This window comes from Peribacillus sp. GL_122 (genome assembly GCF_057835005.1).
In genome coordinates this window covers 2,137,232-2,252,574 of record NZ_CM174415.1, presented here as the reverse complement: position 1 = coordinate 2,252,574, position 115,343 = coordinate 2,137,232, and the positions used below count along the sequence as shown (strand labels likewise).

Annotated in this window: 107 protein-coding genes and 2 pseudogenes (2 of these 109 running past the window's edge); 17 read left to right on the top strand and 92 right to left on the bottom strand. The window is 38.7% G+C overall.

Annotated features, from left to right (window positions below):
* The 9 genes from AC3ISB_RS10935 to AC3ISB_RS10895 all read right to left on the bottom strand — a co-directional run.
* A protein-coding gene (locus AC3ISB_RS10935; RefSeq protein WP_098373089.1) for an ABC transporter permease crosses the window boundary here: on the bottom strand, positions 1 to 15 show its 5' portion. Its footprint begins 969 nt before the window's first position; 15 of the gene's 984 nt are visible here — the first part of the coding sequence; the start codon lies at positions 13 to 15; the stop codon falls past the left edge of the window.
* The gene (locus AC3ISB_RS10930; protein ID WP_489276378.1) at positions 12 to 1,559 is read right to left on the bottom strand and encodes a sugar ABC transporter ATP-binding protein; all 1,548 of its coding nucleotides are present in this window, start codon (positions 1,557 to 1,559) and stop codon (positions 12 to 14) included. Before AC3ISB_RS10930 ends, AC3ISB_RS10935 begins: the two co-directional genes overlap by 4 nt.
* 23 nt (positions 1,560 to 1,582) lie before the next feature.
* Positions 1,583 to 2,551 (bottom strand): ribokinase, encoded by a 969-nt coding sequence (rbsK, locus tag AC3ISB_RS10925; RefSeq protein WP_480338879.1) that lies wholly within the window; start codon positions 2,549 to 2,551, stop codon positions 1,583 to 1,585.
* The gene (gene rpe / locus AC3ISB_RS10920) at positions 2,548 to 3,237 is read right to left on the bottom strand and encodes a ribulose-phosphate 3-epimerase (protein WP_048677821.1); all 690 of its coding nucleotides are present in this window, start codon (positions 3,235 to 3,237) and stop codon (positions 2,548 to 2,550) included. Before rpe ends, rbsK begins: the two co-directional genes overlap by 4 nt.
* Before the next feature lie 191 nt (positions 3,238 to 3,428).
* Entirely contained in the window at positions 3,429 to 5,042 is a 1,614-nt protein-coding gene (locus AC3ISB_RS10915; RefSeq protein ID WP_489276376.1) for a response regulator transcription factor, read from the bottom strand.
* 7 nt (positions 5,043 to 5,049) lie between these two features.
* Positions 5,050 to 6,879 (bottom strand): cache domain-containing sensor histidine kinase, encoded by a 1,830-nt coding sequence (locus AC3ISB_RS10910; RefSeq protein WP_347942168.1) that lies wholly within the window; start codon positions 6,877 to 6,879, stop codon positions 5,050 to 5,052.
* Positions 6,869 to 7,906 carry an autoinducer 2 ABC transporter substrate-binding protein gene (locus tag AC3ISB_RS10905; RefSeq protein ID WP_144528353.1) on the bottom strand — a complete coding sequence of 346 codons (1,038 nt, stop codon included), beginning with the start codon at positions 7,904 to 7,906 and terminating at the stop codon, positions 6,869 to 6,871. Before AC3ISB_RS10905 ends, AC3ISB_RS10910 begins: the two co-directional genes overlap by 11 nt.
* Before the next feature lie 917 nt (positions 7,907 to 8,823).
* A complete protein-coding gene (gene rhaA, locus AC3ISB_RS10900; protein WP_489276375.1) occupies positions 8,824 to 10,077 on the bottom strand; it encodes an L-rhamnose isomerase in 1,254 nt (417 codons plus the stop codon).
* Between the two features lie 190 nt (positions 10,078 to 10,267).
* Positions 10,268 to 12,337: a bifunctional aldolase/short-chain dehydrogenase gene (locus AC3ISB_RS10895; RefSeq protein ID WP_480338876.1), complete on the bottom strand. Its 2,070-nt coding sequence runs from the start codon at positions 12,335 to 12,337 to the stop codon at positions 10,268 to 10,270.
* Positions 12,338 to 12,970: 633 nt separating this feature from the next.
* On the opposite strand from AC3ISB_RS10895, the gene AC3ISB_RS10890 reads away from it, so the two are divergent.
* Entirely contained in the window at positions 12,971 to 13,729 is a 759-nt protein-coding gene (locus AC3ISB_RS10890; RefSeq protein WP_480338875.1) for a GTP cyclohydrolase II, read from the top strand.
* An 828-nt stretch (positions 13,730 to 14,557) separates the two neighbouring features.
* On the opposite strand, the gene AC3ISB_RS10885 is transcribed toward AC3ISB_RS10890, so the two are convergent.
* The 6 genes from AC3ISB_RS10885 to AC3ISB_RS10860 all read right to left on the bottom strand — a co-directional run bounded on the left by AC3ISB_RS10885 (position 14,558) and on the right by AC3ISB_RS10860 (position 17,449).
* Positions 14,558 to 14,863, bottom strand: coding sequence for a hypothetical protein (locus AC3ISB_RS10885; protein WP_480338874.1), 306 nt, complete (start codon positions 14,861 to 14,863; stop codon positions 14,558 to 14,560).
* Between the two features lie 1,107 nt (positions 14,864 to 15,970).
* Positions 15,971 to 16,339, bottom strand: coding sequence for a hypothetical protein (locus AC3ISB_RS10880; RefSeq protein ID WP_489276373.1), 369 nt, complete (start codon positions 16,337 to 16,339; stop codon positions 15,971 to 15,973).
* Positions 16,340 to 16,381: 42 nt separating this feature from the next.
* Complete coding sequence (locus tag AC3ISB_RS10875) at positions 16,382 to 16,531, bottom strand: hypothetical protein (RefSeq protein ID WP_489276371.1); 150 nt, start codon at positions 16,529 to 16,531, stop codon at positions 16,382 to 16,384.
* Between the two features lie 84 nt (positions 16,532 to 16,615).
* Positions 16,616 to 16,984 carry a hypothetical protein gene (locus AC3ISB_RS10870; protein ID WP_489276370.1) on the bottom strand — a complete coding sequence of 123 codons (369 nt, stop codon included), beginning with the start codon at positions 16,982 to 16,984 and terminating at the stop codon, positions 16,616 to 16,618.
* 48 nt (positions 16,985 to 17,032) lie between these two features.
* Positions 17,033 to 17,260, bottom strand: coding sequence for a twin-arginine translocase TatA/TatE family subunit (gene tatA, locus AC3ISB_RS10865; protein ID WP_489276369.1), 228 nt, complete (start codon positions 17,258 to 17,260; stop codon positions 17,033 to 17,035).
* A 57-nt stretch (positions 17,261 to 17,317) separates the two neighbouring features.
* The gene (locus AC3ISB_RS10860) at positions 17,318 to 17,449 is read right to left on the bottom strand and encodes a hypothetical protein (protein WP_480338870.1); all 132 of its coding nucleotides are present in this window, start codon (positions 17,447 to 17,449) and stop codon (positions 17,318 to 17,320) included.
* 333 nt (positions 17,450 to 17,782) lie between these two features.
* Between AC3ISB_RS10860 and yyaC the strand changes: the two genes are divergently transcribed.
* Positions 17,783 to 18,355, top strand: a complete 573-nt coding sequence (gene yyaC / locus AC3ISB_RS10855) for a spore protease YyaC (protein ID WP_141993318.1) — start codon at positions 17,783 to 17,785, stop codon at positions 18,353 to 18,355.
* A gap of 94 nt (positions 18,356 to 18,449) precedes the next feature.
* Here yyaC and AC3ISB_RS10850 read toward each other — a convergent pair whose 3' ends face one another.
* Positions 18,450 to 19,760: a CitMHS family transporter gene (locus tag AC3ISB_RS10850; protein ID WP_141993319.1), complete on the bottom strand. Its 1,311-nt coding sequence runs from the start codon at positions 19,758 to 19,760 to the stop codon at positions 18,450 to 18,452.
* Between the two features lie 252 nt (positions 19,761 to 20,012).
* A complete protein-coding gene (locus AC3ISB_RS10845) occupies positions 20,013 to 20,876 on the bottom strand; it encodes a LysR family transcriptional regulator (protein ID WP_214773876.1) in 864 nt (287 codons plus the stop codon).
* A 148-nt stretch (positions 20,877 to 21,024) separates the two neighbouring features.
* On the opposite strand from AC3ISB_RS10845, the gene AC3ISB_RS10840 reads away from it, so the two are divergent.
* Together AC3ISB_RS10840 and AC3ISB_RS10835 are read left to right on the top strand one after the other, a co-directional pair.
* Positions 21,025 to 22,152, top strand: coding sequence for a 2-methylaconitate cis-trans isomerase PrpF family protein (locus AC3ISB_RS10840; RefSeq protein ID WP_098373099.1), 1,128 nt, complete (start codon positions 21,025 to 21,027; stop codon positions 22,150 to 22,152).
* Positions 22,153 to 22,209: 57 nt separating this feature from the next.
* Positions 22,210 to 22,356, top strand: coding sequence for a hypothetical protein (locus tag AC3ISB_RS10835; RefSeq protein WP_169803979.1), 147 nt, complete (start codon positions 22,210 to 22,212; stop codon positions 22,354 to 22,356).
* 644 nt (positions 22,357 to 23,000) lie between these two features.
* On the opposite strand, the gene tcuA is transcribed toward AC3ISB_RS10835, so the two are convergent.
* Positions 23,001 to 24,548 (bottom strand): FAD-dependent tricarballylate dehydrogenase TcuA, encoded by a 1,548-nt coding sequence (gene tcuA / locus AC3ISB_RS10830; protein WP_353617862.1) that lies wholly within the window; start codon positions 24,546 to 24,548, stop codon positions 23,001 to 23,003.
* Positions 24,549 to 24,780: 232 nt separating this feature from the next.
* Between tcuA and AC3ISB_RS10825 the strand changes: the two genes are divergently transcribed.
* From AC3ISB_RS10825 to AC3ISB_RS10815, 3 genes are all read left to right on the top strand, one after another.
* Complete coding sequence (locus AC3ISB_RS10825) at positions 24,781 to 25,641, top strand: LysR family transcriptional regulator (protein WP_489276367.1); 861 nt, start codon at positions 24,781 to 24,783, stop codon at positions 25,639 to 25,641.
* Between the two features lie 47 nt (positions 25,642 to 25,688).
* Positions 25,689 to 26,816: an AbrB family transcriptional regulator gene (locus tag AC3ISB_RS10820; protein ID WP_489276365.1), complete on the top strand. Its 1,128-nt coding sequence runs from the start codon at positions 25,689 to 25,691 to the stop codon at positions 26,814 to 26,816.
* 304 nt (positions 26,817 to 27,120) lie between these two features.
* On the top strand, positions 27,121 to 28,443 hold the full coding sequence (locus AC3ISB_RS10815; protein WP_480338867.1) for a CitMHS family transporter: 1,323 nt from the start codon (positions 27,121 to 27,123) through the stop codon (positions 28,441 to 28,443).
* 442 nt (positions 28,444 to 28,885) lie between these two features.
* Here AC3ISB_RS10815 and AC3ISB_RS10810 read toward each other — a convergent pair whose 3' ends face one another.
* Positions 28,886 to 30,088 carry an IS110 family RNA-guided transposase gene (locus AC3ISB_RS10810; protein ID WP_489276363.1) on the bottom strand — a complete coding sequence of 401 codons (1,203 nt, stop codon included), beginning with the start codon at positions 30,086 to 30,088 and terminating at the stop codon, positions 28,886 to 28,888.
* Between the two features lie 456 nt (positions 30,089 to 30,544).
* Between AC3ISB_RS10810 and AC3ISB_RS10805 the strand changes: the two genes are divergently transcribed.
* Positions 30,545 to 31,027 carry a DUF456 domain-containing protein gene (locus AC3ISB_RS10805; RefSeq protein ID WP_098373102.1) on the top strand — a complete coding sequence of 161 codons (483 nt, stop codon included), beginning with the start codon at positions 30,545 to 30,547 and terminating at the stop codon, positions 31,025 to 31,027.
* 222 nt (positions 31,028 to 31,249) lie between these two features.
* Here AC3ISB_RS10805 and AC3ISB_RS10800 read toward each other — a convergent pair whose 3' ends face one another.
* The 14 genes from AC3ISB_RS10800 to AC3ISB_RS10735 all read right to left on the bottom strand — a co-directional run bounded on the left by AC3ISB_RS10800 (position 31,250) and on the right by AC3ISB_RS10735 (position 41,310).
* Entirely contained in the window at positions 31,250 to 32,029 is a 780-nt protein-coding gene (locus AC3ISB_RS10800) for a sulfite exporter TauE/SafE family protein (RefSeq protein ID WP_480338866.1), read from the bottom strand.
* 51 nt (positions 32,030 to 32,080) lie between these two features.
* Positions 32,081 to 32,308, bottom strand: coding sequence for a sulfurtransferase TusA family protein (locus AC3ISB_RS10795; RefSeq protein WP_098373104.1), 228 nt, complete (start codon positions 32,306 to 32,308; stop codon positions 32,081 to 32,083).
* Between the two features lie 42 nt (positions 32,309 to 32,350).
* Positions 32,351 to 33,478, bottom strand: a complete 1,128-nt coding sequence (locus AC3ISB_RS10790; protein WP_098373105.1) for an MBL fold metallo-hydrolase — start codon at positions 33,476 to 33,478, stop codon at positions 32,351 to 32,353.
* A gap of 48 nt (positions 33,479 to 33,526) precedes the next feature.
* Positions 33,527 to 33,922, bottom strand: coding sequence for a DsrE/DsrF/DrsH-like family protein (locus tag AC3ISB_RS10785; RefSeq protein ID WP_141993324.1), 396 nt, complete (start codon positions 33,920 to 33,922; stop codon positions 33,527 to 33,529).
* 28 nt (positions 33,923 to 33,950) lie between these two features.
* The gene (locus AC3ISB_RS10780; RefSeq protein WP_489276361.1) at positions 33,951 to 34,523 is read right to left on the bottom strand and encodes a sulfurtransferase TusA family protein; all 573 of its coding nucleotides are present in this window, start codon (positions 34,521 to 34,523) and stop codon (positions 33,951 to 33,953) included.
* Positions 34,524 to 34,576: 53 nt separating this feature from the next.
* Positions 34,577 to 34,873, bottom strand: coding sequence for a rhodanese-like domain-containing protein (locus AC3ISB_RS10775; RefSeq protein ID WP_489276360.1), 297 nt, complete (start codon positions 34,871 to 34,873; stop codon positions 34,577 to 34,579).
* Positions 34,874 to 34,891: 18 nt separating this feature from the next.
* The gene (locus AC3ISB_RS10770) at positions 34,892 to 35,260 is read right to left on the bottom strand and encodes a rhodanese-like domain-containing protein (RefSeq protein ID WP_489276358.1); all 369 of its coding nucleotides are present in this window, start codon (positions 35,258 to 35,260) and stop codon (positions 34,892 to 34,894) included.
* Between the two features lie 27 nt (positions 35,261 to 35,287).
* The gene (locus tag AC3ISB_RS10765; protein ID WP_489276356.1) at positions 35,288 to 35,767 is read right to left on the bottom strand and encodes a DsrE/DsrF/DrsH-like family protein; all 480 of its coding nucleotides are present in this window, start codon (positions 35,765 to 35,767) and stop codon (positions 35,288 to 35,290) included.
* Between the two features lie 124 nt (positions 35,768 to 35,891).
* Positions 35,892 to 36,197: a monooxygenase gene (locus tag AC3ISB_RS10760; protein WP_141993329.1), complete on the bottom strand. Its 306-nt coding sequence runs from the start codon at positions 36,195 to 36,197 to the stop codon at positions 35,892 to 35,894.
* 39 nt (positions 36,198 to 36,236) lie between these two features.
* On the bottom strand, positions 36,237 to 36,497 hold the full coding sequence (locus AC3ISB_RS10755) for a metal-sensitive transcriptional regulator (protein ID WP_098373111.1): 261 nt from the start codon (positions 36,495 to 36,497) through the stop codon (positions 36,237 to 36,239).
* Positions 36,498 to 36,867: 370 nt separating this feature from the next.
* A complete protein-coding gene (locus tag AC3ISB_RS10750; protein WP_489276353.1) occupies positions 36,868 to 38,094 on the bottom strand; it encodes an amidohydrolase in 1,227 nt (408 codons plus the stop codon).
* A 7-nt stretch (positions 38,095 to 38,101) separates the two neighbouring features.
* The gene (locus AC3ISB_RS10745; RefSeq protein WP_489276351.1) at positions 38,102 to 39,496 is read right to left on the bottom strand and encodes an APC family permease; all 1,395 of its coding nucleotides are present in this window, start codon (positions 39,494 to 39,496) and stop codon (positions 38,102 to 38,104) included.
* 23 nt (positions 39,497 to 39,519) lie between these two features.
* Positions 39,520 to 40,224 carry a FadR/GntR family transcriptional regulator gene (locus AC3ISB_RS10740; protein ID WP_098373114.1) on the bottom strand — a complete coding sequence of 235 codons (705 nt, stop codon included), beginning with the start codon at positions 40,222 to 40,224 and terminating at the stop codon, positions 39,520 to 39,522.
* Between the two features lie 600 nt (positions 40,225 to 40,824).
* Positions 40,825 to 41,310: a peptidoglycan-binding domain-containing protein gene (locus AC3ISB_RS10735; RefSeq protein ID WP_260288855.1), complete on the bottom strand. Its 486-nt coding sequence runs from the start codon at positions 41,308 to 41,310 to the stop codon at positions 40,825 to 40,827.
* Positions 41,311 to 42,074: 764 nt separating this feature from the next.
* Between AC3ISB_RS10735 and AC3ISB_RS10730 the strand changes: the two genes are divergently transcribed.
* The gene (locus AC3ISB_RS10730) at positions 42,075 to 42,167 is read left to right on the top strand and encodes an IS3 family transposase (RefSeq protein WP_141993363.1); all 93 of its coding nucleotides are present in this window, start codon (positions 42,075 to 42,077) and stop codon (positions 42,165 to 42,167) included.
* 71 nt (positions 42,168 to 42,238) lie between these two features.
* Here AC3ISB_RS10730 and AC3ISB_RS10725 read toward each other — a convergent pair whose 3' ends face one another.
* Positions 42,239 to 43,222 carry a tRNA dihydrouridine synthase gene (locus tag AC3ISB_RS10725; protein WP_214795545.1) on the bottom strand — a complete coding sequence of 328 codons (984 nt, stop codon included), beginning with the start codon at positions 43,220 to 43,222 and terminating at the stop codon, positions 42,239 to 42,241.
* Positions 43,223 to 43,817: 595 nt separating this feature from the next.
* Between AC3ISB_RS10725 and AC3ISB_RS10720 the strand changes: the two genes are divergently transcribed.
* Positions 43,818 to 45,452: an acetolactate synthase large subunit gene (locus tag AC3ISB_RS10720; RefSeq protein WP_144528372.1), complete on the top strand. Its 1,635-nt coding sequence runs from the start codon at positions 43,818 to 43,820 to the stop codon at positions 45,450 to 45,452.
* Between the two features lie 27 nt (positions 45,453 to 45,479).
* Positions 45,480 to 46,913 carry an aldehyde dehydrogenase family protein gene (locus tag AC3ISB_RS10715; RefSeq protein ID WP_489276348.1) on the top strand — a complete coding sequence of 478 codons (1,434 nt, stop codon included), beginning with the start codon at positions 45,480 to 45,482 and terminating at the stop codon, positions 46,911 to 46,913.
* Positions 46,914 to 47,059: 146 nt separating this feature from the next.
* On the opposite strand, the gene AC3ISB_RS10710 is transcribed toward AC3ISB_RS10715, so the two are convergent.
* The 17 genes from AC3ISB_RS10710 to AC3ISB_RS10630 all read right to left on the bottom strand — a co-directional run bounded on the left by AC3ISB_RS10710 (position 47,060) and on the right by AC3ISB_RS10630 (position 62,795).
* Complete coding sequence (locus tag AC3ISB_RS10710) at positions 47,060 to 47,461, bottom strand: YybH family protein (protein ID WP_489276347.1); 402 nt, start codon at positions 47,459 to 47,461, stop codon at positions 47,060 to 47,062.
* A 167-nt stretch (positions 47,462 to 47,628) separates the two neighbouring features.
* On the bottom strand, positions 47,629 to 48,435 hold the full coding sequence (locus AC3ISB_RS10705) for a sugar phosphate isomerase/epimerase family protein (protein ID WP_489276345.1): 807 nt from the start codon (positions 48,433 to 48,435) through the stop codon (positions 47,629 to 47,631).
* A gap of 30 nt (positions 48,436 to 48,465) precedes the next feature.
* The gene (locus AC3ISB_RS10700) at positions 48,466 to 49,806 is read right to left on the bottom strand and encodes an MFS transporter (protein WP_220126987.1); all 1,341 of its coding nucleotides are present in this window, start codon (positions 49,804 to 49,806) and stop codon (positions 48,466 to 48,468) included.
* A gap of 209 nt (positions 49,807 to 50,015) precedes the next feature.
* The gene (locus AC3ISB_RS10695) at positions 50,016 to 51,383 is read right to left on the bottom strand and encodes an MFS transporter (RefSeq protein ID WP_489276343.1); all 1,368 of its coding nucleotides are present in this window, start codon (positions 51,381 to 51,383) and stop codon (positions 50,016 to 50,018) included.
* A gap of 141 nt (positions 51,384 to 51,524) precedes the next feature.
* The gene (locus AC3ISB_RS10690; RefSeq protein WP_098373125.1) at positions 51,525 to 52,337 is read right to left on the bottom strand and encodes a dioxygenase family protein; all 813 of its coding nucleotides are present in this window, start codon (positions 52,335 to 52,337) and stop codon (positions 51,525 to 51,527) included.
* Between the two features lie 27 nt (positions 52,338 to 52,364).
* Positions 52,365 to 53,558, bottom strand: a complete 1,194-nt coding sequence (locus tag AC3ISB_RS10685; protein ID WP_098373126.1) for a thiolase family protein — start codon at positions 53,556 to 53,558, stop codon at positions 52,365 to 52,367.
* A gap of 4 nt (positions 53,559 to 53,562) precedes the next feature.
* Positions 53,563 to 53,901 carry a DUF3870 domain-containing protein gene (locus AC3ISB_RS10680; protein ID WP_048687694.1) on the bottom strand — a complete coding sequence of 113 codons (339 nt, stop codon included), beginning with the start codon at positions 53,899 to 53,901 and terminating at the stop codon, positions 53,563 to 53,565.
* A 75-nt stretch (positions 53,902 to 53,976) separates the two neighbouring features.
* Positions 53,977 to 55,092 (bottom strand): muconate cycloisomerase family protein, encoded by a 1,116-nt coding sequence (locus AC3ISB_RS10675; protein ID WP_098373127.1) that lies wholly within the window; start codon positions 55,090 to 55,092, stop codon positions 53,977 to 53,979.
* A gap of 20 nt (positions 55,093 to 55,112) precedes the next feature.
* Positions 55,113 to 55,745, bottom strand: coding sequence for a 3-oxoacid CoA-transferase subunit B (locus AC3ISB_RS10670; protein WP_098373128.1), 633 nt, complete (start codon positions 55,743 to 55,745; stop codon positions 55,113 to 55,115).
* Positions 55,738 to 56,427: a CoA transferase subunit A gene (locus AC3ISB_RS10665; RefSeq protein WP_098373129.1), complete on the bottom strand. Its 690-nt coding sequence runs from the start codon at positions 56,425 to 56,427 to the stop codon at positions 55,738 to 55,740. The genes AC3ISB_RS10670 and AC3ISB_RS10665 overlap by 8 nt, the downstream gene beginning before the upstream one ends.
* A gap of 21 nt (positions 56,428 to 56,448) precedes the next feature.
* The gene (locus tag AC3ISB_RS10660) at positions 56,449 to 57,168 is read right to left on the bottom strand and encodes a carboxymuconolactone decarboxylase family protein (protein WP_098373130.1); all 720 of its coding nucleotides are present in this window, start codon (positions 57,166 to 57,168) and stop codon (positions 56,449 to 56,451) included.
* A gap of 79 nt (positions 57,169 to 57,247) precedes the next feature.
* Positions 57,248 to 57,868 (bottom strand): cyclase family protein, encoded by a 621-nt coding sequence (locus tag AC3ISB_RS10655; RefSeq protein ID WP_489276339.1) that lies wholly within the window; start codon positions 57,866 to 57,868, stop codon positions 57,248 to 57,250.
* Between the two features lie 241 nt (positions 57,869 to 58,109).
* Complete coding sequence (locus AC3ISB_RS10650; RefSeq protein ID WP_098373132.1) at positions 58,110 to 58,943, bottom strand: alpha/beta fold hydrolase; 834 nt, start codon at positions 58,941 to 58,943, stop codon at positions 58,110 to 58,112.
* 278 nt (positions 58,944 to 59,221) lie between these two features.
* Complete coding sequence (locus tag AC3ISB_RS10645; RefSeq protein WP_480338852.1) at positions 59,222 to 59,683, bottom strand: pyridoxamine 5'-phosphate oxidase family protein; 462 nt, start codon at positions 59,681 to 59,683, stop codon at positions 59,222 to 59,224.
* 35 nt (positions 59,684 to 59,718) lie between these two features.
* Positions 59,719 to 60,294: a non-oxidative hydroxyarylic acid decarboxylases subunit B gene (locus AC3ISB_RS10640; protein WP_141993344.1), complete on the bottom strand. Its 576-nt coding sequence runs from the start codon at positions 60,292 to 60,294 to the stop codon at positions 59,719 to 59,721.
* Positions 60,295 to 60,349: 55 nt separating this feature from the next.
* On the bottom strand, positions 60,350 to 61,837 hold the full coding sequence (locus AC3ISB_RS10635; RefSeq protein ID WP_480338851.1) for a UbiD family decarboxylase domain-containing protein: 1,488 nt from the start codon (positions 61,835 to 61,837) through the stop codon (positions 60,350 to 60,352).
* A 130-nt stretch (positions 61,838 to 61,967) separates the two neighbouring features.
* Positions 61,968 to 62,795 carry a MerR family transcriptional regulator gene (locus AC3ISB_RS10630; protein ID WP_480338850.1) on the bottom strand — a complete coding sequence of 276 codons (828 nt, stop codon included), beginning with the start codon at positions 62,793 to 62,795 and terminating at the stop codon, positions 61,968 to 61,970.
* Between the two features lie 307 nt (positions 62,796 to 63,102).
* On the opposite strand from AC3ISB_RS10630, the pseudogene AC3ISB_RS10625 reads away from it, so the two are divergent.
* Positions 63,103 to 63,447: pseudogene (locus AC3ISB_RS10625) on the top strand (serine hydrolase); the annotation flags it as partial.
* Positions 63,448 to 63,623: 176 nt separating this feature from the next.
* On the opposite strand, the gene AC3ISB_RS10620 reads toward AC3ISB_RS10625, so the two are convergent.
* The 14 genes from AC3ISB_RS10620 to AC3ISB_RS10555 all read right to left on the bottom strand — a co-directional run bounded on the left by AC3ISB_RS10620 (position 63,624) and on the right by AC3ISB_RS10555 (position 79,290).
* Positions 63,624 to 64,391 carry a DeoR/GlpR family DNA-binding transcription regulator gene (locus tag AC3ISB_RS10620; RefSeq protein WP_144528391.1) on the bottom strand — a complete coding sequence of 256 codons (768 nt, stop codon included), beginning with the start codon at positions 64,389 to 64,391 and terminating at the stop codon, positions 63,624 to 63,626.
* A 273-nt stretch (positions 64,392 to 64,664) separates the two neighbouring features.
* A complete protein-coding gene (gene tatC, locus AC3ISB_RS10615; RefSeq protein ID WP_452452233.1) occupies positions 64,665 to 65,375 on the bottom strand; it encodes a twin-arginine translocase subunit TatC in 711 nt (236 codons plus the stop codon).
* Between the two features lie 86 nt (positions 65,376 to 65,461).
* Complete coding sequence (locus AC3ISB_RS10610; RefSeq protein ID WP_063236065.1) at positions 65,462 to 65,650, bottom strand: twin-arginine translocase TatA/TatE family subunit; 189 nt, start codon at positions 65,648 to 65,650, stop codon at positions 65,462 to 65,464.
* A gap of 118 nt (positions 65,651 to 65,768) precedes the next feature.
* Positions 65,769 to 67,007 (bottom strand): amidohydrolase, encoded by a 1,239-nt coding sequence (locus AC3ISB_RS10605; protein WP_286177208.1) that lies wholly within the window; start codon positions 67,005 to 67,007, stop codon positions 65,769 to 65,771.
* A gap of 725 nt (positions 67,008 to 67,732) precedes the next feature.
* Complete coding sequence (locus AC3ISB_RS10600) at positions 67,733 to 68,908, bottom strand: M20 family metallopeptidase (protein WP_480338849.1); 1,176 nt, start codon at positions 68,906 to 68,908, stop codon at positions 67,733 to 67,735.
* 2 nt (positions 68,909 to 68,910) lie between these two features.
* Positions 68,911 to 70,137, bottom strand: coding sequence for a Zn-dependent hydrolase (locus AC3ISB_RS10595; protein ID WP_480338848.1), 1,227 nt, complete (start codon positions 70,135 to 70,137; stop codon positions 68,911 to 68,913).
* A 17-nt stretch (positions 70,138 to 70,154) separates the two neighbouring features.
* Positions 70,155 to 71,342, bottom strand: a complete 1,188-nt coding sequence (locus AC3ISB_RS10590) for a hypothetical protein (RefSeq protein WP_489276336.1) — start codon at positions 71,340 to 71,342, stop codon at positions 70,155 to 70,157.
* 410 nt (positions 71,343 to 71,752) lie between these two features.
* Positions 71,753 to 72,367, bottom strand: coding sequence for a HutD/Ves family protein (locus AC3ISB_RS10585; protein WP_480338846.1), 615 nt, complete (start codon positions 72,365 to 72,367; stop codon positions 71,753 to 71,755).
* Between the two features lie 144 nt (positions 72,368 to 72,511).
* Positions 72,512 to 72,982 (bottom strand): acyl-CoA dehydrogenase family protein, encoded by a 471-nt coding sequence (locus AC3ISB_RS10580; protein ID WP_141993353.1) that lies wholly within the window; start codon positions 72,980 to 72,982, stop codon positions 72,512 to 72,514.
* 34 nt (positions 72,983 to 73,016) lie between these two features.
* Positions 73,017 to 74,636, bottom strand: a complete 1,620-nt coding sequence (locus AC3ISB_RS10575) for an amidohydrolase (protein ID WP_489276334.1) — start codon at positions 74,634 to 74,636, stop codon at positions 73,017 to 73,019.
* A gap of 90 nt (positions 74,637 to 74,726) precedes the next feature.
* Positions 74,727 to 75,008: a cupin domain-containing protein gene (locus AC3ISB_RS10570; protein ID WP_141993355.1), complete on the bottom strand. Its 282-nt coding sequence runs from the start codon at positions 75,006 to 75,008 to the stop codon at positions 74,727 to 74,729.
* Between the two features lie 45 nt (positions 75,009 to 75,053).
* Positions 75,054 to 76,472, bottom strand: coding sequence for an MATE family efflux transporter (locus tag AC3ISB_RS10565; protein ID WP_141993356.1), 1,419 nt, complete (start codon positions 76,470 to 76,472; stop codon positions 75,054 to 75,056).
* 45 nt (positions 76,473 to 76,517) lie between these two features.
* Positions 76,518 to 77,990, bottom strand: a complete 1,473-nt coding sequence (locus AC3ISB_RS10560) for an aldehyde dehydrogenase family protein (RefSeq protein WP_489276331.1) — start codon at positions 77,988 to 77,990, stop codon at positions 76,518 to 76,520.
* A gap of 13 nt (positions 77,991 to 78,003) precedes the next feature.
* The gene (locus AC3ISB_RS10555) at positions 78,004 to 79,290 is read right to left on the bottom strand and encodes an NAD(P)/FAD-dependent oxidoreductase (protein WP_141993366.1); all 1,287 of its coding nucleotides are present in this window, start codon (positions 79,288 to 79,290) and stop codon (positions 78,004 to 78,006) included.
* Positions 79,291 to 79,476: 186 nt separating this feature from the next.
* Here AC3ISB_RS10555 and AC3ISB_RS10550 point away from each other — a divergent pair, with 186 nt between their 5' ends.
* Positions 79,477 to 80,709: a MerR family transcriptional regulator gene (locus tag AC3ISB_RS10550; protein WP_141993358.1), complete on the top strand. Its 1,233-nt coding sequence runs from the start codon at positions 79,477 to 79,479 to the stop codon at positions 80,707 to 80,709.
* Positions 80,710 to 81,301: 592 nt separating this feature from the next.
* On the opposite strand, the pseudogene AC3ISB_RS10545 reads toward AC3ISB_RS10550, so the two are convergent.
* The 6 genes and pseudogenes from AC3ISB_RS10545 to AC3ISB_RS10520 all read right to left on the bottom strand — a co-directional run bounded on the left by AC3ISB_RS10545 (position 81,302) and on the right by AC3ISB_RS10520 (position 88,372).
* A pseudogene (locus AC3ISB_RS10545) lies at positions 81,302 to 82,165 on the bottom strand (IS110 family transposase).
* Positions 82,166 to 82,606: 441 nt separating this feature from the next.
* The gene (menC, locus tag AC3ISB_RS10540) at positions 82,607 to 83,722 is read right to left on the bottom strand and encodes an o-succinylbenzoate synthase (protein WP_430098757.1); all 1,116 of its coding nucleotides are present in this window, start codon (positions 83,720 to 83,722) and stop codon (positions 82,607 to 82,609) included.
* 112 nt (positions 83,723 to 83,834) lie between these two features.
* Complete coding sequence (locus tag AC3ISB_RS10535; RefSeq protein ID WP_480338844.1) at positions 83,835 to 84,665, bottom strand: GNAT family N-acetyltransferase; 831 nt, start codon at positions 84,663 to 84,665, stop codon at positions 83,835 to 83,837.
* A gap of 153 nt (positions 84,666 to 84,818) precedes the next feature.
* Positions 84,819 to 86,303: an amino acid permease gene (locus tag AC3ISB_RS10530; RefSeq protein ID WP_141994782.1), complete on the bottom strand. Its 1,485-nt coding sequence runs from the start codon at positions 86,301 to 86,303 to the stop codon at positions 84,819 to 84,821.
* 22 nt (positions 86,304 to 86,325) lie between these two features.
* Positions 86,326 to 87,471 (bottom strand): amidohydrolase, encoded by a 1,146-nt coding sequence (locus AC3ISB_RS10525; RefSeq protein WP_430098753.1) that lies wholly within the window; start codon positions 87,469 to 87,471, stop codon positions 86,326 to 86,328.
* A gap of 46 nt (positions 87,472 to 87,517) precedes the next feature.
* Positions 87,518 to 88,372 (bottom strand): MurR/RpiR family transcriptional regulator, encoded by an 855-nt coding sequence (locus tag AC3ISB_RS10520; protein WP_141994781.1) that lies wholly within the window; start codon positions 88,370 to 88,372, stop codon positions 87,518 to 87,520.
* A gap of 547 nt (positions 88,373 to 88,919) precedes the next feature.
* Between AC3ISB_RS10520 and AC3ISB_RS10515 the strand changes: the two genes are divergently transcribed.
* Positions 88,920 to 89,336, top strand: coding sequence for a PaaI family thioesterase (locus tag AC3ISB_RS10515; RefSeq protein ID WP_141994780.1), 417 nt, complete (start codon positions 88,920 to 88,922; stop codon positions 89,334 to 89,336).
* 157 nt (positions 89,337 to 89,493) lie between these two features.
* Here the strand turns inward: AC3ISB_RS10515 and AC3ISB_RS10510 are convergent, their stop codons facing one another.
* Positions 89,494 to 90,066 carry a hypothetical protein gene (locus AC3ISB_RS10510; protein ID WP_480338843.1) on the bottom strand — a complete coding sequence of 191 codons (573 nt, stop codon included), beginning with the start codon at positions 90,064 to 90,066 and terminating at the stop codon, positions 89,494 to 89,496.
* A gap of 51 nt (positions 90,067 to 90,117) precedes the next feature.
* On the opposite strand from AC3ISB_RS10510, the gene AC3ISB_RS10505 reads away from it, so the two are divergent.
* Positions 90,118 to 90,291, top strand: coding sequence for a hypothetical protein (locus AC3ISB_RS10505; RefSeq protein WP_430098749.1), 174 nt, complete (start codon positions 90,118 to 90,120; stop codon positions 90,289 to 90,291).
* Between the two features lie 112 nt (positions 90,292 to 90,403).
* Here AC3ISB_RS10505 and AC3ISB_RS10500 read toward each other — a convergent pair whose 3' ends face one another.
* The 4 genes from AC3ISB_RS10500 to AC3ISB_RS10485 all read right to left on the bottom strand — a co-directional run bounded on the left by AC3ISB_RS10500 (position 90,404) and on the right by AC3ISB_RS10485 (position 96,170).
* Complete coding sequence (locus AC3ISB_RS10500) at positions 90,404 to 91,624, bottom strand: MFS transporter (protein WP_141994778.1); 1,221 nt, start codon at positions 91,622 to 91,624, stop codon at positions 90,404 to 90,406.
* A gap of 65 nt (positions 91,625 to 91,689) precedes the next feature.
* Entirely contained in the window at positions 91,690 to 93,309 is a 1,620-nt protein-coding gene (locus tag AC3ISB_RS10495) for an N-acyl-D-amino-acid deacylase family protein (protein WP_430098748.1), read from the bottom strand.
* Between the two features lie 24 nt (positions 93,310 to 93,333).
* Positions 93,334 to 94,812, bottom strand: a complete 1,479-nt coding sequence (locus AC3ISB_RS10490) for a M81 family metallopeptidase (protein WP_480338842.1) — start codon at positions 94,810 to 94,812, stop codon at positions 93,334 to 93,336.
* A 38-nt stretch (positions 94,813 to 94,850) separates the two neighbouring features.
* Positions 94,851 to 96,170, bottom strand: a complete 1,320-nt coding sequence (locus AC3ISB_RS10485) for a helix-turn-helix domain-containing protein (RefSeq protein WP_430098745.1) — start codon at positions 96,168 to 96,170, stop codon at positions 94,851 to 94,853.
* Between the two features lie 576 nt (positions 96,171 to 96,746).
* On the opposite strand from AC3ISB_RS10485, the gene AC3ISB_RS10480 reads away from it, so the two are divergent.
* The gene (locus AC3ISB_RS10480; RefSeq protein ID WP_480339073.1) at positions 96,747 to 96,893 is read left to right on the top strand and encodes a hypothetical protein; all 147 of its coding nucleotides are present in this window, start codon (positions 96,747 to 96,749) and stop codon (positions 96,891 to 96,893) included.
* Positions 96,894 to 97,183: 290 nt separating this feature from the next.
* On the opposite strand, the gene AC3ISB_RS10475 is transcribed toward AC3ISB_RS10480, so the two are convergent.
* From AC3ISB_RS10475 to AC3ISB_RS10430, 10 genes are all read right to left on the bottom strand, one after another.
* Positions 97,184 to 98,311 (bottom strand): PepSY-associated TM helix domain-containing protein, encoded by a 1,128-nt coding sequence (locus tag AC3ISB_RS10475; protein ID WP_430098744.1) that lies wholly within the window; start codon positions 98,309 to 98,311, stop codon positions 97,184 to 97,186.
* A gap of 1,116 nt (positions 98,312 to 99,427) precedes the next feature.
* The gene (locus AC3ISB_RS10470; RefSeq protein WP_098373168.1) at positions 99,428 to 99,748 is read right to left on the bottom strand and encodes a DMT family transporter; all 321 of its coding nucleotides are present in this window, start codon (positions 99,746 to 99,748) and stop codon (positions 99,428 to 99,430) included.
* Positions 99,749 to 99,788: 40 nt separating this feature from the next.
* Positions 99,789 to 100,118 (bottom strand): DMT family transporter, encoded by a 330-nt coding sequence (locus AC3ISB_RS10465; RefSeq protein WP_098373169.1) that lies wholly within the window; start codon positions 100,116 to 100,118, stop codon positions 99,789 to 99,791.
* 29 nt (positions 100,119 to 100,147) lie between these two features.
* A complete protein-coding gene (locus tag AC3ISB_RS10460; RefSeq protein WP_480338840.1) occupies positions 100,148 to 101,020 on the bottom strand; it encodes a Cof-type HAD-IIB family hydrolase in 873 nt (290 codons plus the stop codon).
* A 132-nt stretch (positions 101,021 to 101,152) separates the two neighbouring features.
* Positions 101,153 to 101,935 (bottom strand): DeoR/GlpR family DNA-binding transcription regulator, encoded by a 783-nt coding sequence (locus AC3ISB_RS10455; protein WP_098373171.1) that lies wholly within the window; start codon positions 101,933 to 101,935, stop codon positions 101,153 to 101,155.
* A gap of 27 nt (positions 101,936 to 101,962) precedes the next feature.
* Complete coding sequence (locus AC3ISB_RS10450; RefSeq protein ID WP_098373172.1) at positions 101,963 to 102,976, bottom strand: ABC transporter ATP-binding protein; 1,014 nt, start codon at positions 102,974 to 102,976, stop codon at positions 101,963 to 101,965.
* Complete coding sequence (locus AC3ISB_RS10445) at positions 102,976 to 103,848, bottom strand: ABC transporter permease (protein ID WP_057216377.1); 873 nt, start codon at positions 103,846 to 103,848, stop codon at positions 102,976 to 102,978. The genes AC3ISB_RS10450 and AC3ISB_RS10445 overlap by 1 nt, the downstream gene beginning before the upstream one ends.
* Positions 103,845 to 104,699, bottom strand: coding sequence for an ABC transporter permease (locus AC3ISB_RS10440; RefSeq protein WP_098373173.1), 855 nt, complete (start codon positions 104,697 to 104,699; stop codon positions 103,845 to 103,847). The genes AC3ISB_RS10445 and AC3ISB_RS10440 overlap by 4 nt, the downstream gene beginning before the upstream one ends.
* Before the next feature lie 126 nt (positions 104,700 to 104,825).
* On the bottom strand, positions 104,826 to 105,659 hold the full coding sequence (locus tag AC3ISB_RS10435; RefSeq protein ID WP_144551009.1) for an alkaline phosphatase family protein: 834 nt from the start codon (positions 105,657 to 105,659) through the stop codon (positions 104,826 to 104,828).
* The gene (locus tag AC3ISB_RS10430; protein ID WP_098373175.1) at positions 105,649 to 106,761 is read right to left on the bottom strand and encodes an ABC transporter substrate-binding protein; all 1,113 of its coding nucleotides are present in this window, start codon (positions 106,759 to 106,761) and stop codon (positions 105,649 to 105,651) included. The genes AC3ISB_RS10435 and AC3ISB_RS10430 overlap by 11 nt, the downstream gene beginning before the upstream one ends.
* A 577-nt stretch (positions 106,762 to 107,338) precedes the next feature.
* On the opposite strand from AC3ISB_RS10430, the gene AC3ISB_RS10425 reads away from it, so the two are divergent.
* Positions 107,339 to 108,091 carry a hypothetical protein gene (locus tag AC3ISB_RS10425; RefSeq protein ID WP_480338839.1) on the top strand — a complete coding sequence of 251 codons (753 nt, stop codon included), beginning with the start codon at positions 107,339 to 107,341 and terminating at the stop codon, positions 108,089 to 108,091.
* 108 nt (positions 108,092 to 108,199) lie between these two features.
* On the opposite strand, the gene AC3ISB_RS10420 is transcribed toward AC3ISB_RS10425, so the two are convergent.
* The 6 genes from AC3ISB_RS10420 to AC3ISB_RS10395 form a co-directional block, all read right to left on the bottom strand.
* Positions 108,200 to 109,798: a long-chain-fatty-acid--CoA ligase gene (locus AC3ISB_RS10420; protein WP_480338838.1), complete on the bottom strand. Its 1,599-nt coding sequence runs from the start codon at positions 109,796 to 109,798 to the stop codon at positions 108,200 to 108,202.
* Between the two features lie 73 nt (positions 109,799 to 109,871).
* Positions 109,872 to 110,276, bottom strand: coding sequence for a PaaI family thioesterase (locus tag AC3ISB_RS10415; RefSeq protein WP_098373178.1), 405 nt, complete (start codon positions 110,274 to 110,276; stop codon positions 109,872 to 109,874).
* Between the two features lie 86 nt (positions 110,277 to 110,362).
* Positions 110,363 to 111,547: a thiolase family protein gene (locus tag AC3ISB_RS10410; RefSeq protein ID WP_480338837.1), complete on the bottom strand. Its 1,185-nt coding sequence runs from the start codon at positions 111,545 to 111,547 to the stop codon at positions 110,363 to 110,365.
* Positions 111,548 to 111,617: 70 nt separating this feature from the next.
* On the bottom strand, positions 111,618 to 112,766 hold the full coding sequence (locus tag AC3ISB_RS10405) for an acyl-CoA dehydrogenase family protein (RefSeq protein WP_144551017.1): 1,149 nt from the start codon (positions 112,764 to 112,766) through the stop codon (positions 111,618 to 111,620).
* Between the two features lie 137 nt (positions 112,767 to 112,903).
* Entirely contained in the window at positions 112,904 to 114,076 is a 1,173-nt protein-coding gene (locus AC3ISB_RS10400; protein WP_480338836.1) for a thiolase family protein, read from the bottom strand.
* Positions 114,077 to 114,168: 92 nt separating this feature from the next.
* Positions 114,169 to 115,343, bottom strand: partial view of an MFS transporter gene (locus tag AC3ISB_RS10395; RefSeq protein WP_480338835.1) — the 3' portion only. It continues 103 nt past the right edge of the window; 1,175 of the gene's 1,278 nt are visible here — the last part of the coding sequence; its start codon lies beyond the right edge, outside the window; it ends in the stop codon at positions 114,169 to 114,171.

The window sequence follows — 115,343 nt, the reverse complement described above, 5'->3', positions numbered from 1 at the left end:
CAAAATGGCGTTCATGCACGTACCTCCTCTTTTAGCGGAAGCCCTTTTTTGGAAGGCGATTGGGAACCAAGCAGAGCATAATTCATGATATTTTCCTGTGTCGCTTCTTCTATTCCAAGTTCACCTGCTATTCTTCCATGTCTCATGACCAAAATTCGATCACTGACAGCAAGTACTTCTGGAAGCTCTGAAGAAATCACAATAATGCCCATTCCTTCAGCCGCCAGTTCCCTCATTAACTTATGAATTTCAGACTTCGCCCCAATATCAATCCCATTCGTCGGTTCGTCAATAATTAGGATTTGTGGTTTGGTAGAAAGCCACTTGCCGATCACGACTTTCTGCTGATTTCCTCCTGACAGGTCACCCGCTGCTCTTTTAGGCAAAGCCGGTCTAACATCTAGCGTTTTCATATAGTGATCAGCCAGCTTAACTTCTTTCTTTCTCTTAATTAATTTGAATTTATTTCTCAATTGTTTCAAAACAGGTAATGAAATATTATTAATTATGGACTGTCGAAGGATGAGTCCTTGCGTTTTTCTGCTTTCTGGAATATACGCAATCCCTTGTTTTACAGCATGTTCAGAAGACTTGATTTTAGTAGAAACCCCATTTATTTTCATACTTCCATCGTAGGGCCTGTTGACCCCGAATATTGACTGTGCAAGCTCTGTTCTTCCAGATCCGACAAGTCCAGTAATCCCAAGGACTTCTCCAGCTTTCAATTCAAAAGAAACATCTTTAAAGTTACCTTCTTTTGATAATCCATTCAGTTCCAAAAGAGTTTTTCCCGTTTTTCCTTTTACCATATTCTTTTTATATAAAATCTGACGTCCCACCATTAGTGTGATTAATTTATCTTCATCAAGTTCTTCGGTTTCGTAAGTACCTACATATTTTCCATCGCGCAATATTGTAAATCGATCGGAAACAGTAAATAACTCTTTTAACTTGTGGCTGACAAAGATTATGGAAATTCCGCGATCCTTTAATTTTTGTATAACTTTATAAAGCTTTTCAACTTCCCCGGTCGATAGGGATGAAGTCGGTTCGTCCATTACAATCAATTTTGAATCAAAAGCGAGGGCTCTGGCGATTTCAATCAGCTGCTGTTGAGCAATGCTTAATTTTTCAACGGGTGTATTAACATCAATCTCAAATTCTAGTTCTTTAAGTGCCCGTTTTGCCGTATCTTCCATCTCCTTCCACCTAATCTTTTTCCATGGTTTTTTGTCACTATCCCGGCCAATATAGATATTTTCAGCTACAGATAGGTTTGAAAATAAACTTAAATCCTGATAAATGATTGAAATACCTTTTAACGTAGCATCAATCGGTTTTTGAATTTCTGCTTCTTTTCCTTCAAAGTAAAACCTGGCGCCAGGGTCCGGTCGATAAATACCAGCTAATATTTTAATGAGCGTTGATTTCCCGGCACCATTCTCACCTATTAGTGCATGAACTTCTCCTTTTTTCACTTCAAGCTGAACACTATCCAATGCTTTTACACCAGGGAAGGTTTTACTGACATTCGTCATTTGCAATAAGAAATCAGACATATTTCTCTCCTTTCCAACCTTAATCAGTCATAAATTTGATTCAACTTTTGTTTTTTTCCATAGTAATTAATGTTATTGGTTTCACAAAAATGTTCCACTTCTGCTAGCGTTGGCACACCATCTTGGGCCCCCATTTTCGTTACCTTCATCGCCGCTACAATTGAAGCAAACACTGCTGCAGATTCGATCGTCTCCCCATCTGCTATGGCACAGGCAAGGGCGCCTGCGAATGAGTCTCCTGCCCCCACTGTATCTACAGCCTTTACAGCAATGGGCTCGATAAAGGTTGTTTCACCGTTTTGATACACCAATGCTCCTTTGTGGCCCAGCTTAATAATGCTGTCCACGCCAAAATGATTCTTAAAGAAAACACCCGCTTTGCATGCACTTTCCTTCGAGTTGACGTCGATCCCAGTCAACACTTTTGTTTCCTGCCAATTCGGCGTAATTAAATTGGCATACGTCAGTGCTTCGGTCGTTACCCCTTCTGCAGGGGCAGGGTCTAGGATAATAAACATATTTTTTTCTTTAGCCCTTTTCATGGCATGCAGAACAGCATCACTAGGAATTTCCATCTGTACAAGTAAAACAGCATAGTCATCACTGATGGTAGAAAAACAATGGTCAATATCACTTCTTTTCAAATCGTCATTGGCCCCTTTAATGACAAGCATCGTGTTTTCTGCTGTAGCATCTACTGTTATGACTGCGCAACCAGTTGGATGTTCTGCAACATGTTTCAGGGAGGATATGTTCACGTTATTTTGAAGAAGAGAACGTTCTATTTCATGCCCGAATGCGTCCTCGCCAACCGCACCGATTAGCTTTACTGGCTTTCCAAGTTTAGCGCACGTCGTTGCTTGATTTGCGCCTTTTCCACCACTTAATAGTTTCATATTTTCTCCGAAGATCGTTTCCCCATGGGCTGGATACTGATTAGTGACTGCGACAATATCCATATTAATACTCCCTACCACTACAATCCCATTCATGCACAACCCTCGTTTTTCATTTTCATTTGCTCTAAGAATGCCCGGAGTTGGCCCACGGCATCTTCCAGTAATACATCGTTTTTAAATAAACAGGACGTACCGCAAACCAACATGTCGGCTCCATTTTTCAATACACCCGGAATGGTTTCGAACCCAATGTTTCCATCTACCTGAATATCAATTTGGTAGCCTTCCGATTGAATTAATTCTTTTATCTTTTTTATTTTCTTATACATAAGCGGTACAAAAGACTGTCCGGCAAAACCAGGATTCACCGTCATCACCGTTACATAATCGACTACATCCAATACATGTTCAAGCTCTGTAATGGGGGTTGATGGATTTAAGGCTACCCCTGCCTTAATCCCATCATTCTTCAGCTTTTGTAGTGATCTCTGTAAATGGGCAGTTGCCTCTGCATGAATGGAAATCATATCTGCCCCCGACTGAATGAAAAGATCTAAATGGTCTTCCGGTCTTTCAACCATTAAGTGAACATCAAATGGTTTATCCGAGAATTGCCTAATGCGTTTAATTAGATCCGGGCCCATTGTAAAATTAGGAACAAACGATCCATCCATTATATCTAGATGAAAGAAATCAACACCTGCACGGTCTAATCTCATTACTGATTCTTGTAAATTCCCCATATCTGCACACATAAGTGAGGGTCCAATTAAGGTCATATAAACACTCCCGTTCCATTTCGTCTTTTATCAAGAAAGCGTTTTCTTTATGAAGGAAGCGCTTTCTTTGTTGATACTTTCACTATAAAGGGAATTGGCATAAGCTGGTAGGTGATAAAATTCGGGTAGGGGGGATTTTCTTCGGGACATTTTAAATGTAGACATAAAAAAAAGCTCCGGAATGGAAGCTTCTACTTTTTCACAAAAAACTCATGAGTATCTCGATATTGAGACGGCAGTTGTCCTGTCCATTGCTTAAACAGCCGACTAAAATATTTGGTATCTTGATAGCCTACTTTTGAAGCAATATCGTAAATTTTTAAATCTGTATGACTTAATAATTCCTTCGCCACTTTTAACCGTTCATTTGTTACATAGTCAAGCACGGTTTCACCTGTCTGATTTTTAAAATACTCACAAAAATAGGTTGAATTTAAATGGACATGATTAGCAATTTTTTTTATTGTGACGTTGTCGCCTAAATGTTTTAGAATCCATTCTTTTGCCTGGCGTATGGGATCTGTTTGGTCATTTTGAAATTCTGCTTGCTTTTTTAACATATTCATTACCCAGCGCTCCGTCTCCTTTTTTAAATGATTAAAATGAGAAGAATCCTCGGCAATGCTAAATGCTTCCTCAAGTAAAAGCGGAAGCTCTTTAAACCCATCACTTTTGATCCATCTATTAATAATTCTAATAGACAAATAACGAACCGATTCTTGTATTACGAAAGGGGAAGTGACATCTTTCAATTCGTTAAAAAATTGCCTGAGAGAACGAATGGCGGCTTCTTCCCCATGCTCCATCGCCTCTACTGTCTCTTCTGCCCATTTATAGATGGATGGCGGCACTTCGATCACTTTATCATAGGATACATGTTTAAGCATTTCAGTTTTGAAAATTTTATTGCCTCCTTGTATCATTCGATATTGCAAGGTAGATCGTAATTCATCTTTCATATTAACTAACAGAGTAAGGTCATTTAACTCACTCCCAAGGGCAATAGAAACCGTAAAAGGGGTTTGCCGTTGGACAGTTGTCTTTAATGTTATACACAATTGCTCCAAAGCTGTAGGGGGAGTATCCTTAATCAATAACCAACTGGCATGTAGACTATCTTTCCACATCCAATGCGTTGAATGATCATCTAGTAAGTCTTTTATCAGTTTTTTTATAACATCATTCCATCTCCCCCAATCTTCTGGTGAAAAACTTTGGGTTTTGGCAGATGTATGATCGATTCCAATATGGATCAGGGAATAGGTTCCTTCTGGGAATTGCCGCGTCCATTCAAGTAATGATAAGTCCATTGCATCTTTCCACGTTATTTCCATCAGCAGTTGAAGCTGCTTTTCATGGGTTAATATCGAGGCTCTTTCTTCTATTTCTCCTATCTTTTCCCTTTCCTTTCGCGCCTCAATTACTTTTTCCAGCACAGTCTTCAACTGCAGTTTAAACTTTTCTCGATCAATCGGTTTCAATATATAATCGACAGCGCCTTCCCTTAGGGCAGTCTGTACATAGAGAAAATCATCATACCCGCTTATAATGAATGGAAATAGCGTTGGTTTAGTTTTTTTCAACTGTTGAATTAACGTTAACCCGTCCATGACTGGCATTTGTACATCTGTTATTAATACATCAACTTCTTCTACTTGATTGATAATTGCATCGTAGGCCTCTTGGCCATCGGAGTAAACACCTACAACCTGCCACTCTTCCCCACAAGATTGTACTAGTCTTTCTATGCCTCTTCTTATCCTTGGTTCATCATCTACAATGACCGTCCTGACCCTTTGTATCATCTCTGTTCTACTCCTCTCCTTGAACGTACATGCTTACTTGTTGAGCATTTATTTTGGGAAGTCGTATAACCACACTCGTTCCCTTACCGTATTCGCTATTAATTTGAAGGTTATATTGTTCCCCGAACATCATACCAATTCTTGCATTTACATTGATAATCCCAAAGCCAGAGTCTCGTTTCATCATTGGATCCAAACGTAACTTTTCATTTAATTCAATTAATTTGCTTTCTGTTATCCCTGGTCCGTTATCACTGACTATCAGCAAAAGATCTTCCTCACATGTCTGAGTTTCCTCTTCAGAAATATATATTTGAATGTCTATTTCCTTTCTTTTTTCCAGTCCATATTTAATGGAATTTTCAACGATTGGCTGTAAAACAAACTTGGGTAAATAATAATTAACCACATCTGCCCCTTTTTCTATCATAAAATGCAAACGATCTTCAAAACGGAATTGTTGGATGCTTAAATAATCTTCAATGTGCTGAACCTCACTGTTTATAGGAACCAAGCTTTCTTTATTACTGATTGAAAAGCGCATCATTCTGCCAAGCAGTGTCACCATCTTCACGACTTCATCGCTCTCTCCTTCTTCCACAGCCATGCCTATGGTTTCCAGCGTATTATACATAAAGTGAGGATTTATTTGAGATTGAAGGGCGTATAATTCAGCTGTTTTTTTTCGCAGTTCAATGTGGTAGTTTTTTTGAATCAGCTCTCTTATCTCTGCAAGCATTGATCGAAAACTGTTCGCGAGCATCCCGACTTCATCCTTGGAATGTATGGGTATATCTACTAATAAATCACCTTTTTCCACTCGCTTCATGATATCTCCTAATTCGTTTAGTGGACGTGTAACGGTCCAGGCAAAAAAGATAGAGATCAATGTAGTAATGAGTGTGAACAGGATAAAAACGAAAATTGTCACATTTCGGATAACATCCGTTTTTTCTGTCATATTTTTGATTGGCATGCTGTGAACGAGTACCCATGGAAGCTCATTTGATTCACTTATACTGATTAAATTCCGTTTTCCATCTATTTCTGTACGAAAACTACCATTCAGTAATGGGTAATCATGTATCCCTTTTTCCACAGAACCAATTTTTGAATGATCCTTATGATAAATTATCTTCCCCTGCTTATTCATGATCCACATCGTTACATTCTCTTCCTTCTGCAAATCCTGAAGTGATTGCTCAAAAAAGGCTACATCGATGGCTATATAGAGCGTTCCTAGATTTTTTCTATTATCGAAATCAGTAATTGGTTTGACCAACATAAAATAGGAGGGATCCCCTTCAAACGTTAAATTAGTCTGATTAGGAAGGAGCAACTGCATCTCGCCTAACAATCCTAGGTCCTCTGCATATGGCAAGGAACCATCTTCAAAACCAAAACTGTCATAATGCAGACTTGTACTTGCAAATGTACGATTCTTGGAAACAAGAAACGCACCCAAAATATGAGATGAATTGTTATTTAAATAGGTCCTTGTCAAATAACTCTTCATGATATATTCATCGTGTAGCAAAACCGATTTTTTTTTTGATTGGCTGTCTCTTAAAATAGCCATAACATCACCGGAATTATAAATTAAATCAGGTAATGCCTCTAGTTTTTGAATGTCATTTTCAATGTTGCCATTAACCTGTTTGACCAGACGGGGAATATATTCGCCGACTTCTTCTTCTATTGATTTAGTGTATTGCCAGTATGCAATGAACCCGAGGAAGGCCATAGGTAGAACCGTTAATAATGTATAGGTTGTAACTAGTTTTGTCGTTAAACGCAGGTTTTTTATCTGGATCGGCTTTTTCCCTTTAAAAATCATACTGGTTCACATTTCCCTTTGTAAAATCGATGGGCTCTCCCATAATGACCATATCACCGTTGAATTTAATCTTACCTATGTTCTTAATGTTCTGTCCCTCATAAGGAAATTCATCATTCAATAAGTTTTTTGCTAGGCTAACAGTCAAGTAACCCAACTTTTGTGGACTCCATAACGTAATGGTCTGGGAAGCCCCTTCCTGTAAATACTCATTCATTAAATTAGGAGTCGATGTACCAACTACGGCAACCTTGCCGATTTTCCCTGCATCTTTCACAGCCTGAGCCGCAGCAGGAGGGTTAACCGTCGAAATACCAATAATTCCTTTTAGGTCCGGATATTTTTTAAATAAATTTTGTGTTACCTTATACGCTTTATGAATATCTTCGTTTGTATATTCCACTTCAACTAGTTTCATAGTTGGATAATATTCTTTTTGTTGGATTTGAATCCAATCAATCCATGTATTAAGATTGGCAGCGGTAGGAGATCCCGTCATAATCGCAAACTCCCCTTTTTCTTCCATTTCAATAGCGAGAGTATCCATTACATGCCTCCCGATTATCTCAGGATCTATCATGTTCACAAAAAAGCTTCTGGATGATGCATTAGTATCAGAATCCCAGGTGATCACCTTGATTCCTTTATGCTTTGCTTTTTGCAGCACCCTACCTAATTTATATGGATCATTTGCAGATACCGCAATTACGTCCACTTTTTTTTCAATTAATTTTGTTATAATCTCTTCCTGCTTTTCAGAGCTGGGGGTAGGTGGGCCTGTATATATGACCTTAACACCTAAGTCTTTTCCCGCCTCCAACGCCCCCTCCTCTACCGCTTTAAAATAAGGAATTCCGTCAATTTTAGGTATAACAGCTATCGTATACGAATCTTTTTTATTCTCTACAGGTTTTGTAGTGACGTCGATACTTTCTTCATCATTGTAAATAATCTCGTATTCTGAAGAATGATCACAGCCGTTTAGTATAAATAAAAACAAAATAAAAAAGATGGGCACCCTTAACATGATTAGCTACCTACTTTCTTAAATTCTAAACATTAGCACGTATCATGGATATTGTAATAAGGAATGACTTAAGAAATGCTTTTCTCATCCGGTTACATTCACCGCTGCTTCTTCCTAAGAAAACGGTTTCATAAATAATAGATCTTACCGGGAATATAACCTTACTTTCTTTACTAAAATAGGAAACCTTTATATACTTTCAGGTTTCCCTACAATTTATTGTCCAGCCATGACCTTCTCTGTTATGTTCAGCTACTAACTTACACGAAAAGCGGAATAGAAACTGGAAAAATCGTATTTTAGCATCAAGAGTGAAGGTCTTTCTCATATTCTTCTATATGTATTAAAAATACCTCTATTGTACATTTGAACCCCATCATTTTTTTCTTTTTATTATTGATTTTTACTGTTTTTGAAAGGTTTGTCAATTCAAATTTTACAAACATTTTTAAAATTCAAATAATATTTTTATATAGTTTCACTTACTCATAGTGTTTCATTTTTAGTTGTATTGGAAAATTAGAAAGGGAGTCTATAGAAAAGGTTACCAAAATGATTCTTCCTCAATCCTCAGTTTAATTTTCAACTGATTAAATCAATATGGTGTACGATACTCTCATTCCGGATTTTACATTTCGAATACAAATTAACTTGCTTTCATGTCTATTCATTAACGTGCAATCAAAAAAAATAAAATATACCCATAGAAAGACCTGTGTCATAGATCGTTATAGGTATATTTTATAAAGGAATTACCTTTCTAATTTAAAACAAAAATCTTTTTTCTTTTTCTCCATCTCTTCCTTATAATCCGGAAATTCCAGACCATTCACTCGGGACGAATCGATAGACCCGATATTAATTCAGCAGGATTAGTCACACCACATCGGGTTGCCGATTCGGGATAAACCGTTAATTTAACGTTTTGCTAACACATCACGTTCATAATCTTTCACTTGCATCAGCCATCTTTCCTTCACCGGCACATTCATTTGCTCACAGTAATAATCCCAAATTGCACCAAATGGATAGGTTTTAAATTCCTCCATTAATGCCAGGCGCTCTGTAAAATCCCCTTTTTCTTGCATCTCTTTCAAATGATCGTTCGGTACAAGTAAGGCATATAAGAGGGCTTTAATCATATTACGCGTCCCAATCGTCCAGGCAGCAACACGGTTGATGCTGGCATCAAAGAAATCAAGACCAATGATCACCTGGTTTAATGCATCATTGCGAACAATTTCAAGCGCAATTTCACGAAGCTCATCGTCTAAAATTACGACGTGGTCACTGTCCCATCGAACCGGGCGCGAAACATGAAGTGCCAGTTTATCACTGTATAATAGCATCGAAGAAATTTTGTTCGATACAGTTTCAGTCGGATGATAATGACCTGTATCCACTAAGCAAATCTTGTTATTTTTCAGTGCGTAGCCAAGGTAGAATTCATGCGATCCTACGACATATGACTCGGAACCGATACCGAATACTTTACTTTCCACTGCATCCCAATTACATGTTTCATCCACTTCTGCCGTAAAAATTCGATCAAGGGATTCTTTTAATCTCTTTCTTGGTGTCAAACGGTCGCTTGGAATATCTTTGTAGCCGTCTGGAATCCATATATTTGTTAAGCAGGGCATGCCAAGTTCACGGCCAAAGTACTCTCCGATTTTTCGGCTGGCGATGCAATGATCAATCCAGAATTCACGTATTTCTTCATCTGGATGAGAAAGTGTCAATCCGTCTGCTGCTTTTTCATGGGAAAATAGTGTCGGGTTAAAATCCAAACCAAGACCGTTTTCTTTAGCCCAATTCAACCAGTTTTCGAAGTGCTTTGGCTCAAGCTGATCGCGTTCGACTGCTTCTCCATTTGTTTCCGCATAAATGGCATGCAAATTGACCCGATGTTTCCCCGGAATAAGCGATAACGCTTTTTCAAGATCCATGCGTAGCTCTTCGGGCGTAGTGGCTTTTCCTGGATAATTACCCGTCACATCAATTCCGCCCGATAATTCACTTTTGTTCACTTCAAATCCACCAATATCATCACCCTGCCAGCAATGAATCGAAATAGGCACTTTTTTCAGAGTTTCGAGTGCAGCATCCACATCAATTCCCCAATTCGCATACGCTTGTTTCGCCGCTTCGTACTGTTCTTTAATTGTCATATCGTCCCATCCTTTTTAACGGATTGAATAGTTCACTCCATGATTCCTACTACCTTTTCCTAATCATATAATCTTCACTTATCACAATGGGCAGTACATACTTAATCTATTATTTTTGGATAGATTGATTTCGCCTATGACAAACCCTACACTTAAAGCAACAAAATCCAAGAAAACAGGCAAAAACTATTCAGCGATTAAAAGCTCCAGGTACACCGCCGTCTACAGTGACCATGCAACCCGTTGTTTTGTCTGCTTTTGATGAAGCGAAAAACGCTATGGACTCAGCAATGTCTTCCGGGAATATATTTACCAGCAATGTCGTACGTTTTTTGTAGTGATCTTCAAGCTGGTCTGGCTCTATTCCGTATGCAGCGGCACGCTCTTGACGCCAACCCGATCCCCAAATGGAAGATCCCTGTAATACGGCGTCTGGCAAAACAGAATTAACACGGATTCCGAAATCCCCGCCTTCCACTGCAATACAACGTGCTAGATGTGTTTCAAGTGCTTTGACAGAACTGTAAGCAGAAGCATTTTTTCCGGCGTAAACAGAGTTTTTCGATCCTACAAATACCATATTTCCTCCTGTTCCCTGTTGTTTCATTTGCTTAAAAGCTTCACGTGCTACAAGGAAATAGCCTGTCCCCAGTACATTCATGTTTAGGTTCCATTCTATTAAGGTTGTTTCATCAAACGGGCTGGATGTGGCAAGGCCGGCATTGTTGACGATAATATCAATTCCGCCAAATGTAAGAGCTGATTTCTCAAAGGCATCCTGTACCTGCTCTTCACTGGTAACATCCATTTTAAAAGCTGCAGCACGTATTTCCCCGGATTCTTTATTGATTTCATCCGCAACTTTTTCAGCACCTTCAATATTTAAATCAGCTAGAACTACATGGGCACCTTCAGAAACTAAACGCCGTGCTGTTGCGCTGCCAATACCGCCCGCACCGCCTGTAATGAAGGCTACTTTGCGTGAGAACTCGGCTTCTGCCGGAGAAAGAGACAATTTATAAAGTTCGAGTGGCCAGTATTCAACGTTATATGACTCATTTTCACTGAGAGATACGAACTCCCCAAGTGCTGTTGCCCCTTTCATAACCGCAATCGCTCGATGGTAAAGTGCTCCGCTCACGTTTGCCATGGCTACGTTTCTGCCTGTGTTGACCATTCCGACACCTGGAATCAAAATAACTCGTGGTGCCGCCTCAAACATCACATCCCCTTCGTTTTTATTGCGCTCGAAGTATAGCTTATATTCTTCCTTATATTGTTGAATACCCGCTTTAACTTTTTCAACCAAGGATTCAGTCCGTTCATTTTGAGGATCCCAGTTAATGTAAAGCGGCTTCATTTTTGTATGTACAAGGTGATCCGGGCAAGCAGCACCGACTTGTGATAAGGCTGCCGCATTTTTGCTGTTCAAAAATTGCAGGACATCATCTGCATAGTCATAGGTTAAAAGCATTTTTTTCTCCTCGCCCACAGCACCTCGGATAACCGGCATAATGGAAGCAAGTACCCTTTTGCGCTCTGCTTCAGGTAAAGAGTCAAATGCCTGTCCACCAAATGCATCTTCTTCATGCTGGCGGCTGTTAATAAACTCTTCTGCTTCCGTTATGATCGAAATGGTTTTTTCATAGGCTTCTTTCGATGTTTCACCCCAAGTAACCAACCCGTGTTTTTCCATCAAAACAAGTTCGGCTTGCGGGTTATTTTTCACACCTTCTGCGATCATTTTAGACAAAGTGAAGCCAGGGCGCTCATATGGCACCCAGACAAAACGATCACCGAAAATTTCATTGGCGACTTCTTTTCCATTGTCTGCACAGCAAAGACTAATAATTGCATCTGGATGTGTATGGTCAACATGTTTAAAGGGAAGGAAGGCATGAAGTAAAGTTTCAATCGACATACGTGGATGCTTACTGTCGATCATGCAGTGTGACAAATATTCAACCATTTCTGCATCAGGCATTTCATCACGCTCGATTAAAGGGTGAATGTCCGCTAGATTCAAACCTGTGAAATTGCCCGCTTTCATTGTCGCAAGGTCGGAACCGCTTCCTTTAACCCACATGACTTCAATTTCCCGGCCACGAAAATCTTTTTCCATTGTTTTCATGGATGTATTGCCGCCTCCCCAGTTGCAGACGGCTCGATCTGTACCGATTAAATTAGACCGATAAACCAGTTCTTCTACTCCAGATGTTACTTTTGACGCTTCTTTATCATTCCATAAATTAATAGCCATTTTGTTTTACCCCCGTTTATCTTTATTTGTGTTTGTTTTATTGTATAACACTTTTGTTTTCATTTGAAGAAGTTTTTTTAATTGTTACCAATTTTACGAAAACAAGGAAAATGGTTGAGAGTGAAAGACCAAAGATGTATCCCATTTTCGATAGTCCAACTCATTCTGCAAGTTAAAATCAGCTTAAAAATCACGATTTTCCTTAGATGAAGTTTGTAAAATTAATATAATCACAACAAATGAGCATGATTGAAAACACCATGTCCCTTCCATCTTAGAAAAAGACAGATACAAAACTTCCCAAAGACTTCGCAGGACATTTCCTACGGAAACACATCATTTTCCCGGGTAAACAGGCAGCTGCAGACAAACTTCTTTCTAATCAAACTCCATTTGAAAAATCGGTGCTGTGGCTTTATTGAGGTTATATGAGTTACTGTTCAAATAAGAAATGGACATGGGTTTTCACACCAAAGATGGAGTTAACCTTTTGCTGTTTGTCTTTCGCTTTAGTACATTTGGAGCTTTTGTTTCTATTTTAAAATCAAGATTCACAAAAGAGTGGATTGGGTACAATATGAAATGAACTAGTAAACGTTAGCGTAGTATTAGAAGTTTCGGGAGGAAGTTTATATGATTAATGAAAAAGTGGCGATGATATTAGAAGATAAAATTAACGTTATTAAAAATGGTGAAAAATCCATTTATTTAGTAGGCCCCATCAAATTACCCGTTAACTTAGATGGCGAAACAACTGTATTCCAATGGTATTGCTGGTTACCATGTGAGAATATGGCAGGTCATTTTTGTAATGATGGTACTTATAATATGGAAAAGATCATTGAAACTTTAGCCTCTTCCAATTTAGCGGAAATGCAGCAATCCAGTGTGTTACTGTATGGAGATTTTCAACATTCAGCTGATGCACTTATCCGGATGCATAGTATTTGTCATACTGGTGATATATTTGGCAGCAAACGCTGTGATTGTGGCTTTCAATTAAAGCATGCTATGAAAATGATTGCGAATCAAGGAACTGGTGCTTTATTTTATTTAGCCAATCACGAAGGAAGAGGCATCGGATTATTTAGTAAAGCCATGGCTTATGTACTGCAAGAAAAAGGATTGGATACGGTGGAAGCTAATTTGGAGCTTGGATTTGTTGATGATGCACGTAACTATGATGACGCCATTCAAGTATTAAAAAACCTGCGCTCAAATCCAGTGACTCTTATCACCAACAATCCTAGAAAATTAGAAGCCCTTCAAAAGTCAGGTGCCAATGTTGCAGGCAGAGTTCCGTTATGGGGAGATATCTCCGAGTTTAATGAAAAATATTTAAAAACTAAAGTGGTACGTTCCGGTCATTTAAAAGATAATAAAAATGAATGACTGGTTTGTTTTATATGAAATTGTTTATACCCTGAATAGGTTTGAATTGTTGGAATAATCGGGAGAACCACAAGAATCGTAGAAAGTATTATCCAGTAAATATGCTTTGTAAAATCATTTGTCATGGAAATCAAATGTGTTATTAAAAGATTATTTGATAAAAAAGTAAGAAAAGATTTTCGATTCGACAAATTTATTTGTTGAAAAAGGAATTATTCCAAAAAACATATTCAATACTGAGTCCTCACAATGTCATTCAATTAAATCGCAGATTTTTGGATGAATAAAAAAAGAGGGAATATCTCCCCTCTTTCTATATGTTGTTAATATACCCTATGTCCACATAGCTACAAGTTTGATGACCTTCCCTTCCTTATTTGTATATGCTACTCGAATCGTTTTGCAAAACACACTCATTCTTCCCGATGATATGGTCAATAAGCATAACAAATAAGGGGGTAACCGCAGCGACATAGAAATTATCTATTTTTAACGGATTACCGATACGATACCAGACAGTTGTCGTAACTACTGCAAAGAGCATTCCCAATACTGCACCTCGGCCACTGCTAAAACGCGGTAAATAAATCATCAAAACAACAATGACGGCTAGAGTGGTTCTTAATGCCCTAGCAAAGCAGACCGTGCTTAGTATATCTGGAGCGAAGATCGCAAATGGAATGGGAATCGGCCCTATAACAATTGTGGCAGTCCTAGCAAATCGCAGTGATTTCTATTCATTATTTCTTTATTAAAAATTGGATATAGAAGAGAGCTAAAGTTAAATTACCAAAAAGAACCCTTAATGTTTTTCCTAACCCTTCTCAGTTAATCTTGGATTTTTCCATTAATGACAACACACTTCCCATTTATAGGTTGCTTTATCAGCCTTCCATCCTTGATGTATACAGTGTAAGTATTATTGACTTTAGCATCTAATCTTGCTAGGTCTCCCATTCCTGCTATGATATTTTTGACAGCTTCCCTCTTCAGATTATTCATAACTTGCTTTTTCCATTGTTCCCGTTTGTTTTTTTGTATATTTTCATCAACCATCAGGATCCCATCCTTCTTGTTTGATTTATGTCTTCTCCGATAATAGTGTATTATTTTTTTATCATCTTTGTTACCCATCTGCTTTTCCTTATTGGGTGATTTTATTTTTAACAGCACAGGTTACGGTAAAATTAAAAAATATACAAGTAAAGGGGATAAAATAAAATTGCTTACGTAGTGATAACAAGAAAATACATAAAAACAGGATGCAACGGAAAGTTGCACCCTGCCTGAAAAAGGGGTTTGCTTCATTTCGAATCAGCATAAATTCTCTGCGATAAACACCTCATCTACTTTAGAGTAAATACTGGTATCTGACTAGAGTTTACCATCCAAAGCTACCATCCCCTATATCTTAAAAGTTTCATCAACTTTCAAAGCATAAATGACAATTATTGAATGAGTTTTCTGCTTTTACGTGCAAGAGAACCATCTCCTTGCTCGAATCGATTTTTTAATGAAGCTACCAGTAGTTAAGTTAAATGTCTTTAACCGACACCTCATTTACTATATGATGTGAATCATACGTAATCAGTAGCCCCTTCTTCTTTATTTATAATGACCATCAGCGGTTAAAAAATAACTGGTTGTTTATGGATATCGAGAATGTTTAAAAGCAAGTTATAGCTATATAATGAAATTTGGTGAATGAACTCATTAGTACTCTTTCAAATGATTTTCAGTAAATAAAAAAGGCTGCACCGTCTACACTAATCTAAAAGGAATAAATTATTTTTTACCCTTTTTATTCAGGAACTTATATAGTTGAATAAAAACCCTATTGATTCATTAGTTAAAGAATATTTTTATTGGTTCCATTGATTTCGGAATGGGATGAGTCTTCTTTGTTATTGTCTTTTTATCAGTTTCTGAAGGTTATTTTCATGGTAATTTAAGTGAAATTCTTCGTTATCTCAAAGCATGACAAATGCTTTGCTCCCTAACGATCCTTTTTAGCACATTATTAGTGGTTTTAAGCTAAACTAAACAGATAAACTCTACACTAAGTTCAACTCACGTCAGTGGAAATGGCGGGAAATGACCAAAAATAAAAAGGCCGCCAGTCAGTTAGTTTTCACCGACTTTCTGGACAGCCCCTTGCAGTCTTTACTTTATCATTAATATAGAAAGGACAAAGCGAAGAACCTCGCTTTGTCCATACCTCATAGCATTATGAAGACTCGATTATTGCGCTTTCAAATCTGCACGATAATCGTCTATAATCGCTTGTATCTCTGGATCTGCCGGAACATTTGTAACGTCGTAGAGGAATCCATCGGATTCAACCAAAGTCATTTTGGCGTCAACGACTTCAAAAGTCAAATTCAGGCGGCCTAAATAATGTTCTTGTTCTCCGCCAGCTTGAGTAATTGGCACCATCAACTCTCCTTTGAATTCGTATTCGGGAGTTTCGATGACCTTGTGTGTATCTGCCCCGATTATCGCTGAAACTTCGGGAACCTGAGCCAGCTTATGATCTTCAGGATTTCCGGCGTGCGAAAGGACAATGTTAACGTCTGACTTTTCACTCACTTCAGGAAGCAACTCATTCAACGCTTCAACCGGTTCGATGAAATCGAGGTCTGCAACATCATTCTAACCGCGAATTTCCGGCTTCATCGATGTAAGGCCAATCATGCCGACTTTAACGCCAGTGAAAGTAAAACTCTTCCAAGGTTTGACATTATGTATATACTTTCCTGTTTCCCTGTCAATGACATTACCAGTAAGGATGGGAAAATTCACTTTGCGGTGGTAATCCTTTAACTGTTCATAACGGCTGTCCGGTGTGCCCTCCCCGGCAGGGTAAACGCGGAAGTCCGTTGTTTCCTAGAGCCATGCATCATAGTCCAAAGCTTTCAAAAGAGACGTTTCCAACTCTCCTCGACCCGCCTGAAACGCGCCGCGCAGGAAGAGATCCCCGCCATCGACGAGAAGCACATTCTCCTCTTCATTTCGCACATTTTCAATGATGGTGGCATACTTCGCAATTGAATTGTGATGAAGGGTTCCATCATCCAGCGTGACGATGTCATCCAGATGACCATGAAAGTCATTCGTCTGGAGAATGGTGAGTTTAAACTTCTCTCCCTCCTTGAGCTTTTCCTCCGCATCTGCCGCAACTGGCTTTGCGACAAAAGCGGCAGCCATCGCCAGTGAAAAGCAGCCCGTCAAAAATATCTTCCCCATTTTTTTCATACTATTTCCTCCAAGCAAATTACTCTATTAAATTGTAAAACAAGTTATTTAGTTTCCAGTCTTTTCGGATTTCTCAAGAGCTACTAGTTTATTTTTTTCTTCAGAGTTAGTTTTTTCTTCTTTGTCATTGCTGATCAAATCATTTGTTACTTTTTTAAATTCTTTTAAAGTGTTTCCAAAAGCACTTCCAATTTCCGGTAATTTAGAAGGCCCAAAAATGATTAACGCAATGACTAGAATGAGAATTAGGCCAGGGATGCCGATACTAGATAACAAACGTCTCACCTCCTATACCATGATGGTTTGATAGTACTCAAAAAATGCGTTCATTACTTATAAAATGGGCATACCATGACGCTCTAAAGCTGCTGCTTCCAATATGGACATGCCTTGTTCTTCTGCGAATGCAGTAAGTTTGTCCAAAACAACAGGAGCAAGACTTGCTGGCGGTAGAGCCTGGTTCATAGCTCGTCTACGGGTAGAATTTCTGCGTGCAAAAGGTCACCATTAGGCATGATATCACCAGTTCGTGAAAGCATAATTCTACCCGAATCTAATGAATTTTTGGAAAGTGGAATCGGTTAAAGCCATGCTATATAATTGATCTAGAAATATTCTAGTTGTAAACCTACTCCCACTTCCTCGCCAAATAAATTAAAGGGCATGTTTTGAAGTACTTCCATTTTTCAGAGTGTTGAATACTAATAATTTAAAAATATCCATCAGTCTCAAGCATATGCTCATATTTATATGCATGATATCTTTTTAATTCGTATAATAGAATAAAGGGGAATCAAAATGAGTCTAATTTACAAAAAGAGGGAGCAGATTTGTTCTGTGGAACCAAAAGGCGAAGAAATAAACTGCTTAGCATTAAAAGTCAAAGAGATTATTCAATCTTCAGGATGTCAAAATGAAGATGTAATCTTTCTGTGCATTGGTTCAGACCGATCAGTTGGGGATTCATTAGGCCCTTTAGTCGGGACAATGCTAAAAGAACATACGGTGCCTTATCGTGTATACGGTACTTTGGAATATCCCGTTCATGCATTTAATTTAAAAGACACGTTGAAAGAAATTAAAAAACAATTCAAAAAGCCTCTTATTTTTAGTGTGGATGCTTGTTTAGGGGATCAAAACCAGGTCGGTTATGTTTTCTTGAAGAATGGACCACTTGTCCCAGGGAAAGCTTTAAAAAAAGTATTACCTGAAGTGGGAGACTATCATATTATAGGAATGGTAAATTATATAGATCCGCTGCCAACGATGCAATTTTTAAATGATACTCGTCTATACACGGTTATGAACCTGGCGAATAAAATCGTAAAAATCATTACTCAAGCGACCGGCGAGACTTCTAGACCTTATTAAAAGAATGGGCTGTCCCAAAAACCACTAATAATAATTGGTTTTGGCACAGCCCTAATTTGTTTAAGTTCGGAGAATTTATTAGATAACGTTATACTTAAATAATAGCCCCTGTCAAGATAGCAACAATGATAAGGACTAATGAACAAATTAGAGCCCATTTAAATGCATACCGCTGTAGTTCCCCGATATCTGTCTTTACCATCCCTACCAGTAAAAGAGTCGAGGCCACGAGTGGACTTAAGAAATGTACAGGCTGGCCCAGTACGGAAGCTCTGGCAATTTCTAAAGGACTCACCCCATAAACTTCTCCTGCTTCGGCAAGAATCGGCAAAACACCAAAGTAGTAAGCATCATTAGATAAAACGAACGTAAATGGCATACTTGTGAACGCAACGACCATCGGTAAAAAAGAGCCTAAAGAATCCGGAATGATGGCCACTAATGAATTTGCAATGGCGTCTACCATTTTCGTTCCGGAAAAGATCCCTGTGAAAATACCAGCCGCAAATACTAATGTGACAACGGTTATAGCGTTTCCTGCATGTGACACGATTCGCTCTTTTTGCTGTTCTAAATTAGGGTAATTAATGATCGAAGCAAGCACAAACCCGATTAGAAACAACACCGGTACCGGTACTAAGCCCATTATAAGAACGACCATGACTGTGAGCGTCAACAAAAGATTGACCCATATTAATTTAGGGCGCTTTAAATCGACTTGTATGGCGGAAGCTACCGCTGCTTCAGCAAAAGCCCCTTTCATTTCAGGTGCAGATTTGATATAAACAACGCCAAGCCTTTTGCGCTCTTTTTTACCAAGTACATAAGCGGTAAAAAGAATAGCTGCTATTCCTGAGAATAGTGTTGGGATAATCGGGACAAAGAATTCATTTGCATCCAGACCTAAAGATGCTATTGCTCTTGTTGCAGGTCCTCCCCAAGGAGTCATACCACTCATAATACTGACAGCCAGCATAGAAATAGTGGCAAGAATAAGTGGATTCATACCAAGTCGTAAGTAAAGAGGCAGCATAGCGGAAATCGTAATCATATGAGTCGTGGTACCATCACCATCTAAGGCAACGGTCATTGCGATTACTGCTGTTCCTATCGCTATTTTAACCGGATCCCCTTTTACGATTTTCAACATAGTTTTAATAAGTGGATCAAATAATCCAGCGTCAATCAGGACTCCGAAAAACAAAATAGCGAACAATAGCAAAGCGGCTGAAGGTGCGACAACCTTTATTCCATCGAGCATCATATCTCCGAGCTCTGGACCAAATCCGCCAATTAATGCAAAGATAATTGGAATGACTACAAGAGAAGTAACAGGTGATAACCGTTTAGACATGATTAAATAAGTAAAAACAACGACCATTGAAATTCCAAGTAACGTTAGAATATGAATCCCCTCCTATTAAAGAAACCGCTTACAAATCAGATGAAAAGTTTGAATAGTTAAAAAATACAACATATTATTTTCTGTTTCTCTGTTGCTTTGTTTTTCTATTTTTAGAATAGTTCATATCATTAAATAAGTGAAATACATATTTTTTGTACTTTTTCGAAAAAAAAACTTATAATCCATTTTATATTAAATTAAGAAATCAAAAAAACACAATGAAATTGTCAATAATTTCATTGTGCTTTTTCGTTATAGATTGGAATTTTTATTCAAGAAATCAATAAAGTTTTTCACAGTAGAGAGTTTTAATGAATCCTGGTTATACATTAACCATGTATTTCTTAACACCGGCTTCCCATTTTTGTAGGATAACCCGTATGTATGCAAATTATCTGAAGGCTGCAGGCATATTTCTGGCAGAATAGAAACACCAAGATCATTTTTGACCATCTCTTTGCACGTCTCCTGCCGATCTGTTTCCATAGTTACAAATGGTGGCTCTGGGAATCTATCATGCCACCAGCCATTTATTAAGTTTTTTAAAGAACTGTCGGTTTTATAATTTATGAATGGAAGTTCTGGCAAATTATCCAAGTCTACCTCTTTCTTAGAAATTAAACAAAGTCTTTCTTTATGCAGTAGCGATTTGATTCCATACCATTCATAATTTCCACGCAGAATGCCTAATTGAACACTAGAGGAATCCAGAAGATGCATGATTTCAGTACTCCAGCCTGTATTCACATTAAATTGTACATAAGGATATTGTGTTGAAAACTTTTTCAATATTTCTGGTAGTTTATATTGGGCAAAGTTGCTGGAAACGCCAAGCCTTAACGTTCCTCTTACCTCATTTTTCATATTCAGCATATAATCTTTCGTTTTTTGCAACTTTTTCACCATTTCTTCCGCATAGCCCGCTAAATGTATCCCTTCTGAAGTGAACTCAATGCCTCCTTTTATTTTGAAAAATAAGTTCGTGCTAAATTCTTTTTCTAAATTTTTAAGCCGGTACGTTAACGCCGGCTGCGATATATATAAACGCTCTGCGGCACGGCTAATGTTTTTTTCTTCATAAAGTACCCTTATCGCAATCCAATCTTTTTCGTCCACTTAACCATCTCCCCCTTTGTAGATTATAAGTTTTTTTATCATTTTTATTAAAAAAATATGTATTTTACTTATGAACAAACTTATCATACTATATTTTCAAAGGAACCGGTAGTGCTATAAATATTGGTTGAGAAAAGGTGGTTATACAATGAAAGTACCTGTAGTTGTAATGCGCGGCGGGACAAGTAAAGGTGTGTTCCTTAACTATGAACATATGCCTTCGAATCCCTTACACTGGGAAGGTTTCTTACTTGACGTGATGGGCAGTCCGGATCGGAGACAGATTGATGGTCTTGGAGGAGCGAATTCATTGACAAGTAAAGCAGCGATTATCAAAAAATCAGATTCACCAGAATTCGATGTGGAATATACATTTGCTCAGATTAGTATCGATAATCAAATGGTTGATTTTAAAGGAAATTGTGGAAATATTTCATCTGCTGTAGGACCTTACGCAATTGAGCAAGGATTAGTCCCTGCAAAAGAACCTGTTACAACGGTGAAAATTTTTAACGTGAATACACAAAAATTGATTATTGCAGAAGTAGAGGTTGAAAATGGACATGTAAAATCAGAAGGATGCTGCTCAATTCCTGGGGTGCCTGGTAAAGGATCACCTATCTATCTTTCTTTTACTCGTGCAGAAGGAGCAGTTACAGGAAAACTTTTCCCTACAGGAAATCCGATTGACATGATTAAAACCAAGGATCGACTAATTCAAGTTTCAATTATTGATGTTGCCAATCCACTCGTTTTTGTAAGGGCACAGGATATTGGTCTAAGCGGAAGCGAATTGCCCACTGATTATTCACAGGAAAAATTAAATGAACTGGAAGAAATTCGGTCAATTGCAGCTGAAATGTGTCAATTTTCCGATAAGAAAACAGCTACTGTCAAATCTCCTGCTGTACCTAAAATGACCCTAATTGCTCCTCCTATGGATTACGTCGATCTAAACGGATCGGAAAGAAAAGCGTCAGAGATGGATTTGATGATCCGAATGATGTCCATGCAAAAGCCCCATCAAGCGCTTGCTATTACAGGAGCCATCTGTGCAACAGCAGGGGCTTACTTACAGGAAACGGTTTTATCTGAGATGGTAAATATTAAACACGAAATTTTTCGATTAGCCCACCCGGCCGGGATAATGGAAACAAAAGTTGATTTCTTGGCAGGACACATACGCGCTATTAAAGTGGTACGCACAGCAAGAATCATTTTGGAGGGATACGTGTACACGAAAAAATATTATGAGCTTTCCTATCAATTAGCTTGATTTGAATTGATCTGCAATTACAGCAAAAAAATTTTCTATCACTTGGAGGCTTGTCAAATGTGGGTCATCACTGTCTTTTTAAAAGAAAATATTAAAATATTTGAATTTGACACAGAAAAAGAAGCGAAAGAACTATTCAAAAATATGAAAGGCACTAAAATTCTTTCCGAAATTGTTTACTTCAATGATCCTTGTTTTGTATAAGTGAGACTTCAAAAGAGCCCAGACTCTAATGTATTTCACCTAAACCATGTCTTCAAATTTAATAATAAACTAGGATTGAGAATAGAAGTGAATTTCCCCAGATAAGCTAAAACCCCTATACAAATTAGGGTACAGATACTGAAATCAAATTTTTATGGTTACTATAGTATTTAAAAAAAGCTACTTACTATCTATCATTTTGTTTAGAGAAAAATACCAATAAACAAATCCACTACCCTTTTTCATGCTGAATTTTAGCATCGGAGTGATCAACAGCAATATAACTGGTAAATTGATAAGTTAGAACTGGCTTCATGCACGTTAATGCCCATCTGATCCATTCAAGCTGGTGCTAAACTCGAAAAGCTAGTAATGAAGAATCTTATTGTCTGGCCATCAGGACGCTTAAAGCTATACAATCACTCCACCTGAAAAAATTCCAATAGATAAACTGTTACTAAGTTTGACCTTTTATATACCTATATGATATGAGTTTTAGTCAAAGCATACAGAATTTTTATATTTTAAAATACCAAACAGCCAAGGACTTTTTTAAGCCTTGGCTATTTTTCATTCTTCTACTACACGTAACTCTATTATTTTTTGGACACATTCTTATCTAATAAACCATTCATGGAAAAGACTCAGTGATTATTGATCGTTTCAACCTTTTCTTGAGTATAGCGGGCTGCGGATGAACCAGCTAATTTTCCAAAGACTGCTCCAGACATTAACCCGGATCCACCAGGATAGTTTTCATAAAAAATCCCCCCAATCATTTCACCAGCCGCAAAGAGACCTTTTATCGGTTGTTCTTCTTTGTCTAACACATGACCCGTTGTATCTACATGCAAACCACCGAACGAGAAGGTGATTCCGCACGTTACAGGGAAAGCATAGAATGGACCTTGTTCAATTCGAAGTGCCCAGTTGGATTTAGGAGGGGTAATTCCTTTCGTTCCTTTGCCATCTTTCTCTGCAGGTCTATACTCGCCATCTTGTACGGCACTGTTATACTCTTCGATCGTTTTAAGAAATTGTGTTTGATTGACCGGCAGTAAACTAGCCAACTCCCCAAGCGTATCTGCTTTATAAATAGTCGCTTCTTCAAGGTCATATTCTTTACGCAGCATCGGGCGTACCTGTGCATCATAAATTTGATATGCCACATGTCCAGGCTGTTTTAATACCTCACGGCCGTATTTGGCATAGGTGTAATTTCGCAAATCTGCTCCTTCATCAACAAACCGTTTCCCTTCATTATTAAGCATGACGCTGTAAGGATAAGAATGCTTTTTAAAAATATCTCCCGGCTTCGTGAAGTCTCCTACTTTTGGCGCATTATAATCAGTCCCAATAGAATGACATCCAGACCACTGCCCAAATTTTTCAGCCCCAACTGCCATAGCCATGGAAATGCCGTCTCCTGTGTTGAACTCGGTTCCACGAACAATAGCCGCTTCCCATTCTTCACCAATATTTTCACTTCTCATTTTCTTATTGGCTTCAAAGCCGCCACAAGCCAAAATCACACCGGATGTCTGAACAGTTACCATTGTATGATCCTTCTCCACAACGACACCGGTTATTGTGTTATGCTCTGATACAAGCTCCACAGCACGTGAATCGTACCAAACGTCGATGCCGATTTCTTCTGTCCGCGCAAAGAGCTGTCTCATTAAGCCAACGCCTTTATCCTCCGTTTTGATAGGCAGTCCCCCCCAGAAATTGCGCTTTCCATCTTGTACGAAAGATTGATTTTCATAATTCAATTCAAATTTTATTCCCTGATCACGCATCCACGTAATTGTTTCATATGATCTAGAAACCAGCTGTTTTGCTAACTCAGGATTACTTTGTCCACCTGTTACTCGCATTAGATCATTGTAATAATCGGATTCCGAGTATTCAGGCATTACAATTAAATCGGATTCTTCATCTGTTAATTCAGGTATTATATTTCTGATTGCGTCCAAATTATTGTATGCAACACGAATGGCTCCATCCGTGAAGAAAGAGTTCCCTCCACGCTTTTCCACTGGTCCTCGTTCTAACACAAGAACTCTAGCACCGCCCTCTTTTGCTGAGATTGCGGCACATAAAGCTGCGTTTCCTGCCCCTACTACAACTACATCATAATTTTGTGTATTTGACATTTTTACCCCTCCTGTTAAGTAGTGATAACTCTTCATGTAAATAATAAGTGAAAATAATGAATAAAAATAATATTGTTTTTTTATTCATTGCCATAGAAAAATTTTATGAAAAAATGCAGGAAACGCAAACTATTGTGAGTCTATTGATTTACATAAAAAGATAGATTTCTTTTATTCATTAGTTGTATTATACTTTTAGAAATCAAATAAATTATTATTATTTACAATTACCCATAAATATTTTTTATGGTTAAAGGAGAAAAATTTTATGGATGAAAAAGACTGGCTTATTTTAATTACTCTTTACGAAGAAAGAAATATAACAAAGGCAGCACAACGACTATTTATTTCTCAACCAGCTTTATCCTATCGTATAAAACAGCTGGAAAAAGAGTTCAAAACAAATTTAATCTCTAGAGGCAAAAGAGGTGTCGAGTTTACAATTGAAGGGGAATACCTAGTTAAATATTCGAAAAATATGCGTAAGCAATTAGGAGCTGCAAAAGAACACATTTCAAATTTGGATGAAAAAGTAAAAGGAACTTTGCGATTGGGTGTATCTGGCTTGTTTGCCCGATATAAACTGCCAGTATTATTAAAAGAATTTCTAACACTATATCCAGAGGTTGAAATTAGTTTGAAAACTGGATGGAGTTCTCAAATTCATCAAATGCTTCAAAAAGAAGAAGCACACCTCGGGATAGTTAGAGGTCCTTACAAATGGCAGGAAAATAAAGTGTTATTTCAAGAAGAAAAGATTTGTATTGCCTCCAGTAAAAAAATTGAATTAAAAGAACTTCCTTTTCTTCCTAGAATTAATTATCAGACAGACCAATCGTTAAGGAATACTATTGAAAACTGGTGGCAGGAAACATTTGCGGTACCACCTAAGATTTCAATGGAGGTAGATCGGATTGAAACATGTAAAGAACTGGTTCTTAATGGTTTAGGATATGCCATTTTACCAGAAATCTGTATTAAAAATGATGAACCACTGTATACTTTCCCCATTGTATTAAGCGATAATAGCTATTTGCTTAGAGAAACTTGGGTTTTTTATCGGGATGTGACTATGGATTTGGCACAAGTAAAAGCATTTATTGATTTTCTTAATGATTCTAAACAATAGAAATAAGACGAATCGAAATAAAACTAGTACAAAGGAAGAGAATTAATATGAAAAAGTGGGATTTAAATAATGCAAGCAAGACAACCCAATTTTCAGCTGCACTTCTAACTGCTTTTATTGGAGGCGGCCTTTTCACCCTTATCAGGTTGCCAATCCCCTGGCTTCTAGGTCCAATGGCAGCCCTATTAATTGCATCACGTTTCAAAAACGTTAATTTAATTTGGCCCGTTTCGATGAGAAATACTGGATTAATTATTGTAGGTTATTCAATTGGCATCTCTTTTACCAAGAGCTCACTGTCTGACATGATTAGTCACCTTCCCTCAATGTTAATCCTTACAACCTTAATTGTCCTTGTGTGTGTATGTTCGGCTTTTGTTATGTCAAAATATTCCGGCATTGACTATCCTACATCCTTAACGAGTAGTATTCCTGGAGGTTTGTCACAAATTGTTGTGTTTGCAGAAGAAATGAAAGGTATTGATATTACGACAGTAACCTTTTTCCATGTTACAAGAGTGATAATGGTTGTTTTCTTAGTTCCCCTTTTAATTTTCAGTCCCATTTTTGCTGCGAAAAGTACCAATGGCTCATCTAAAATAATGGATAACGTTATTCCAGAGTGGAGTGATTTATTTCCTCTTATCTTTCTGTTCGCGCTTATTTGTTTTCTCGCAGCAAGAATAGGTAAAATATTCAAACTACCAGCTCCTTACTTTTTAGGACCAGTAATCGTTGCTGCTGCAATAGGTCTTTTAGGTTTGCAGGGACCACCACTTCCTCCTTCACTTCTTGATATATCTCAATTTATGGTTGGCGGTTATATCGGTTTACTATTAAAACCGGAACAACTTGACAACAAAAGAAAAACCTTATTATTGGCTTTGCTGAACGGACTAATTTTGATCTGCGCAACAATGTTTTTTAGTTTTCTACTGACCCATTATTATGATTTATCGACTATTACGGGTTTTTTAAGTTTAGCCCCTGGTGGAATGGATCAAATGGGAATCATTGCACAAGAAGTCAATGCTGATGTATCTACTGTTACCAGCTATCAACTATTTCGGATGGCTTTTATTTATGCCGCAGTGCCTCCATTGCTAAGAATGGTATTAAAATTAAGTTTAAGAAAAAAAGACAAGAACAGTAACGTAAAACTAAATGTTAAATAAAAAAGAAGAGAGAGCTATATCATTAAACTTTTAAAATATTTCGTCATTTAATCATTTATCCTTTGGCTTTCTTTGCTCTACTCCCGATTCTTTTTAAAGAATAAATTATTTTGATACCAATACAAAAAAAATATGTATTTAACTTATTGTTCTCTCTGTATTACCTTTAATAAAGAAAAGCGCTTAGCATAGTGTAAAACTAATTAATCTACCGATTAATTTTTCTGAATAGTCGCGAAATTGTTTTTTTAGTCATCCAGAAATCATTTGAAAGCGCATTCAAAATATGGGAGGGGATTTAATAATGTTTGTTACAATTTTAGGCATCTCCATGGTTACCGTTTTTACCTATTTAATTATGTCCAAACGTTTATCACCCATTGTTGCTTTAACTTTAGTTCCGATCGTTTTTGCAGTAGTTGGTGGTTTTGGAAGTAAAATTGGGACTATGATGATGGAAGGCATTAAGCTAGTCGCTCCATCTGCAGCTCTATTATTATTTGCCATATTGTTTTTTGGTATTATGATAGACACGGGCTTATTTGACCCACTTATCAAAAAGTTATTAGAAGTCGTCAAGGGAGATCCTGTCAAAATTTCGATGGGTACCACAATTCTTGCATTACTCGTGGCCCTAGATGGAGACGGTACAACAACATATATCATTACTGTTTCAGCTATGTATCCACTTTATAAACGAATCGGTATGAATCCATTGGTTTTAGCCACAGTAGCCATGCTAGCTTTAAGTGTTATGAGTGGTATGACCCCTTGGGGTGGACCTGCTACCCGAGCAATAGCAGTATTGGGACTTGATGCATCCGAATTTTTTGTTCCACTTATTCCTACCATGATTGGTGGTGCTCTTTGGGTTATTTTCGTCGCATTTATTTTAGGGAAAAAAGAACGTAAACGACTGGGTGTAATACACATAGACGAGTTGAAAAATGAAATAGCTGCTACTGTAGAAAATGAAGCCACTGAAACATTTCCTCATATTGACATTAAACGTCCTCGTTTTTTGTGGGTTAACTTATTAATTGTGGTAGGCATTATGGTCATTCTTATCATGGGATTGGTACCTTCCCCTATTTTATTTTTGGTCGGTTTCGCCATTGCTTTAATGATTAACTACCCTAATCTGGAAATGCAAAAAAGACGTATCTTAGCACATTCTGGAAACGCTTTAATTGTTGTTCTATTAGTTTTTGCGGCAGGAGTATTTGCAGGAATCTTTTCCGGTACAAAAATGGTTGATGCCATTGCTAATGGACTGGTTGCGATAATACCTGCTTCATTAGGACAGTTTTTTCCTGTCATTGTTGGCATTACAAGTATGCCATTCACTTTCGTTTTATCGAATGATGCCTATTATTTTGGAGTTCTCCCTATTCTTGCAGAAGCAGCTTCAGCCTATGGTATTAGTCCGTTAGAAATTGCTCGGGCTTCTATATTGGGACAACCCGCTCATTTAATGAGCCCACTTGTTGCATCAACCATTCTATTAGTTGGCATGGTTGATAAAGACCTTGGAGAATATCAAAAATTCGCATACAAATGGGCCATCTTGACATCGTTAATCTTAACAGTATTAGCTATAATTAGTGGCGCTATTTCTTTTTTGTAAATTATAAAAGTCCTTGTATACTAATTTGCTAGGAAATATACGCAGGTTCCTTTCTAAAAGCTAAAAGCAGTTGTAGTTCTTAGGTGAAATCAACTGCTTTCATTGTTGTTTTTTATTTTTCCTATATGGAAACCTCAAAACAAAAAGACTTACCTTAAAGGTTAAAGGGTTCCGTTTTAAGGTGCTTTTCTAAAAATCCGTGCTGAAATGACAGTCGTTTTGACATCGGTATTGGTATATAAAAAAGCAAAAACTCGCCATAGTAATTGGCGAGTTTCTTTATTTGGAATACCTAAACCTTATTTAACTAAACCAGCTAATAGGATGTCAATATTTTTCTCTGAAATTTTCATTTCCCTTATGATATACTATTTTTGGCCATGCCAAATAACCCTCCAAAACCCTTTTGGAAGGATTTTTCTCTGTTTCACAAAACCGTTAATTAGGCTAAATCTAGGAACGTTTCTTTTCTCTTTAATAGAGCGTAAATCCAATGAAGCAACTTATTCATACAGGCAACGATTGACACTTTGGCAGGTTTTCCTTCTGATTTTTTCTTATCATAGAATGCTTTAAGCTTTTTGTTCCTTGAACTTCTTATGCCGCATAGTACGGCAAGATACAGAGAATGACGTAGTCTGCTCGAACCTCTTTTTGTAATACGATTAATGGTTGCCGTAAACTTACCCGATGCGTGAACACTTGGATCTACTCCAGCGAAGGCAACCAGTTTTTTCGGATGATTAAACCGATCGATTTCACCAATTTCAGAGATAATCGTGGCTGCGATTTTTTCCCCGATACCGGGAATCGATTGGATGATCTTATATTCTTCCAGTTCATTTGCCAGGGCCACTATACGATCTTCCAAATCAGAAAGGTGTCCCTGGTAATGAAAAAGCAACTCAATATACATACGAAGATTGATTACGTGACTTTCATACACGCTTTTTTGAAATGGATTTCGAGCTGCGGAATCCATTATTTTTTTGGCTTTTTCCCATGCCCATTCACCCGATCGGCTAGAACAGAACTCTATAACACTCTCTGCTAGTCTACTTTCTCCGGCTTTTAATACCGCATCTGAAGTAGGAAATTCCTTTAACATCAATAAAGAAACCTTCGAATATAGATCCCCAAAAACCTTCCGGTATTCAGGAAACACTTGATCTAAAATGGTGTGAAACTGAAGTTTAGCTTCCACATACATATTCGTTACGATTTCCTGTTGTCTGGACAAATTCCGAAGGTTTAATAGCTGAATTCCTCTAATTTTATGAGGTTCTAAATCCTCTTTGTAATACAGCACACACAACTGATACGCATCGATTGCGTCTGTTTTTACCTTCCGTAAACTGGTCTTCTTTGCCTGATAAGAAATAATCGGATTTAGTAAGATATATAGAATCCCTTGTTCCTCCAAGTATTGAATAACCGGAGTATGGTAATGCCCTGTAGATTCTAAAATGACCATAGGCATCTGCCCTGTCACCTCTTCAATCTCTTTTAAAAAGTCTAAAAAATGATCTAATTCCTCTTTGATGTGCTTCATTGAAAAGCTCGTCCCATACGGTTTAGATTGATCTAAAAATGCCTGAACTTGACTCTCTCCTTTTGCCACATCCAAACGGACTACTGGATTCATTGTTTTTTCCTCCTCTACTTACTTACCAGTACCCCTAGTCCTCCATGTAGTGTCATAGCTTCGCTTGTTATACGAGATCTACGTCCCAACCAGCCTCAAACATGTTTCTACAAGTAGGGGGCCGGACAGTTTAGTTCACGGGATCAAGTCCCACGCACCCGTACGTCCTACCCTGGCTACTGATATAATAGATTCTATTAAAAAAAGGTCAACCAGTAAAAACTGGCTAACCTTATAATACGAAGCACCCGTTAGATTAACGTTTATCTAAACGCATCCCGTTAGACAAAATAAAGAAAGGACCAAACCCCTGTGATATTAAGGATTTGAGCCTTTGGTAGTTGATGACCTGTGAGGGATTCGAATATACAAAAAAAGAATAAATGGTTTTTGACCCTAAATAGAAATATAATTTAGTAGATATATGATAAGTAAGTATGAAAAGGTGGAGTTTTATTGGATATTTTATGGTGGGGATTAACGATCGTCTTATTTGCTTTAAGTTTTGTAGGAATTGTCTATCCTATTATTCCCTCGGTTGTTGCCATTTGGGGAGGATATGCAGTTTATCAATTCCTCATTAATTCTGATGAGTTATCCTTATGGTTCTGGATCAGTATGGTTGTGTTGAGCGGTGTATTAATCGCGGCCGACATTATCGCAAATAGTTATTTTGTTAAAAAGTATGGGGGGTCAAAAACATCCGAGACAATAGCAGCTATTGCCACGATTGTTGGTTCATTCGTCTTCCCTCCTTTTGGGATAATTCTCGTACCATTTTTAGCAGTCCTCATTTCGGAATTAATCATTCAAAAAGATATAGTGAAGGCTTCAAAAGTTGGGTTTGCTACTATAATCGGTTTTTTAGGCGGCAGTTTAGCCAAAGTATTAATTCAATTATTGATGATTGTTTTTTTTATTTTAGCGGTAATTTTTTAATTAATTATCAACGGCCACATTAGGAAAAAGCTGACTTTCAACAGTCAGCTTTTTCTATTAACAGAAGTCCCATTGACTTATCTGGTACAAGATAATAAGAGAAAAAAGTGATGGAGGAAAACTTTTAGTGTGGCCTATTGTGAACAATTCTTTAACGATAGAACTCTTTTTAGAATTCTAATATTATTTTCACAACTGCTTCCTTCCCTTTCAAAGAGTACCTCAAGACATGATCCCCACCCACGTTTTCACAGCCGTCGCTAAAATCAATAGAGCCAGTATGACTTGCAGGACTTTTACATTCATTTTTTTACCGGCCATTGCCCCAAGCGGAGATGCTATTAAACTTGCAACAACCATGATTAATGCTGGATAGTAATCAACTTGTCCCGTTGAGATTTTTCCTACTGTTGCACCTATGGATGAAATGAAAGTGATGGCTAATGAAGACGCAATCGTTACCCTGGTTGGAATTCTTAAAACGATAAGCATGATCGGAACTAATAGAAAGCCCCCTCCGGCACCGACTATACCGGCACCTAAACCAACGATTAAGGCAAGGATGGCAGCAAGCCATTTGTTGAAGGTAACTTGATCCAAAGGAATGTCATCTATCCCTTTCTTCGGTATGAACATCATGACAGCCGCTATCAACGCCAAAACTCCATAGACGATATTCACCCCGTTTTCCGACATCGATTGTGATCCAAAACTTCCAACCACACTTCCAATTAACACACTGATCCCCATATAGAGAATAAGCGTTTTATTTAAATGTCCGCTTTTACGATAGCTCCATATACCTCCGATGGAAGCGAATAAGACTTGTATAGCACTTATTCCTGTCACATCATGGGCGCTAAATGCCGCTAAACCAAAGATCGGGGGAATATACAGCAGCATTGGATAATTTATTATCGAGCCGCCGATGCCGAGCATTCCAGAAACGTATGAACCTATAAAACCAATCAAAAAGATGGTCATGATAAAGGTGATATCCATTGTAAGTGCCTCCCTTAAAAGAAGGGAACCCTATTGGTTCCCTTCCCTTTATCAGCCTTTTCTGATCCAAAATTTCAGTATATCATTTTCTTCTGCCGTTTCCACCAGTTCATGGCCACCAGATCTTGACCAAGCCGCTAAGTCGGCTTTTGCTCCTTTATCTGTTACATGTATTTCCAGCACTTGACCGGTTTGCAAATCATTCATCGCTTTTCTTGTTTTAACAATCGGCATTGGACATGCAAGTCCCTTAGCGTCTAACACTTTATCTGAATTCATATTTCTTCTCTCCTATTTTCTTGGATTTTATTTTTACCAGTATTAGCGAACCGCACAACGATTGGGTCCGATTTCCATTTCGCGCTGTTTTTCATCATCAGGCTCGATTTTCCCCATATTGGTTTCGCGAATTTCTTGATATGCGTTTGGTTGAGGCGGTAAATTACCTGTTACCAGCTCTCTGAATTCCGTTTCATCTGCAATGTTCAATCCATGATTGTCAGCAAACAGCGCACCCAACTTTTTAGCGACACTTCCGTCTTCATTCAATTCATCGATGATCATGAAATGTGATGGCAATACTATTAACTCGTCTGATAATTCTCTATAACGTGTATAAAGTGTTTCTCTTAAGTCCCCTACCCAATCCTCAGCTAATCCAGCTAGGTCCGGTCTGCCAATGGAATCAATGAATAGTATATCCCCGGAAAGCAAGTATTTTTGATCGACCACAAATGAAGTGGATCCAATGGTATGGCCCGGGGAGTATAATGCTTGGATATCAATCGCTATATGACCGATCGTTATCACTTTACCACTTTCTAATGGCTGATATTCAAAAGTTACTTCAGCCGCATCTTTTGGCGGCAGCCAGTAGGCTGCATTTGTTACTTCCGCTATTCGTCTTCCACCTGAAATATGATCGGCATGTAAGTGCGTATCCAGAACATGTGTAATTTTCACTCCGATACCATCGGCGAAATCAAGATAGGCATCTATCATTCTTGTAGAATCAATTACGGCTGCTTCACCATTGGAGATGACCATGTAAGATAGACAGCCTTTACCAAGTCGAACAAATTGGTAAATTTCAGCGCCATTGGTCAATTCGCCGACCCTCACTGGTTCCAAGTGTTCACTCCATGCTTTCATGCCGCCCTTTAAATAAGAAACATCCAATCCAGCTTCAGATAGCATTTCAGCTACCATAACAGATGAGCCTTCCTTTGCGCATACTACCAGGATTTCTTTATTGGTCGGGATTTGATCGAGGATTTCTTCTACGCCATCCAGTAGATCAAAATAAGGGATATTAAGGAATTCAAAGTTCTGCCCTTCAATTTTCCAATCATTAAAGTCACTTTCATTTCGAACATCCAAAATAAATAAGTCTGTTTTATTGATTACTTTCTTTGAAACCTCAGCTGCTGTCATTTGCTTAAACGCCATCTTATATACCCCCTACAGTATTAAAAATCCCAAAAAATTTTACCTTCATTAAAAGGTTAATGTAACATCAGCATCCTTAGCGAACTCTAAAAATGTGATTGCCCCACCTACTTCGATACCGTCAACTAAAGCTTCTTTTTCCATGCCCAAAACGTCCATGGTCATTTGACAGCCAATAAACTTGACATCCATTTCCTGAGCCATAGTAACTAATTCCGGAATTGAAGGAACATTAGCCTTTTTAAAGCCTTCGGCGAAATGCTCCTTACCTTCAGGCAATGGAAGTTGTCCATTCGCCTCTTTATGAATTAAATTCAAGCCTTCAAAAGTAAAGAAAATTGCCACTTCTTGATCTGTTGCTGCCGCTGCCGTTGCGATATTAAACACTTTATATGCGTCAAATACACCACCATTACTTGCGATTATTGCCACTTTGTTAGTCATGTTATATTCCTCCATTTTAGAGTCACCTTTATTTATTAACGGATTTTTGTGAAGGCCCGTTCCATTGGCTCATGCCTGGTACAACATTGAATACTTGTTCAAATCCAGCCGCCGTCAGTTTTTGTGCAGCAAGATCACTTCGGCTGCCAGAACGGCAAATCACGAAAATCTCTGACTCTTTATCAAGTTCACCCATACTTTGTTCCAATTCACCCATTGGAAGGGATTTCGCTGCTGGAATATGATGAAAAGCATACTCTGCGGATTCTCGTACATCCAGAAGGATCATATTTCGATTTTCTTCCATTACTTGAAGAAGTTCTTCATTTGAAATGATTTTTTCATGCTTCTTCACTTCTGTTTCTTCTCCGCTTGCTTTCCGAAGATAATGTTTTAGTGTGGTTCCTTCTTCAACTGTACCTAAATATTGATGACCTGTACTTTCCGCCCAGGCTTTCATATCGGCAGTTGACCCTTTATCAGTCGCTTGAACTTCCAGTACTTCCCCTGCTTCCAGACCATTCATGGCTTTTTTCGTTTTTACGATTGGCATGGGACATGCTAAACCTTTAGCATCCAAAACGGAATTTGTTTTAATCATTTTATTTCCTCCTTGTTTTCTAAATAGGGATGGGGGTATATTCGGGTTTGAAATTATGCTGTAGGACCTTCCCAGCGATTCATACCACCCACCATGTTCAACACTTTATATCCATGATCCTCAAGTATCTGTGCTGCCCTTGAACTTCTGCCCCCTGACCGGCAGACCATGATAGACTCTTTTGATTTATCCAGATCCTGCATTCTAAATTCCACTAGACCCAACGGGATATTTACAGCATTTGGTATTTTCCCTACCTTTACTTCCTCCACCTCCCGCACATCAATAATGTGGACTGGCGAGTTTCCCTTCAACAATGCACTCACTTCATTCGGTAAAATTTCTTTCATATTTTTAAGATCCTCCTTTTATTCGCGCCAAGAACTCATGCCGCCTTTTACGTTAGTGACTTCTTTAAATCCTAATTTTTTCAATGCTTTACTTGCATTACTGCTCCGCATCCCGCTTTGGCAGATCACTACCACTTCTTTATCTTTTGAAAGTTCTTGTGCCCTTTTACCAAGTTCGCTTAAAGGAATATTTTTAAAGTCCTTAATATGATTGCCCCTATATTCATTAGGAATACGGACATCAATGAATTGCTTATTTCCTTTGTTACTTAGCTCAACTTTTAACTCTGCCGCATTTATATTTTTTATCCCCTTTGCCGGGACAAATCGCTGATATAAAATCCAAACGATGAAACCTAATATAATGAGATTGAATATAGTTCCCATTTGAACTCATCCCTCCAGTACCCCAAATTATATGAATAAGTTTACATTTCCATCCTCTGCTTCAGCTAAATAAGCCGCAACACCTGCATACTCAATTCCATCACTTAATTCCACTTGCTGCAAGCCCAATAAATCCATTGTCATCGTACAGGCAATTAGTTTGATTTCCTGTTCTTGGGCCAACTCAATTAAATTTGGGAGTGACATGGCGTTATGCTTTTTCATCACATGTTTGATCATTTTAGGACCCATCCCAGCAAAGTTCATATTGGATAGTCCCATTTTATCTGAACCACGCGGCATCATTTTTGCAAACATTTTTTCCAGAAATCCTTTTTTTAATGAAACCGGCTCATCCTTCCTTAAGGCATTCAATCCCCAGAATGTATGGAAGATGGTCACTTCATGATCGTAAGCCGCCGCCCCATTTGCGATGATATAAGCAGCCATTGCCTTATCATAATCACCACTAAATAAAATGATCGTCGTTCTTTTCTTTTCAGTCATTATGTTTTCCCCCTGATGATATTTCATTTTGTTGTTTCATCATACCCTATGGGGTATATATTATTCCAAAAAATATAGTTCGTCAACCTACTTCACTAAAAAAATGAATGGAATAGGTTTTTCTTTATTTAATTGGCCCATGATTGATTGAAGTCAAAACTTCATTCACTTCGAATATTTTTCCATTAACCTTCACGATACCAAACCCTTTTAACCGAGCTGTGTGCATAGTCAAGTACTTACATGCAGATTCCTTCGTTTCAAACAGATAAATGCCACCAGCTTCCTTTGCCTCATTGTCTTCGGTCCAAATCTTCCAGATCAAGCCTTCTTCATCATTAATGCTTTTTGCTAAATCAGTAAATTCTTTTACCATTTCGTTGCCAAATGGTCCTTCCATTTTAAAATCCACTTGTAAAATATAAGACATGAATAACACTCCTTTTTCTAAAGGTCAGGTCAAATTCTATTACCTGCTTTTTATCAGTAAATTAACCGCTTCCTTGACTAGATGATCAGTGCCTTCGCCTTTCACAACGTTTTCCCGAACGCATTGCTCAAGATTTTCACTTACGATAACACCCATGGTCCTATCGATGGCATTACGTGCAGCCGACAATTGCGTGACGATTTCTCTGCAATCCTTTCCCTGCTCCATCATTCCAAGTACACCCTTGATTTGTCCTTCAATCCGCTTCAAGCGATTAATGACACTTTTATCATACTCCATACTCTGCCCCCCCATCTATTTACAAATGCAATTACTTTCCGATTATGAAGCGAAGCCCCAAGTTCACTTCCGAATTAACGCTTCAAATAGACATAATGAATATGCAAAACCTCTTAATCAACATTCTCACGATAATGATTATAAGCCCATAGCTAGTTAAATCGCGTTTACTCGTGAATTTAGGCATTTTACTCGTGAATTTGCGCATTTTACTCGTGAGTTTACACGTTTTACTCGTGAGTTTGGTCATTTTACTCGTGAATTTATGCAATCTTACTTGTGAGTCCATATTATACCTATAGGGGTATAATGTCAAGCCGTTTAATTAAAAAATAAAAGCCACCATATACGGCAGCTTTCATCAAATACTTCAATTATTGAAAGAACCTGAAACAATTTTCCCTTTGTGCATAACCGCAAGGCGCCTTGCACGTCTTGCGACTGCTTCAGCTGAACAACTAGCTTCCACAAAAACAGCATCCGCTTTATCACCAATAGTCGGCCAAACTCGCTCCCCCTCTGAATTAAGAGGTGTTTTCCCGCCAGTAATAAAACCAAGAGCTCGTCCTAAAGACCACTCATCAATCCAAGCGAAACGTTCAGCCATCAGACTAGCTTTGTAAAGCACGTCCCCAGTGCCAAATGGGTCCCAATGATCTGTTATGCTGTCATTTACAAGCGAGACATTTATACCCTTTTCATGAAGCAATGGGATTGGAATTGTGGGAATATCGATAGGTACAGTAGAAGCAATTGAAATACCCGCATGAGCTAAAGTTTCCGCCGCATCGGCTGCCACTTCAACTGGAACATCCCCGAGTCCAAACGCATGTCCAATTGTAACTCTTCCCTGCCAGCCTGCTTCTTCTGTAAGTTTAGCCAATCGTTTCATCGTATAAATTCCCAGGTGACCAGGTTCATGTAAATGCAAATCTATATCTGCATCCGCTTCAACTGCAAGTTCTATGAGTGCATGTAATGAAGCTTCAATATTTTCATCTACTATGGCCGGATCCAATCCCCCTGCAGCAGTTGCTCCCATTCTCAATGCTTCTCTTACAAGTGGAACGGAATTACTTCGCAAGAGTCCGTGCTGAGGAAAAGCAACTAACTCGTAAGAAAGCTGTCCATCGTATGATTGTAATGCCTGTAAAACTGCTTCCATGTTTTTCAACCCAATTATGGGGTCAACATTACACTGAGCTCTTATGTGGGTTACTCCATTCTGTAAAAGCAGCTCCAAAATCTTCTTCGCCCTTTCTTCCGCAACAGGAAGAAGAGACGGAAGCATGTCTTCTTCTTCTTTCATTCGGCCAAATACATCCACAAATGGGGTACATGCTTTCCATTTACCTCCATAGTATGTTTTGTCCAGGTGAATATGCATATCCTGAAAACCAGGAAGCATAAGCAGTCCGCCCGTATCCTGAACTGGCAACTCAACGGGTAAATTCTCATGAGCTGGGATTATTTTAGTGAATTTTCCTTCTTCAACTAGGATATGACAGTGTTCCGTTATTGTTTTTGTAACCATTCCATCCTTACGAAGGAAAGCGCTTTCAAGCAATACATTTGCTAACCAATATGATTGTGTCATTAAAGTATCATCCTTTCATTTCATTCATATTTAATTCCGGTGGAAGTTTTTTGAAGAAATTTGTATTGAGTCCTAGGTAAATAACTCCAACTGTCAACCAAATCAAACCTGCAGTCTTTGCATACATATCCAATTTGTATAAAAAGAATAGCGTGATCATTGCTCCAATAGAAGGGAATAACAAATAGCGTACAACATTTATGCCTTTACGTTTTTTCTGCTTAATAAAATAATAGAATATAACGGATATATTTACGAAGGTACAGCCAAACAGTGCTCCGAAGTTTACTAAAGAAATGACTGTTTTTACATCAAGAAACAAAGCAGTTAAACTAAGAGACCCAATAAATAAAATACTATTTGTTGGAGTAGCTTTTTTAGGGTGAATGTAGCCAAAAAACTTTGGTATAATTCTGTCTCCACCCATTTTGCACAGCATACGGGAACAAGAGGTTTGTGCAGCTAAAGGGCCCGCTATGGCTCCAATTAAGGTGAAGAAAGGATAGATAACAGCGAGTATACCTAATCCAATTTTTTTAAATAATTCAAGTGCTCCCGTATTTACATCCGTGAATTCACTCCAGCCTGCAGGCCAGGCTAATAGCATTAAGTAAGATACGGTTGTAAATAAAAGCCCTGCACCCGCACAAATTATTAATACCGCTCTTGGAACATTAACTCTCGGATTGATAGCTTCTTCCGCTACCATTGTTACAGCATCAAATCCAAAATATGATAGTACCAGTATAGATGCACCAGTAAAAATGACTCCCCATCCTACTTCTGGTTTAGCAAACTCACTAGAGTTTACAAATACATCCCATGAGAAAAAGGATCCCATTCCTCCTCCTTGGGCAATAAATTTAATTAAAAAAATCGTTACAATAGCTATAATGGAGAGCTGAACCAAAACAATTATATTATTTACTTTGGCGGTAACATTAATGCCAACGTAGCTAATCGTTGTCACAAGGACAGTTAATCCGAGGATCCATATCCAATTAGGTATTTCAGGGAAAATCGCATTCATATAATTAGCAGCAATAACGTAAGACAGCATAGGTACAAGAAGATAATCCATCATAACAGTCCAACCTGTTAAAAAACCAATATATGGATTTATAGCTTGTTGGGCATACGTGTATGCAGAACCTGAAACCGGGAAAGCGGCAACCATGCTTCCATAACTAAATGCTGTGAACAGTATTGCTAATGCTGTTAACGCGTGAGTTAAGGAAAACATTCCGTGAGTTATATTCGATACAATTCCATACATATCAAAAATTGTCGTAGGTATTAAATAAGCAAGGCCGTAAAATACAAGGGAAGGGAGGGTTAGAACTCTCTTAAAATTTGCCTCTTCTTGAATTAAACCTGAATTAACGATGGTTTTAGCTCTCAATTTATTTCCCCCTATTATTGGTATCAGGTGTGAGTGTTTTGGACGCTCTTATACTCCTCTACCATTTTGATATAATGGCTTTTCACATCTTCAATATGTTCTTTCATTAATTTAGAACTTCTATCTGAATCTCCTTTTTTCACCGCCTTCAAGATCTGTTGATGGTAATAAAGTGCATTTTTTGTATCATCATAAGTTGCCATTTCAATCCTTACTTTTTTGAAAAATTCCGAAATATTATTGTACATATCAATAATCACTTGGTTGTTTGTCGATCGTGCAAGCGTTCTATGAAATACAAGATCGGGAACGATAATAGAAGTTTCCATTTTAATACACACTTCTAAGTCGACCAGCGATTGTTCAAGAATATGGATTTCACTCGGTTTTATCCTTTTTGCAGCCAAATAAGCGATTTCAGCTTCAATTACTTTGCGAAGTTCTAATAAGTCTAGAGAATTATCGATATTGACAGATATTTCGAACGTGCTTGAAAATGCCTTGTCATTGAGATGTAAACTTTTCTTTACATACACCCCCTTTCCTATTTTTTTTTCAATAATTTCTTTTTCAGAAAGTGATTGCAATGCCTCTCTTACAGAAGATCTGCTTACTTCTAATAGTTTTGCCAATTCTCTTTCAGACGGAAGCTGGTCACCACTCATAAGATTATTCTTAAGAATAAAATCACATAAAAATTTTTGAACAGTTTCACTTACAATTGTCATCTTTAAGTTCAACTCCATTGCTTTAGATATCAGACCGGTCAGACCAGTTTATACAAAAAATAACCTCGTTATTTGGAAATATACATTTCTCTTGTCCTCCTTCTATTTTTTGAATTTTCTATTTATTCAATATGCAATTCTTATTCCAAATTAACAAAATACTATTATAACGGCCAATCATTAGTAAAGTTGGCAATATCATCATGCGTATCAGAATAAAAAATTCAATATTGCATAATTTATATTTGGTTTTTAAAATTTCGAGATGTAAAAAAGCGTCGATGTATCGGATGGCTAACCACTTTATATTGAATATGCGGGGATCACAATCCGCAAAAACTTGCGCCAAAACCAGATATCACCTCGCCTCTAAGAACTAGAGCTGAGGTGATATGAATTCAATCAAACTTTACATAATCTCCTTCTTTGATTTGATTCTTTTCAAACCATCCAAGATTCACTTCAATTACTTTATGATAAGAAAGTTATGGATCATAGGTAGAACATAAAAATCAACTCGTGAAGGCCAAAAATAAAAACGTGCCCATTTATAGGCACGTTTTTCATATGAAGGGGAAATTCATTGGTCCTTCCTGTATCTTAATTCGCATACAAGCGATATTGGTCGCTTAATGTATCCCCATTACCGTAAATATAGGCTTTAGAGCCGGATGTATAGGAAGAATTGTCGTACTTCCATTTAATTCTTAGTCCCATGTTTCCGCCTGCTCCATATGTTTCATTACCATACTTCTTAATATATTGCGAGAAGCTATCCCACGTCCGTGGGCCAACCACACCATCCACTTTCAAGTTGTTTTCTTTTTGATATTTCTTTACACCCGCTTCGGTTTTTGGTCCAAAAATTCCATCAACGTCAACCACTGCTGAATCCGTATAAAAACCCATGACATTTAGGATATACTGCATATTTCTGATCTCCACCCCATGAGAGTCCTTCCGCAAAATAGAGTTTTTATCCCAGCTTTCGGGATGGTGAAACCCTCCAGCTGATGCTGAAGCAGTGGAAAAAGATATCCCAAGGGCCATTGCTAATACTACCAAACCAGTAAGTAATTTCTTCATAGCTCCATCTCCCTCTTTTTTTGTACATCCGAACTACCTTACCATTTCCCCTCAGATTTTATATTTCCCTTCCGACCAATGTCCTGTTTTGAACTTGCTAAACAAACAGTGTGATGAACCATAGCTAATCACCGACATCCCGATCAAACCTTTAATTTGGGCCAATGATTACGGCATCATGGTCATGCAAGAGGGAGCATATTTTTAAATTAACCTAATCCTAAATTAGATGATGAAGTGGCTGATATTTTCCACAACGCCCTTAAGAAGTCCCGTTAGCAAAATGTGAGCAAATCACTATAGTTGATCTAATCGCATCCAGTAAGACAAAATAAAAAAGGCCCAAACCCCTGTTATATCAAGGATTTGAGCCTTTGGCAGTTGATGACCTGTGAGGGATTTGAACCCACAACCCCTTCCCTGTCAATTTTTTAAACTATCTTTTATACAGTACTTTTTCAAAAAAAGATTCCATTAAGTCCAATAATTCAACCACAATGTTTATTTATATTAATTGAGATGAAAGGTAGGGTTTTTTATTTTCACTACACCTCCACGTACGTGGACTGTAATTGAGAACACAAGTGGTGTTGGTGATTTCACAAAAAAACTAACGGAACCAGTATCACCTGATTCCGTTAGCAATATTTCATTTAAGACGCCATTTTATCTGTGTTTTTTACTTGTAGGCTGATAATTTATCTAAAATATTGAAGAAAATAATCGTCTTCCCCATTTGCGTATTTGCAAATTCATAACCTAACATAGATTACTATAATAACAAACAAATAAAACAAAAATTGGCGGGAATGAGTCCTGTTCAATACCGCCTTCACATTAGCCAATTAACTGCTTAGTATGAACTCTAACTTTTTGGGGCACACCAGTTTAACATCCTACTTCGCTTTTACCTTGAATGGGGACACTTCTACTGTTCCCCCATTCCATCAAGATTCTTTGACCCAAAGTTATCGAGCAATGCACGCACTTCATCTGTTGACTCTGTGCTCATTAATTGATTTCTTAATTCACTTGCCCCTCGAAACCCTCGGACATATATCTTAAAAAAGCGATGAAGAGCCTTGAACGGACGTAGCTCTAATTTTGAATATTTATCATGGAGATCCAGATGCAACCTTAACAGATCAAGCAATTCATTACTACTATGATCTTTCGGCTGCTTTTCAAAGGCAAATGGATTATTGAAGATACCACGCCCAATCATAATCCCATCAATACCATATTGATGAGCGAGCTTTAAGCCAGTTTGACGGTCAGGGATATCCCCATTGATCGTCAAGAGTGTATCTGGTGCCACCTGGTCACGAAGTTTCTTAATCTCCGGGATTAGTTCCCAATGAGCATCTACTTTGCTCATTTCCTTTTTTGTACGCAGATGAATGGAAAGATTAACAATGTCTTGTTTCAATATGTGTGTTAGCCAGTCGTGCCATTCGTCTACATCCGTGAAACCAAGCCTTGTCTTTACACTTACGGGCAATCCTCCTGCTTTTGCTGCTTGTATTAAATCTGCTGCAACTTCTGGACGACGAATAAGGCCACTTCCCTTCCCATTCTGTGTCACATTAGGTACAGGACAGCCCATATTGATATCCACACCCCGATAGCCTAGTTTCGCCATACCAATACTCATTTGCCGAAAGTATTCAGGCTTATCCCCCCATATATGGGCTACAATCGGTTGTTCATCCTCTGTAAAAGTCAAACGCCCACGTACACTATGGATGCCCTCTGGGTGACAATAACTCTCCGTGTTTGTAAACTCTGTAAAAAACACATCAGGTCTGCCTGCTTCACTCACTACATGGCGAAAAACTACATCCGTCACATCTTCCATTGGTGCCAGTATAAAAAAAGGTCGTGGTAAATCACGCCAAAAATTATCTTTCATATTCAAATTCCAATCCTTTCATTATGGGTACCAGGCCAACCCCTTATCCCAAAATTAAAAAGCAGAATGTCCCTGCTTCCTTTACACTTATACCATGCTTAAGCACTTTTTATCAAACTGCGGAAATGTTTTTTTTCACGAAATCGGGGTTTGTATCAGAAATGTTTATTTTAACTTCACAATCTCTGTACAACCAAAATATCTTCTGGTGAAATCCACCCCATCAACCAGCATACCACTGTTCGAGTTAAAATAAAGTTTTGCTAAAAAAGACTGAAAAGAAAATTGGAAGAACACTGGATTGACAAGGGGTTAACAGGAAAAAGCCCCCGAAATCGTAAAAGTATTTTTTGAAAGGGATAATTGCCATTACAACAAGAGCAACAGTAATAAATGAGATGATAAATAAACGACTTGCGATTTCCATTTTACTTCTCCAAGTTATGACTATTGAGGTTAATTTACTAAAACCTGAATTTCTTTATATAGAGTTGCAAATGTTCGAAATGGTTTTAACAATACGCAAGTACATAATTTCTAGTAGGCAAAGCCAACATATAGGGAAAGAAATTGAAATGGTTGAGGAGGGAATAATTTGAAGGCATCTGATTTGTTCGTAAGATGTTTAGAGAATGAAGGGGTTCAGTATATTTTTGGAATCCCTGGTGAGGAAAATACGGATCTTATTGATTCTCTAATAAGTTCTGATATTAAATTTATCTTGGTTCATCATGAACAGGCTGCAGCTTTTATGGCAGACATTTATGGCCGGCTGACTGGAAAGCCTGGCGTCTGTTTGGGCACATTGGGACCGGGTGCAACTAATTTATTGACAGGGATAGGAAGTGCTTATCTGGATTATTCCCCTGTTGTCGCGATTACAGGTCAGGCGGGCCTTGATCGAATTCATAAGGAGTCGCATCAATATGTGGACATTATTGGGGTTTTTAATGAAGTAACGAAATGGAATCAACAAATTAAGGTGCCGCATACGATTCCGGAAATTATCCGTAAAGCATTTAAGACTGCAGTCATAGAAAAGCCGGGAGCTGTTCATATCGAACTCCCCGAAGATGTGGCGATGATGGATACAGAAGGTGAACCTCTTCCGGTTACACCAATGCCTCGATCCCGCCCTGCAGAGGAAGAAATCAAAAAAGCCGTCGAATTAATAAATCGCGCAAAAAAGCCTATAATTCTAGCTGGTAATGGAGTAGTCCGCGATGGAGCTGCCGAGTCCTTACGGAAATTTGCAGAAGAGAAGCAAATTCCCGTTGTGAATTCGTTCATGGCCAAAGGAGTTTTACCTTCCAACCATCCATTGACCCTTTTTACAGTAGGGATGCAAGCAAGGGATTATGTTCTATGCGGGTTTGATTTGGCCGATCTTATTATCACCGTCGGCTATGATTTCGTCGAGTATTTGCCAAAGTATTGGAACGATGAGGCAATGAATCCGATTATTCATATTGATGCTCGTCCGGCTGAGATTGATGCTTATTACCCCGTTCAAGCTGAATTGGTCGGGAACGTTTCGGAGGGACTTGAAGCCTTGTCCACTGGTGTAGTAGAAAAGGAGCTTTGGCCTGAAGTGAAAAGGTTAAGGTCTCAAATCATAGAAAAATTTCATTCTTCGGATGATGTATCAGGAAGTCCTATCATCCCTCAGCGAATTATCGCCGATTTGAAAAGGGCGGAAAAGGGCAATGCCATTGTCATTTCGGATGTGGGAGCCCATAAATTATGGATGGCTCGGATGTATCAGCCGGAAATGCCTAATCACACTATCATTTCTAATGGCTTTGCATCGATGGGAATTGCCATTCCTGGCGCAATTGCAGCCAAACTGGCAAAACCTGATAAACCTGTCATTGCGGTTACAGGGGATGGCGGATTTCTGATGAATGGGGTTGAATTGGCAACTGCAAAACGTCTAGGTCTTGCCTTCGTGATAGTCATTTTCCATGATTCAAAATACGGCCTAATTGAGTGGAAGCAATTGAATAAATTTGATCGTACGAATGCGATTGAATTTACAGACCCAGACTTTTTAAGCTTCGCTAAAAGTTTTGGTGTTAAAGGAGTGAAAGTAACCCACTCCGATGAATTGCTTCATGCATTAGAAGAAGCGATTTCGAGTCAGGAAATTGTCTTGATTGATGTGGATGTCGATTATTCGGAAAATGTAAAGCTCTCGAAAACACTAGGTGATTATATTTGTAAACTATAAAGGCAGATATTATTGGAGGGATTTCAGATGAAGAAAAAGTGGCAATTGTGGATTGGTGGTAAATGGCGGGAGGCAAAATCATATGAGCCATTATATAATCCCCATTCAAACGAAGAAATTGCACAAATCGGACAGGCTGAACCAGCGGATGCCATTGAAGCGATTGTTGAGGCAAATGCAGCTTTTCAGAAATACCGATCCTACCCGGCTCATGCACGAGCGGAAATTTTATTTAAAGCTGCCACAATCATGGAAGAACGCAGTGAAGAACTTGCGAAAATCATTTCTCTAGAGGCGGCGAAAACGATTCGAAATGCTCGTGAAGAAATGAATCGTACGGTTGAGACCTATCGTTTTGCTGCAGAAGCGTCAAAAAACAATTATGGAGAACAAATACCGATGGATGCGGCAGTCGGTGGGGTAAACCGTTTTGGATTCACGGTTCGCACCCCTATTGGCGTCGTTACCGCGATTACCCCATTTAATTTTCCATTTAATCTGGTCGCCCATAAAGTTGGTCCAGCTATCGCGGCAGGAAATTCGATTGTGTTAAAACCTGCGGAACAAACCCCGTTGAGTGCACTGGTTCTTGCCGATATTTTTAAAGAAGCAGGGTTGCCCGATGGAGTATTGAACATCATACCGGGCAAAGGGGATGTATTAAGTGAAGCGTTGACGACCCATCCACATGTAAAAAAAGTGACATTCACAGGCAGTGTAGAGGTCGGACACCTTATCCAGCAGCAGGCAGGCTTCCGCAAGCTTACCCTTGAACTCGGATCCAATTCGCCCTTCATCATTGATGAAGGAGTCGACATCGATAAAATTATTCACCGAAGTGTGATGGGTTCATTTACGAATAATGGGCAGGTGTGCATCTCGATTCAACGAATTTATGTCCACAAATCGCTATACCAACAATTTTTAGATCGATTCGTCAGTGCAACAAAACAGCTTGTCATCGGTTCCCCCCTGGAGGAAAATACAAATATTACAGCGGTTATTTCAAAAAAATCATTGGAACGGCTACAAAGTTGGATTGACGAGGCAGTACAGGAAGGAGCAAAAATTGAGTGCGGCGGTACAGTGGAAGGCAATGTACTATTGCCTACCGTCTTAACCAATGTAAATCGTGACTCAAAGGTATTTCGTTTCGAAGTATTTGGTCCGATTGTCTGCATTTTCCCATTCGATACGCTGGATGATGCCATCACTGATGCAAATGATTCGCGTTACGGATTGAACTCAGGAGTGATGACACCGAGTATAGAACGAGCTTTTTATGCGGCAGAACGCTTGGAAACAGGTGGGGTCGTCATCAATGATATCCCAACTTACCGAATTGATAATATGCCGTATGGTGGTTGGAAGGACAGCGGCGTTGGCCGGGAAGGCGTCAAATATGCGATGCATGAAATGATGGAGCAGAAGTTTATCAGCTTTAAAATAAGCGACGAATGAACATAGTGAAAATTATAACCCTAGTATATGAGACGACGATATCTTAAAGATTTCGTCTTCTTGTTTTGTCGTAAATTAATGTTTTTGTTGTAGCCAGCTGAGTCTTGAAAAAATAAAAAGCCACCATATAAGGCAGCTTTCACCAATTACTTCAATTCTTCAATTATTTCAGCACCATAAGAGTTGTCGATTATGCAGCGCCAGGTACCCGTGGAATCCTTTTTAAATACATATGTCGCGGTTCTTTCCATAGAGAATTCGGAATCTTCCTTTTGATTGGCACTTAGCTGGGCTTTTGCCACAACCAATGCCGTATCACCCGTTTCGATTATTGCCATCTTATCTTGATTGACGATTAAACTATGGTTAAAGTAGTCAGCGATAGCAATGAATGCCCGACGAATTTCTTCTTTCCCTTTTGCAAATGTTCCAGGTTTGACAACTAAAGTTGCATCCTCTGAATAGAACTCCATTAAATGATCGAAATCCTCATTATTTATTGCCCTGTCCGCATTTTTTATGATTTGTTCCAGCTCATGATTCTGCATATTCACCCTCCTATTCAGCTTCTCTTAATTAGACCGCTCTGTTACTAATTGATGTTCGACTGCCATGATGGGGTTTCCTGCTCATTTAGAGAAAAGAGTATGCTTAAAATCATTTAAATAAAAGTTGAATTCCCACCATTGATCTACATCTAAAATACCCAAAAGAATCAATATGTCAGTTGTTGTTTCCATTGTTCTAATGAGGCAAGCAAGTTAGGCATTCCTTCCTGACCGAAATATTCCAGAGAAACAAAACCTGTATAATTTCGCTTTCTCAATTCTTCGAGTAAGCGAATATTGTCAACATCCCCACTAAAAATGGGTGCTGGTTTGTTTTTATAACGCTCTTTATGATTGTAGTGATAATTTTTTAAATGTACATGGCTGACATGGGGGAAAATGGATTCCAATACCTCTTTCGGATTCAATTGATCAACGTATAAGTTAGCACCATCGAAAATCATTTTTATCCGTGGATGGTCGATATCTTCTAAAAGCTTATGAATGGCTTCGAGGTTATCTGCAAAGGAGTCATAGTGAATTTCTATTGCTACATCCACTCCATAGAGATCTGCCATTTGCCCTAATTTATTTAATTCGGTTGCAGTTTCCGACCATTGCTCTGGTGAGGCATTCCTTGATGCTATATGTCCTGCGAACGTCCGTATTAATGGGCAGTTTAATTGATGAGCCATATCTAACAATTTTCTTGCTTGATTGATTTCGTTTTGATGTTCTTTTTGGTTCCAAAGTTTCGAAAAAGTCGTATATCCACTAATGGAAGGTATTTGTAAATCATTGGTTTCAAGTAATTTGGCTAATTTGTCCAGTGGTCCATGCTTCTCCTGAAATCGTTCTATATGTTTATTCCATAATTCAAGTCCTTTAACATCCGCTTGCAACGGAAGGAGCCAATTTATTATTTCCTCTATGTCCCATTCTTTAAATCCTGTTGTGCATAAACTCAATTTCAATGTAATTCCGCCTTTCTCCTTTTTATTTTATCATTCAGTGATTTCAATACGCTGGACTTTTCCGAGAAGAAAGATATAAGCAAAAGCGCCAATTAGGGCCACTACGGATATGAAGGTTAGCGCTGCTGCATATGAATGTGTCGCACTAATGATTATACCGACGATTAATGGAGATAATGCCCCGCCTATGTTAGCTACAAAATATAGTGAAGAACCCGTTAGTCCTACCATTCCTTTCGGAGCAATATCAGCTAAAAGGGCACCGGTAACCGTTGATGCCATCCCCTGTCCGAAGAAGGCTATTGCCATAAAGGTGATGACTATGTTTGGTGAATCCGTATAATTTCCCCCGAGAATCAAACAAGAAAGTAACAATCCGACAATAATGGGCAGTTTCCGTGCCATTCCGGTTGATAACCCGCGTATTATCATCCAATCGGAACATCGGCCGCCAATCAGAGTTCCTAATATCGCTACTATGTATGGGATACTTGCATAAATTCCGGTTTTTAACATCGTCATTCCCTTTTCATCAATCAAATAGGATGGAAACCAAGTCATAAAGAAAAACAAAGTAGTTTGAATGGAAAATTGCCCGATGAACATTCCCCAAATTTGACGGTGTTTAAGCAGTTGGCCAATCCGTTTCCAGGAAAAAGGATGCTTCTCTTCGGTACCGATCATCCCTCCGCCTTCTTTGATATAGTTTAGCTCCTGCTGAGAAATACGCTTATGTTCCCTTGGATTCCGATAGAATCCATACCAAACCAATCCAATAAGAATCCCTATAATTCCGGCTATATAAAACAGGTAATTCCAGCCAAAGGTAATGATGATCCAAGTAAATACTGGAGTCAGGAAGGCTAATCCAATATATTGAGTACCCGTATAAATCCCTACCGCAGTAGCACGTTCTTTTTTAGGAAACCACTCGGATACACACCAGGCATTAGTAGGTATGGAGGGAGATTCAAAGGCACCCAGTCCTATGCGATATGTAATCAGGGACGATATACTTTTCGCGGTTCCTACCATAAATGTAAATACAGACCAAAAAATGAGGGAAACCGTGTATACCTTTCTAGGACCAAATCTATCAAGAAAGTAGCCGCTAAAAAGCATGGAGAACGTATAACTCCAGCCAAATACAGAAAATATGATTCCCATTAAAGCCGGGTCTATTTGTAAATCGGCTTGAATATTCGGAGCAGCAAGCGAAATGATGGCACGGTCGATGTAATTTATACAAGTGACTAAAGCAATTAGAAATAGGATAAACCATCGAACAGTTTTCTGTTTTCCTTTTTTTGATCTGTCCGTTAACAGTTCCGGTGTGCGATCTTCTATTATTGCCTTTAATTCTGAACTCAATATTTTTCCCCCTAACCTAATGCCCAACATTAGTACATCGTTCTACTAACTTTATTGAAATTTCATAAATGCTTGTATGTTTCCTGCAATTACTTATCAATCCGAGTTTAATATTTTCAAGAGCAGCCGCTAGGAACATTGATAGCAGATCCCCTTGTTGCAAAGTTAAGCAACTTAGGGGATCGTTTTTTGAATTGTGAATCATTTCTTTAGATAGTTACAGTCTTCTCTGATTCTACCTCTTCATTATCCTCCTTGACTACCCTGTCAAAAGATCCATGTTTTTCTTGGACAAGAATATAACCGATGGCAGCGATGATACTTGGCAGGGCAAATGTAGCAAAAGCCACCTTTGGATTCATGCCTGTTGACAGAAGAAAGGCAATTAAAGTAGGAGCGATAATTGAGCCAATCCTGCCTATTGCTTGTGAATAGCCCATACCCGTCGTACGGATTTCACGGGGGTAATATTCCGTGATGTACGGATTGGCTAAGTTCATGGCACCCACAGTACAGGCACCCCCCATAAAAATCAGTAAATATACTCCGAAGGTATTAGTCGTAGCGCTCAATGCGACAAAGGTAACGGCCCCTAATAAGAATAGTGTAACAAGAACTTTACGATGGCCCATTTTTCCAGCATAATAACCGCCTACTAAGGAACCTCCAATTTGACCAAGGCATAAAACCAGGTTAAATGAAAGGCTTGAGGTGATACTGAATCCGGAATCCTGCATCATTTTTGGAAGCCATGTATTTAATCCGTAAGCCATCATCAATGTACAGAACACAGCCAACCATATGGAAACCGTACTGAATGCCCGTTTGTTCGTGAATAGTTTTTTTACTGGTGATCCTTTCCCCCTCTGTTCAGCTTCACTAAGCCTGAAATCGTCTGTTTCTTTAAAATCCCCTTCTGGTTTGACTTTATTGAGGATTTCAACAACCTTACCAATTTCCTTCTTTGCTAGATAGTAGGAAAGGGATTCAGGAAACTGCTTCATGAATATTGGAAGTGTAAGTAATGGCAAAATTCCAATAAAGTATAAAACACGCCAATCCGTATAAGGAATGATATACATTCCCACTAATGATGCCAGGATTCCACCGATTGAATAGCCACAATACATCGCAGCTACAATGATGGCCCGATTTTGTTTTGGGGAATATTCAGTCATTAGCGATATAACATTCGGCATCAAGGCTCCCATGCCAATTGCCGCAATGAAACGCATGACTGTGAACCATGTGAGGTTAGGTGCTATCCCTGCCCCCAAGGTAAATACGCTGAACAAAATCATACAAATGACGAGAACATTCTTCCGGCCATATTTATCTGCAATCGGTGCTAAAATCAGGGCGCCAATCATCATGCCGAATAAGGAATAACTGCCGACTGCCCCTGCCTGTATGGAAGTTAACCCCCACTCTTCCATCATCCAAGGCAAACCCACACCATACATCGCTATTTCATACCCGTCGAAAGCGATGGCATAAAAACACCAAAGAAAAACAAGTAAATGAAAGCGGTTAAATTTACTGACAGCAATGATATCCGAAGCAACTACACTACGCATTTTCCGCCTCCCATCATTTATAAAAATATCCTTCGAATGTATTTTCCGAGTTCCAAAATAGAACTCGGAAAATACTCGGAAAAATCAGATAATAACTTTTGAAATTGCCTATTAACAAACAATGCATATTCCTATCGATGTTTAGTTTTTCACGACAGCTTTATTGAAAACTGGTTTATCTTGTAATCTAAGTTCAAAATCTAAATGAGCTGTATAATAATCATTTTTCAAACCTTTTTCTGCACCGGAATGTTTATCTAACTTCGTAATTAAGCTTCCACGAACACCTTGTGCAACATCATTTTCTAAATATTTATCGCCTTCAAAATATATTTGTGTTACTAATCTATCGCCATTTTCCGGTTGGAACAATAGATGCAAATGTGCTGGACGAAATGCATGATGATCAATCCACTTTAAGAACTGACCAGAAGGCCCATCTGTTGGAATTGAATAATTACCCGGTACAACTGTTTTAATTTCAAAATTACCATTCGCATCCGTATAAAAAACACCACGTAAATTATCATCTGGAATACCTTCGGCGAAGTATGAGTATTCACCATTTGTATCAGCCTGCCACATATCGATTTTAGTATTTGCCAACGGATTTCCATTAACATCTTTCACTGATCCTGAAAAGAATAGGGCGTCACCTGGTTCATTTTCACGTTGTGGCAGCACACCAGGATTTTGAACGACTGGCGTATTTTCAATGTAATAAGGTCCTAGAATAGTAGGTTCAGTTCCTTTTACACTTTTATACATTTCTTGAAGAGCATGAGTTTCAAAGAAAACATCCATAAATAACGGAATTTCCCCTGCCCTGCCTAATTGATCCATCCAATCCACAAGAGCTTGATAGTCATTATGATCAATTTCGTATTCACTAACTAATTCCTTGAATTTAACTACCAATCCATTATAAACGTCGATTACTTTTTGATTCTTCATTATATTTCCTCCAATTTTTTTAAGTTTTTATATTTGTTGATTTTCAATGATCGTACTGATTCCTAATCCACCTGCTATACATAGTGTGATTAGCCCATATCTTTTTCCGGTTCTTTCTAACTCATGCATCAATTTGGTTGCTAAAATTGCACCAGTGGCACCAATTGGATGTCCCATGGCAATGGCACCGCCATTAGGATTCACCTTATTCATATCAAGCTTCAATTCTTTGATTACTGCCAAAGCTTGTGCAGAAAAGGCTTCGTTCAGCTCTATTAAATCAATATCATTCAGTTTCAGCCCTGACATTTGAAGCGCTTTCAAGGTAGAGTTGACAGGTCCCAGCCCCATGTAATTCGGAGATACGCCTGCTGCAGCTTGAGCGATCATTCTTGCCTTCGGCTTTTTACCACTCCTTTTTGCTGCTTCTTCCGACATTAGTATCAGAGCGGATGCACCATCATTTCTTCCACTACTATTTCCAGCGGTTACCGTTCCATTTTTCTTGAAAACCGGTTTTAAATTAGCCAACTTTTCCAGACTGGTTTCTCTTGGGTGCTCATCCACATTAAATTCCATTAACCCTTTTTTCGTTTTAACTTGATAGGGAACGATCTCTTTCGAAAATAGTTCAGTAGAAATTGCCCGTTTTGCATTTTCTTGGCTCCTTAAAGCAAATTCATCTTGTTCAGTCCTTGAAATGGAATATTTTTCAGCCAGATTTTCTGCTGTCATTCCCATCGTTAACATCCCGTAATCTTCAACGGGCTGTGAACCTGGCTGGCTTTCCGTATTCGGGTCCAATAACTGTCCATTCCCTGATTTCAATCCAAAACGGATATTTCTCATATAGTATGGGGCCGTGCTCATTGATTCCGCTCCGCCTGCAATGATTACATCCCCAAATCCGCATTGTATTTGTTGACTGGCAGAATTGATTGCCTGGATGCCGGATCCGCATTGTCTGTGTACGGTATAACCTGGTACTTCCACAGGAAATCCTGCCCTGAGCGATGCAACTCTTGCCAAATTTGACGCATCTGAACTTTGTTTCGCTTGTCCCATTATCACTTCATCAATACTCTCTTTAGGAATATCCGCTCTCTTGATCACTTCATCAAGGACAGCAGCTGCCAGGAAATCGGCAGGAACATTTTCCAATGCTCCCCCTAATTTCCCTATAGCGGTGCGAACCGAGTCTATAATAACTACATTGCTCAATTTTCTACCTCCTGCTATTTTTATTTCTTTCTTCTAAACTATCCTTATATCTTTGGTGAGCTATTTTCAGGGCAACAATCACCGACTGCTGCGATGGAGCTAAAAAGTCCGTTTTAATATTCTCTATTAAGGAATCGATATCTTTACTAAAATCAAAACCTACTATCATTCGCTTAAAAAAATCCTGGGCCAAAGTTGTTAAAAACGTAAATTCTGCATTAATGATTATGTGACTTTCCTTGTGAATTTCCAGTACCATCCCAGCGTATTTATAATTTTCATACATGCTCGTATTTTGCGGTGCCTTCGCATAGGCCGTGATTAATAATGTTGGCTGTCCCATATAAAACTACATCCTCTCAAGATTACTTGCATAAACCAGTGGGTGTTTCTTAATCCCCTTTCCAGTTTATATTAATTAAAGACCTCTTGAAAAATGTTTTACTTTTTCCATATCTATCTCCATGCCAAATCCTGGACCATCCGGGATGATTATTTCATAATTCTCATATTTTATTTGGTTTAGCGTAATATTTTCTTTGAAAAGTAACGGTCCAAATAATTCTGTACCGAATTCAAATTTTGGAATGGTTGAATAAAGTTGTGCACAAATGGCCGTTCCCAATGATGATTCAATCATCGTTCCGCCATACAAACCAAAGCCTACACCTTCGGCAATCGCAGCCACCTTTTTCGTTTGGGTCATCCCGCCATGTTTACATATTTTCAAGGCGAAGGAATTACCTGCCCTATGTTTAGCTATTTGAAATGAATCTTGTAATGAATTCAATGATTCATCGGCCATGATCGGGACCTTAAAACGTTCGGTCAACCTTGCCATCCCTTCATTATCCCAAGCTGGCAGCGGCTGTTCGACCATGGAAACCCCGCCTTCCTGTAAAGCTTCAATGCAATACGTAGCCGTTGTTTCATCCCATGCTTGATTAACATCAACCGTAATGCGTGCTTGATCTCCCACGGCTTCAATAATTTTCAATACATGCTCCACATTCTTATATGGATTACCTTTGCCAATTTTCAATTTAAAGATATTATGACGTTTTTGGTGTAAAGATTCTTTCGCTTCTTCGATATCTTTACTCGTATCCCCACTTGCCAAAGTCCATGCCACCGGCAATGATTTATGAATTTGTCCACCGAATAATTCATATGCAGGGATGTTTCTCCTTCTGGCTACTAAATCCACCATGGCTGATTCAACGACAGCCTTCGCAAAATTATTTCCTCTAACATTTAGTGAAACTTCATGCATGATTTTGTCATAATGGACGGGGTTTTTACCAATGATAAGCGGGGTGATATATGTATCAATATTCACTTTGATCGCCTCAGGTGTCCCCTCACCATATGAAGCCCCGCCTATTGTCGCCACTTCCGCCCAACCTTCCGCACCCTCTTCATCCATGACACGGGCAAGAATGATCGTTTGTTCCACGATCGTATGCATGGCAAGCTGATGAGGACGAATTGTGGGTAAATCAATAATGTATACATCTACTGAACGTATTTTCATTTAAACCACCTTTTTAACATTTAATAGATAAAATCCGCTTCTGTTTTTGCTCTTACTTCTTCGATCGTTATACCCGGCATTAATTCAATCAATTTCAACTGTTTGTCAATAACTTCAAAGACAGCCAACTCGGTGATGATCAAGTCAACGCTTCTAGTGGAAGTAATCGGGTAGGTGCATTCATTTAAAACTTTACTTTTACCTTCCTTACTTGTATGTGTCATTGTCACGATCACTTTTTTGGCACCAACCAACAGGTCCATCGCTCCTCCAACACCCATGATATTCTTGCCAGGTACGGCCCAATTTGCAATTTCCCCGGTTTGACCTACCTGCAAAACACCCAAGATGGCAACATCAATGTGTCCTCCACGGATCATTGCAAACGATTCTGCACTATTAAAGAATGATGCACCAATCGATTCCCCTACCGGTAACTTGCCTGCATTAACTAAATTGGGATCGATTTCATCTTCATCAACTTCTGCAACCCCTAATAATCCATTTTCCGTATGGAAAAAAACATTTTCATCATCAATGTATTTTGCAACCAAGGTCGGAATCCCGATTCCAAGGTTCACTATACAAGGGCCCGTCAATTCTTTTGCCGCGCGTCTTGCTATCATATTTTGCATTAATTCTTTGTCACTCATAACCTTTGACACCTTCCTTCGTCAGGATTTTCTTTGCCTTAATAATTCCATCGACGAATAGATGCGGTGTTACAATCTCCTCTGGCGGGAGTTCTCCAGGTTCAACTATCTCATCCACTTCAGCAATTACGACATCTGCGGCTGTTGCCATTACCGGATTAAAGTTTCGAGCCGTTTTATAATAAACAAGATTACCGAGTGTATCTGCCTTCCATGCCCTGATCAAAGCTACATTTGCTCTTATGGCAGGTTCAAAAATATATGTAGCCCCATTTATTTCCCTTTCTTCTTTTCCTTTAGCTAAATCGGTCCCTACACTCGTTTTCGTATAGTAACCGCCTATGCCAGCACCGCCAGCACGAATGGATTCCGCTAATGTCCCCTGTGGCAATAGTTCTAATTCAATTTCACCACGTTGGTAAAACTCCCCAATTTCACGATTGCTTGTAAAATAAGAACCAATCGCCTTTTTTATTTTCTTCTGGCTTAGGAGAACTCCCAGACCTTTTCCTTTCTCGCCTAAATTGTTACTGATTACTGTCAAGCCTGCTACATCCTTTTTGGCCAAACCATCTATTAATGTAAGAGGGGCACCGATCAAGCCAAATCCACCTACCATTAATGTATGACCGTTCTTCACACAAGATAAAGCTGCTTCTATATCTTGATGTACTTTTGCCATGTTTTCCCCACCAATCTCACGTTACTTATTTTCAATCAATGAATCACTTGCCTCAAACCAAGCAGGTATTCCAGCAGTCAATAAGCAAATCAGTCCCACTTCAGCTAATTGTTCTTCCGAAGCTCCATTTAACCTTGCCGCCTCCATCCATTCCCCAACCTGTTCCCCTTTTAATTCTGTAATGAATATGCCTGTCATCAGGAGATGTTTTAGACTTTTTGAAACCACTGAATCACTTAATATATAATCTTTGAGGGAGTTTTGGTCTTCCGATTTAACCAGTTTCAAAACATTCGAGACGAATCCCGTCTCCTCATCCCCTAATAGTTCAATCATATAAAGCAGGATTTCTTCTGCTGTTCCTTGATCGCCACTTATTTCGGGATATCGAATGCCTTTAAGTGTTAGAGCATACTCCAAAGACTTCATTCCTGTTTTTAATGCTTCTGTTCCGTTATATAAGTAAGAAACAATTAAGTATTCCACCAGTTCCGGTATTGTTGCCCCGCCATCGATTGCCCCTTTGGTATGGTAAACCATACTCCGTTCATACAACCTCGCAGCATTCATGCCTACTAGTAATATATCTTTTTCCTTCTTCGTCAAGGCTCCCTCTTGCATGATGTTACTTCGTAAGTTGGTATAGTGATCAAGTGCATTGGGGCTATAATCGTGCATTTTTTGCACCCAGCCTGGTACCACATCATAAACTTCTTTGAAATACAATAATCCCTCGCTCATTCGTCTGCACCTCTTTAAATTAATTGTGAATCAAGTATCGATAGTGCCCTTATAGGTGAGGCTGTTGCATTTTTTAGTTTTAAAGGGATCCCGAAAAAAGAAAGCGGGAATGCTTAGGCAGTTTTTCAAGATTCACTAGATTTTCAACGATATATATATCATGGTTCAGTAATTTTTGATGAATTCCGCTTTCTGAATCTTGGTTCAAATCCGCATTTGGCAAATCCAACCCGACAATATGTATTTGCTTTTCAATTAACCATTGAGCCACACTTTCATCTAATGCCTGCGCTTCAAAAAAGCCTTTTTCCCCCCATGATTTCCCCCATGTCCTGATCAGGACGATATCGTCTTTTTCAACATATACTCCCTGCCTGCGTTCGGCCTCTTCAAGTAAATCTTTCGTAACAGGTTCATGTGTCGCTTTTAACATGCTTACATCCAGTATGAGGGCATCCCCAAACATATTCTTCAGATTGATGGTTTCAACCGAATCCCCATTTTCTGAGTAATGTGAAGCCACATCGACATGTGTCCCACTATGGTCAGAAAAAGAAATCAACTTGGAACGGTAGCCTTTAGGAAGTGAATCATATTTCCCCTTATGTTCAAGAGGTTCATCTTTAATCCCTATTGCAGGTAAATCATTATTCGTAACTAGACCATCGTAAAGTTCCAATGTTAAATCAATGATTTTCAACGATAAAACCCCCAAATTCATTAAGCTTTTACATTATCACGACAAAAATGGCTACCCTAAACATTACTATCAATAATTGACAGCAGGTGTTTAAGGTAGCCAGTTGTTCACTAGTTGTTATTAAAAAAGGTTGTTTTTTAATAGCTAATGAATAGGCAATAATTAAGTTTATTATATATTCTTAATATTACACTATTTTCTGATAATTTCAATATTTTTTTAAAAAATATCTTCAAAAAAATCAAATTCGTTTTAAGAACGACTTTATCTCTTTGTTAATCTCCGCCCTATTTTCAAACACCATTGTATAGTGGTTACAAGTTGAAACGATCGTTTCAATATCAGGTGTATATTTCTTCGTATCATCATAGGCTTCTTCATAAAATAATGGAGGAAAATCCCCTATTTTCCCACTGGCATAAACCAATAAGGTTTTACAGGAAATTTGTCTACAAACTTCTTTAGGGACAAAAGAATAAAAACTATTGAAATCTGTAAGAATGCTATCTTCTGATGATTTATTCTCCCAGTGACCATCCACTTCATGAACCTCATACTCCGCCACACTTTGCAGGTGTTCTGTCCAATTGATACCCAAACGGCTATAGATTTCCTTAATTTCTGCAATATAACTTTCCTGAGATTCATATTCTTTACTTAATCGGCCTAGAGATGGTTGTACGATGTCCCTTTGTTGTTGAGAGGAAATGGCCGCACCATCCAATAATATCAGGGCCTGTACCGAAGTTAATTTGCTGGCTACAACACTTGAGATGAAGGCTCCCATTGAATACCCGATCAAAATAGGATTTTTAATCTTTAACTCTTGAATTAACTCAATTACATCTTCTGCATGTTTAAAAAGAGAAGACTGCACATCTGCCCTCGAACTATTTCCCCTCCCTCTCAAGTCAATCGAAATGACTCTGTACTCGCCTTTTAACATTTCTGCATAATAATGCATTTGCTTATGATTGCCCGTTAAACCATGTATGGCGATGATTGGCCCTTTCGTTCCAGGATAATCAGCAATTTGGATTCTATGTTCCCCCAATTCCTTTACATACATTTCCATAGTAACACTCCTCCATTTCCTTGATTAAAAACATAACCCAGCCTACATATTTAATAAAAAAAGCTATCTTAACTTCACCATCAAGGTAACTTGATAGAGAAATTAAGATAGCCAGTCAGTTCATTAATTTTCATTAAAAAAGGCCTTTTTTTAATGATTAATGAATAGGCAAGGTATAAATACATGTAATGATTCCATTTTACATGAAGTTCTAATTTTATCAATTATAATTTGATAATTTTGATTTCTTAGTAACTTAAAGTCGGTACCTGGGAATTTTATTGAAGGAGGTCCTCTATGGTCTCCCTCCATCGTTCAACAATTTCTTTAGGGTTTTTCAAGTCGATTTTAATTCCAGAGGTTATTTCAGCATACTTAGCAATATCCTCCCGTGCCTCTACTATTTTGGCCTGGAATCTTTCTCTTTTGTATTGGACATTTTGCAGCTCTTTTAATCTCTCTAATGAAAGGCGAAAATATTGGGCTTTACCTTTCCAAAACAAAACCAGTGTAGCTTTATGGGTACGATTGACATTGGCTGTAGTCGAAGTATTCGGCCATAAGCCAATCCTTAATTCCTTCCTGCTTATTGCTACGATCTCACCCACGCTAATCATTGCAGTATGTGGCCATCCTTCTTCACTTACCGTCAACAGCATCATGGCTTCATGCTGCTTGTCGACAAGTTCTTTACCATTTAACAAGTCGAATACCTCTACTGGCATTTCCATCCCATTCATTTTTTCACCTTTTTCCTTAATTCACTAGTAATCTGTTATATTTTGGTGCGATATTTCATTCCGTCCCACCGTTTCGCACCGTGAGCATCGATTTCAAATTGATCTAACGCCCTATATGCAAGATGATCAATGATATCGTTAACATTTTCAGGATTATTATAGAAGGCTGGCATCGGAGGGAATATAATAGTCCCCATTTTGGAAAGCTCCATCATATTCTCCAAATGAATCGTATTTAGAGGGGTTTCCCTTGTCATTAGTAATAATTTTTTTCTTTCTTTCAACATGACATCAGCAGATCGCGTTAATAAATTATCCGCTAGTCCCATGCGAATGGAAGCTAATGTTTTCATACTGCAAGGTGCTACGATCATGCCATCAACCCGGAAAGATCCACTTGATATTCTTGCTGCTTGATCTTTGTAAGAATAGGAATGATCAGCTAATCCCTCCACGTCTTTAACAGAATATGAAGTTTCATGTTGAATGGTGGCATGTGCCCAAGGGGACATGATTAAATGGGTCTCCACTTCACTGCTTTTAAGCATCTGAAGAATCCTAATTCCGAAAATGGCTCCAGTCGCTCCTGTTATCCCAACAATGATTTTCATTAATTCCCCTCCTTATTCATTAGTCATTGAATCGAAACTTAAAAATATAGAGAACTTATACATTGGAGAATCCAGGCACAAATCGACTTGGATCTACCTCTTTAAATTCAGACCTTTTAAATTCATCTTTTAAATGAAACGGTACTGTACAGTCAAAAATGGTCTTACAGGAAATCCCCTTTTCCTGAATGGTGGGGCTGTATGCGGGATCTTGTGAAGGATCTAACGGGTGACAGCGCACTCCAGGAATGAATACAGTATCAACATCACCTTGGTAACGAGTATTTAACGCCCATAAAACATCATTACTATCAAAGGGATCCACATCTTCATCCACTATGAACACATGCTTAAGTTCAGAAAAGGCAGAGAACGCCAATAGTGCAGCTTGTCTTTGGCGACCTTCATCACTTGGCTGACTTTTCTTGAATTGAAGAACGGCCATGTATTTACCCCCTCCTGAAGTATGGGCATAAACGTTCAATAATTTGCCTGGCATGGCCTTTTCCACCATTTGCAGAATGCTTGCTTCAGTTGGAATGCCAGCCATATTCACATGTTCTTCACTTGGACCAATAACTGTTTGCATGATTGGATTGACACGGTGCGTAACAGCTTTCACTTTGATTAGAGGCAGTTCCGCTACAGCTGAGCCTGTATAACCAGGGAATTCCGGCATTGCTTTTCCAGTATTGGTGTTTTGATCTTCCCGAACGCGCACTCCGGGAACCAATTCCCCTTCTATTACATATTCAGCATTCGCGATAGCTTTTTCATCAATGGTCAAGCATTGGACCAGTTCTACCGCTTCTTTCCTGATAGCCCCTGCAACACTCAACTCATTAAAGCCAAGAGGAGTCGTAGGTGCTTCAAAACAAGCAGCGACTTCAATAGCAGGGTCAACACCGATACTAATGGAAATTGGTAATGGTTTTCCTGCTTTTTCAGCCTTTTCACGAAAAACTTCTAAATGGCGGCCAGGAACAAAATACATGGACATCTCATCTTTACTTTGTAAACATAAACGATGTATCGTTATATCAGATTCACCCGTTTCCGAATCGGAGGCATAGCACATGCCTATGGTGATATACGGGCCTGCATCTTCCTCTGTATTCGTAGGGGCAGGTATTAACTTTCTGATATCGAAATCCGGATCTTCCGCATAGTGAACCACTTCTTGAGCTTTCGCTTTATCATTTGTAATGGTGATTGGATCAATTGGTTTTTTTACAGCTTCATTTAAAAGGAACCCCAGTCGCTCCGGTTTTGTATCCAGCATGAGACCGACTCTTTCCCGGCTGGCTAAAAGTCCAATCACCACGCTTGAATCTTCATGTCCCAATACATGATTGAAAACCATGGCAGGTCCGATTTTTGTTGGACGCATTACTGTTCCGCCAGCACCGACATGACGATAAACCCCAGATAATTCAGCATGAGGATTGACAGGTTCATCCGTTTCAATCAATTGTCCTGGAATGGACTTCAGTAGTTCCAAGGCAGAACGTAAATCTGTCACTTTATTCATTTTTTCAGACATAAAAAATCCCCCTATCACTTTATGACCAGTATCCTATGTATCATTCAAAATCAAATAACCTATATGTTATCGGTTACAACTGATATTCTAAAGTGTATTTCTACTATACAGTCAATGGATATTTGAAAATTCAAGTAATTTTCTCTACAGGGATTTGCAGCTGACAAAAATCAACACTATTATCATTCTCGTAAAAGGTCGTATCCAATAAACAAGCGTCCACGACGTCCCCTACAGTTCTATACTGATTTTCACTGATCCAATGAACCAATTCATTTAAAAACTCAATGTCATATGGCATTCCATATTTATACACACATGCATACTGACCAGCAGGCAACGTCATCATATTATCCATATCAGGATCTATAAAGGGTAAAGAAGTATATATTCCCGCACCCTCGAAAACATCATCCGTTCCAAGCTTATCCTTTAAAATAACCGTGCCAAATCCCTCTGACGGAAGCATCTCATGTTTACTTAATACATTCCAAGCTTTCATCAGCGTTAAATGTAATTCTTCTCGGCACAATTCATTTTCAAATGGTATAAATAAGACATGCCGTTCAGGAAATTCTTCTATAATAGGTTTATCCAATTCACTTTTAATATTTTTGGCTTCTGAATATTTCATTAATCTCTGCTGAATAAATGTACGTGTATTCATCAAGGCATTTATTTCTTTATCAATGAATTCTTGATGAAATTCCAAAAGTGACATGGCAGTAGTTAAATTCCGATTTCCTATATGCTCCTTAATATCATTCAGTTTGATGCCAATCGACTTCAAAAAGCAAATTTCCCTTAGAAACGGAATCTGAACTGCACTATAATACCGATAACCATGTTCATCTATATGTACAGGTTTAAATAATTCGATCTTATCGTAATAAATGAGTGTTTGCCTTGAGATACTGTGAATGGAAGCCATTTCACTGATTGATAAGTAATTGCCCACATGTGTTCCTCCTCCGCAAAGCCTTTTTGTAAAGTTCTTCCTAATTCTCACATTTACTTTGTACCATAATTTAATATATTAATTTTTTGATTTCCCTGCTTCCATACGGCAGCTACAGTCGATTGGAGAGAGTCAGTATTCTAAAGAAAACTTCTATCCTGCCCTAACTTTACCATTTTCCATTTAAAATAAGGGATTTTCAAAGGCCCTGTCTATCGAAAAAATGGATCATATCAACATCTTCATTAATAAGCACTAAATGAGCAAACGAAATTCACTAGTTATAAATTTTAAATGATCATCTAATTATTTTGCGTACCAAATCTATGATGAACTCCTTGAATTATAACCAATTGAAGGTATAAAGATCTGTTGAAGATACCGCTAAGATAAATGAAATGATGAAAGAAGTAAATCAGTCCCTTCCAGAGCAGATAAAGAATACAACCCCTTCACATCCATTTGAAGATTACACTGTAACATTTGATCATCCAGCTTATCTTGAAGTGTATAAACAAAATAATGAATTGCACATAAGGGTTTTAGAGAATGAATTACCATGGTTCATTTACTTGTTTATTTGCATTTACCAGCAATGTGGAGTACACAGCTTCTCACCTTTACAAAAGTTAAATTACAATTTATCCACTGAAAAAAGAGCACCTCTGGGCGCTCTTTTTTCATGATTTTTTTTCAAGGTGATTCACAAACATATCTTGTTGCTTTTCGTTCAACACTATTTCAGGCTGTAACCAAGAAATTCGAGGTTTACTGATACTTTTTATATCAAAGGAGTAGTTATTAAACTTGAGCCCAAATTTCTAATACTCAATCTTGACCTGGAACCACAATCACTTCTACCACATGTTTTTTTAGGATTTCCTGCATATTTTTTGGTACTTCTTTGTCTGTAATCACTATATCAACAGAGTCTAGGTCACATACCTTTTGAAAAAAAGTTTTATTAAATTTCGTTGAATCTGCAATCACAATGACCTGGTCAGAACGCTTAATCATTTCGTGAACGAGGAGGCCTTCTTCCTCGATGGAAGTAGACAGTCCTTCAGAAGATATTCCGCAAGTACCAATGATGCATTTATTCACCTTATAATCCTGGACATCTCTAATGGCTCTTGAACCATATATGGCTTGGTGTCTAGTGCTTAATGTTCCACCTAATAAATTAACCTTTATATCTTCTCTTGGGCTTAATACACTGGTAACGTTAATCGAATTAGTCACGACCGTATTGTTCCGGCTCGTTAAATATTTAGCTAGAAATTGAACTGTTGTGGAGGCATCCAAAATAAGATGATCCCCATCGTTTATCAAAGAAGCTGCAAATTTTCCGATTTTACTTTTAGCTTCCGATGCCATGTTCATACGCTCACCATAATTATGGACTTCATTGGAAAGCAGAGCCTTTTTCGCCCCACCCCGTATTCGAATGATCTTCCTCTCCTCTTCTAAATTTATTAAGTCTCTTCTGGCCGTATCTTTAGATACATTATTTATTTTACAAATTGTTTCAATATCAATCCGTTCATTTTCATTTAAATATTGAATAATTGCGTCTAATCGTTCATCCTGCAGCATGATCTCACCTCGTAGATTTAATTATAAGTTAACCCAAGTTTATTCACAACGAAACATGAATTATATTAAGGATAATTAAGCTTTCGAGGGTAGATTATTAGTAAATACTGAACACCGTAATCAATATATTTAGTTATCAGAATTCCAAATCGGGGATATTAACCAGGGATTAAACATGATATTAATATCCCGACCATCGGAAGGGTATATTCCGGGCATGAAAAAAAATCAACCTTAAAATGGAGATGATGCTGTCTTAGTGCCAGACCCTTTTTAGACAGGTTCAGACATCCCTTTTTCCCTTTGATGTCGTTTATATACGAATTTGGATAGGCTTACACTGCTTTCATATAATAGTAATAAAGGTATCGTAACTAGGATATCTGATAGAAAGTCTGGTGGTGTAATCAAAATTGAAATAACTATTAAAATAAAGTAAGAATATTTCCTGATTTTTTGCAAACGGTATGGATTTATTATTCCTAAACTTGTTAAAAACATAATGACAACAGGCATTTCAAACAGAAATCCAAAAGGCAGTGTCATATGAAGCATAAATCGGAAATATTTCTCCGTTGTAAAGAAAGTTGTAAACATGCCGTTTGATAGAGACATTAAAAAATTTAGTACTAGCGGAAATAAAATGAAGTAACCAAAACTGATTCCTAGTGTGAATAGAATAAATAGTGCTGGAATATAAGCGCTAGTAACTTTGCGTTCTTTTGGTGTTAACGCTGGACGTACAAACAGCCAAGTTTGGTGCGCAGCAACCGGTATAGTAGCCGCGATGGCAACGACGGTGGCAATAATTAAATAAACGAGTATGATATCACTCGGTCCTAACAGAGCTAGCTTAAACGGCAAATCTTTAACTATTATATTATAAATATCTTGAACAAATATAAATGTCAGTACGAGGAACAGCGTGAAAACGACTAAAGTGATAATAATACGTTTACGTAACTCCTCAAGGTGCTGAATCATGCTCGATTTTTTTTGATTTTCCAACATCATCACTCCAGGAAAAAAAGATGTAAGACAGATCCTACATCCCCTCTTCATTTATTTGATTAGCTTTCTTTCTTATTGGTAACATCGGCATTAGTGTCATCTGCTACAAGATCTCTGGTAGACTTTTTAAATTCCCTTAATGTTGATCCAAACGCCCTACCAATTTCCGGTAACTTAGAAGGGCCGAAAATAATAAGTGCAATCACTAAAATTAGCATCAATCCTGGTATTCCAATATTTTGTAGCATAACTTCCCCCATTGGTATTTATATTTTGTACTTCCTTTAAAACGTTAAACGTTTATGTGCTCATCGAACCTATCCCCAATTCTTTTTTACCAAGGTTCATTAAAAAGGTCATATCCTTTTAATTGGTATGAAGCTTAGGCTTCACGCTATCCAGAGAACCCGAAGACAGAGTTCCCTTATGTAATACGGCAGCACGCTTGGGCAGGCGTGCTACGGCTTCGGCCGAGCAGCTTGCTGGAACGAGTACGGCGGTCGCGGCATCGCCTACCTTTGGCCAAATTTGCTTACCGGACTCGTCTAGCGGTGTAATGCCGCCGGTAGCAAGGGAAAGTGAGCGAGACAGGTTGTATTCGTTTGACCATCCATACAGATCTGCAGCGAGATGTGCCTTCTGCAGTGTATCGCCAATCCCGAATGGTGACCAGTGATCAGTAATACTATCATTACCAAGCATGACGTTCACCTTATGCTTCTGAAGCAGCGGAATCGGCATTACGTCTTTACCGATTGGAACGGTTGAAGCAATGGAAATCCCAAGCGATGCAAGGCGTTTTGCCATTTCTACGTCGGCGCCATCCCCTAACGAAGCGAGCGAAAAGGCATGACTGATCGTCACTTTCCCCTGCAGACCGGCTTCCTCAGTCAGATCAGCCAATCGACGAATTGCCTTCAATCCTGTTTCGCCACCTTCATGAAGGTGAATATCAATACCTGCTTTGTAGTCAACCGCAATCTGTACCATCGTTTGCAACGATTTTTCCATATCACCGTCAACTAAGGTTGGATCTAGTCCGCCAACATGTGTAACTCCGAGTTGCATGGCTTCGCGTATCAGTCCCTGAGCATTTGAACGAAGCAAGCCATGTTGGGGAAAGCCAACGATTTCATGTGATATTTTATCTGAATAGTTTGCTAAGGCCTGATTAAGTTTTTCAAGATTTTTTAAACCAACGACTGGATCGATGTTGCAATGGCTTCTGACATATGTCGAGCCGTAGCCAAGAATTAGTTCAATTAATTTCTCCGCACGCTCCTGGGCTGTTGGAAGGAGCTCCAGTAGCAGTGTCTGCTCCAAGGTAATCATGTCAAAAATGCCATTTTTCCTCGTTGCTGCTGCTCTCCAAGGACCCCCATAAAAAGTTTTATCCAAATGAATATGCATATCTCTAAAAGAAGGAAGTAGCAGCATGCCTTTCGCGTCGTAGCAATCGATACCTTTTCCATAAGGGGACTTAGTATCTAGTATTCTGGTAATGATGCCTTTAACAATATGGAGGTTCCTCAATACGGTTTCGGTTGCGACGACCTGGCCATTTTCATACTTGTATCCACTTTCCAATCGAACATTCATCAACATAAAGGAACTGTTCTTTCCTGGTTTTTTGGTGTTATGGCCAACCTTCTTCTCAGAATCCGCACTTGCCGTCTCAGGCATGAATAATCCCATCGTGTCCGTGACACCGAGAACCGCGGAAGCGCTTCCAATTTTACAGACGTTACCTATAAACTTTCTGCGGGACAAACCTTCCTTTTCTTGATTCACCTGTAAAATCCTCCTCTAGTACATTTGTATTTTAAGATGATCATGATTAATAGACTTCATTGGGGAACAAGAGGCAACCATCCCGTATTTAATCGAGGTTACACTTATCTCCCAATTTTTCATATCTCTTCTAGTGGTGTTTTTGGATTTATTATTATTTAACAAATTGTTCGATATCAATCCATTTCATATTTGTCGAAATAGTCACTCGTCCAGTTACATGATTTCACCTTATAGATCCAATTATAAGTCTATTTATTTTTAATTGCAATTAAATCTGCATTAATTTAAGTCAATTTAAGTTTTTGTAGATGATTAATTGATTCCTCACTTTTGATTTCGACAAAAGAATCTTTGATGTTTCATTCCTTGTTAATGGAAAACAAAAAGGGAATGGTAAAATCCATTCCCTTTTTGACTGTGTGCAAAGTCCTTTTAGTCAAATTTAACCCTTAACGCCAGAAGGCCGCCAATCGGCGGCCTTCTGGCGTTCAAACTACCTTTTAACAAATACCGTATTTCCTCTTTTATCCAGTCCGTTATTCGTGCAAATATGCCCAGGCATATTGAGCGTAAAGTTCTGCACCGGTAGCAAGCGCATCTTCGTCGATGTTGAATTTCCCGTGATGATGGGCCCATTCCGTATCCTTTTCAGGGTTTCCAGATCCAACTAAAGCGAAGCTTCCAGGTACTTCATCTAAATAGAAACTAAAATCTTCTCCACCCATTGTTGGCTTTTCATTATATACTGCGCCTTCGCCAAACGCATTTGAAGCAACTTTTTGCACTAATTTTGCACTGTATTCATCATTAATGACAGCTTGCGTTCCACGGTAGTACTCAACCTGTGCGGTCGCACCGTAAATATTAGCAACATTTTCAGCATAAATCTGGAGCTGTTTTTCTATATGGTCACGTGTTTTAGGATCAAAACAACGGACAGTTCCTTCAATAACGGCATTTTCTGCAATGACATTAAATCGTGTTCCAACGACCATTTTTCCAACTGTCAAAACTGCGGGATTTTGTGGGTCGACCGTTCTTGAAACGACAGATTGTACATTCATGACGAATGAAGATGCCACAATAGTTGTATCGATACAATCCTGTGGCATTGCACCATGTCCCCCTCTTCCTTTAAACGTTACTGTAAAGATATCTGCTGAAGCGAATGAAGGTCCTTGAGAACAAGCAACTTTGTTTGTTGGCATTTGCGACCAAATATGTATGCCAAAAACATTATCAACACCTTTGACAGCCCCTTGTTTAACCATTTCCTTTGCACCTGTTGCTACTTCTTCAGCTGGTTGAAAGATTAATCGCACATTCCCAGGTAATTCTTCTTTTATTTCATTTAGTGCCTTCGCTGCAATTAATAGCATTGATGTGTGGGCATCATGACCACATGCATGCATTTTCCCTTCTTCTTTTGAAGCATATGGCAAGTCTTTATTTAATTCTTCAACAGAAAGGGCGTCCATATCCGCTCTTAATGCTACCGTCTTTCCTGCCTTACCGCCTTTAATTTCTGCAATGACACCTGTTGGTTCTGCTTTCCGATAAGGTATTCCTAATTTTTCAAGGTATTCACAAATAAAGGCAGTTGTATTTTCTTCTTCCCATGATAACTCAGGTTCGCTATGAAGTTTTCTACGTATTTCTATTAATTCATCACTATAATTTTGAATCGCTTCTTTTATCGTTTGATTAATCATTCTCATTCCACCTCCGTTAAACATTTAGCCACTTCGTAAAATATTTGCACTCCATTTGCTAAATGACGTGCATCAGACCATTCTTCTGGACAATGACTTAGTCCTGCTTTACTTGGAACAAAGAGCATGCCAACATCAGTCACATCGGAAAAAACCATCGCATCATGACCTGCTCCACTATTAATGGAACAGTATGGAATTTTTAAATCAGAACTTTTATCTTTTAATAAAGCTTTTATTTCATCACTCAATACCTTTGGCGGCATATATAACACCTGTTCCGCAGTTGTATGGATCCCCTGTTCATGATAGGATTCGATTAATTCTTTCATCCGTATGATGACATTGTTAATATGTTCTTCCTTGCTAGATCGGATATCTACCGAGAATTCGACTTTATTTGGGATGACGTTGGCTCCATTTGGTAAAACATGTAGTCGTCCTGTCGTGATAACCGTTCCTTCACCTTCCTCAATTGCAAAGCTCGGTAATTGAGAAATAATCTGAGCGGCTGCAACCAATGCATCCGTACGGCGATCCATAGGGGTTGTGCCTGCATGTCCTGCCTTTCCTTCAATGGTTACTTCTAATTGAGTTAAACCAACAATAGCTTCTACAACACCAATGGGGATATTCTTCTCTTCAAGGATTGGTCCTTGTTCTATATGCAATTCAAGAAATGCTTTAATGCTATTGGGATTTCTCCTTTTCGGAAGTGATGAATCCAGACTAATTTTTGACATCGCTTCAATTGTTGTGATACCTTCTTTATCCCTTAAGTTTTTAAAACTTTCCTCACTAAGTGTCCCCACTATTCCTCTAGACCCCATTAGTCCTCCGCCAAAACGAGCACCCTCTTCTTCAATCAGGGCAACGATTTCCAATGGATATTTAGGTGTTAATTGATTTTCTGCAAATAGGGCAGCCACTTCAAGAGCGACAATTACACCTGCTGGTCCGTCATACGCACCACCATTTGGTACGGAATCAAAATGTGAACCGATCAAAACGCTTGGTGCATCTTTTAAAGTACCTTCTAGCTTTCCAAAAATATTTCCGAATCCATCCTCCTCTACTGTTAGACCGGATTCCATCATTTTATTTTTAATATAATTGCGTGTAAGTAAGTCTTCCTTGCTATACGTAAGCCGGGTTGTCCCTTTTCCGGGTGTTGATGTAAATTCGCTCAAATCATTTATTTGCTTTTCTATACGTTCGATAAGACTCACTTAGAACTCCTCCTATTTTACAAGAATTGTACAAATATTCCTGCCAAAATAACCGACACGATTGTAACCGATATAAATCCACCAACAATCATCGGCGGCAGCATATGGCTTAGCAATGCTTCTTTTTCATTTTCATCTTTTGTTAATGAATTGACCACTTCATTGGTGATAATGTAATCGGCTGGAAATCCATATAATGCTGTTAAAGATACAGCAAAGGCCATTTCTTTGCTGACATTTAACAATTTCCCTGCAATGAATGAGAATATATACATGCCAATAACAGCTAAGAAAATGCAAACAATAAGTGGGTAAAGGATCTCCATCATCATACTTGGTGTTGCATTTTTTAATCCGTCAAAGACAAAAAGCATAAGGGCCATGATGGCAAATCCAAATCCATTTGCTTTTTGCAGAGTCTGCTTTTCCAAGAAACCTATACTTTTTCCGACAACACCGAATAGTAAGCAAAGAACAAATGCATTTATTGATATAATCGGCTCTAATCCAGTCGAAACAAGGTAAGCGAGAAAAGCAACAACCGCAAGTCTGAAAAATTTAAAATATTCCGTATTATATTTTTCAGGAAGTTTTTTAAACAGCTTAAGTTCCGTCATGCCTTCTGAAGCGGCTGCAGTATCACTCTTTTTTATCGTTAATTGCCCATTGCGATATTGCCCCAATAGCTTCTTCCCTTCTTTCTTCAACACAATTGAAGTTAAAGGATATCCAGCAAAGCCTTGCATTACATAAATAACAATGGCAAAAACGGACAAACTCGTAAGTCCTGCGTCTGCCGCTCCTTCTGACATGATTATTGAAGATACCATACCGCCCACTAAAGGTGGAATCGCCACAAGGACAGTTTGCAGATCAAATATGAATATGCCAATTCCGAATATAAGTGCAACAATACCAAGGATACCAGATAAGGAGATGACAATCGTTTTCCATTGATTTACCAATTCTCTTATTGAAAGCAATGTTCCCATATTCGTGATCAATAGGTACATCATCATGGTTGCCACTACTGGTGGAACACCTGCTATTGAAACGATGTCTTGCGGGAAGAATGTCCAATAACCACATAGAAATAGGATTGCGGAAACGAAAACGGAAGGTACCCAGGCTTTTGTTCGAACCGCCACAATGTCTCCTACAAATAAAATCAGAATAACAATAACTAAAGCCAACATCTGTGACATATGAGTTCCCTCACCTTCTAGTTTAATAATTTGAATATTCTAAAATAATAACACTAAATTATTTTAATTTAAAGACAATTCAATATTTTCAGGTAATTGTACACAGATAATAGGAAATGTAAGTGTTTTAATTCTGATTTTAAAAACCAAATATTCTCAAATAATTAAACGGTTGGGTATATAAAAATAATTTTAATTATACAATTATCTTTGGATACTTCTTTATCTCGTTAGTGACCGAATTATCTAAACACCAACCTTTTATTTCAAAAAGAAAAAGCCGTCTAAGGACAGCTCTGATTAATTATTATTTAATATCCTGTTTACTTTTTACTGTATATAATTTGAATAAAGTAAACTCTTTCTACTTTCATAATTGAATGTTTTTTGCACAAGAACCAAAACTTCCATCAATAAAAAATACTTACCTTAATAATTGTTGCAGATGAGCCGACTTCGTAATTGGATAACTTTATATTTAAATTGTTGCAGAAATGATCTATGTTCAAGATTACCAAGTCTCCTTGCCCTAAAACAATAGTCTCTTTTTCATCGATATTCATTCTACTTTTTCCTTTGAAACAATAATAGGCGTCGGTTCTTTTCGTGGATTCCCCATTATCCAACACTTCAGAATGGATTCCATCATTCAAATGAATCGTGCTAAGGTCTCCTTCGCATCCTTCTGCTAACATCAAATTAAAGTCTGTAACCCTCCCAATACTTCGGGTCGTCCAGCCTCCATCAAACCGATCCTGTTCAAATGGCTGTAAATGCACACGGTGCTTTCCTTTATGTTCCAGCAACATTTCACCATCAAGGATCATGATGATTCTCTGAATGCCTGGAAGGTGAGTAAATAAGGATTCGTCCACCTCGACATCTGCGGTGCTTATCCGCCAGTTGAAATCACGCTTCGAGTAATCTCCACCTTCAGGATAAATAGCAAGTTGAGTTGTTTTACCACCTGACCAAAGACTGGTTATTTGTTCACTTTTTCTTAATATTTTTAGTGAATATGACAACTATTTTCTCCCCTTTTATTAATACTTTACTTCAGTTGAAAACAATTTCGACCAGATTGTAGATCGAAATTGGAGTAATGTCAATAGGATGGATACGATAAAGTCAAGAACTTCTGTGGACATAACTTTGTTGATTGAACACGCTTAAGCATAACGGGCTATCGTTTCACCAAAGTCAGCGGAGCCTGTTTGTTTCATCTTTTCAAACCCTTCTTGCATGGCGCCAGCAGTTCTATACACGGAACTTTCATTAGCGTACGTTTTTATAGCCATATCACCTAGTTTATTTTTAATTAAGTTGAAACTGGAAATAGGCAGGCCAAATTGCTTCCTTTCATTGGCAAAGTTAACTGCTAGCTCAATCGATCTCTTTGCTAGTCCTAGCGAAGTGGTTGAAATCTTATGGCGGCCGATATTCAATACGTTAAACGCAATAATATGCCCCCTCCCTACTTCACCAATAACATTTTCAGAAGGTACTCTTACATTATCCAAAATGAGAAAACACGTGGAAGACCCCCGCACCCCCATTTTCTTTTCTTTCGGACTAATAGAGACTCCTTCGTAACCTTTTTCAACAATGAAAGCAGTAAACTTTTCGCCATTCACTTTCATTACAAGGCTTACATGGTATGCAAACTATGATATATTAAATTTTCACTGATGGTTCTTCTTGATAGATAATTTCACCATCAATAATAGTTGTTTCTACTTTTATATCTTTAATTTGGTTTGGGTTGACACTTAAAATGCTGTCATTTAATATAACTAAATCCGCCAACTTTCCGACCTCTATGCTTCCTTTTATCTCTTCTTCAAAACTCGCATAAGCGCCATTCCAAGTGTATAGTTTAATAGCTTCCATTACGCTTATAGATTGATTAGCACCAAACTCCATTCCAGACTGGCTTTTTCTATTGACAGCAACATGAATTCCTAATAAAGGATTATAGTCAGTAACTGGCGCGTCCGATCCACCTGCTGCCATGATGCCACGATCAATAAAATCACGAACAGCGTACATGTGATTAACACGATCACCATAGTGTTGGACATATATCTCTCCGAATTCATATGGAAATGGAGGATTTGGAATAGGAACCATCTCGAGTTTTTTCATTCTCTCTTGTAAATCTGGTGAAGAAATTCCCGCGTGCTCAATCCGATGACGATGGTTTTTTCTTGGTGCTTCCTCCAACACCTTTTCTACACAATTTAAATACATTTCAATGGCTTTATCACCTTGTGCATGTACAGTGATTTGATAGCCTTTTTTATGTGATTCACCTAAAACTTGGTAGATTTCTTCCTCACTATAATAAAGAATGCCATAATTGTTAGAGTCACTGGAGTACGACTCACGGGTTGCAATTGTAGGCCCGGTGCTACTTCCATCTGTAAACAATTTAACTGGTCCAACTTTGAATCTCTCATCTCCGGTACCAGTTACCACACCAGCTTCGACCATTTTATTAACAAATTCATGGGAGTTATTTACCTGACATATCATTGCATAAATTCGGACACGAATATCCTTACTCTTCACAGCTTGTTGCAGTAAACGGTAACTCTCAGGACCATTTCCACCTGCCTCATGTATACTTGTTATGCCCGCTGCAACGAAATGATCTGATGCAATTTTCACAGCCTTCATCAGTTGACTTTCTGTATAACTTGCAACCTCGCTCATACCCATATTTGCTGCTTCAATTAACTTTCCTGTAAGCCTTCCTGCCTGATTCTTTTCAATAACTCCCCCATTAGGATCCGGTGTGTTCTCGTTAATTTGCGCAATTTCTAATGCTTTGCTGTTCACCACGCTTATATGGCTGCAAGTACGGGATACAATAATGGGGTGTTCAACTGAAATTTCATCCAGCTCAGCGATTGTTGGATAACGCTTTTCCTTCACAGCGGTTTCATTAAAGCCCCAAGCACGTATCCATTCACCTTTAGGAGTTTCTATGGCTTTCTTCTTCAGGTCATCTAACAAAGCCTCGATAGAATCAATATGTTCAGCTTTACAACTTACCGACAACTGATTCACCCCATAAAAAATGAGGTGAATATGAGAATCAATGAATCCAGGAAGAAGCGTTTTTCCTTGCAGGTCAATTACATTCGTTTTTTCTCCTATAAAACTCTTAACCTCCTGATTTGAACCAACAACTGCGATACGATTATCCTTTATTGCTACAGCGTCGGCTACTGTATTCTTTTGGTCTACTGTAATAACTTCTCCATTTATCAATACAACATCAGCTTTCATAAACTCATCCCTTTCGAAATTACTCTTTTAGAGTGATTAATTCAGTATTTAGCATTATCTGCTTAAAATTTGCCCACTCCCCATTTCACATTATTTCAGATTGATCTCATGGTTCATTTTATAATTCTTTTTCAAAAATACTGGACAATCCCATTCACAGACAAGGTCCTTAGCCAAGGAAACGACCCAGTCCTTTGTAATATGATACTTATTTCCATCAACAGTAATAAACACTTCACCGTCTGTCACATAGAAAACTTCCTGTTCTTCTAGATGCCACGTTCCTTTATCTGGTTCGCCTACCCATGGTTCCCACGTGTCAACACCTAGTTGTAGTGCTTCTTCTGCTGTAAGTTTTTTCGCAAAAAACATGATGATCCTCTCTCTTTCTTATAGGTAATTTTGAAGGAATAGGTTCTATAAACGTACTGTCTTAACATTTGTATCTTTTAAACGTTTGAACTCGTTTTTCATAAAGTATATGGCAATGAGAACGCCTGGAATTTCTGCAGCAGGAGTTGCGTACCATAAACCTTCTACGCCCCAATATTTTGGGAAAATAAACATGAACGGAAATAAGAACAACAGCATTTTGCTAACACTAATAAACGTTGCGATCCAGTTTCTCTCTTGAGATTCGAAATAGCCGGAAACAAGCAAGCCAACTGCATTAAGCATAAACAAAGAATTAAATACAATTGTCGTCCAAATGCCCAATTGATGCAATTCAGGATTTCCGCTGGAGAAAAATGACACAATTGAGTCTGCAAAAATGATCAAGATAACTGTCATAACCAAAAAGAAGGAAACCGTAAAAATGAGCCCAATCTTAATTGCCTGTTTCACACGATCAAATTTGCCCGCACCGTAGTTGTAACTAATGATTGGCTGAAGTCCCGTCATCCCACCGAGTGCTGCTAATGCGAGCATATTTGTAATGTAGCCATTCTGAATCGTGAAAGCTACGACATGCAAACCACCTCCGTAGCTTTGCAGTAAGTTGTTGAAAAAAATAATTGCAAAGAACATCATCAACTGGCTCGAGAAAGATGCAAACCCAGTCCAAGCCACTTCACCGATCGTCTTTAAATTAATCATCATATCTTTCATTTTTGGCTTAAGCTTTGTTTTGCTGAACCAAAAATAAAAAATCAGTAAAACAGGAATCGACTGTGCAATCGTATTGGCCCATGAGGAACCCATCATTCCCATGTCATACTTCGTTACCATAATCCATTCTGTAATCCCAGCAACACCTGTTGCTACTAACCAACTGCTCATTGATAATATAGGCTTTTCATCGATGTTAGTTAAAATACTTAGTACAACAGCCAATATTGTTAATGGCAACGAAATCCATAATAAGCGGCTGTATTGTACCGCATACGGAAGCGATTCATTACTTGCTCCGAAAAAGATCATAATTTGATTCTCAAAAATCAACCCAAGTACGGCGATCAAAATAGATAAGAAAAGAGTAAACCATAAGATTTGTCCCATAATACTCCTAGCTTCTTCGATCTTTCCTTTTCCGAGCCGAAGGGAAATAACCGCTCCCGCTCCGACACCAAAAAGAACCCCAAGCATACGAGTAATAACCATGACGGTAAATCCAATTCCGATCCCTTCAACTTCCAGTGCCTGAAAGCCACTGACGAAATAGCCATCGACAACCGCTCCAACTCCTAAAATCGCATTAGCCATAATGCCTGCCAAAGCAAATCGTAAATATAATAACGGAATACTTTTAGTTCCCAGCATTGAATCATACGCTGGCTTATCCATTACTTCTACTTGTTCTATATTCGGTGACTGACGGTTGTCTGCTATTTCCATGAGCATGTCCCCCTATAAATAATTGATATAGCAAGTTAAGCCAAATTAATTCGCATACCAACCGACAGGCTTGACATGCTGGTGGATATTAATTTGTTTAGTTTCCATGAAGTGTTCCAGCCCAACAGCACCTAACGCTCTGCCGATTCCACTTTGCTTATATCCTCCCCAAGGACCTTCAACATAAGCGAGATGATAACTATTAATCCAAGTAATTCCCGCACGCAATTTACTAATGACACGTTTTGCTCGATCCATATCTTCAGTAAATACAGCACCAGCTAATCCATAAACGGAATCATTCGCTTTTTGGATGGCATCTTCCTCATCTTTAAATTTCTGTACAACAAGGACTGGACCAAAAATCTCTTCCTTAACAATACGCATATTCGCATTTACATCAGCAAAGATCGTTGGCGCAATAAAAAATCCTCGATCAAGCCCATTTTCTGTTAAGCGCTTACCACCACAAACTAATTTTGCACCTTCTTCGATTCCGCTCTTGATGTGAAGTAATACTTCATTCATATGAGGCTCGTTTGTGAGGGCTCCCATTTCAGTGTTCTCGCTTTCCCCGTTGCCAACTACAATTTTGCTTGCACGCTCGGCCAATCTTTCCACAAACTTATCGTAAATGGTCTCTTGTACAAGCAAACGAGATGCAGCTGAACAAACTTGCCCAGCATTGTGGAAAATACCAAACATCGCATTCTCGACTGCAGTTTCAAAATCCACATCGTCGAACACAATAAGTGGAGATTTACCACCCAGTTCAAGTGTGATTTTTTTCATATTGCCCGCAGCTGCGCGCATAATGCTTTGGCCTGTTTTTGTTCCGCCGGTAAAGGCAACCTTGTCAACATCATGGCTCTCGGCAAGCTCATTCCCAACTATTGATCCAGGTCCCAATACCAAGTTTGCCACTCCAGCCGGAAGTCCAATCTCTTCGATAATTTCAAATAATTTGAATACGCTTACAGGAGTGACCTCAGCAGGCTTAAGTACAATTGTATTCCCTGCGGCGAGTGCAGGAGCAATTTGCCAAACAGCTAACATAAGCGGGAAGTTCCAAGGTACAATAAGTCCACAAACACCAATCGGTTCATGAATAATAATTGTTTCCGAAGAATCAGCACGAGTGTAAGATTCCTTTTTCATGCCTTTGATCAAGTCAGCATAATATCGGAAGCATTGTATCGATACCGGAATATCCGCATAAGTGGTTGCGCGAATAACCTTACCGTTATTTGCAGTTTCCAAACGTGCAATTTCAGCCGCCTTCTCTTCAAGACGGTCTGCAATCTTATAGAGATAGTCAGCTCTTTCTTCAGCTGATAAATTCGACCAGATCCCGCTGTCAAACGCTTCACGGGCCGCCTTGATTGCAATCTTCGCATCGTCTGCTGATCCATCAGCAGACGTTGCGATCACCTCTCCGGTTGCAGGATTGATAATGTTTCGTCTAGCACCGGATAACGCTTCTACCCATTTCCCGTCAATGAACATGTTAATTTTCATAAACAAGTCTCCTTTACGCAATAATATCTTTCAGTTTGAAACCAATATGTGCTAGATTTACCAGCATAGTTTTCTGATTATAGAACGGGAATGATTTGAGGCGTTCCTTTTCAAATCGATATCCACCTGCACTCCCCGTAACGATCCATTGTGCCAATAACTTACCAAACAATGTCGAGAGGGAAGCGCCGTGGCCCGTATAACCCGTTGCGAAATATGCTCCTTCTTTGGATCTGCCGATAACCGGGAACGTATCAATTGTAACCCCGATAAAACCACCCCAACGGAAATCAATCTTGCTTCCTGCTAGTTTTGGCATTATTTTAACCATGGCATCGTAAACACTTTGATAAACGGTATCGCCTAAGTTTGGACGAATATCGCCACCGCCAAATACGATCCGATTATCTGGTGTACGTCGGAAATAGTAAAGGAAATTGCTTGTATCAAAAACCATGCGATCTTTAGGAATGACGGTACTCACCAGTGATTCTGGAAGCTGTTCAGTGGCAATAATACGTGCCGATATTGGCAGTACGCCTTTGTTCAGTTCATTCATGATTTTTCCGGAGTAACCATCTGTAGCGACAATAATGTCTTTCGCAGTAACAGCACCTTTTTCTGTTACAACTTTCACACTGTTTTGACCGTACTCAATAGATAGTGCTTTCGAATGTTCAAAGATTTTTGCACCAATCGATTTAGCTGCTTCTCCCAAACCAATTGCATAGTTCAGTGGCTGGAACGAGTAACTCGAGTTGTCGACTAAGCAGCCATAATAAAGTGGGGAATCGATCTCTTGATGCAACTGACTTCGATCAAGCACGCTTGATTCGTACCCGAAATTTTTGTTTAAGTATTCGCTTTCATGTTTCAACCCTTCAAAATGCTTGACTTTGTAAGCCGCCACAATGTGACCTGTCTTTCTAAAGTTACAGTTGATTTGATGCTCGTCAATGATTTTTTTAACCAGTTCAACACTAAACAGGGAGAGATCGTTAAGCTGTCTCGCCTCGTCGACACCATACTTTTTGGCAAGCTCCTGCACCGTTGGCTTATAGCCTGGCAATACCATCCCGCCGTTACGACCGCTGGCGCCATATCCGATCGTTTCTTGCTCAAGGACAATGACACTCTTCCCTAATTTTTGCAAATGATAAGCAGAAGAAAGACCTGTGAAACCTGCGCCAATAATGACAACATCCGCCTCTTCATTTCCTTCAAGAAGCTTTTCTTTTTCATAGCTGTTTGCAGTCGCTGCCCACAGTGAGAGAGCATCCATTCGATCCATCTTATCCATAGCTAGTTCTTCTCCTTTTGTGACATGTATGCTATAATACAGTCGGATTTTATTCACAATATTCACACTTCTTGAGTCCATCATATGACTTGGAGTTTCCTCCATGTCAATAGCCATTTGACAGTTTTTTGAATTCATTTTCGTAAAAAAGTGGAGTAACTCCACTTTCTTCATTGGGGGGCATCTATGAAAATTGGTACATTTGCAAAGCTTTTTCATGTTACGACCGATACCGTTCGTTATTACATTGAACAGGGATTATTAATACCAGACAAAAAAAACACCCAGTATCAAATGAACCAATTGTGTCTAGACGACATGGCTTTTATTACTGAGCTGAAAAAATTTCAGTTTACACTGCTAGAAATTCAACAAATTTTATCGTATCGGCGTGTCACAAACTTCTCGGACCATGAGGATATCGACTACTACAACAACTTACTCATTGATAAAAAAAACTCGCTGACCAAGAAAAAAGAAGACATTTCAAAAGCTATCCAATTGATTGAAAAGGCGGTTCAAACCAGCTCTCCTTCATCCAAAGAAGAGAATTTTACAGGGATCCCACTTTCCTTTGTAAATCTGCTCTATTGTCCGAAGTGCCACATTCCACTTGAAATGAAAGATATAACGATTAAAAAAGTCTACATTCAAACCGGGAGTTTAACTTGTACCTGTGGATACGAGGCAGCTATCGAGGAAGGTATTATCATTACCGCGAACTTGTACGAGACGTCTCCTTATCCATCTTATTTTTACGATAAAGAAACAATTAAAGAGATCAATCCCAAAATGATTAACTTATTTGAAAAAAGTAATTTTTGGTTTCAAAAAGTTCTACAAAATGTAGATTTAAAAAACAAGTTAATCGTGGAAACAAACGTTGACGCTTTTGTGTCACTACCCAAATATATCGATGTTCTTGAAACGAGCGCATCCTATGTATTCAGTGGCTATTCGCTTGCGATGCTCAAGAAGGTTAGAAAAAGAATTGAGCGTATGAATCCGAAGCCAAATGTCCTTTATATTTTGAATTCTGATTTAAATCTTCCATTGAAACCGCTTAGCATCGATGTTTTTGTGGATAGTTTTACAGCAAATGATTTTTCACTGCTCAATCCGCAGTTCCCAATTCATGTTCTAAAAAACTATTTCCACAGCAGTTCAACAATTGTCGGCGGGTACTCCTATTATGATAGCTCGGCCAAATCCTTGAAAAATATTTCAGCATTATATCCAAATTCCCACGAGCATATTTTATATCCAAAATACATAGAAGAAAATATATCAGTCAACGGATTTCAAATTACGCAAAGTGAAAATATCGGTTTCTGTACAGATCCAGGACCTTTTTTTGATTATCATGTAATAGACGAAAAATTCCACATGCTAATGTATTTGGCTAGTACGAAAAAATAGCACACAAGGGGAGTCTATAACTTTCACTTTCATTAACAGTACATGTATGTAGTCCGAGGGGATACTATGGGTATCCGTTTTTTTTTGTTATCGTTCAATCCTAGGTCTTAAAGGTAAAGGAGTAGTCCTAGAATCAAATGAATAACTTGATAAAAAAGAAGGATAGATCAGGTGAATGATTTACCCTTCTTTTTACCAATAAAACTGATGATTAAATGGAGTTTTCGATTAATGATAAACGAAGTGATCGGCCATCTGAGTTATTTCGTACCTATGTAATAGAAATGTTTTAGTTTTTTCAATTTATTAAGTTCGTCTTCTCCAGTTTAAAGCTGTGAAACTTACAAACTGTACATCCTTCCTATTCCATTCAAGGGGCAGAGTTAACCCTGCTTGTGTCTTAAGGCATGTGTAACTTAGAAATAAAGTTTGATCGTTCTTCATACTTCTTAATGAACTAAACCAGCTTTTAGGATGTCAATATCTTTCTCTAAAATTTTCATTTCCCTTATTTTATACAATTTTTGGCCATGCCAAATAACCCTCCAAAACCCTTTTGGAAGGATTTCTCTCTGTTTCACCAAACCGTTAATCAGGCTAAATCTAGGAACGTTTCTTTTCTCTTTAATAAAGCGTAAATCCAATGAAGCAACTTATTAATACAGGCAACGATTGACACTTTGGCAAGTTTTCCTCCTGATTTTTTCTTATCCTAGAATTCTTTAAGCTTTTTGTTCCTTGAACCTCTTATGTCGCATAGTACGGCAAGATACAAGGAATGGCTTAGTCTGGTAGAACCCCTTTTAGTCATACGATTAATGATTGCCGTAAACTTACCCGATGAGTGAACACTTGGATCTACCCCAGCGAAGACAACCAGTTTTTTCGGATGATTAAACCGATCGATTTCACCAATTTCAGAGATAATCGTGGCTGCGATTTTTTCTCCTATACCGGGAATCAATTGGATGATCTTATATTCTTCCATTTCAATTGCCAGGGCCACTATACGATCTTCCACATACATATTCGTTACGATTTCCTGCTGTCTTGACAAATTCCGAAGGTCTATAAGCTAAATCCCTCTAATTTTATGAGGTTCACCTTTATAATACAGCACACACAACTGGTACGCATCGATTGCGTCTGTTTTTACCTTTCGTAAACTGGTCTTCTTTGCCTGATAAGAAATAATCGGGTTTAGTAAGATATATAGAAGCCCTTGTTCCTCCGAGTATTGAATAACGGGAGAATGGTAATGCCCTGTAGATTCTAAAATGATCATATGCATTTGCCCTGTCACCTCTTCAATTTCTTTTAGAAAATCTAAAAAATGATCTAATTCCTCTTTGATATGCTTCATTGAAAAGCTCTTCCCATACGGTTTAGATTGATCTAAAAATGCATGAACTTGGCTCTCCCCTTTTGCCACATCCAGACCAACAAATGGATTCATTATTTTTTCCTCCTCTAATTATTAACCAGTACCCCCTAGTCCTCCATGCATTGTCATAGCTTCGCTTGTTATACGAGATCTAAGTCTCAACCAGCCTCAACCATGTTTCTGGAGGACAGTTTACTTCACGGGATCAAGTCTAATACAGAGAGGGCGAACAAGATTGCCGTCACCAAGGCAGGTATCCCCGTTTTTCCACCTGCTGAGATTCCCGATGCACTCTCAGCGATTAACCATTTTATCTATGTAAGATCAGCATTACTCCTCAAGGATAGGGGTTTATCGAAACGCAGACTTTACCTTTGTCGTAGCATTGCAAGTACTTCCAATCACTATTTTTTGTGTTCAAAAAAAGGCATGCTCCCATCTTGGGGAATCATGCCTTTTTGTAAGGAAAATAGATGTTGATGCAAGTAACTGCCCTTTTTCTTTTAACTAATTCTAACTTAAATTATATGTTTGACTGTGTATAGTATACTTATCGATTTTTTCCACGCTTGGTTCATAGCCAATTCCGGGCAATTCTGGAACCATGATCATTCCGTTTTCTACCGTAACTTCAGGGTCAATAATATCTTCTGCCCAGTAGAGGGAAGAAGCTGCGGTATCTCCAGGAAGGGTAAAGTTTGGCAGGGAAGTGATGGCAATATTATGCGCTCTTCCAATGCCTGATTCCAGCATCCCCCCACACCATAGTGGAATTTCATGCTTAAGACATAAATCATGAATCTTCTTAGCTTCAGTCAAGCCCCCGACGCGGCCAATCTTAATATTAATAATTTTACAACTGCCTAATTTAATAGCTTTTCTAGCATCCTCCAATGAGTGAATGCTTTCATCCAGGCATATAGGTGTTTTTAACCTTGACTGTAAATCTGCATGGTCAATGATATCGTTATAGGCAAGCGGCTGTTCAATCATCATTAAATTAAAATCATCCAAGGCGGATAACCGGTCTATATCTTGTAAGGTATAAGCTGAATTTGCATCTGCCATGAGCGGGATTTCAGGATATACTTTTCGGACCTTGTCTATTAATTCAACATCCCAGCCCGGTTTGATTTTTAGTTTAAAGCGTTTATAGCCTTCACCGAGACGTGCTTCAATCATATCTAGGGTCGAATCGATCGAGTCCTTTATCCCGATGCTTACCCCCACTTCAATTTCCTTTTTTGTTCCACCTAACACACTTGAGAGAGAGGCATCTTGCTTTTTCGCATACAGATCCCAAATAGCACCTTCTAAAGCTGCTTTTGCCATATAATTACCGCGAATATGGGAGAAATATTTTTCAGAGAGTTCATCCGGATGCTTGATTTCATTTTTAAGAATAATTGGAATTAGATAATCCTCGAGTATATGCCAGTTTGTTTTTAAGGTCTCTTCATTATACAGAGGGTCGAGCATCGCAACCGATTCAGCCCAACCGGAAATGCCATCATCGCTTTTTGCTTCTACAAGGATAAAATCCCTATTGTATTCCGTCCCAAAGCTAGTTGTAAAAGGTTCAAGCAAGTCTAGCTTAAGATGCCTTAGGATAACTTGTTTAATTTTCACTTGGAAATTCTCCTTTTGTGATAAAACTGTTAAAAGACACAGTCTTACCAATTTTTTATTAAATAGGCTGACAGCAGCCTGAAATTACGGGCTCTTATTAAAATCTACCTGCTTATTTCTTTGTTAGCACATAAAACTGAACGGGAATTTCTGTCATGGAATTCTTTATAAAATCTGTTACCTCCCATCCTTGCTGAAATAAATCGGTAAATATGTCCCTGGTTTTCATCCGCCATTCATTGGCTGCTTGACTATTTGTGACCCTTATTGTCCGGAAGTCCCTTGGAATGGCCACAAAAGCTGTATCACATTTTTGTTCAGGCAGCGGAAGAGTGAAAGATGGAACAGGCAATCCCTTTTCAATGGTCTCCCATTGAATAAGCGAGTTTTCTATCACAACATCCAGTGGAATTCCCCGTCCACTAGAATCCGTTGTCTTTTTTTTATCAATATGCCATTCGACAAGAAAGCGGTCAGAAGGAACTCCACTGTTTAAAAGGTCTTCCATTTCTCCATAGCAATTTGCGATATATGTGGAACATCCCCCACCAAGCTTGGCTATATTCAAATACCCATTAATACTTTCTAAAGGATCGTAAGTCCAGGTAATAAGGGAATAGCCGAGCTTTAACGCTTCCTCACGTTGGGCTAACTTTAACTTCTCCCCTATACCTTTGTTGCGAAATTGCTCATCTATGCCTAGAATATGTGAACAAAGATAGGCAGATTTACCATTAAAACCCGGGAAGCTGTATTGAAATCCAATCAGCTGACCCTCGCAATAAGCTCCTAAAACCAAACCACCGTTTTTCACTGCTGTTATGGTTTGGTGTGAGGGGATTGAATCAGTATCTCCCCAAATGTTAGATTCTAGCTTTCTTACCTCCTCAAGTTCTTCAATTCGATGAAGGGAACGAATTACAATTTCCTGTGGTTTCGTCATGGTCAACCTCCTAAGAAAAGCCTAAGCGCCTTTATTGCCCAAACAACCATAAGCTGGTCAAGTTAGTTAAACGGCTGTTCGCTTGTCGGGCTAGGCACTTAACCCCTTATTTAATATAAAATGTAGTACTTCCCTATCTTTTGGACAAAGAAGTCATTCCTGACTACTGAAATCAGCTTCTTGCAATGGAATCCTTTTTGTTCGCTTTACGATTTTATAGCCTAGAAAAGCCAGGAGAAATAAAGGAAGCCCGATATAAGAAATTAAAATTCCATACCAGTCAATCTCAGGGCCGAAAAAAGCAGAGTAATTTTGTCCCAGGATAGCTGTAACACATAAAATTGTGGCTAATATCGGACCGAATGGATACCATTTTGAAACATAAGGCAAATCTTTCAAATCTCTTCCTTGTGCAATAAACGCCTTCCGGAAACGATAATGTGTTATCGAAATTCCTAACCAGGATATAAAACCAGATAAACCTGCAGCATTTAATAACCAAGTATAAATAGTGCCTTCACCGAAAAGAGAGGTTAGAAAGGCTGCCATCCCAACGATGGTAGAAAAATACACAGCGTTCACTGGAATGCCGCCTGCATTCACTTTTTTTAGAAACGAAGGGGCTTTTCCTTCTTTCGCCAGCACCCAAAGGACGCGAGAAGCTCCGTACATAGCGGAATTGCCTGCTGAAAGAACAGAAGTAAGAATGACCACATTCATAACGGAGGCAGCTATGGCAAGCCCTGCATTTTGAAAAACTAATGTGAAGGGACTTACCGCAATATCTTCAATATCCGAGCTTAACAAACGCGGATCGTCATAGCTGATTAAAAATCCAATCACAATGATCGCCAATACATAAAACAAGAGCAGTCTCCAGAAGATTTGCTTAATAGCCTTGGGAATATTTTTTCTCGGGTTTTCACTCTCGCCTGCCGCAATTCCTACTAACTCAGTGCCTTGAAAAGCAAATCCAACCACCATAAAGACACTTATTATGGATAAAAAGCCACCTTTAAACGGTGCTTCCCCTTTGGTGAAATTTTCAAAACCTACGGCATGACCGCCCATTATTCCAAAAATCATTAATAATCCTACTGCTATAAAAATGATAATCGTTAAAACCTTTATAATGGCAAACCAGAATTCTGATTCTCCATATCCTTTTACCGATAAGATATTCAGGCCAAATATGATTGCAAGAAATAATGCGCTCCAAATGATGCCCGGGACAGAAGGCAGCCAAAATTTCATGATCAGGGAGGAAGCTGCTAATTCCAGAGCGACTACGATTGCATTGTTATACCAATAGTTCCATCCGATTGCAAATCCTAAAGCCGGATCGACAAACCTTGATGTATATGTGCTAAAAGAGCCTGTAATAGGAATAAAGGCGGCCATTTCCGCTAAGCTTGTCATCAGAAAGAAAACCATGATCCCGGCAATTATATAGGCAGCTACAGCTCCTCCAGGACCCGCGGTATGAATGATGGAACCGCTCGCTAAAAATAGTCCCGTTCCGATGGTTCCGCCGATTGCAATCATGGAAAGATGCCTTGGTTTGAGCTTGCGCTCCAGCTGTTTTCCATCAGAAGCTGCTTGGACATCCGTTTGTGATGCGAGTGCGGTATTTTTCATGAAACACCTCTTCATTAGATTTTTATAGTGAAAAATTCTCTTCTTCTGTCGCCATCATTACTGTGTTAATTAAAATTTTCGTTCCATAAATAAGTGCTTGTAAATTAAATTTCATATCCGGATGATGCAGACCAGGAGTTAGATCGCAGCCTAATCCTATCATTGTTGCGGTTATATCAGGATTTTGGGCTGTATAAAAATGAAAATCCTCTCCTCCTTGAGAAACACAAACTGGAACGACATTTTCCGTCCCAATGATATCTCCTATTGCGATTTCAGCCAGCTTTATCGCTTTTTCATGCAAGGTCGCAGCTGGAACAAATTCTTCCGCAGACCAGGAGATGGATGTACCAGTTTGCACCATTGTCTGGTCAATAGCTTCCTTTGTTAAGCTATTTAGTTCATTCATTACAACATTTGACTGTGCTCTGGCATCAATTGCAAAGCCAGCTGTTTCCGGGATGACGTTTGATGCTTTGTTGTTTGTTTCAAATTGAGTCATTTTGATGGAATAAGGAGTTTCGGTAACTAGATTAATCTGCTGTAATTTTTGTATAAGCAAAGCCGCTGCCTCGATGACATTTATTCCATCTTGCGGTCGGGATGCATGGGCCTGAATACCTTTGATTGTTCCCCTTATTGTTTCGGCAGAGCCATGGACAATGACGGGGGAAGCTTTCATATAAGGAACCTCCGTACTGGGTCTTACATGTACCCCGAATAAATATGTAACATCCTCCAATGCGCCATCATTGATCATTTGAAGAGCGCCTTCTCCTTTTTCTTCCGCAGGCTGAAATATAAATCGGAGAGTGTGTTTAGGCCGGATTCCACTGGAGGCAATGGCCAATGCTGTATATAAAACCATTGTGCTATGTGCGTCATGTCCACATGAATGATTGGCCTTTACAATTCCATCTACTTCCTGAACAAGCGCATCCATATCAGCCCTTAATGCCACAACCTTTTTTGAGATGCCTGGAATCTCGGCAATGATTCCATGATGGCTCTGAAATGTTTTTGTGGCTATTCCCGCTTTCCTAAGACATTTTAATATATAGCAAGACGTTTTTTCCTCCTGCCAGCTTGGCTCAGCCAAAGAATGCAGGTCATGGTAGGACTTTATCAATGATTCTTGATGCTGATCAATATATTGAATCGGGTTCATAATGAAGCACCTCCTCCTTTACATGAATTTTAACTTTATTAAAAACTCATTCATTAAACACTTCATAACTTGAATATAACCTTTCTAATTTTTGCTGATGGGTATGGATCCGTTTTTCGTCTTTTTGATGTATGCCTGCAATAACCAAGTCCAATAAGCTAATGACGGAAGCGATTGAATTGGTTCCGGTTTCTGCGTTTTCTTCAGTTGTCAATGCAATATCAGCGATGCGGCCAACAGGTGACAGAAGGCGATCTGTAACTGAAATTAAACAAACTCCTTGTTCTTTGGCACACTCAGCAACTTTTAATGTTTCATTCGCATACCTCGGAAAGGAAAAAACAACTATCACAGACTTGTTAGTAAGGTTACAAAACTTTTCATAGAAGTCACCTGTTGGTGAACATAAACTTACATTTTCCCTTAATGAACTTAGCGTATAGGAGAACCAATAGGCAGCAGCATGGGAAATGCGATGCCCTGCAATTAATATTTGGTCAGCCTGGATCAAGACATCGACTGCTTTCCATATATCCTGAACGTTCGTATGATCTAATAGATGTCTTAAAATATGAATTTCGTTTTCTATCACTTTGGTAAATGGATCTTGCTTGTCATCAATGCGAAGAATGGAATCACTATTGGATAAGTCTATATGATTTTGGTGCAGCAGCTGTTTTTGAATTCTGGCCTGCATTTTACTAAACCCTTCAAATCCTAATGAATAGGAAAACCGAATGACCGTCGTTTCACTAACTTCCGCTTCCCGACCAATTTGAAATGCCGTTTTAAAGGCGGCTTCATCCAAATTTTCAATCAGGTAAGCGGCAACTTTTTTTTGACCTGCCGATAAATGGTCAAATTTTTCCTTTACCAATAATTTAAAAGGAAGATGTTCCAAAACATTACCCCTTTCCGACGAATTAAATACTTCTTATTCTAAAAATGATGAAGGTAATCCTTCTTTGTTTTATACACTATCACAATTTAATTAGAAAAAGAAGGAGATTTTTGATTTTTTTGATAATTAATAACTTCAAATTTCAATCAGATAATATGCCTTTTAGTTAAAAAGCAAAAAAACTATAAGAAGGTAGGCAAATTCGAAGAAAAGCCATTATGCCTACAGTTTTTTTCTAAAAATCCATTACAGTTGATTGGAGCGGGTGTTCGAGACTCCTACTTAGAAAAGCGCGTCTAGTGGAGACCCTGCAGGCGCAAGCCGAGGAGGCTCCCGGGACCGCCCGCGAAAAGCGAGTACCCTACGTTCCAATCAACGTTTAGATTTTACAAACCCTCAAAAAACATTCCAGTTGATTTTTAGAAATCCGCTCCCTTCTTCATTTTTATTTACTTTATTTGTAAATTTAACATTTTCATTGACATTTAAGTTCAGGATATATGTTAGAATATTCTGTAGTTTCAACTTTTTCAAGGGGGGCAATTTAATGGGAGAATCACTTAAAGGACACGAACTTTTACAAGTTTTAACAGAGGGGAAACAACCTCCGAATTGTGATCTAACGTTACAGATTGAAGCAAATTATGCCCAGGATGGAATTGCGAGAGGTGTATGGAAAGTAGATGAAAAGTTTATTAACGGAATTGGTGTAGCAATGGGTGGATTTGTCACTTCTGCAGCAGATATTATGATGGCTTATGCGATATCATCTAAATTAAGTATCGGACAATCCTTCGCATCCATTGATTTACATACTACCTTTCATCGACCAGTGAGATTAGGAGACGTACAGGTTGAAGCAAAAGTAGACCGAATCGGAAAAAAAACTGCTTATGTACTCGCAGATTTATTTCAAAATGATAAAAAAGTGGCAAGCGTTGTGTCATCAGTTATGATCCTTTAAACCAGATAAAAAAGCATGTTGCACAAAAAAGCCCTTCGTAACATGCTTCTTTCATTTAGACAATTCGATAAAATCAAGAACGCCCACAAGATTCACCGCTTCGCCTAACCACTTGATTGTAATTTCAATTTTATATTTTCTTTGGATAGACACATCATCAAACAAACCATCGCAGTACAGGGTTTTTGAGATCCATGGTGAATAGACCGTAATCAAGGACGACCATTTCATCATTCTCGTTATATCCGACATTATCTAAACGCAAATCTATTGGTATAATACCGTGCCTTATGAATTTTAATTCCACCTTGATCAGTTTCCTATATTCCTTGATTGCAAACGGCACTTTCGTGTCCACCTTCTTCATGATAACCCAGCCCGTCCCATGCTCCTTAACTGGACATAAATACTTTTTGACTTCCTCTTTACAGTTATTATATATATAGGCTTCATTTGCAGTGCTTATTAGTCCTACTTCTGACAATGCAATTTTTAATATATATCCATTATTTAAATCATAGACGACTCGGTTAAAACCATGCCCGATCATTTTATACTTGAACTTTAGCGTTTTTCTGGCGGTAGATACTAATTGTCCAGCAGTTATATAAAATTGGAATATCCCTATTTGAGATATCCAGGACTCAATGGCTGTTATCTCTTGCCGGGACAGAATTGTACTTTTATTCGGCTGTTGTTTCCTTCCGTTACCATTGTCAATAGGCCACATTCCTTAAACGTCTCCTTTTTTTAAAATTTGTTTCTAGAGAGATGGGATTCCATGGATGAAAAAACAATAGAAGAATACATGCATGTTCTAAGTTTTTCAAGATTTCCCCTTCGTTATATGATATGTCTTTATTATAAAACGGCTTGTACTGTAGCTGAGGATACTAGAAAAAACTACAAATATTTCAATGAAGGGAAGGAAAAAGAGAAACCTGCTTATTTTTGAGTCTTCTTAAATAAATTCAAAAACCCCGGAGTTGGCCTTGAAAGCCACCCCGGGGTTTTTGAATTTTCATATTGTTATCGTTTTTGGCAGGTATGCGTCGCCTTTTCATGTACTATGCTAATAAGTCAACATCTTTTGGTTGCTCCATATGATTATTCTTTTTAATGGATAGCGCAGCAATTATAGAAATGGCGGAACAAGCGATTAAGAACCAAAAGGCGCCATTGTAGGATCCTGTAAGGGTGATTATAAAGCCCATGACAAGAGGTGATATGAACCCTGCTGCCTGTGCCCCCATATTAATTACTCCCATTGCGGAACCGATAACCTGTTTAGACATGATTTTATGCGGCAAAGCAAAGGCAACTGTAAAGGCAAAGCTTTTAAAGACCATACAAAGGTTCAAATATACCATAGCTGCTACAAGGGAGGTCGAGGTAAACATCATATACAGGAATATTCCTGACATGAGCATGCCAAATGCTGCATAATATTTTTCTAAGTTATTAAAAAACCTGTCAAGAAGCCATCCGCTGAACAACATAGCAACTCCAGTAGAAATACCCGGTAACGCTGCATAAAAACCCATGGACAACAGATCCATTCCTCTTGCTTCCATCAAATAGGATGGAATCCAGGAAGAAAGTCCCCAATTTACTATTCCGGCAGCAAACCACATGACGGTTATTTTCCACAAGCCGGAATTCATCAGCAATTCCTTCATTGGAATTCTATTGTCTTTTAATGGAGCAGTGCTTTCATTTGGTTTAAAATATACCCAGAAAGCTATCGTTAACAATATTCCTAGCAATCCGATTACATAAAACATGTTTCTCCAGCCCATAAATAAAATCATCGGCGCAGCCACCAGTGGGGCAAGTGCCATCCCAAAGTAATTGGATGACATCAAGTAAGCAGAAGCCTTTGGCCTTTCATCCCGGGGAAAATAATCCGCTATCCCCTTTTGGGAAGCTGAAGGATATCCTCCTTGACCAAGCCCGAAGAGAAAACGTATGACAAGTAACGAAATAAGAGACCAGGCAAAACCGGTAAATACGGTAAAAACAGACCATACAATGATGGACCATATTAAGACTCTTCTCGAACCCAGTTTATCTGTTAGCCATCCTCCTGGTATTTGCATGATAGCATAGGATAAGAAGAAGCTACTCAAGATTGCCCCGACAGCAGCAGCATCCAAATTAAATTCTTCCTTAATAGATACAACAGCCACACTCATGACCATCCGATCCAAATAATCAACCAGATAACCAACGAACAGCAAAAATAATATAAAGTGCTTATTTTGGGACCCTCCAATGTAACGCTTCATCTTATTCCTCCCTTTTTCTACTAATCCTTCATTTTTCTTTCCATGGGCAAATTAATAGGGATTATCTATCGATCTTGAAATGTTGCCACTTTATCTATTGAACTTTGGAACCTTCTAATTACCTTCCCCTCTCGTGCTCCTGTGTATTCCCCATGATAAACGGTTAATTTTCCATTTATATAAACCACATGTATGCCTTCAGGCTCTAATAGCGGCTCTTCAAATGTAGCTCGATCTTTAATTTTTAAAGGATCAAATATAACAATATCTGCCTGATATCCCTCTTTAATTAATCCCCTATCCTTTAATCTCATTAGCTGCGCAGGAGCACCTGTCATTCGACGAATCGCTTGTTCAAGCGTCAAAGCTCCTTCTTCCCTAACATATTTGCCTAATACTCTCGGAAATGTCCCATATAATCGGGGATGCGGTTTACCTCCAAAAATCCCATCGGATCCCACCATTTGCAGTGGATGGCACATACTCAGCAAAACATCTTCCGCAAATCCCCAATGAATAACCATTGCTACATTCCCTTTTTCCTCAATGAGAATATCAAATGCGGCATCTTCAGGGGATTGCTGCCTGATTTCTGAAATTTCAATCATATCCTTACCTTCTAAGCATTTATTAGAATCCGTTTGAACGGAGGTAATAATGATATTTTTCCAGCCACAATTCAAAACCCAATTTTCATACTCTGTGTTTGTTTTAAATTCATCTGAGATTCTTTTTCTGATTTCTGGAATATTCAATCGTATCAGCGTTTCTTCCGTTCCCCCTGAATGCATCCAAGGTGGAAGTATGGCATGAAAAACGGTTGAAGCGGCTGAATATGGATATTGATCAAAGGTAATCTCAATACCTTCCTCTCTAGCGGCATTCATCTTGTCCAGCGCTTTCTTAAATTTATCCCTATTTCCCTGGCCAATTATCTTAAAATGGGAAATATGTAATCTTACACCGGATTGTCTGGAAACATCTATGACTTCATCCAAAGCTGATAAAGAGTGAATGCTTTCATTCCGAATATGGACAACGAAACAGCCGTCATATTTCGCAGTACCCTTACATATTTCAATCAATTCTTCCTTATTGGAGAAAACATTTGGGGGATAAACTAATCCTGAGGACAAGCCTACTGCTCCCATACGCATTCCTTCCTCGACCATCAACCGCATTTTTTCCAATTCTTGTTTAGTAGCCACTCTATCCTCAAATCCCATGACCAAGGAACGAACAGCGCCATGAGGCACAAGGTAAGCCGCGTTGCCTATCATTTTTGACTTTTCTAGAAATGAAAAATATTCATCAATGCTATTCCATGGCCACTCCCCAATATCGCCATTTAGTCCACTTAATTGTTTTTTCCATAACGGCTTTGTTTTTTCCGATACAGGAGCAACAGAAATACCATCCTGCCCAAATAATTCTGTAGTCACACCCTGAAGTGACTTTATTTTATGAACTTCAGGAACAGTACAAAGTAAATCGGAATGAACATGGGGATCAATAAATCCTGGTGAAACCGCCAACCCATTGGCATCTATAGTTTGCTTTGCCTGTTCGCTGCTTAAATTGCCCATAAAAGTAATTCTTCCATCCTTGATTCCAATGTCAGTTTTCGTCCAAGGGTTCCCTGTTCCATCATAAACCCTTCCATTTTTTATTATCACGTCAAGCATTTGACCACATCCTCTATATATTAGTTAGACTAATTGATGATTTAAAATAGGATCAAAAGGGTAAATCGGTCTGCTTATATTCTTGTAATCAAAGGTTGATAACTTCACACTGCTTAACCCAGGCGAGTCAACCGTTATAATTTCTTTAGCAATAGGCATGAAGGCTGCGCGAAAATGGTGAGATGATTTCAAACCAACAATACTTGATTTCTCAACATCTATTCCATGAAGGAGGAAAACTTGTTCATCAAAAGTCTGGGAATTTACAGAGCATACAATGATATCCACGTTTCCAACCAATAATCTTGCACTTCTACCCAGGTTCACTTTGCTTCCATTCCACATCGGTGAGGATTGAATAAACTTGCCATCAGATAGACTTTTTACATAAGCTGATATTTTTAGAGAGTTACCATGTAAACTATCTGTTTTACCACCTAATTCGACATGAATTAGGGACCCCACACCTTCTTCATGGGCCATTTTTGCTATTTCTGGATCAAAAATAAATCCAAAGCAGCTATTTGGAATGTTTGCTTCAATCATTTCCTTCAATAAAAATGTGCCATCTCCTGGTGTACCTGCACCAGGGTTATCGGAAGCTTCATTAATGATGATGGGCATTTCCTTCTGGGAGGAAGCATATGTAATGGCTTTCTTTGGTGAAGGCAATATAGGAAAAAATTCATCTTTCTTCTCAAAAATTCTAACAGCTATATCATCTGAAATTTTTTGTGCTAATGAGGGTTCATTGTTCGTAATGGCAATTACTGAAACTCCTGCGTGAGGGATATCTGAATATGGGAAGCCGTGAAATAAGGTACAATCAAGCACCTTAGGATGCTTTTCCCATTCCTCGCACCATTCATTGATTTCTTTAATTGGAGAAAAGTAGGAGGTTGTAGTAGGAATAAGTAATGGTAATTTAGATAGAGCCATTTCCGGGTTAACTTTTCCTTGAATGATGCGAGCAGTTATATCAATTGCTTCACTCCCCCTTTCATAGGAATCCGTATGAGGGTAATCTATATTTCCGAGTAGTGCATCAGCTTTTTTAACCATGGTTTCCGTAATATTACCATGGAGATCCAATGCAGCTACTATTGGTATTTTTGAACCCAAAATGCTTCTTAATTCCGATAGGATATCGCCTTCAATATCGTCAACTCCTTCCGCTACCCCTGCACCATGAAGAAATAGACAAATCCCATCCAATTTTCCAGAATTCAAAATACTTGATATTAATAGATTTTTTGCTTTTTGAAACGTTTCCTGTGTTATCGTTCCTGAAGGATTGGCCATGGCTGCAAAGGTCGGCACAATTTCAATCCCCAGTTCTTTTCCCCGATCGATCATCCCACCCAAATAATCCAATACACCAGTATGCCTATCGAGAAGTTCCTCTCCTTGGGTCCATTCCCATACTTTAAATAAGTCGACTGTCGTTCTTACTCGAGAAAATGTATTCGTTTCATGCGCCAACTGACCGATTGCTATTCTCATAAAATCTCCCCTTTCTTCACTATTAAATGAATAAAACCCTATCTGACTGACTCCCTGGAAAATTGAAATTCATATAACTGTCGGGGTCTCCCCCGGTTAATGGGCTGTTCCTCACCCACGATGACAGCTAAATTCGTATTTTCAAGGGTATTCAGGATTCTCCTAGCGCTCCTAATGGTCAAACCTAATCCGTTAGCAAGATCATTTGAAGTGATGCATCTATTGCCAAAGCACTCACAAAAGGAAAGTAATTTGTTTATGGTTGCAATACTGAGCCCAGCTGTTTTTGCTAAATTCATTAGATGTGGGTCATCACTCCGCAAGGAATATTTCAATTTCCCATCTTTTCCGACAGGCCCAAAAACAGTTCCATCCATGTCAACCACAAAGCAACTCGGTTTATTAACTCTCGCTTTCATAAGTGCTTTACGAGCACTCACTTCCGCTTCGTTTGCTGTATGTCCAAATCCTATTCCAATGGTGGTCTCTACATCAATTTTCATGGCTATCTCATCTAATAGCGGTGCTTTTTTATATTTGTGGGTAGTCCTTTCAATGGCGCCCCTAGTGGTTATAAATCGGACTTCATCTCGTTCTGACCAGTCAAAAATAGCCTGGACCTCTTCACAAAAATCGATTAGAAGATTTTGAAGTGCAGCCTTTTTTCGCTGTTCTCCATATTCTGATATGGGCTTTTTTAAAGAAGAAAGCAAGTTATTAAAATGCAGGATTCCAATGGCAATTTGTGTATCGCTTTGAAGCAAGGCCTTCCCCTCCAAAAGGACATTATTCAAGCTAGTTCGAATGGCGGACATAGTAGGGAGAACTCTGAATACTAGTACCCCTAGCCCTTTTAACGATTCGTATACGGATTTAACACAGGTAACGGCCACCTGAGTTTGATTATTTTTCCATAATTCATAATGAAAATGAACCAATTCATCCGCTTTTTGATCAGCTTTCAGAAACATCTTTTCTGGATATATTTCTAAATCCTCAAAACACTCTTTTACTTCTCTATTTGGCAATGTGTCTATACTAATCCTTAACGGTTCCTTGATTGGGTTAAAAGAAGTTTCTGTAATGATCTTAAAAAGAGTACGATACAAGGATGTTCCTGTTGAGGGAATAAACACCATAGGCTTTGTAACATTTTGATTCTTTGCCATTTGATAAGGAATTATGCCTAAAAAGAATAAAACATCCGCCTCGTCGACTCTTCTTTTAATCACATCTATTGTTTCCTGTTCATGTTTGTAAGGTGCAGGTAACATGGTAATGTCAGAGTACGATTGACCGATAGTAAACACTAGTTCTACTAAATCTATAGGACCTATTACTAATACTTTTGTATTCATCCGATCCTCCACTTTTATTTTTCAAATAATACTGAATAGTAAGTTTTTATTATTGTTTATAACTTTAACTATCTAAATAATAAAAGTAAATGTCTGTTAATGGACCGAAATACGTTTTTTTGAGCAGTCAGTTATTTATTTGAGCTTTCTCCATTCCTTTTCACTAGTGAATACTATATCTTCGTGCATCCAGTTGACCTAGGCCTTTATTGATCTATTATCGATATCACATGTTAATTGGGTAATATTAGGAAAAATATTTCTATTTGCCGCATATCATTGTTTATCAAGACCTACATTTAAAAAATATAGATAAAATTAAAGGACATTACATATTAGTTTATATCAAATAGGTAATGTCCTTTATTCATTAAAAATCGGGCTCGATTATGGAAGAATACTTAAAGGAATTTATGGATTTGAATTTGTTGCCATACAATTTTATAAATGTATGAAAAAAGGATGAGGATTGTGCCTATTAATCCGTTTGAAAAATATTCAATGACATGGAAGCCGACATTAAATCGAGAAGATAGACCGATTTTATCAGGCATTAGCTAAGCAGTAGAATGTAACATTATAGAGGGGCGTTTAGTTCCAGGCACAAAACTTCCACCGCAAAGAGAGTTAGCAGACTATTTGGATGTGAATCTAAGTATGCTACCAAATCGTGTATCATATCGACCTTTACATGATGAGTATAAATGGCTATACATTGCGTAGGATATTTTGCTAATCATATCTATATCCATTGGAAATTAGATACCAATACAGGAACCTAATACTTCAGTTCTTACTGGGGAAATTGATGTTTTTCATGCATAAAAAAATGCCCGATTCCATAATATTAGAATCGGACATTTTATAAAGCTATTAAAGTTAAGGTAAAACTGCTGCCCATTAAATATACGTCTACTTCCCGGCCCTCGATCCGGGAGTAAATAATTTTTCTTGAAATTTACTTGACATGGATATAAGCGATAAGATTACAAGGGATTCACATCGCCGTGTGTTTATGCTACGGCTCTCGAGTCGATTTTCTGTTTCCGTTTGTTCTTGTTCTTTTTCTTATACCACCACATATAGACACCAGTGAACATCAGTATAGATGGAGTAAGACCACCGATAGCATACAAAATTTTAGTAAATAAGCCACCAAAACTACCGGTATGTAATGGAAAGTGCCATGTTTGATACATAAGCCCACTATTAACACGTGGATCTAGCTTGCCCACTACTTTTCCGCTATACTGATCTAACCATACTTTTACATTTCCATTCCCTGGATCGAATGAACCGCTGAGACGAAATTCCACTGCGCCTTCTGGAGTTCCTCTTTCCACCTTTTCGGGCATTCTAACTTGCATAAGTGTTCCCTGAGGTACTGCTTTTTCAGCTCTACTTATCAATTCATCAAGTGGAAGCTTTCCAGTGGGAAGGGCTTTTGAGATAAGCTGCTCTTCTGGAGGCATTACCTTTGCTTTTGCACCAAACCAACCAAAAATCATTTCATCATACACAAAAAGTGCTCCTGTTAACGAAACAACCAATAAAAACGGAATGGAAACTCCACCAATGACTTTATGTAGATCATATTGCCGTACATAAGGGTTAGCATTACGTCTTAAAATAAACCCACGCGCCCATTTTTTAATCCCCGGCCACCATAAATATAATCCTGATAATGTAATAAAAAAGAAAATAAATCCAATCGTACCGATGATTTTATCACCATTGAAATCTTTTAACAGCAGCTTTTCGTGAAACTCCGCTATTAGATTAAATAATGCTTTATCCCCTAATGTTCCGTTTATGTATCCTGTTCCTGGATCGACAAATATGTTTTTTTGTTCTTCTCCTTCTTTAAGGCGGAATAGGTAAACTCCTCGAGCGTTAGGTTCACTTGGAGTGTATACACGGTCAATTTGACCTTTTGGATGTGATTCTGATACAACCTGCAAGGCTTGCTGGTACGTAACTTTTTTTCCTTCTGTTACTTTATACAAATTAGGATGCAGCATGCTGTTTAGTTCAGGTTCAAAGACAAGCAAACTTCCTGTTAAGCCAATTAGTACAATAAAAACCCCTGCTAGCATACTAAGCCATAAATGAATTTTTGCGATGATTCTACGTGTTTTCATAGAAATGCCTTCTTTCCAAAAGTAGTATGAAATTATGAATGATAATCAATACTATAAAGAGAATGATTATCATTGTCAATATAAACTAGTAAAAGCCTATATAACCCTTATTTGATAGTCTTTAGATGAACTTAACTAATAAAAAGAGATGCCCCAAAAGTTTTACTTCTGGGACATCCACTTTTAGAAAATGAGTTCAACGTGTAATTTTTTTCTGGAAAGGTTGGACAGGAATTTAGGGATTACTTTTTTTACGATTAGGCTTTGTTAAATAACAATCTTGTTCTTCAAAAAAGGACCAAATTTTTTGGTCCTTTCGTTTGTTACCATCTTCAAATCCCTGCACCATCAAGCCTTGCTATGTATAAATACACAGTCACCAGCATTGGTGTTTTTTATTGTTTATATAGGTATAATCCATACCGTAAAGACCTACAGCTTCATGCAGACGTGAACAATGAGCTTTATGAAGTGAATCAGCAAGAGTTCAATGGACATTTAATTTTTGGAATTTAACTGCATACATTACGTTTTCTTAACATGTGGTCCTGACATAGTCAGGGTCTATTTTTATATATGGCATGGTCTGAATGTCAGACTCAATTTAGAATTAGTAATCATTAGTTGAACAATTAAAGGGCCGATAATATCGGTTCTACTAAAATAAAAGTTTTATAAGAAAATTAGGAGGATACCATAATGGCAAAAAAAGAATTGTTTGGATTTATTCAATGGTTGGCAATCTTGAAGACCCAAGGGATTCAGCTCTACAATCTTATCAATGACGGTCTTATGTTATAAAAAACAGTTTTTACACGATTTTATATACAATATTGCATACCTTTTTTGTTTACTTTATCTGAAATGTGTGTTATTAGCAAAACGCTTTAACCTTTCCTCAGCATCTTTTACATCCTTTTCATTAAGTGGAAGTTTTTTTAATCCAATTTAAAATGGTTCATATTTAGGATTTGACCAAAACATTTCCTTTGTAGCAACTAACACTTTATTAAAGGATATTCTTTTACCAATCTTGAATAGTTTTCATCACTCTTCTCATCCATAGGTATCATAACTTTTTTCTTTATCTACTTATTGCCATTTAATACCCTGACCTTAATGTCCAGAAGTCATTTTAATACCTACTGCCCCTGCAATAATACACATAATAAATAGGGTTAATCTTAAACTTCTAGGTTCATTAAAGAAGATCATTCCTGCTAAAACACTTCCAACAGAGCCGATACTGGTCCAAATTGCATAGGCAGTCCCCACTGGAATAGAAGTTAATGACAAAGAAAGAAAATAAAAGCTTAAACTCCCCAAAAAAAGACACGCTACAGAGGGTAGCAATTTTTTAAACCCGTCTGCACGTTTCAGGCTTATAACACTACCAATCTCGGCAAATCCGGCAATAAGAAGAAAAAACCAAGCCATTGAATCATCCCCTAACCTTGCATAAATCATATCATTTCCTTTAATGTTTAGGTTGTGCCGGATTGATTTTTATTCCAATTATCCCTAATATCATTAAAGCCATAAAAAATACTTTCAGTGGATTAATGGTCTCTCCCAAAAAAAGCATCCCAATTACTACTGTTCCCACCGTTCCCAATCCAGTAAAAATGGCGTAACCAGTTCCTAAGGGAATGGAATGTAAAGCTTTTGAAAGTAAAAAGAAACTAAAGATTATAATAACTACCGTTACTATACTAGGTATAATTTTGGTGAATCCGTGAGAATATTTAAGACCGATCACCCAGACGATTTCCAAAAGTCCTGCCATTATGATATATATCCATGCCATTTTATCGCTCTCTCCTTCGGCATTGACACTTATTTTTGAACCACGAAGTTCTCCAAATATCGATAAATCGCATAAGCTACCCCATTCTCATCATTTTTAAGGGTTGTCGTTGTACAAACAGCTTTTATGACATCTTTCGCATTTCCCATCGCTACGCTGTATCTAACTTTCTGGAACATGGATAAATCATTGTTGCTGTCCCCGATTGCCATAGCCTGATCTAAGGAGCCATTCATCAAAGAAGCCAATTTTTCAAGGGCCATTCCTTTTGAAGCTCTTTTACTAGTAATTTCAATGTTGTGATCAGCAGATGAAACAACCATCAACTCATCAAACTTTTTGAATTGGTTCCATGCTTCCTCTAATTTCTTTTTATCAAAAGAACATGCTAATATGTTATAGAATTCTTCCTCCTGTTTTAAGATATCATGATAGTTTTCAACTAAAACATATCCAAACTGGTCAAATTGCCTTTCCGCTACTTCAACTAATTCTTTCATATCTGTATTCAAATCTGCGCTTTTCAAACTTTTAATCTCATTATGGAAATGTTCTCTACCCTTTTTAAGAGTATAAATGGCTTTATCAGTAAACACTTCGTAATAATAATTCCGTTCATCTAACCATTGGAGAATAGATTCGACACGATCTTTAGTTATCGTGATAGAAGAAATGCACTTTCCGCTTTTGGAATGAATAGTTGCGCCATTTGTCCCGATTACAAATGGGGAAATCTCGGCTTTTTCACAAATTGTTTGAACGTCAAAATAAGCCCGTCCTGTTGAAATAACTACTTCAAAGCCTCTATCTTGGGCATATTGAATCGCCTTTTTATTTTCTTCACTAATTTCATTCTGGTCGTTTAATAATGTTCCGTCTAAATCTATCGCAATGAAACTCATGCTATATAGCCCCTTTTCTCATTCTATCTATTAAATTCTCTTTCTAGCTTTTATACCTGCTATCAATAAAAATCCAATCAAAAAAGAGAGAGAACTCCCTCATCCATCTCGATATGTCCTTTTATGGATTGACTATGCTTGAATCCAATTGATATCCTCTAATTTTGAATGATTTCTCCATTCCTCTGGAAATGGTTGCTCGCAGACAATCACATCGACTTTTTCTAGAGGACAAACTTTACTAAATGTGTCGACACCAATTTTAGAGTAATCCGTTAGCAATATAACTTGCTTTGATACCTCGACCATCTTGCGTGAAACTAATGTTTCATGTAAATGATAATTACTAACCCCATTTTGAATGGAAACACCACCAGCTGAAATGAAGGCTTTATCAATATTAAATTGATTTAACATTTGTTCAGTGAGACCGCCGCTTATAGATTGATGCTTTGGATCAATTTGTCCTCCTAGTAATAGAATTTGTCCTGTAAACTTATTTTCATTGAGCAATTCGGTTAACACAGACGACACAGGAAGAGAATTGGTTAAAATCGTAATGTCTATTTTATTTTCGATACACTGCGCAAATTCAAGCATGGTTGTCCCTACATCAATGGCAATCACATCTCCGTTAGAAATGAGTTCTACTGCTTTTTTCCCAACCTTGATTTTCGCTTCTTGATTCACTGTTGTACGCTGGGTAAATGGAGGCTCCTCAAATTCAAAGACTTTTTTAATCGCTCCACCGTAAACCCTCTTTAAAAGTCCTTTTTCCTCTAATATCATCAAATCGCGTCGAATCGTTTCCTCTGAAACATTAAATTGATCAACTAATTCCATAACTTTTACTTTTCCCATTTTGTTAAGTTCTTTTAAAATTTCATTCTTTCTTTCTTCAGGCAAAACAGACATATTCCTTCCCCCGTGATCATTAATAATTTATAAAATAATGCATTCTTTCTTCGGTACAAGAATATGAACGCGTGCTCCTTGCTCAAACATTTTCCCTCGGTGGTGAAGATAGTCTACAAGGAAAGCAGACTCATCTGTTTCTACTTCATATCTTAAAACATTCCCTGTCATAGAAACATCTTTAATAAACCCTTTAATTCCCCAGTTCTCTTGTAAATCCAAGCTATCCTCACCAGCAGAAACTAATTGTAAAACTTCAGGACGAATGGCGACTTCATTCCCTTTTAATTCTGTGCTGCGAACAAGTTTATGGAAAACTTCCATATTACAAACATTATAATTTCCGATAAATTTTGCAACAAATGTATTGACTGGAGAAGTATAAATTTCTGATGGAGAACCGGATTGTACAACTTTTCCTTTATTCATGACAAAAATTCGATCAGACATCGTCATTGCTTCTTCCTGATCATGGGTAACAAAAATAGTTGTAATATCTAACTCTTTCTGTATTCTCTTTAATTCTTTTTGCAAACTTTTTCTAATTTTAGCATCCAATGCGCTTAACGGCTCATCCAAAAGCAGTACTTTCGGCTCCATGACAAGCGCACGGGCAAGAGCAACCCTCTGCTGTTGTCCACCAGATAATTGATGAGGATACGACTCTTCTTTTCCTATTAAATCAACCATATCAATCATATTTTTCACTTTTGATTTAATATTTTTTACCTTCTTCATTTTAAGGCCGTACGCGATATTGTCAAAAACGCTCATATTTGGGAAAAGCGCATAAGACTGAAATACCATACCGACTTCACGCTGACGCGGTGATAAATTAGTAATATCTTTTCCATCAATTAAGATTCTTCCTACATCAACACCTTCAAGCCCCGCAATGGAACGTAATAATGTACTTTTCCCGCATCCGCTTTGCCCAAGAAGTGTAGCAAATTCTCCTTTTTTTAATGTTAAAGAAATGTCATTTAGAACGACTTGATTTTCATACCCCTTAGTCACTTGATCGATGGTTACATAGCTCATTACTTTTCACCTTCTATAGCAGTATTTTTATTACAGTGTTGTTTTTTAAAAAATGAAAGAATTCGCTTCTTATTTGACCCGACAGGATTTTTTTCGTTTCTAAACGTAAGTTTTAATACAATCCCCGTTAAAAGTAAAATCATTGAATAATAAGTAATAACAATTGCACTTGTTAAGTGACCACTGCTGTTTAGTTTGTCGGCAAGATAAATTTGAATGGTTTCAAATCGGCCCCCGACAAGCAAATTGGCAAAAGCAAACTCACTAAATAAAAGAGCGACTGATAATAAGGTAGACACTAAAATACCAGATATAATATTTGGAAACACCACTGTGCGAAACGACTGGAATTTTGTAGCACCGAGTAATTCAGCTGCATCAACAAGCTGCACGGCATTAATCGTACGAAGACTGCTACGAATACCTTGATACATAAATGGCAGAATCGTTATGAAATAGGCACCGATTAAAATCCAAGGTGTTCCGGCAATTTGAATTGGTCCATCTGAATATACCTTGATTAATCCTACAGCTCCAACAATGGGAGGAATTCCATAAGGAAGCATAGCTGCTGCTTGAAGTAACCCTTCCCATTTACTGAAATATACCGTGATGATAAAGATAGTCGGAAGCATAATAACAACACTAAGACCTACAGACATGACAATTAAAAACAGCGTTCGTCGAAAAGCATCATAAAACCGTTCATCTTGAAATAATTCAATATACCAATCCATTGTATAACTCTCAGGTAAAATGGTATGATCCCATTTACCGGCAATCGAGAATAAAAATGTTCCTACAAGCGGAATTAATAAATATATAACTAGTAACCCAACAATCACTTTATGAAAAGTCAATGAAGATTTCATCGTAAATCCCTCCTAATGCGGCGCATCATTCGTTCATTGAACCACATCGCCCCTATCATTGTCGCTGCTAGAAGAACTCCCATCGCACTACCTAGCTGCGGCTTTAATGCAACGTCACTAGCAACTAGAGAGGCAATTTGCAATGACAATAAGTTATAGTTGCTGCCTACTAATGCATAGGCTGTAGCGTAAGCTCCCATCGAATTAGCAAACAAAATACTGAATGTACCTACAATACTAGGTAAAAGAACTGGAATCCCAATGTGCAGCCAAAATGATAATGTTGATCCTCCTAATAATGAAGAGGCTTCTTTCCATTGTTTCTTAATTCCTTGATAAGATGGGTAGATGAGCATAATAGCAAGCGGAATTTGAAAATATATATAAACAAGAATGAGGCCTGTCCATGAATATAAATTAAAATCCGCAAACACATCCCCACCAATCTTTGAAAAAAGCAACGTAAACAACCCATTGTTTCCAAGTAAAATAATAAATGAAAATGAAAGGGGAATACCCTCAAAGTTCGACGTCATATTGGCGATCATCAGTAAGCGATTTTGTATTTTTTGTGAGAACTTTGTAATCGAATAGGCTGCAATGACTGCTATAATCACAGAAGTTACAGCAGAAAATAAAGAAATGACAAGGCTATTTTGAATGGCTTGTAAGTAAAATTTACTTTTAAATATGGTGATATATTGATCAATAGTAACTTGAATTCCATCGTCTGCATAAAAACTATTTTTAATCATTGCCACTAATGGTCCTATTTCAAATCCAATCACAAACATAATAAATGGCAGTAAAAGAGCTAATAAGTAAATTTTTTGTTTTTTTATTTTTCGCAAGACTTCTCGCTCCTCTTTGTTCTCTAACAATTTGGAAAAATTCAGGAATTGATTTAACAGTACGTTCGTTAAACCAATTCCCGTCAACCTTCATTCTTCATTTTAATGTTGAATAGTGTATCTTTTTTAAAGTGTATTTTTTCTTTTCAGACCTGGAAATTGATATGAAATCATTTTATTGGACGGCTCAATATTTAAAAGTTCACAAACGAGCGGTGCAAAAGCTAATTGCGGAACTACTTCACTGTAAACACCAGGCTCAACTTTTGGACTCATGATAAAGAGCGGTACATCACGCTCACCATCAGTTATGCCGCCATGGTTGCCATATTCACTCATGCCATGATCAGATGTAATTAAAATGTGGTAACCTTCTTTGATCCAAATTGGCAAAAGTTGTGCCAACAAGCTTCCCATTTTTAAGATTTGTTCACGGTATTCTTTCGATTCCGAACCGAAAAGTTCTCCTTTTACATCTACACCGAGCGGATGAATATATAAAAAGTGTGGGTCATACTTTCTGCGCAAAGCTTCTGCATCCATTAACACATGACTGTCCGGATAGTCATCATCCCAATAAAATTTCCCATATTGAATCGGCTTAGACTCATCCTCTTGCTCACGATCCTCAATAAAATGGAATGGCGCGCGATTATAAAGTTCGCTTACCCAGTAATAAGATACCGTTCCGTTTCTTAAGCCGTTTTCTTTCGTAAGATGAAAGAGACTTTTCTCAGTAGATAAGCGAACGGCTTGATTGGACGTAATTCCGTTCACTGATGCCGTTGTACCCGTTAGTAACACTTCATATAATGGACGGGAAAGACTTGGGAGTTCCGACTTTACTTTATAAAGTGCTGCCTGATTTGTTTCAACTAGATGTTGAATAAATCCAAGAGCCTCACATGCTTTATCATATCTCATACCATCAACAACAATTGCTATTACTTTATTTGACATGGACTAACACCTCTTCTTGCCAAAGCTGTGGTAAATTTTTAGCCGTTTCTTCCCAAGCTTTGTAATCTTCAATTGGTTTTGCATTTTTGTACTGTTCTTCTGGAACCATTTTTTCAGCTACTTCTTTCGGTAGTTCTACATCGCGAATTGGACGGGCAAATCCTTTAGCTAAGTTAATTTGTCCTTCATCGCTTAAGATATATTCTCTAGTTGCCATTGCCGCATGAGGATGCTTTGCATTTTTGTTAATAATAGTTGCGTAGCCGCTTACGACTGAACCTTCACTTGGAATGGCGACGTCAAATTGATCGCGGTTAATTTGGTCAGCGTAGCCAAGAGCATTGAAATCCCAAACAAGGGCAACTTCCACTTCCCCTTTTTCGATGTTAGCCGGCTTGGCATCAGTTAAGCTAAGGCGGCCTTGCTTGGCAAGCTTAGCAAAATAGTCAATTCCTGGTTGGAGATTTGTTTCATCACCACCGTAAGCCTTAGCCGCAGCAAGAACGGCCATTTGGTTCTGTGTACCACGCTGAACATCCCCAACTGTTACTTTATAATCTCCTTTTAATATGTCATCCCATGATTTTGGCGGGTTATCTACTAATTCTTTATTAGTTAAGAATGCAATCGTTCCTTGGTAGCCAACAACCCAATCTCCATTGTCATCCTTTGCCCAGTCAGGTACCTCGTCCCAATAGGAAGTTTTATATGGCATCGTTAATTCTTTTTGTTCCGCGATGGGCCCAAAGGAAACCCCTACATCGCCGATATCAGCTGTTGCATTCTCTCCTTCAGATTCCATTTTGGCAATCTCTTCGGCACTGGATAAATCTGTATCATTGTGTTCCAATGTATATTTTTTCATCACTTCATTCCACGTTTCTCCCCAGTTAGCCCATGAATCAGGCATACCGACACTATTAATTGTCCCCTCTTCTTTTGCCTTTGTTTCAATTTCTTTCAGGGTTAACGAACTTGGATCCTTAACAACTGGAGCAGCCTCCTCTTTAGTAGCTCCACAAGCAGCTAATCCTAGTACACTCACTCCTAACATCACAGCTTGAATAGACTTGTAACAATTCTTCTTGAATGTGTAATTCATAAAAAGTGCCTCCATTTAATGTGGAATTATTAATGTTTATTACTGTTTGTTACGGCTTAATCATAATCATTCAATATAAATCCCACATTAATCCAACGTTAAGATTTTGTAAATCAGTTCTTTATTTGTCCAATTCATCATCAGCTTTTATGTTCATACAATTGAAAAAGATAGCCTTTTAATAGTTTCGCGGGATTTGGTAGGTTGACATTTTGCATCGTATCGACGGCAAGCTCCTTTGCTTGTTCTTTATTCAATGAGGTAGTACCTTCCTTTGTTTAAGTTCAAAATTATTGTCCTTTACAAAGGGGGACCTAAAGTTAACTGAATGGTAGTTGGCATAAGATATGTAACCGCGTCCCAGTGAGCCCAAAAAGTTAGACACTTTATTTAAATAAGCACAGCTTTGAGGGCATGAACCCGGAAATCTACCGGGCTCATGCCTTTTAATTTCTTCAGTTACCCAATCCCGCATTTGCGAAAAAATGGTATATTATAGTTTATGACATCAATGGTTTAAGACAAGGAGTGATGAAGTATCCGTAAACGATGGATCATTTCAGCAATTGTTGGATTATTGCTTATTTGTTTAAGTGTAATTGCCTTCAATTATTTCGGGAGCGATAAAAATGAAAAAGGGAAAAAAGCGGAAGCCAAGGAGTCCAAAATTCCTGAGGTGCAGGAATATGGCGGGACCTATCTAAAAAAAGTCGGAGATAAGGTTCGCCAAAAAAATTGGGGAACCTTCACATTGCTAGAAACGAAGTCCATTAATGAGTCATTTGAATTGGCACCCATGGTCATCACAATCAAGGATATCCGTAGGATTCAATTGTCTTCACTCACAGATGAAATAAAGGAGGAGCTCAAGTCCTATACGGGATTGAGTTTTGAAGAGGCCTATTCGATATATTATAAAGAGAATTTATCCATGGAGGAAATCGATCAACAGGCTGCGTTGTCTAAAACGGATATTGATGAAGAGGTTTCCTATCTAGAGATAACATATTCCGTGGAAAATAAAGATTCGAAGGAACTTCAGTTCTTCAGCATGGAAAATGTTACTTTCAATGATGATCTTACATATGATGTGCCTTCTAAAACTTTCATCCATTCCGGAGATACTTTTATGGGGACAAAAAAAGTAAGCCGATCAGATTACCAACCAGGAGAAACAAGAAAAGGCACAATTGGCTTATTGGTTGATCCCGAGGAAAACTTCGATCGGCTCGATTCCTTTTCATTCACTACCGATGATATAGCGGATGGTGAGTCTCATGAATTATTGGTGGAGGGGACTTCATTTGAAATTCCGCTAAAAGGAAAGTAGTTTTATAGTCTATAAAAATATGATGGAAACCCTAAATAAGGGGAACCTCGAAAAAAGGTTTCACTTATTTAGGGTTTCCTATGAGTTCCCTAACGATAAATGAACTGCTTATCTCTCCCCGACAGTAGGGTTCTGTGTTACTTCCTCCATTAATATTCTGCGCAATATTTTCCCTACAGCTGATTTTGGCAGTTGTTCCCTGAACTCAAAACTTCGCGGCACTTTGTATCTGGCCAATCGTTGCACGCAAAACTCCCTGATTTCCTGCTCCGGGACTGACTTTCCTTTCTTTAAGACAATGGCAGCTTTTACCGTTTCCCCACGGTATGAATCCGGAACCCCATATACACATGTCTCTTTTACGGCTGGATGCTGATAAATAATATCTTCAACTTCGATTGGATAAACATTATAACCGCTTGCAATGATCATATCTTTCTTCCTGCCTACGATATAGAAATATCCTTCTTCATCCATCGTCGCGATATCCCCAGTGTAAAGCCATCCATCCCGCAAAGCCGTTGCTGTTTCCTCTGAATTCTTCCAATATCCCTTCATTACTTGCGGACCTTTAATGATCAGTTCGCCTCTTTCACCTGCTGGCAATTCATCAATGCCTGTTTTTAAGTCGACGATTTTAGCGTCGGTATTTGGGTATGGAATTCCGATACTTCCTGGTTTTTTCTGTCCTATGACTGGATTGCGGTGGGTAGTGGGTGAAGTTTCTGACATTCCAAACCCTTCCAATATTGTAACCCGTAATTTTTTTTCGAACTGATGAATGATTTCTATCGGGAGCGGGGCTGAACCACAACTGCAGTACTTAAAGCAGCTTAAATCGTCCGCCGTTAAATCCGGGTGATTCAGTAAAGCAATATACATGGTCGGGACACCTGGAAAAATCGTTGGCCGATGTGTTCGAATCAAATCCACCACCTTGTTTATTTCAAATTTCTCTAATGTGATAAAAGTCGATCCGGCATATATGGCACTATTCAATCGTCCATTACCAAACACATGGAATAATGGGGTCAATCCAAGCATCCGTTCCCCAGGCCTTTGGAGTTGAAGGGCATTTGCCGTAAAGGCAAAGTCTTGATAAACATTCGAGATCAAATTAAAATGCGTGAGCATGACCCCTTTTGATTTCCCTGTAGTCCCCCCTGTATATTGAAGTACAGCTACAGCTTCCTTCGGATCAATGGCCAGAGCAGGAAGTTCCTTACCTTTCCTTGATAACTCCGTTCCTGTTTCCATTAATTGGTCGACTGGTATGAACGTTAACCTATCAGAAAAACTTGTTAGCAATAATTTTTCCCGTTGTTCCTCACGCCCAATGAACCAATTGGCTTCGGAATCCTGTAATATATAATCCAATTCACTCGACTGATACAGCGGGTTCACTTGAACGACCACACCTCCCAAACGATGAATGGCATAATAGGCAATGATATATTCTAGACAATTTGGCAGCATGATTGCTATACGATCGTCTTTTTGAAATCCACGGTTGTCTAAATTCACAGCAAAACGATCTGAGGCATCCTTTAATTCCATATATGTCATTTCCCAATCCCCGTCTATTACGGCTTTGCAGTTTGGGTAAAGTCGGGCTGAACGTTCAAGGAGTCCATATAATGACACTACTGGAATGTCAATTTCAGCAGGAGTTTCTTTCGGATAAAATCCATGCCAAGTTCTAGTCAATTTTTTTCACACCTCATTCTTTTCTATTAAAATGGAGCATAGTCATTTGTCAGCCAACTTGATCATCCTTGCCTCATTTATCACGAATGATTTTAAAAATTCCTGTGCCCTTTGCAATTGTGTTGCCTTCAGTATCTTTTATTTCTCCTTCAGTAAAGGCAATTTTGTATCCTTTTTGAAGGACTTTTGCTTCCGCAAATAGTTCCCCGCTCGATATGCTGGCTAAATAATGTACAGTTAAGCTTGTCGTCACGACTTTGGATTTGGTAACGGAACGAGTCACCATTCCTAGAATGGTATCCAGCATGGTAGCATGAATACCGCCGTGCAGTGTTCCATTAACATTAAGCAAATGTTCTTCTATGTTCAACTTTATAGTAACATTCCCCTCTTCAAATCGAATGATTTCAAAACCTATATGTGAAAAGAATGCACTACTTTCGAATTGATTCCGAATATCTTCCACTTCAACAGGCAATCTTCCTCCCCCTCACTTTGGCACGATTCAACCTATATACGGAAAGGAGCAGAAACGTATAGGGTTTCCACTCCTTAATCGTTGGCCTATACGGCTTCAATCATGATAGCCATTCCCTGTCCGCCGCCAACACAAAGTGTAGCAACACCATATCTTTCATTCCTGCGAATCAGTTCATATATTAGCGTTGTCACGATCCGTGCGCCCGTCGATCCGACTGGGTGTCCAAGAGCGATCGCTCCCCCATTTACATTAACTTTGTTTTCATCTAGCGATAAATCCCTGATTACTGCCAATGCCTGTGAAGCGAACGCTTCATTTAATTCGAAAAGCCCAATGTCCTCTACTTTTTTCCCGGTGCGCTCCATAAGTTTTTCGACGGCTGGTACTGGACCAATTCCCATCACTTCAGGCGAAACTCCCGCAGTCGCCCAATCTACAATCTTTGCGAGTGGTTGTATTTGTAAACGTTTCGCTTCACTAGCTTTCATTAATACCACTGCAGCAGCCCCGTCATTACGGCCACAAGCATTCCCTGCAGTGACGGTTCCGTTTTCCATGAATGCCGGTTTTAAGCTTGCAAGTTTTTCCATTGTGGTTTCCGGACGTGGATATTCATCCGTTTCAATGGTAACCGTACTCTTCCTGTCAGAGACTTGAACAGGAACGATCTCATCTTTGAACTTTCCTTGTTCTATCGCTTGCGCCGCTCTTCGTTGACTTTCCACTGAAAAGGCATCTTGTTCTTCCCTGGAAATGCTGAATCGTTGTGCGACATTTTCAGCGGTGATTCCCATCCCCAAACTTTTTCCGTAAATTTCTTGAGGCTGCTGTCCTGCTTCAGTATTAGAATCCACTAGCTTGGTCCTGTCTCCCCCAAAACGGGCACTTCTTAAATAAAGCGGTGCGCGGCTCATGCTTTCCGTACCGCCGGCAACGACTATATTTGCTTGACCTGAGCTTATCTGCTGTGCTGCTGAGGTGATGGCCTGCATTCCAGATGCACATAACCGGTTTACCGTAAAAGCCGGTGCAGAATCGGGAATCCCTGAGCGCAGAGCTGCCACTCTCGCGACATTCGAGGATTCGGTCGTTTGCCTAACTTCCCCGAAAATGACTTCGTCCACTTGTTCTGCTACAATATTCGCTCGCTTGATCGCTTCTTTGATGGCTATGCTCGCCAAATGACCGGAACTAATCTCTTTAAATGCTCCACCGTACCTTCCAATCGGTGTTCGAACAGCACTAACGATTACGATATCTTCTCCCATTTCGTTCCTCCTCCTTGAAATTCCAGATTCATAGGCAAAAGACTACCTGCCCGAATCAAACAGTAAGAAATTAACACTCTTCCAAGACATTCCTTGCTATGATTAAACGTTGGATTTCATTCGTTCCTTCATAGATCTTCGTTATGCGGGCATCCCGATAAAAACGTTCAACTGGATATTCAGCCATATATCCCATTCCGCCATGAATCTGGACCGCTTTATCCGCGACCCGATTAAAAACGTCTGAAGCGAACAGCTTTGCCATTGATGCTTCCTTGATCACTTTTTTTCCTTCATCAATCTTTTGTGCCGCCATCATCGTCAATGCTCTTGCGGCTTCCGTTTCGGTTGCCATATCAGCAAGCATCCATTGAATCGCTTGGTTGTCCGCAATTGGTTTGCCGAATTGAATGCGCTCTTTTGCATATTTGGCTGATAATTCAATCAATTTACCACTTGATCCCACTGATCTTGCAGCCAAACCTACACGCCCTTCACCTAAAATTTTCAGGGCAGAGATATATCCCATTCCAACTTCGCCGATAACATTTTCTTCAGGTATGATACAATCCTCGAAAATGACCTGTGAGGTATATGATCCCCTTAACCCCATTTTTTTGTCCTTTTTGCCGACAATTAAACCGGGAAAATCTCTTTCTACTAAAAAAGCTGTAATCCCTCCCTTTGCTCCTTTATCTTTATCCGTTATAGCAAATACGGTATAAACATCAGCTATCGGCCCATTCGTGATGAAATGTTTCGTCCCGTTCATCACCCAGTAATCACCCTTCTTTTCTGCACTTGTTGCCAAATTGGTTGCATCAGATCCCGCTCCTGGTTCAGATAAAGCAAAGGCGCCAATTTTCGTGCCTGCTGCCATTTCAGGTAAATATTTATTTTTCAAATGTTCGGATGCAAGCTTAACAAGACCTGTACTGCCAATCCCGGTGTGGGCACTTATTAATGAAACAAATCCATTATGGGTCCTTCCTAACTGCTCTAATACGGTAGCCTTTCCAACAGCATTCAAGCCAATTCCACCGTATTGTTCGGGAATGCTTATTCCGAATAAGCCAAGGTCTTTTGCTTTTTCCACCAAATGCTCCGGGATAGCATCTTCTTCTTCTATTTGTATCGCGTATGGCTCCACTTCCCTTTCAACAAAATTACGGATCATTTCCTTCATTTGCTGCATTTCCTTGGTTAAAGTGATTGTCATCAGTTTATTCCTCCTTAGGTATGTTCATAAGTAACCATTTATAAGTTTTCTTCATAGGGCATATAGGGCTGTTATCATCTAATCATTCAATGGAATTCATTGTATTCTGGTAAATTAGAGTCTTCACTCTTACAAATTCAGGCTTCACGTTCAATTATCGTAGCAATTCCCTGCCCGCCTCCAATGCAAGCCGTAATTAGAGCAAACCTTCCGGCAGAACGCTTCAATTCATAAACCGCTTTCGTAATGAGGATGGCACCCGTCGCACCTAGTGGATGTCCATGTGCAATGGCTCCCCCGTTCACATTCACTCTTGCGGGATTCATATCAAGCTCCCTATTACAAGCAATGACTTGAGCGGCGAAGGCTTCATTAATTTCAATGATGTCCATTTCATTTAAGGAAAGCCCTGATTTTTCCATTACCTTTCTTATAGCGGGAACAGGTCCTATTCCCATATAATTTGGATCTACCCCTGCAACAGCCTGTGCCCTGATCTTCGCCAAAGGTTTAATCCCCAATTCCACCGCTTTTTCCCTCGACATTATGACCAGGGCCGATGCGGCATCATTCAATCCCGAACTATTGCCCGCAGTCACGGAACCGCCTTCTAAAAACGCAGGTGCTAATTTGGCTAGCCCTTCTTTCATTATTTGCGGACGTGGATGTTCATCCAATTTAAATTCAATATCGTCGCCTTTTCTGACGGGAATGTGAATAGGCGCAATTTGCTCATTGAAACGGCCCTCTTCCACGGCTCTGGCCATATTTTTTTGGCTTTGTAGTGCGAATTCATCTTGTTCTTCCCTGCTGACCTCATATTTTTCCGCTAAGTTTTCAGCCGTGATTCCCATCGGGGGATCGCCAATCTCTTTTGGGGACAACCGGGATTTTCTGAACTGCGGTGGCTTTGCATTGTATGCTTTTTCCGGGCGATCCATCAAGTATGGCGCCCTGCTCATGCTCTCGACCCCACCGGCGATATAGACATCACCTTCGCCTGCCCGGATCGCTTGTGCAGCCAAGTTGACAGCATTTATTCCCGATCCGCATTGACGGTCGACAGTCAGTCCGGGAAGATGAATCGAGAGGCCTGTTTCCAGCGCCGTTAACCTGGCAATGTTTCCACCTCCGCTTAACACATTCCCCATGATTACATCATCTATCATTAGGGGTTCGACATTCGCTCGTTTTATGGCTTCTTTCATCACTTCTGCTCCAAATGCGTGTGCGGGAACCGATGCAAGTGCACCTCCCTGTTTTCCAATTGCTGTTCGAACTGCAGAAACTATGACGGCATCTCTATTCATTTCCCATCCGCTCCTTTTCCTTTTTTCACACCCAGTTGATGGCATTCCTTCATTTCACTAGTTTCATTGAATGTAGCTAGTTGTCCCCTTGCTTATGAGGACTTAAGATCAAAATTATCCGAACTTTTATTTTTATGTTTCCCTTTTGATTTGGCTGGTTTAACGAATATCGCAAACAGGATGCCAAAAGCCAGGACAAGGATGGCCATGAACAATATCGATAAGTTATATCCCAATAATTCATTTCCTCCTGCTAAACTTATGATATAGCCAGTTAATAGAGGTGCAATAATGCCTGCTATATTTCCTGATGATGTTAGGATGCTTGTCATCAATCCCCCCCGCTCTTGCATTTCATTAATCATGATCGTTGGTCCGATCGGTAAAATTGCATATGTAAGGCCCTTTGCTAAACACATGGCGACTATCACCCAGATTGGATTTTGAAATAGCATGATTGAGGAAAAGAACAATGCACCAAGAATCATAGCGCCCGCGACGACAAATACCCTCGATGACCGCCAATTCTGATTCTTCTTGAATAAATGATCAGACACCATCGAAACACCCATATAAATACATACGGAAACGACTCCGATTATCGCAACACTGGTTCCCATTTGACCTGGAGTCATTTTTACGGCTTCCACTAAATAAATCGGGAGCCAAACAGAAAACCAAACAACTAAAATATACGTTGAAAAATATGCAAGCGTAGTAAACAAAGCAGTAGGTGATGCGAGTAGCAGCAAAAAGTCTTTCACTTTAATTTTTTCTAGTTTCACTTTCTTTTTCTTTTGTATGTTTTCATATACTTCAACTGGATTTTCCTTTGTTAAAAATTGAAAGAGGAAGAACCAAACAAGGCTTGCGCCGCCAAGGGCCGCAAAGGCAGCTTTCCAGCCGAATATCGTAATTAAAGAAACCAGGATCGGTGCCACGATCATTGCACCAACGGTTCCTCCGCCAACCACTACCGAATTAGCAAAGCCTTTCAGTTTCGGCGGAAACCACTTATCGGCATGACTGTAAGCGATTGGGCTATAAGGCCCTTCGAATGCGCCCAGTAAAATCCTGTATAGAATCAATAATGGAAGAGCGGTGATGGCTAAAACGCCGAATTGCAAAACAGTCCATGTCAGCATGATGAACCCAAGCACTTTTTTAGCCCCCAGCCGATCAGCCCATGCTGCCCCCAAAATCCCTGTTACTGGGTAGAGCCAATAATAACTGCTTCCAACAAGACCCCACTCCGCATAGCTAAGAT

Excerpts from the sequence above, each read along its gene's own strand:
- AC3ISB_RS10930 (WP_489276378.1), bottom strand. The coding sequence starts at position 1,559 with ATGTCTGATTTCTTATTGCAAATGACGAATGTCAGTAAAACCTTCCCT.
- rbsK (WP_480338879.1), bottom strand. The coding sequence starts at position 2,551 with ATGAATGGGATTGTAGTGGTAGGGAGTATTAATATGGATATTGTCGCA.
- rpe (WP_048677821.1), bottom strand. The coding sequence starts at position 3,237 with ATGACCTTAATTGGACCCTCACTTATGTGTGCAGATATGGGGAATTTA.
- AC3ISB_RS10915 (WP_489276376.1), bottom strand. The coding sequence starts at position 5,042 with ATGATACAAAGGGTCAGGACGGTCATTGTAGATGATGAACCAAGGATA.
- AC3ISB_RS10910 (WP_347942168.1), bottom strand. The coding sequence starts at position 6,879 with ATGATTTTTAAAGGGAAAAAGCCGATCCAGATAAAAAACCTGCGTTTA.
- AC3ISB_RS10905 (WP_144528353.1), bottom strand. The coding sequence starts at position 7,906 with ATGTTAAGGGTGCCCATCTTTTTTATTTTGTTTTTATTTATACTAAAC.
- rhaA (WP_489276375.1), bottom strand. The coding sequence starts at position 10,077 with ATGACAATTAAAGAACAGTACGAAGCGGCGAAACAAGCGTATGCGAAT.
- AC3ISB_RS10895 (WP_480338876.1), bottom strand. The coding sequence starts at position 12,337 with ATGGCTATTAATTTATGGAATGATAAAGAAGCGTCAAAAGTAACATCT.
- AC3ISB_RS10890 (WP_480338875.1), top strand. The coding sequence starts at position 12,971 with ATGATTAATGAAAAAGTGGCGATGATATTAGAAGATAAAATTAACGTT.
- AC3ISB_RS10885 (WP_480338874.1), bottom strand. The coding sequence starts at position 14,863 with ATGGGTAACAAAGATGATAAAAAAATAATACACTATTATCGGAGAAGA.
- AC3ISB_RS10870 (WP_489276370.1), bottom strand. The coding sequence starts at position 16,984 with ATGAAAAAAATGGGGAAGATATTTTTGACGGGCTGCTTTTCACTGGCG.
- AC3ISB_RS10860 (WP_480338870.1), bottom strand. The coding sequence starts at position 17,449 with ATGAACCAGGCTCTACCGCCAGCAAGTCTTGCTCCTGTTGTTTTGGAC.
- yyaC (WP_141993318.1), top strand. The coding sequence starts at position 17,783 with ATGAGTCTAATTTACAAAAAGAGGGAGCAGATTTGTTCTGTGGAACCA.
- AC3ISB_RS10840 (WP_098373099.1), top strand. The coding sequence starts at position 21,025 with ATGAAAGTACCTGTAGTTGTAATGCGCGGCGGGACAAGTAAAGGTGTG.
- AC3ISB_RS10835 (WP_169803979.1), top strand. The coding sequence starts at position 22,210 with ATGTGGGTCATCACTGTCTTTTTAAAAGAAAATATTAAAATATTTGAA.
- tcuA (WP_353617862.1), bottom strand. The coding sequence starts at position 24,548 with ATGAAGAGTTATCACTACTTAACAGGAGGGGTAAAAATGTCAAATACA.
- AC3ISB_RS10825 (WP_489276367.1), top strand. The coding sequence starts at position 24,781 with ATGGATGAAAAAGACTGGCTTATTTTAATTACTCTTTACGAAGAAAGA.
- AC3ISB_RS10820 (WP_489276365.1), top strand. The coding sequence starts at position 25,689 with ATGAAAAAGTGGGATTTAAATAATGCAAGCAAGACAACCCAATTTTCA.
- AC3ISB_RS10815 (WP_480338867.1), top strand. The coding sequence starts at position 27,121 with ATGTTTGTTACAATTTTAGGCATCTCCATGGTTACCGTTTTTACCTAT.
- AC3ISB_RS10810 (WP_489276363.1), bottom strand. The coding sequence starts at position 30,088 with ATGAATCCAGTAGTCCGTTTGGATGTGGCAAAAGGAGAGAGTCAAGTT.
- AC3ISB_RS10800 (WP_480338866.1), bottom strand. The coding sequence starts at position 32,029 with ATGGATATCACCTTTATCATGACCATCTTTTTGATTGGTTTTATAGGT.
- AC3ISB_RS10795 (WP_098373104.1), bottom strand. The coding sequence starts at position 32,308 with ATGAATTCAGATAAAGTGTTAGACGCTAAGGGACTTGCATGTCCAATG.
- AC3ISB_RS10790 (WP_098373105.1), bottom strand. The coding sequence starts at position 33,478 with ATGGCGTTTAAGCAAATGACAGCAGCTGAGGTTTCAAAGAAAGTAATC.
- AC3ISB_RS10785 (WP_141993324.1), bottom strand. The coding sequence starts at position 33,922 with ATGACTAACAAAGTGGCAATAATCGCAAGTAATGGTGGTGTATTTGAC.
- AC3ISB_RS10780 (WP_489276361.1), bottom strand. The coding sequence starts at position 34,523 with ATGATTAAAACAAATTCCGTTTTGGATGCTAAAGGTTTAGCATGTCCC.
- AC3ISB_RS10775 (WP_489276360.1), bottom strand. The coding sequence starts at position 34,873 with ATGAAAGAAATTTTACCGAATGAAGTGAGTGCATTGTTGAAGGGAAAC.
- AC3ISB_RS10770 (WP_489276358.1), bottom strand. The coding sequence starts at position 35,260 with ATGGGAACTATATTCAATCTCATTATATTAGGTTTCATCGTTTGGATT.
- AC3ISB_RS10765 (WP_489276356.1), bottom strand. The coding sequence starts at position 35,767 with ATGACTGAAAAGAAAAGAACGACGATCATTTTATTTAGTGGTGATTAT.
- AC3ISB_RS10760 (WP_141993329.1), bottom strand. The coding sequence starts at position 36,197 with ATGTCTTATATTTTACAAGTGGATTTTAAAATGGAAGGACCATTTGGC.
- AC3ISB_RS10755 (WP_098373111.1), bottom strand. The coding sequence starts at position 36,497 with ATGGAGTATGATAAAAGTGTCATTAATCGCTTGAAGCGGATTGAAGGA.
- AC3ISB_RS10750 (WP_489276353.1), bottom strand. The coding sequence starts at position 38,094 with ATGACACAATCATATTGGTTAGCAAATGTATTGCTTGAAAGCGCTTTC.
- AC3ISB_RS10740 (WP_098373114.1), bottom strand. The coding sequence starts at position 40,224 with ATGACAATTGTAAGTGAAACTGTTCAAAAATTTTTATGTGATTTTATT.
- AC3ISB_RS10735 (WP_260288855.1), bottom strand. The coding sequence starts at position 41,310 with ATGAAGAAATTACTTACTGGTTTGGTAGTATTAGCAATGGCCCTTGGG.
- AC3ISB_RS10725 (WP_214795545.1), bottom strand. The coding sequence starts at position 43,222 with ATGAAAGATAATTTTTGGCGTGATTTACCACGACCTTTTTTTATACTG.
- AC3ISB_RS10715 (WP_489276348.1), top strand. The coding sequence starts at position 45,480 with ATGAAGAAAAAGTGGCAATTGTGGATTGGTGGTAAATGGCGGGAGGCA.
- AC3ISB_RS10710 (WP_489276347.1), bottom strand. The coding sequence starts at position 47,461 with ATGCAGAATCATGAGCTGGAACAAATCATAAAAAATGCGGACAGGGCA.
- AC3ISB_RS10695 (WP_489276343.1), bottom strand. The coding sequence starts at position 51,383 with ATGCGTAGTGTAGTTGCTTCGGATATCATTGCTGTCAGTAAATTTAAC.
- AC3ISB_RS10690 (WP_098373125.1), bottom strand. The coding sequence starts at position 52,337 with ATGAAGAATCAAAAAGTAATCGACGTTTATAATGGATTGGTAGTTAAA.
- AC3ISB_RS10680 (WP_048687694.1), bottom strand. The coding sequence starts at position 53,901 with ATGGGACAGCCAACATTATTAATCACGGCCTATGCGAAGGCACCGCAA.
- AC3ISB_RS10675 (WP_098373127.1), bottom strand. The coding sequence starts at position 55,092 with ATGAAAATACGTTCAGTAGATGTATACATTATTGATTTACCCACAATT.
- AC3ISB_RS10670 (WP_098373128.1), bottom strand. The coding sequence starts at position 55,745 with ATGAGTGACAAAGAATTAATGCAAAATATGATAGCAAGACGCGCGGCA.
- AC3ISB_RS10665 (WP_098373129.1), bottom strand. The coding sequence starts at position 56,427 with ATGGCAAAAGTACATCAAGATATAGAAGCAGCTTTATCTTGTGTGAAG.
- AC3ISB_RS10660 (WP_098373130.1), bottom strand. The coding sequence starts at position 57,168 with ATGAGCGAGGGATTATTGTATTTCAAAGAAGTTTATGATGTGGTACCA.
- AC3ISB_RS10650 (WP_098373132.1), bottom strand. The coding sequence starts at position 58,943 with ATGGAAATGTATGTAAAGGAATTGGGGGAACATAGAATCCAAATTGCT.
- AC3ISB_RS10645 (WP_480338852.1), bottom strand. The coding sequence starts at position 59,683 with ATGAATGGGATGGAAATGCCAGTAGAGGTATTCGACTTGTTAAATGGT.
- AC3ISB_RS10640 (WP_141993344.1), bottom strand. The coding sequence starts at position 60,294 with ATGAAAATCATTGTTGGGATAACAGGAGCGACTGGAGCCATTTTCGGA.
- AC3ISB_RS10635 (WP_480338851.1), bottom strand. The coding sequence starts at position 61,837 with ATGTCTGAAAAAATGAATAAAGTGACAGATTTACGTTCTGCCTTGGAA.
- AC3ISB_RS10620 (WP_144528391.1), bottom strand. The coding sequence starts at position 64,391 with ATGCTGCAGGATGAACGATTAGACGCAATTATTCAATATTTAAATGAA.
- tatC (WP_452452233.1), bottom strand. The coding sequence starts at position 65,375 with ATGATTCAGCACCTTGAGGAGTTACGTAAACGTATTATTATCACTTTA.
- AC3ISB_RS10610 (WP_063236065.1), bottom strand. The coding sequence starts at position 65,650 with ATGCTACAAAATATTGGAATACCAGGATTGATGCTAATTTTAGTGATT.
- AC3ISB_RS10605 (WP_286177208.1), bottom strand. The coding sequence starts at position 67,007 with ATGTTGATGAATGTTCGATTGGAAAGTGGATACAAGTATGAAAATGGC.
- AC3ISB_RS10600 (WP_480338849.1), bottom strand. The coding sequence starts at position 68,908 with ATGATTAATCAAACGATAAAAGAAGCGATTCAAAATTATAGTGATGAA.
- AC3ISB_RS10590 (WP_489276336.1), bottom strand. The coding sequence starts at position 71,342 with ATGTCACAGATGTTGGCTTTAGTTATTGTTATTCTGATTTTATTTGTA.
- AC3ISB_RS10580 (WP_141993353.1), bottom strand. The coding sequence starts at position 72,982 with ATGAAAGTGAATGGCGAAAAGTTTACTGCTTTCATTGTTGAAAAAGGT.
- AC3ISB_RS10575 (WP_489276334.1), bottom strand. The coding sequence starts at position 74,636 with ATGAAAGCTGATGTTGTATTGATAAATGGAGAAGTTATTACAGTAGAC.
- AC3ISB_RS10570 (WP_141993355.1), bottom strand. The coding sequence starts at position 75,008 with ATGTTTTTTGCGAAAAAACTTACAGCAGAAGAAGCACTACAACTAGGT.
- AC3ISB_RS10565 (WP_141993356.1), bottom strand. The coding sequence starts at position 76,472 with ATGGAAATAGCAGACAACCGTCAGTCACCGAATATAGAACAAGTAGAA.
- AC3ISB_RS10560 (WP_489276331.1), bottom strand. The coding sequence starts at position 77,990 with ATGAAAATTAACATGTTCATTGACGGGAAATGGGTAGAAGCGTTATCC.
- AC3ISB_RS10555 (WP_141993366.1), bottom strand. The coding sequence starts at position 79,290 with ATGGATAAGATGGATCGAATGGATGCTCTCTCACTGTGGGCAGCGACT.
- AC3ISB_RS10550 (WP_141993358.1), top strand. The coding sequence starts at position 79,477 with ATGAAAATTGGTACATTTGCAAAGCTTTTTCATGTTACGACCGATACC.
- AC3ISB_RS10535 (WP_480338844.1), bottom strand. The coding sequence starts at position 84,665 with ATGACGAAACCACAGGAAATTGTAATTCGTTCCCTTCATCGAATTGAA.
- AC3ISB_RS10530 (WP_141994782.1), bottom strand. The coding sequence starts at position 86,303 with ATGAAAAATACCGCACTCGCATCACAAACGGATGTCCAAGCAGCTTCT.
- AC3ISB_RS10525 (WP_430098753.1), bottom strand. The coding sequence starts at position 87,471 with ATGAACCCGATTCAATATATTGATCAGCATCAAGAATCATTGATAAAG.
- AC3ISB_RS10515 (WP_141994780.1), top strand. The coding sequence starts at position 88,920 with ATGGGAGAATCACTTAAAGGACACGAACTTTTACAAGTTTTAACAGAG.
- AC3ISB_RS10510 (WP_480338843.1), bottom strand. The coding sequence starts at position 90,066 with ATGTGGCCTATTGACAATGGTAACGGAAGGAAACAACAGCCGAATAAA.
- AC3ISB_RS10505 (WP_430098749.1), top strand. The coding sequence starts at position 90,118 with ATGGATGAAAAAACAATAGAAGAATACATGCATGTTCTAAGTTTTTCA.
- AC3ISB_RS10500 (WP_141994778.1), bottom strand. The coding sequence starts at position 91,624 with ATGAAGCGTTACATTGGAGGGTCCCAAAATAAGCACTTTATATTATTT.
- AC3ISB_RS10495 (WP_430098748.1), bottom strand. The coding sequence starts at position 93,309 with ATGCTTGACGTGATAATAAAAAATGGAAGGGTTTATGATGGAACAGGG.
- AC3ISB_RS10490 (WP_480338842.1), bottom strand. The coding sequence starts at position 94,812 with ATGAGAATAGCAATCGGTCAGTTGGCGCATGAAACGAATACATTTTCT.
- AC3ISB_RS10485 (WP_430098745.1), bottom strand. The coding sequence starts at position 96,170 with ATGAATACAAAAGTATTAGTAATAGGTCCTATAGATTTAGTAGAACTA.
- AC3ISB_RS10475 (WP_430098744.1), bottom strand. The coding sequence starts at position 98,311 with ATGAAAACACGTAGAATCATCGCAAAAATTCATTTATGGCTTAGTATG.
- AC3ISB_RS10470 (WP_098373168.1), bottom strand. The coding sequence starts at position 99,748 with ATGGCTTGGTTTTTTCTTCTTATTGCCGGATTTGCCGAGATTGGTAGT.
- AC3ISB_RS10465 (WP_098373169.1), bottom strand. The coding sequence starts at position 100,118 with ATGGCATGGATATATATCATAATGGCAGGACTTTTGGAAATCGTCTGG.
- AC3ISB_RS10460 (WP_480338840.1), bottom strand. The coding sequence starts at position 101,020 with ATGAGTTTCATTGCGATAGATTTAGACGGAACATTATTAAACGACCAG.
- AC3ISB_RS10455 (WP_098373171.1), bottom strand. The coding sequence starts at position 101,935 with ATGTCTGTTTTGCCTGAAGAAAGAAAGAATGAAATTTTAAAAGAACTT.
- AC3ISB_RS10450 (WP_098373172.1), bottom strand. The coding sequence starts at position 102,976 with ATGAGCTATGTAACCATCGATCAAGTGACTAAGGGGTATGAAAATCAA.
- AC3ISB_RS10445 (WP_057216377.1), bottom strand. The coding sequence starts at position 103,848 with ATGAAATCTTCATTGACTTTTCATAAAGTGATTGTTGGGTTACTAGTT.
- AC3ISB_RS10435 (WP_144551009.1), bottom strand. The coding sequence starts at position 105,659 with ATGTCAAATAAAGTAATAGCAATTGTTGTTGATGGTATGAGATATGAT.
- AC3ISB_RS10430 (WP_098373175.1), bottom strand. The coding sequence starts at position 106,761 with ATGAATTACACATTCAAGAAGAATTGTTACAAGTCTATTCAAGCTGTG.
- AC3ISB_RS10410 (WP_480338837.1), bottom strand. The coding sequence starts at position 111,547 with ATGGGAGAAGATATCGTAATCGTTAGTGCTGTTCGAACACCGATTGGA.
- AC3ISB_RS10405 (WP_144551017.1), bottom strand. The coding sequence starts at position 112,766 with ATGACAATCACTTTAACCAAGGAAATGCAGCAAATGAAGGAAATGATC.
- AC3ISB_RS10400 (WP_480338836.1), bottom strand. The coding sequence starts at position 114,076 with ATGAATAGAGATGCCGTCATAGTTTCTGCAGTTCGAACAGCAATTGGA.